The organism is Pseudomonas sp. ABa2 (assembly GCF_056676075.1).
The window spans coordinates 3286180-3395607 of record NZ_CM155239.1 but is presented as its reverse complement, the minus strand read 5'-3'; the positions used below and the strand labels follow the sequence as shown (position 1 = coordinate 3395607).

General features: G+C 62.9%; 120 protein-coding genes and 1 pseudogene (2 of these 121 cut by a window edge). 59 read left to right on the top strand and 62 right to left on the bottom strand.

From position 1 onward, the window contains the following. The 4 genes from AC1G9C_RS16510 to AC1G9C_RS16495 form a co-directional block, all read left to right on the top strand. On the top strand, positions 1-482 hold the 3' portion of the coding sequence (locus AC1G9C_RS16510) for a DUF934 domain-containing protein (protein WP_397498199.1). It extends 28 nt beyond the left edge of the window; 482 of the gene's 510 nt are visible here — the last part of the coding sequence; its start codon lies beyond the left edge, outside the window; the stop codon is at positions 480-482. Between the two features lie 15 nt (positions 483-497). Then, entirely contained in the window at positions 498-851 is a 354-nt protein-coding gene (locus AC1G9C_RS16505; protein WP_480408215.1) for a CidA/LrgA family protein, read from the top strand. Continuing rightward, positions 848-1534 carry an LrgB family protein gene (locus AC1G9C_RS16500; protein WP_480408214.1) on the top strand — a complete coding sequence of 229 codons (687 nt, stop codon included), beginning with the start codon at positions 848-850 and terminating at the stop codon, positions 1532-1534. Before AC1G9C_RS16505 ends, AC1G9C_RS16500 begins: the two co-directional genes overlap by 4 nt. 298 nt (positions 1535-1832) lie before the next feature. Further along, on the top strand, positions 1833-3440 hold the full coding sequence (locus AC1G9C_RS16495) for a malate:quinone oxidoreductase (protein WP_480408213.1): 1608 nt from the start codon (positions 1833-1835) through the stop codon (positions 3438-3440). Between the two features lie 244 nt (positions 3441-3684). On the opposite strand, the gene plsB is transcribed toward AC1G9C_RS16495, so the two are convergent. The 21 genes from plsB to AC1G9C_RS16390 form a co-directional block, all read right to left on the bottom strand. After that, positions 3685-6168 (bottom strand): glycerol-3-phosphate 1-O-acyltransferase PlsB, encoded by a 2484-nt coding sequence (plsB, locus tag AC1G9C_RS16490; protein WP_480408212.1) that lies wholly within the window; start codon positions 6166-6168, stop codon positions 3685-3687. Between the two features lie 145 nt (positions 6169-6313). Further along, positions 6314-6685 (bottom strand): hypothetical protein, encoded by a 372-nt coding sequence (locus tag AC1G9C_RS16485; protein ID WP_031303034.1) that lies wholly within the window; start codon positions 6683-6685, stop codon positions 6314-6316. 144 nt (positions 6686-6829) lie between these two features. Continuing rightward, the gene (locus tag AC1G9C_RS16480) at positions 6830-7219 is read right to left on the bottom strand and encodes a hypothetical protein (protein WP_480408211.1); all 390 of its coding nucleotides are present in this window, start codon (positions 7217-7219) and stop codon (positions 6830-6832) included. Positions 7220-7303: 84 nt separating this feature from the next. Next, on the bottom strand, positions 7304-7699 hold the full coding sequence (locus AC1G9C_RS16475) for a lysozyme inhibitor LprI family protein (RefSeq protein WP_480408210.1): 396 nt from the start codon (positions 7697-7699) through the stop codon (positions 7304-7306). Positions 7700-7794: 95 nt separating this feature from the next. After that, positions 7795-8451 carry a hypothetical protein gene (locus tag AC1G9C_RS16470; protein ID WP_480408209.1) on the bottom strand — a complete coding sequence of 219 codons (657 nt, stop codon included), beginning with the start codon at positions 8449-8451 and terminating at the stop codon, positions 7795-7797. Positions 8452-8883: 432 nt separating this feature from the next. Further along, positions 8884-9204, bottom strand: coding sequence for a hypothetical protein (locus tag AC1G9C_RS16465; protein ID WP_480408208.1), 321 nt, complete (start codon positions 9202-9204; stop codon positions 8884-8886). Positions 9205-9322: 118 nt separating this feature from the next. Further along, positions 9323-9646 carry a hypothetical protein gene (locus AC1G9C_RS16460; protein WP_480408207.1) on the bottom strand — a complete coding sequence of 108 codons (324 nt, stop codon included), beginning with the start codon at positions 9644-9646 and terminating at the stop codon, positions 9323-9325. Positions 9647-9743: 97 nt separating this feature from the next. After that, positions 9744-10136, bottom strand: a complete 393-nt coding sequence (locus AC1G9C_RS16455; RefSeq protein ID WP_480408206.1) for a hypothetical protein — start codon at positions 10134-10136, stop codon at positions 9744-9746. 98 nt (positions 10137-10234) lie between these two features. Next, positions 10235-10726 carry a hypothetical protein gene (locus AC1G9C_RS16450; RefSeq protein ID WP_480408205.1) on the bottom strand — a complete coding sequence of 164 codons (492 nt, stop codon included), beginning with the start codon at positions 10724-10726 and terminating at the stop codon, positions 10235-10237. A 124-nt stretch (positions 10727-10850) separates the two neighbouring features. Beyond that, positions 10851-11066 carry a hypothetical protein gene (locus AC1G9C_RS16445; RefSeq protein ID WP_480408204.1) on the bottom strand — a complete coding sequence of 72 codons (216 nt, stop codon included), beginning with the start codon at positions 11064-11066 and terminating at the stop codon, positions 10851-10853. 95 nt (positions 11067-11161) lie between these two features. After that, a complete protein-coding gene (locus tag AC1G9C_RS16440; protein ID WP_480408203.1) occupies positions 11162-11521 on the bottom strand; it encodes a DUF4087 domain-containing protein in 360 nt (119 codons plus the stop codon). A 79-nt stretch (positions 11522-11600) separates the two neighbouring features. Beyond that, positions 11601-11951 carry a hypothetical protein gene (locus AC1G9C_RS16435; protein WP_179592002.1) on the bottom strand — a complete coding sequence of 117 codons (351 nt, stop codon included), beginning with the start codon at positions 11949-11951 and terminating at the stop codon, positions 11601-11603. Positions 11952-12026: 75 nt separating this feature from the next. Next, positions 12027-12479: a DUF6998 domain-containing protein gene (locus AC1G9C_RS16430; protein ID WP_480408202.1), complete on the bottom strand. Its 453-nt coding sequence runs from the start codon at positions 12477-12479 to the stop codon at positions 12027-12029. Positions 12480-12556: 77 nt separating this feature from the next. After that, positions 12557-13021 (bottom strand): hypothetical protein, encoded by a 465-nt coding sequence (locus tag AC1G9C_RS16425; protein ID WP_480408201.1) that lies wholly within the window; start codon positions 13019-13021, stop codon positions 12557-12559. Positions 13022-13096: 75 nt separating this feature from the next. Continuing rightward, positions 13097-13564: a hypothetical protein gene (locus AC1G9C_RS16420; RefSeq protein WP_480408200.1), complete on the bottom strand. Its 468-nt coding sequence runs from the start codon at positions 13562-13564 to the stop codon at positions 13097-13099. A gap of 76 nt (positions 13565-13640) precedes the next feature. Then, positions 13641-13931, bottom strand: a complete 291-nt coding sequence (locus tag AC1G9C_RS16415) for a hypothetical protein (protein ID WP_480408199.1) — start codon at positions 13929-13931, stop codon at positions 13641-13643. 84 nt (positions 13932-14015) lie between these two features. Beyond that, positions 14016-14345, bottom strand: coding sequence for a DUF6966 domain-containing protein (locus tag AC1G9C_RS16410; RefSeq protein WP_480408198.1), 330 nt, complete (start codon positions 14343-14345; stop codon positions 14016-14018). A gap of 83 nt (positions 14346-14428) precedes the next feature. Beyond that, complete coding sequence (locus AC1G9C_RS16405; RefSeq protein WP_480408197.1) at positions 14429-14887, bottom strand: hypothetical protein; 459 nt, start codon at positions 14885-14887, stop codon at positions 14429-14431. Between the two features lie 103 nt (positions 14888-14990). Next, positions 14991-15368 (bottom strand): hypothetical protein, encoded by a 378-nt coding sequence (locus AC1G9C_RS16400; protein WP_395503638.1) that lies wholly within the window; start codon positions 15366-15368, stop codon positions 14991-14993. A gap of 76 nt (positions 15369-15444) precedes the next feature. Then, a complete protein-coding gene (locus AC1G9C_RS16395) occupies positions 15445-15885 on the bottom strand; it encodes a hypothetical protein (protein ID WP_480408196.1) in 441 nt (146 codons plus the stop codon). Positions 15886-15960: 75 nt separating this feature from the next. Then, positions 15961-16302, bottom strand: a complete 342-nt coding sequence (locus AC1G9C_RS16390; RefSeq protein ID WP_480408195.1) for an immunity protein Imm33 domain-containing protein — start codon at positions 16300-16302, stop codon at positions 15961-15963. Positions 16303-16459: 157 nt separating this feature from the next. On the opposite strand from AC1G9C_RS16390, the gene AC1G9C_RS16385 reads away from it, so the two are divergent. From AC1G9C_RS16385 to AC1G9C_RS16360, 6 genes are all read left to right on the top strand, one after another. Continuing rightward, complete coding sequence (locus tag AC1G9C_RS16385; protein ID WP_480408194.1) at positions 16460-17425, top strand: integron integrase; 966 nt, start codon at positions 16460-16462, stop codon at positions 17423-17425. A 320-nt stretch (positions 17426-17745) separates the two neighbouring features. Continuing rightward, entirely contained in the window at positions 17746-18669 is a 924-nt protein-coding gene (locus AC1G9C_RS16380) for an ABC transporter ATP-binding protein (protein ID WP_480408193.1), read from the top strand. Then, positions 18666-19397 carry an ABC transporter permease subunit gene (locus tag AC1G9C_RS16375; protein WP_397488679.1) on the top strand — a complete coding sequence of 244 codons (732 nt, stop codon included), beginning with the start codon at positions 18666-18668 and terminating at the stop codon, positions 19395-19397. Before AC1G9C_RS16380 ends, AC1G9C_RS16375 begins: the two co-directional genes overlap by 4 nt. Before the next feature lie 10 nt (positions 19398-19407). Beyond that, on the top strand, positions 19408-21240 hold the full coding sequence (locus AC1G9C_RS16370) for a GldG family protein (RefSeq protein WP_397497097.1): 1833 nt from the start codon (positions 19408-19410) through the stop codon (positions 21238-21240). A 280-nt stretch (positions 21241-21520) separates the two neighbouring features. Further along, complete coding sequence (locus tag AC1G9C_RS16365) at positions 21521-22513, top strand: DUF4340 domain-containing protein (protein WP_480408192.1); 993 nt, start codon at positions 21521-21523, stop codon at positions 22511-22513. Between the two features lie 232 nt (positions 22514-22745). Then, on the top strand, positions 22746-22955 hold the full coding sequence (locus AC1G9C_RS16360) for a cold-shock protein (protein WP_031303182.1): 210 nt from the start codon (positions 22746-22748) through the stop codon (positions 22953-22955). 192 nt (positions 22956-23147) lie between these two features. Here the strand turns inward: AC1G9C_RS16360 and AC1G9C_RS16355 are convergent, their stop codons facing one another. From AC1G9C_RS16355 to AC1G9C_RS16340, 4 genes are all read right to left on the bottom strand, one after another. Next, positions 23148-23519, bottom strand: a complete 372-nt coding sequence (locus AC1G9C_RS16355) for a hypothetical protein (RefSeq protein WP_021444312.1) — start codon at positions 23517-23519, stop codon at positions 23148-23150. Positions 23520-23524: 5 nt separating this feature from the next. Further along, complete coding sequence (locus AC1G9C_RS16350; RefSeq protein WP_480408191.1) at positions 23525-24349, bottom strand: putative RNA methyltransferase; 825 nt, start codon at positions 24347-24349, stop codon at positions 23525-23527. Between the two features lie 146 nt (positions 24350-24495). After that, positions 24496-25650 carry a succinyl-diaminopimelate desuccinylase gene (gene dapE / locus AC1G9C_RS16345; RefSeq protein WP_480408190.1) on the bottom strand — a complete coding sequence of 385 codons (1155 nt, stop codon included), beginning with the start codon at positions 25648-25650 and terminating at the stop codon, positions 24496-24498. Between the two features lie 67 nt (positions 25651-25717). Further along, positions 25718-26869 (bottom strand): iron-containing alcohol dehydrogenase, encoded by a 1152-nt coding sequence (locus tag AC1G9C_RS16340; RefSeq protein ID WP_480408189.1) that lies wholly within the window; start codon positions 26867-26869, stop codon positions 25718-25720. A gap of 124 nt (positions 26870-26993) precedes the next feature. Between AC1G9C_RS16340 and tcdA the strand changes: the two genes are divergently transcribed. From tcdA to AC1G9C_RS16325, 3 genes are all read left to right on the top strand, one after another. Beyond that, on the top strand, positions 26994-27803 hold the full coding sequence (gene tcdA, locus AC1G9C_RS16335) for a tRNA cyclic N6-threonylcarbamoyladenosine(37) synthase TcdA (protein WP_397497092.1): 810 nt from the start codon (positions 26994-26996) through the stop codon (positions 27801-27803). Between the two features lie 101 nt (positions 27804-27904). Further along, the gene (locus AC1G9C_RS16330; RefSeq protein ID WP_480408188.1) at positions 27905-28735 is read left to right on the top strand and encodes a substrate-binding periplasmic protein; all 831 of its coding nucleotides are present in this window, start codon (positions 27905-27907) and stop codon (positions 28733-28735) included. A gap of 48 nt (positions 28736-28783) precedes the next feature. Continuing rightward, entirely contained in the window at positions 28784-29254 is a 471-nt protein-coding gene (locus AC1G9C_RS16325) for a YehS family protein (protein ID WP_480408187.1), read from the top strand. A gap of 236 nt (positions 29255-29490) precedes the next feature. Here AC1G9C_RS16325 and AC1G9C_RS16320 read toward each other — a convergent pair whose 3' ends face one another. The 7 genes from AC1G9C_RS16320 to map form a co-directional block, all read right to left on the bottom strand. Further along, positions 29491-29901 (bottom strand): SufE family protein, encoded by a 411-nt coding sequence (locus tag AC1G9C_RS16320; protein WP_480408186.1) that lies wholly within the window; start codon positions 29899-29901, stop codon positions 29491-29493. Next, a complete protein-coding gene (locus AC1G9C_RS16315) occupies positions 29898-31103 on the bottom strand; it encodes an aminotransferase class V-fold PLP-dependent enzyme (protein ID WP_480408185.1) in 1206 nt (401 codons plus the stop codon). The genes AC1G9C_RS16320 and AC1G9C_RS16315 overlap by 4 nt, the downstream gene beginning before the upstream one ends. Positions 31104-31181: 78 nt before the next feature. After that, entirely contained in the window at positions 31182-32216 is a 1035-nt protein-coding gene (dapD, locus tag AC1G9C_RS16310; protein WP_397497087.1) for a 2,3,4,5-tetrahydropyridine-2,6-dicarboxylate N-succinyltransferase, read from the bottom strand. A 37-nt stretch (positions 32217-32253) separates the two neighbouring features. Then, positions 32254-32601, bottom strand: coding sequence for an ArsC family reductase (locus tag AC1G9C_RS16305; protein WP_021444627.1), 348 nt, complete (start codon positions 32599-32601; stop codon positions 32254-32256). Next, entirely contained in the window at positions 32598-33800 is a 1203-nt protein-coding gene (gene dapC / locus AC1G9C_RS16300) for a succinyldiaminopimelate transaminase (RefSeq protein WP_480408184.1), read from the bottom strand. Before dapC ends, AC1G9C_RS16305 begins: the two co-directional genes overlap by 4 nt. 16 nt (positions 33801-33816) lie before the next feature. After that, positions 33817-36510, bottom strand: coding sequence for a [protein-PII] uridylyltransferase (locus tag AC1G9C_RS16295; protein ID WP_480408183.1), 2694 nt, complete (start codon positions 36508-36510; stop codon positions 33817-33819). Between the two features lie 79 nt (positions 36511-36589). Continuing rightward, positions 36590-37372 (bottom strand): type I methionyl aminopeptidase, encoded by a 783-nt coding sequence (gene map / locus AC1G9C_RS16290; RefSeq protein WP_021444630.1) that lies wholly within the window; start codon positions 37370-37372, stop codon positions 36590-36592. A gap of 281 nt (positions 37373-37653) precedes the next feature. Between map and rpsB the strand changes: the two genes are divergently transcribed. The 24 genes from rpsB to ispD all read left to right on the top strand — a co-directional run bounded on the left by rpsB (position 37654) and on the right by ispD (position 65252). Continuing rightward, on the top strand, positions 37654-38397 hold the full coding sequence (gene rpsB, locus AC1G9C_RS16285) for a 30S ribosomal protein S2 (protein ID WP_021444631.1): 744 nt from the start codon (positions 37654-37656) through the stop codon (positions 38395-38397). A 129-nt stretch (positions 38398-38526) separates the two neighbouring features. Then, positions 38527-39390, top strand: a complete 864-nt coding sequence (tsf, locus tag AC1G9C_RS16280) for a translation elongation factor Ts (RefSeq protein WP_031303281.1) — start codon at positions 38527-38529, stop codon at positions 39388-39390. 187 nt (positions 39391-39577) lie between these two features. After that, complete coding sequence (gene pyrH / locus AC1G9C_RS16275; RefSeq protein WP_021444633.1) at positions 39578-40321, top strand: UMP kinase; 744 nt, start codon at positions 39578-39580, stop codon at positions 40319-40321. Continuing rightward, positions 40318-40875 carry a ribosome recycling factor gene (gene frr / locus AC1G9C_RS16270; RefSeq protein ID WP_021444634.1) on the top strand — a complete coding sequence of 186 codons (558 nt, stop codon included), beginning with the start codon at positions 40318-40320 and terminating at the stop codon, positions 40873-40875. Before pyrH ends, frr begins: the two co-directional genes overlap by 4 nt. 16 nt (positions 40876-40891) lie before the next feature. Further along, complete coding sequence (uppS, locus tag AC1G9C_RS16265; RefSeq protein ID WP_021444635.1) at positions 40892-41638, top strand: polyprenyl diphosphate synthase; 747 nt, start codon at positions 40892-40894, stop codon at positions 41636-41638. Further along, on the top strand, positions 41638-42453 hold the full coding sequence (locus AC1G9C_RS16260; protein WP_457787590.1) for a phosphatidate cytidylyltransferase: 816 nt from the start codon (positions 41638-41640) through the stop codon (positions 42451-42453). Before uppS ends, AC1G9C_RS16260 begins: the two co-directional genes overlap by 1 nt. Next, positions 42450-43634 (top strand): 1-deoxy-D-xylulose-5-phosphate reductoisomerase, encoded by a 1185-nt coding sequence (gene ispC / locus AC1G9C_RS16255; protein ID WP_480408182.1) that lies wholly within the window; start codon positions 42450-42452, stop codon positions 43632-43634. The genes AC1G9C_RS16260 and ispC overlap by 4 nt, the downstream gene beginning before the upstream one ends. Positions 43635-43795: 161 nt before the next feature. Beyond that, positions 43796-45148 (top strand): sigma E protease regulator RseP, encoded by a 1353-nt coding sequence (rseP, locus tag AC1G9C_RS16250; RefSeq protein ID WP_480408181.1) that lies wholly within the window; start codon positions 43796-43798, stop codon positions 45146-45148. An 89-nt stretch (positions 45149-45237) separates the two neighbouring features. Further along, positions 45238-47598: an outer membrane protein assembly factor BamA gene (gene bamA, locus AC1G9C_RS16245; protein WP_480408180.1), complete on the top strand. Its 2361-nt coding sequence runs from the start codon at positions 45238-45240 to the stop codon at positions 47596-47598. A 43-nt stretch (positions 47599-47641) separates the two neighbouring features. Continuing rightward, a complete protein-coding gene (locus AC1G9C_RS16240; protein WP_021444640.1) occupies positions 47642-48145 on the top strand; it encodes an OmpH/Skp family outer membrane protein in 504 nt (167 codons plus the stop codon). 2 nt (positions 48146-48147) lie between these two features. Then, positions 48148-49206 (top strand): UDP-3-O-(3-hydroxymyristoyl)glucosamine N-acyltransferase, encoded by a 1059-nt coding sequence (gene lpxD, locus AC1G9C_RS16235; RefSeq protein ID WP_021444641.1) that lies wholly within the window; start codon positions 48148-48150, stop codon positions 49204-49206. Positions 49207-49252: 46 nt separating this feature from the next. Next, positions 49253-49693 (top strand): 3-hydroxyacyl-ACP dehydratase FabZ, encoded by a 441-nt coding sequence (gene fabZ / locus AC1G9C_RS16230; protein ID WP_021444642.1) that lies wholly within the window; start codon positions 49253-49255, stop codon positions 49691-49693. Beyond that, positions 49690-50466: an acyl-ACP--UDP-N-acetylglucosamine O-acyltransferase gene (lpxA, locus tag AC1G9C_RS16225; RefSeq protein WP_021444643.1), complete on the top strand. Its 777-nt coding sequence runs from the start codon at positions 49690-49692 to the stop codon at positions 50464-50466. The genes fabZ and lpxA overlap by 4 nt, the downstream gene beginning before the upstream one ends. Beyond that, positions 50466-51596: a lipid-A-disaccharide synthase gene (gene lpxB / locus AC1G9C_RS16220; protein ID WP_480408179.1), complete on the top strand. Its 1131-nt coding sequence runs from the start codon at positions 50466-50468 to the stop codon at positions 51594-51596. The genes lpxA and lpxB overlap by 1 nt, the downstream gene beginning before the upstream one ends. Then, the gene (gene rnhB / locus AC1G9C_RS16215; protein ID WP_397497078.1) at positions 51596-52192 is read left to right on the top strand and encodes a ribonuclease HII; all 597 of its coding nucleotides are present in this window, start codon (positions 51596-51598) and stop codon (positions 52190-52192) included. The genes lpxB and rnhB overlap by 1 nt, the downstream gene beginning before the upstream one ends. Before the next feature lie 190 nt (positions 52193-52382). Next, positions 52383-53840: an alanine/glycine:cation symporter family protein gene (locus AC1G9C_RS16210; RefSeq protein ID WP_457787583.1), complete on the top strand. Its 1458-nt coding sequence runs from the start codon at positions 52383-52385 to the stop codon at positions 53838-53840. 70 nt (positions 53841-53910) lie between these two features. Beyond that, a complete protein-coding gene (gene dnaE, locus AC1G9C_RS16205; RefSeq protein ID WP_397497076.1) occupies positions 53911-57441 on the top strand; it encodes a DNA polymerase III subunit alpha in 3531 nt (1176 codons plus the stop codon). A 136-nt stretch (positions 57442-57577) separates the two neighbouring features. Continuing rightward, on the top strand, positions 57578-58528 hold the full coding sequence (locus tag AC1G9C_RS16200) for an acetyl-CoA carboxylase carboxyltransferase subunit alpha (protein ID WP_021442937.1): 951 nt from the start codon (positions 57578-57580) through the stop codon (positions 58526-58528). Between the two features lie 58 nt (positions 58529-58586). Further along, positions 58587-59909, top strand: a complete 1323-nt coding sequence (gene tilS, locus AC1G9C_RS16195; RefSeq protein ID WP_480408178.1) for a tRNA lysidine(34) synthetase TilS — start codon at positions 58587-58589, stop codon at positions 59907-59909. A gap of 151 nt (positions 59910-60060) precedes the next feature. Further along, positions 60061-61692: a CTP synthase gene (locus tag AC1G9C_RS16190; RefSeq protein WP_031303114.1), complete on the top strand. Its 1632-nt coding sequence runs from the start codon at positions 60061-60063 to the stop codon at positions 61690-61692. 3 nt (positions 61693-61695) lie between these two features. Further along, entirely contained in the window at positions 61696-62541 is an 846-nt protein-coding gene (gene kdsA / locus AC1G9C_RS16185) for a 3-deoxy-8-phosphooctulonate synthase (protein ID WP_021444009.1), read from the top strand. 150 nt (positions 62542-62691) lie between these two features. After that, a complete protein-coding gene (eno, locus tag AC1G9C_RS16180; protein ID WP_397497073.1) occupies positions 62692-63981 on the top strand; it encodes a phosphopyruvate hydratase in 1290 nt (429 codons plus the stop codon). A 294-nt stretch (positions 63982-64275) separates the two neighbouring features. After that, positions 64276-64554 (top strand): cell division protein FtsB, encoded by a 279-nt coding sequence (ftsB, locus tag AC1G9C_RS16175; RefSeq protein ID WP_480408177.1) that lies wholly within the window; start codon positions 64276-64278, stop codon positions 64552-64554. Then, positions 64551-65252 carry a 2-C-methyl-D-erythritol 4-phosphate cytidylyltransferase gene (gene ispD, locus AC1G9C_RS16170; protein WP_480408176.1) on the top strand — a complete coding sequence of 234 codons (702 nt, stop codon included), beginning with the start codon at positions 64551-64553 and terminating at the stop codon, positions 65250-65252. Before ftsB ends, ispD begins: the two co-directional genes overlap by 4 nt. 9 nt (positions 65253-65261) lie before the next feature. Here the strand turns inward: ispD and AC1G9C_RS16165 are convergent, their stop codons facing one another. Together AC1G9C_RS16165 and AC1G9C_RS16160 are read right to left on the bottom strand one after the other, a co-directional pair. Continuing rightward, positions 65262-65576: an HPF/RaiA family ribosome-associated protein gene (locus tag AC1G9C_RS16165; RefSeq protein WP_480408175.1), complete on the bottom strand. Its 315-nt coding sequence runs from the start codon at positions 65574-65576 to the stop codon at positions 65262-65264. A 118-nt stretch (positions 65577-65694) separates the two neighbouring features. Further along, on the bottom strand, positions 65695-66639 hold the full coding sequence (locus AC1G9C_RS16160) for a LysR substrate-binding domain-containing protein (protein ID WP_480408174.1): 945 nt from the start codon (positions 66637-66639) through the stop codon (positions 65695-65697). 206 nt (positions 66640-66845) lie between these two features. Between AC1G9C_RS16160 and AC1G9C_RS16155 the strand changes: the two genes are divergently transcribed. The 9 genes from AC1G9C_RS16155 to rpoS all read left to right on the top strand — a co-directional run bounded on the left by AC1G9C_RS16155 (position 66846) and on the right by rpoS (position 74891). Continuing rightward, positions 66846-67958 (top strand): S-(hydroxymethyl)glutathione dehydrogenase/class III alcohol dehydrogenase, encoded by a 1113-nt coding sequence (locus AC1G9C_RS16155; protein WP_457787577.1) that lies wholly within the window; start codon positions 66846-66848, stop codon positions 67956-67958. An 82-nt stretch (positions 67959-68040) separates the two neighbouring features. Beyond that, positions 68041-68883 (top strand): S-formylglutathione hydrolase, encoded by an 843-nt coding sequence (gene fghA, locus AC1G9C_RS16150; RefSeq protein ID WP_480408173.1) that lies wholly within the window; start codon positions 68041-68043, stop codon positions 68881-68883. A 74-nt stretch (positions 68884-68957) separates the two neighbouring features. Beyond that, positions 68958-69431 (top strand): 2-C-methyl-D-erythritol 2,4-cyclodiphosphate synthase, encoded by a 474-nt coding sequence (gene ispF, locus AC1G9C_RS16145; RefSeq protein ID WP_122109800.1) that lies wholly within the window; start codon positions 68958-68960, stop codon positions 69429-69431. Next, a complete protein-coding gene (truD, locus tag AC1G9C_RS16140) occupies positions 69428-70486 on the top strand; it encodes a tRNA pseudouridine(13) synthase TruD (RefSeq protein WP_122109799.1) in 1059 nt (352 codons plus the stop codon). Before ispF ends, truD begins: the two co-directional genes overlap by 4 nt. Then, positions 70474-71223, top strand: a complete 750-nt coding sequence (gene surE, locus AC1G9C_RS16135; protein ID WP_021443081.1) for a 5'/3'-nucleotidase SurE — start codon at positions 70474-70476, stop codon at positions 71221-71223. Before truD ends, surE begins: the two co-directional genes overlap by 13 nt. A gap of 38 nt (positions 71224-71261) precedes the next feature. Further along, positions 71262-71897, top strand: a complete 636-nt coding sequence (locus tag AC1G9C_RS16130; protein ID WP_177342884.1) for a protein-L-isoaspartate(D-aspartate) O-methyltransferase — start codon at positions 71262-71264, stop codon at positions 71895-71897. A 25-nt stretch (positions 71898-71922) separates the two neighbouring features. Then, a complete protein-coding gene (locus tag AC1G9C_RS16125; RefSeq protein WP_021443083.1) occupies positions 71923-72861 on the top strand; it encodes a polyprenyl-phosphate transporter in 939 nt (312 codons plus the stop codon). 47 nt (positions 72862-72908) lie between these two features. Further along, entirely contained in the window at positions 72909-73781 is an 873-nt protein-coding gene (locus AC1G9C_RS16120; RefSeq protein ID WP_480408172.1) for a peptidoglycan DD-metalloendopeptidase family protein, read from the top strand. A 102-nt stretch (positions 73782-73883) separates the two neighbouring features. Further along, positions 73884-74891 (top strand): RNA polymerase sigma factor RpoS, encoded by a 1008-nt coding sequence (gene rpoS / locus AC1G9C_RS16115; protein WP_021441854.1) that lies wholly within the window; start codon positions 73884-73886, stop codon positions 74889-74891. Between the two features lie 435 nt (positions 74892-75326). On the opposite strand, the gene fdxA is transcribed toward rpoS, so the two are convergent. Both fdxA and mutS read right to left on the bottom strand, forming a co-directional pair. Next, positions 75327-75650 (bottom strand): ferredoxin FdxA, encoded by a 324-nt coding sequence (gene fdxA / locus AC1G9C_RS16110; RefSeq protein ID WP_021441853.1) that lies wholly within the window; start codon positions 75648-75650, stop codon positions 75327-75329. Between the two features lie 141 nt (positions 75651-75791). Next, positions 75792-78359 carry a DNA mismatch repair protein MutS gene (mutS, locus tag AC1G9C_RS16105; RefSeq protein WP_480408171.1) on the bottom strand — a complete coding sequence of 856 codons (2568 nt, stop codon included), beginning with the start codon at positions 78357-78359 and terminating at the stop codon, positions 75792-75794. 78 nt (positions 78360-78437) lie between these two features. Between mutS and AC1G9C_RS16100 the strand changes: the two genes are divergently transcribed. The 3 genes and pseudogenes from AC1G9C_RS16100 (at position 78438) to recA (ending at position 80691) form a co-directional block, all read left to right on the top strand. Next, positions 78438-78938 (top strand): CinA family protein, encoded by a 501-nt coding sequence (locus AC1G9C_RS16100; RefSeq protein WP_480408170.1) that lies wholly within the window; start codon positions 78438-78440, stop codon positions 78936-78938. 84 nt (positions 78939-79022) lie between these two features. Beyond that, positions 79023-79541, top strand: a pseudogene (locus AC1G9C_RS16095) (ATPase domain-containing protein); the annotation flags it as partial. Positions 79542-79644: 103 nt separating this feature from the next. Further along, complete coding sequence (recA, locus tag AC1G9C_RS16090; RefSeq protein ID WP_023443801.1) at positions 79645-80691, top strand: recombinase RecA; 1047 nt, start codon at positions 79645-79647, stop codon at positions 80689-80691. 312 nt (positions 80692-81003) lie between these two features. Here the strand turns inward: recA and AC1G9C_RS16085 are convergent, their stop codons facing one another. Beyond that, positions 81004-81327 carry a hypothetical protein gene (locus AC1G9C_RS16085; protein WP_480408169.1) on the bottom strand — a complete coding sequence of 108 codons (324 nt, stop codon included), beginning with the start codon at positions 81325-81327 and terminating at the stop codon, positions 81004-81006. Here AC1G9C_RS16085 and AC1G9C_RS16080 point away from each other — a divergent pair. Then, positions 81326-81529 (top strand): hypothetical protein, encoded by a 204-nt coding sequence (locus AC1G9C_RS16080; protein WP_480408168.1) that lies wholly within the window; start codon positions 81326-81328, stop codon positions 81527-81529. The two genes, AC1G9C_RS16085 and AC1G9C_RS16080, sit on opposite strands and share 2 nt — an antisense overlap. Here AC1G9C_RS16080 and AC1G9C_RS16075 read toward each other — a convergent pair. From AC1G9C_RS16075 to AC1G9C_RS16050, 6 genes are all read right to left on the bottom strand, one after another. Beyond that, on the bottom strand, positions 81510-81983 hold the full coding sequence (locus AC1G9C_RS16075) for a nuclear transport factor 2 family protein (RefSeq protein WP_480408167.1): 474 nt from the start codon (positions 81981-81983) through the stop codon (positions 81510-81512). The two genes, AC1G9C_RS16080 and AC1G9C_RS16075, sit on opposite strands and share 20 nt — an antisense overlap. 48 nt (positions 81984-82031) lie before the next feature. Then, a complete protein-coding gene (locus AC1G9C_RS16070; RefSeq protein WP_480408166.1) occupies positions 82032-84086 on the bottom strand; it encodes a pyridoxamine 5'-phosphate oxidase family protein in 2055 nt (684 codons plus the stop codon). 53 nt (positions 84087-84139) lie between these two features. Next, the gene (locus AC1G9C_RS16065) at positions 84140-84769 is read right to left on the bottom strand and encodes a glutathione S-transferase family protein (RefSeq protein ID WP_480408165.1); all 630 of its coding nucleotides are present in this window, start codon (positions 84767-84769) and stop codon (positions 84140-84142) included. 122 nt (positions 84770-84891) lie between these two features. Further along, positions 84892-85800, bottom strand: coding sequence for a LysR family transcriptional regulator (locus AC1G9C_RS16060; RefSeq protein ID WP_480408164.1), 909 nt, complete (start codon positions 85798-85800; stop codon positions 84892-84894). Positions 85801-85819: 19 nt separating this feature from the next. Continuing rightward, complete coding sequence (locus AC1G9C_RS16055; protein WP_480408163.1) at positions 85820-86734, bottom strand: LysR family transcriptional regulator; 915 nt, start codon at positions 86732-86734, stop codon at positions 85820-85822. A gap of 139 nt (positions 86735-86873) precedes the next feature. After that, positions 86874-87542, bottom strand: coding sequence for a transglutaminase-like cysteine peptidase (locus AC1G9C_RS16050; protein ID WP_480408162.1), 669 nt, complete (start codon positions 87540-87542; stop codon positions 86874-86876). Between the two features lie 175 nt (positions 87543-87717). Between AC1G9C_RS16050 and AC1G9C_RS16045 the strand changes: the two genes are divergently transcribed. The 3 genes from AC1G9C_RS16045 (at position 87718) to AC1G9C_RS16035 (ending at position 89581) form a co-directional block, all read left to right on the top strand. Continuing rightward, the gene (locus tag AC1G9C_RS16045) at positions 87718-88062 is read left to right on the top strand and encodes a hypothetical protein (protein ID WP_480408161.1); all 345 of its coding nucleotides are present in this window, start codon (positions 87718-87720) and stop codon (positions 88060-88062) included. Between the two features lie 125 nt (positions 88063-88187). After that, positions 88188-88532 carry a GFA family protein gene (locus AC1G9C_RS16040; protein ID WP_480408160.1) on the top strand — a complete coding sequence of 115 codons (345 nt, stop codon included), beginning with the start codon at positions 88188-88190 and terminating at the stop codon, positions 88530-88532. 104 nt (positions 88533-88636) lie between these two features. Beyond that, entirely contained in the window at positions 88637-89581 is a 945-nt protein-coding gene (locus AC1G9C_RS16035) for an HD-GYP domain-containing protein (RefSeq protein ID WP_480408159.1), read from the top strand. 223 nt (positions 89582-89804) lie between these two features. Here the strand turns inward: AC1G9C_RS16035 and AC1G9C_RS16030 are convergent, their stop codons facing one another. From AC1G9C_RS16030 to AC1G9C_RS16000, 7 genes are all read right to left on the bottom strand, one after another. Further along, complete coding sequence (locus tag AC1G9C_RS16030) at positions 89805-90218, bottom strand: hypothetical protein (RefSeq protein WP_480408158.1); 414 nt, start codon at positions 90216-90218, stop codon at positions 89805-89807. Then, a complete protein-coding gene (locus AC1G9C_RS16025) occupies positions 90202-91098 on the bottom strand; it encodes a patatin-like phospholipase family protein (RefSeq protein WP_480408157.1) in 897 nt (298 codons plus the stop codon). The genes AC1G9C_RS16030 and AC1G9C_RS16025 overlap by 17 nt, the downstream gene beginning before the upstream one ends. A gap of 14 nt (positions 91099-91112) precedes the next feature. Further along, on the bottom strand, positions 91113-91898 hold the full coding sequence (locus AC1G9C_RS16020; protein WP_480408156.1) for a DUF547 domain-containing protein: 786 nt from the start codon (positions 91896-91898) through the stop codon (positions 91113-91115). Between the two features lie 10 nt (positions 91899-91908). Then, positions 91909-92631, bottom strand: a complete 723-nt coding sequence (locus AC1G9C_RS16015) for a glycosyltransferase (protein ID WP_480408155.1) — start codon at positions 92629-92631, stop codon at positions 91909-91911. After that, positions 92618-93316 carry a DUF2064 domain-containing protein gene (locus AC1G9C_RS16010; RefSeq protein WP_480408154.1) on the bottom strand — a complete coding sequence of 233 codons (699 nt, stop codon included), beginning with the start codon at positions 93314-93316 and terminating at the stop codon, positions 92618-92620. The genes AC1G9C_RS16015 and AC1G9C_RS16010 overlap by 14 nt, the downstream gene beginning before the upstream one ends. 84 nt (positions 93317-93400) lie before the next feature. Continuing rightward, complete coding sequence (locus tag AC1G9C_RS16005; protein ID WP_341437132.1) at positions 93401-93628, bottom strand: anti-sigma factor family protein; 228 nt, start codon at positions 93626-93628, stop codon at positions 93401-93403. After that, positions 93622-94227, bottom strand: coding sequence for an RNA polymerase sigma factor (locus tag AC1G9C_RS16000; RefSeq protein WP_480408153.1), 606 nt, complete (start codon positions 94225-94227; stop codon positions 93622-93624). The genes AC1G9C_RS16005 and AC1G9C_RS16000 overlap by 7 nt, the downstream gene beginning before the upstream one ends. A gap of 279 nt (positions 94228-94506) precedes the next feature. Between AC1G9C_RS16000 and AC1G9C_RS15995 the strand changes: the two genes are divergently transcribed. The 3 genes from AC1G9C_RS15995 to AC1G9C_RS15985 are packed head-to-tail and all read left to right on the top strand — an operon-like array spanning position 94507 to position 96617. After that, positions 94507-95289: a hypothetical protein gene (locus AC1G9C_RS15995; protein ID WP_480408152.1), complete on the top strand. Its 783-nt coding sequence runs from the start codon at positions 94507-94509 to the stop codon at positions 95287-95289. Positions 95290-95342: 53 nt separating this feature from the next. Next, complete coding sequence (locus AC1G9C_RS15990) at positions 95343-96107, top strand: DUF6969 family protein (protein WP_480408151.1); 765 nt, start codon at positions 95343-95345, stop codon at positions 96105-96107. A gap of 24 nt (positions 96108-96131) precedes the next feature. Continuing rightward, positions 96132-96617, top strand: a complete 486-nt coding sequence (locus tag AC1G9C_RS15985; protein WP_480408150.1) for an arsenate reductase ArsC — start codon at positions 96132-96134, stop codon at positions 96615-96617. Here the strand turns inward: AC1G9C_RS15985 and AC1G9C_RS15980 are convergent. From AC1G9C_RS15980 to merR, 4 genes are all read right to left on the bottom strand, one after another. Beyond that, the gene (locus AC1G9C_RS15980) at positions 96614-97132 is read right to left on the bottom strand and encodes a hypothetical protein (protein ID WP_480408149.1); all 519 of its coding nucleotides are present in this window, start codon (positions 97130-97132) and stop codon (positions 96614-96616) included. The genes AC1G9C_RS15985 and AC1G9C_RS15980 overlap by 4 nt on opposite strands. Continuing rightward, positions 97113-98144 carry a DUF3179 domain-containing protein gene (locus tag AC1G9C_RS15975; protein WP_480408148.1) on the bottom strand — a complete coding sequence of 344 codons (1032 nt, stop codon included), beginning with the start codon at positions 98142-98144 and terminating at the stop codon, positions 97113-97115. The genes AC1G9C_RS15980 and AC1G9C_RS15975 overlap by 20 nt, the downstream gene beginning before the upstream one ends. Before the next feature lie 22 nt (positions 98145-98166). Next, on the bottom strand, positions 98167-98427 hold the full coding sequence (gene grxC / locus AC1G9C_RS15970) for a glutaredoxin 3 (RefSeq protein WP_480408147.1): 261 nt from the start codon (positions 98425-98427) through the stop codon (positions 98167-98169). A gap of 85 nt (positions 98428-98512) precedes the next feature. Further along, positions 98513-98938, bottom strand: coding sequence for an Hg(II)-responsive transcriptional regulator (gene merR / locus AC1G9C_RS15965; RefSeq protein WP_480408146.1), 426 nt, complete (start codon positions 98936-98938; stop codon positions 98513-98515). A 71-nt stretch (positions 98939-99009) separates the two neighbouring features. Between merR and merT the strand changes: the two genes are divergently transcribed. The 3 genes from merT (at position 99010) to merA (ending at position 101208) form a co-directional block, all read left to right on the top strand. Beyond that, on the top strand, positions 99010-99360 hold the full coding sequence (merT, locus tag AC1G9C_RS15960) for a mercuric ion transporter MerT (RefSeq protein ID WP_480408145.1): 351 nt from the start codon (positions 99010-99012) through the stop codon (positions 99358-99360). Positions 99361-99496: 136 nt separating this feature from the next. Then, the gene (gene merP, locus AC1G9C_RS15955) at positions 99497-99787 is read left to right on the top strand and encodes a mercury resistance system periplasmic binding protein MerP (RefSeq protein ID WP_480408144.1); all 291 of its coding nucleotides are present in this window, start codon (positions 99497-99499) and stop codon (positions 99785-99787) included. Positions 99788-99789: 2 nt separating this feature from the next. Continuing rightward, complete coding sequence (gene merA / locus AC1G9C_RS15950) at positions 99790-101208, top strand: mercury(II) reductase (protein WP_480408143.1); 1419 nt, start codon at positions 99790-99792, stop codon at positions 101206-101208. A gap of 75 nt (positions 101209-101283) precedes the next feature. On the opposite strand, the gene AC1G9C_RS15945 is transcribed toward merA, so the two are convergent. The 8 genes from AC1G9C_RS15945 to AC1G9C_RS15910 form a co-directional block, all read right to left on the bottom strand. Beyond that, positions 101284-104415: an efflux RND transporter permease subunit gene (locus tag AC1G9C_RS15945; protein WP_480408142.1), complete on the bottom strand. Its 3132-nt coding sequence runs from the start codon at positions 104413-104415 to the stop codon at positions 101284-101286. Next, entirely contained in the window at positions 104412-105935 is a 1524-nt protein-coding gene (locus tag AC1G9C_RS15940) for an efflux RND transporter periplasmic adaptor subunit (RefSeq protein ID WP_480408141.1), read from the bottom strand. The genes AC1G9C_RS15945 and AC1G9C_RS15940 overlap by 4 nt, the downstream gene beginning before the upstream one ends. Then, positions 105932-107191 carry a TolC family protein gene (locus tag AC1G9C_RS15935; protein WP_480408140.1) on the bottom strand — a complete coding sequence of 420 codons (1260 nt, stop codon included), beginning with the start codon at positions 107189-107191 and terminating at the stop codon, positions 105932-105934. The genes AC1G9C_RS15940 and AC1G9C_RS15935 overlap by 4 nt, the downstream gene beginning before the upstream one ends. A 100-nt stretch (positions 107192-107291) precedes the next feature. Further along, positions 107292-107627, bottom strand: a complete 336-nt coding sequence (locus tag AC1G9C_RS15930) for a hypothetical protein (protein WP_480408139.1) — start codon at positions 107625-107627, stop codon at positions 107292-107294. A 79-nt stretch (positions 107628-107706) separates the two neighbouring features. After that, entirely contained in the window at positions 107707-108126 is a 420-nt protein-coding gene (locus AC1G9C_RS15925) for an MAPEG family protein (protein WP_480408138.1), read from the bottom strand. A gap of 6 nt (positions 108127-108132) precedes the next feature. After that, on the bottom strand, positions 108133-108909 hold the full coding sequence (locus tag AC1G9C_RS15920) for a hypothetical protein (protein WP_480408137.1): 777 nt from the start codon (positions 108907-108909) through the stop codon (positions 108133-108135). Then, complete coding sequence (locus tag AC1G9C_RS15915) at positions 108906-109397, bottom strand: RNA polymerase sigma factor (protein ID WP_480408136.1); 492 nt, start codon at positions 109395-109397, stop codon at positions 108906-108908. Before AC1G9C_RS15915 ends, AC1G9C_RS15920 begins: the two co-directional genes overlap by 4 nt. Positions 109398-109404: 7 nt before the next feature. Further along, positions 109405-109428, bottom strand: partial view of a cytochrome c biogenesis CcdA family protein gene (locus AC1G9C_RS15910; RefSeq protein WP_480408135.1) — the 3' portion only. Its footprint extends 687 nt past the window's final position; 24 of the gene's 711 nt are visible here — the last part of the coding sequence; its start codon lies beyond the right edge, outside the window; the stop codon is at positions 109405-109407.

Genomic DNA, 109428 nt, shown 5'->3' with positions numbered 1-109428 from the left:
GCCAGGCCCGCATCGTCACCGACGACCCCTGGCAACTGCATGACGCCGACAGCGCTGGCGCGGCGCCGCAGATCCTGCCGCTGGCCGCCTGGCGCGAACGGCAGTCGGCCGAAGTGCTGCAGGGCAGGGCGGCGAGCGCCGACGGCCTGCTGTTGCAGGTGGATGACGAGCCGGAAGCGCTGCAGCCGTTTCTCGCCAGCCTGCCGCTGATCGCCATCGACTTCCCCAGCTTCCGCGACGGCCGCGGCTACAGCCAGGCCTACCTGCTGCGCACCCGTCTGGGCTGGCGCGGCGAACTGCGCGCGGTGGGCGATGTGCTGCGTGACCAGCTGGCGCATATGCGCCAGTGCGGTTTCGATGCCTTCGCCGTGCGCGCCGACAAGTCGCTGGAGGATGCTCTCAAGGGCCTGGCCGGGCTCAGTGTGTTGTATGGTCGTTCGGCCATCGAGCCGCGTCCGCTGTTTCGCCGGGGGCGCAATTAAGGAGGAGTCGAGATCATGATGTTGCGAGGCCTGTTCTGGCTGGTGTTGCTGCAGTTGTTGGGTGTGACCCTGAACCAGTGGCTGCTGCCCATGCTGCCGGGCTCGATCATCGGCCTGCTACTGCTGTCGGCCTGGCTGATGTGGCGCGGCGCGGTGCCCGAGCCGCTGCAGCAGGCGGCGAATGGCCTGTTGCCCTACCTGCCGTTGCTGCTGGCGGTGCCGGCCGCCGGGATCATGACCAGCAGCGAGCTGCTGCTGGCTGAGCTGCCGGTGATCGCCACGGCCCTGGTGCTGTCACTGCTGGTCACCGTGCCGTTCTGCGGCTGGCTGCTGCAGACCCTGATCCGCCGCCAGGAGCGTCAGCGATGAATGCCCTGGCCGCGCATCCGCTGTTCGCCATCGGCCTGACCCTGGCGGCCTTTCTGATCGCCGCCTGGCTGTATCGGCGCAGCGGCTGGCTGCTGCTGCAGCCGGTGCTGGTGTCGGTGACGCTGATCGTCGCCACCCTGCTGCTGTGCGGGGTGGATTACGCCACCTACCGCGCCGGCGCCGAGCCCATCGCCTGGCTGCTCGGCCCGGCCACCCTGGCCCTGGCGGTGCCGCTGCAGCACAACATCAAGCGCATCCGCCAGCTGTTCTGGCCGATCATGCTCACCCTGCTGGCCGGCGGCGTGCTGTCGGTGACGCTGACCCTGGCCATCGGCTGGGCGCTGGGCGCCGACTGGGTGGTGCTGATGAGCCTGGCGCCGAAATCGGTAACCATGCCGATCGCCATGCCGGTGGCCGAACAGATCGGCGGCATCGCCTCGCTGGCGGCGGTGCTGGTGATGCTCACCGGGGTGATCGGCACCGCGCTCGGCCCCTGGCTGCTGCGCTGGGCCAGGGTCGAGCACCCGGCTGCCCGAGGCCTCAGCTACGGCATCAATGCCCATGCCATCGGCACCGCCCATGCCCTGCAGGAAGGCGAGGAGTGCGGCGCCTTCGCCGCCCTGGCCATGAGCCTGCTGGGGATCGCCACGGCGCTGCTGTTGCCCCTGCTGCTGTCCACCTGAAGCGCGGGGCGGAATTCCGCCACCGGCGCCGCGCGGGTCCGCCGCCTTTGGCGAGAACTCGCCACCGTATCGTGCCTCCCGGCGCGCGGCGAGGCCCGATCCAGCGCTGAATCCTTTCAGCGGCACGCATATTGCTCCTGCCGGCGGCACGAGCGGAATACGCCCGCCAAGAGGCCTGGAACACCCTTCCTCCCGCCGCGCCGCCGATCGGCGGCCATTGCCCATGGGCGGCCCATACGGCTGCCATCCGAAACCTTGCCTGCACGGCGCGCCGTCGTGCACACCACTGGACTGTGCCATGAAGAAAATCCTGCTGACGCTGCTCTTTCTCAGCGTGATCGGTTGCTCCAAGCCCCGCGAGCCCGAGAAAACCGTCGATGTCCTGCTGATCGGCGCCGGCGTGATGAGCGCCACCCTAGGCACCTACCTCAACGAGCTGGAGCCGGACTGGAGCATCGATATCTACGAGCGCCTCGACCGCGTCGCCGGCGAGAGCTCCAACGCCTGGAACAACGCCGGCACCGGCCACTCGGCGTTCTGCGAACTGAACTACACCCCGGAAACCGCCGACGGCGGCATCGACATCGGCAAGGCGGTGGCGATCAACGAATCCTTCGAGATCTCCAAGCAGTTCTGGGCCTACCAGGTCGAGCGCGAGGTGCTGAGCAAGCCCAAGAGCTTCATCAACAACACCCCGCACATGAGCTTCGTCTGGGGCGAGGACAACATCGAATACCTGCGCAAGCGCCATGCCGCGCTCGAGCACAGCAACCTGTTCCGCGGCATGGAGTTCAGCGAGGATCACGCGCAGATCGCCCAGTGGGCGCCGCTGGTCATGCAGGGCCGTGACCAGGGCCAACCCGTCGCCGCCACCCGCATGGCGATCGGCACCGACGTCAACTTCGGCGAGATCACCCGCCAGCTGATCGACTCGCTGATCGCCAAGGACCAGGCGCGCCTGCACCTGGAACACGAGGTGCGCGACCTGCGGCGCAACGCTGACGGCAGCTGGACCGTGGTGGTCGCCGACCTGGCCAACGATGGCGCCGAGAGCAGCGTCAAGGCGCGCTTCGTATTCATCGGCGCCGGCGGCGGCGCGCTCAAGCTGCTGCAGCAATCCGGCATCGAAGAGGCCAAGGGCTACGCCGGCTTCCCGGTCGGCGGCCAGTTCCTGATGACGCGCAACCCCGAGATCGTCGCCCAGCACAAGGCCAAGGTGTACGGCAAGGCCTCGGTCGGCTCGCCGCCGATGTCCGTGCCGCACCTGGACACCCGCGTGATCGGCGACGAGACCGTGCTGCTGTTCGGCCCCTTCGCCACCTTCTCCACCAAGTTTCTTAAACATGGCTCGCTGCTCGACCTGTTCGGCAGCATGACCAGCGACAACTTCCTGCCGCTGGCCAATGCCGGCATGGACAACATCCCGCTGAGCACCTACCTGATCGGCCAGCTGATGCTCAGCCAGGAAGACCGCATGGCCTCGCTGCGCGAATACTTCCCGGAGGCCAAGAGCGAGGACTGGGAGCTGATCCAGGCCGGCCAGCGCGTGCAGATCATCAAGAAGGATGCCGAGAAGGGCGGCGTGCTGCAGTTCGGCACCGAAGTGGTGACCTCCGCCGACGGCAGCATCAGCGCACTGCTGGGCGCCTCGCCGGGTGCCTCCACCGCTGCGCCGATCATGCTGCAGCTGATCGAGAAGGCCTTCGCCGAGCAGGTCGCCAGCCCCGAGTGGCAGGCGCGCCTGAAGCAGATCATCCCCTCCTACGGGCAGAAGCTGAACGACGACCTGGCGCTGACCAACCGCGTGCGCCAATGGAGTAGCGAGCGCCTCGAGCTGCAGCACATCGAAGTGGCGCCCGACGTGCAAGTGGCCGCCGAGCCGAAGCCGGCGGCGGTGACCCTGTAAGGTCTTTCATGCGGTAAAGAGAACCCGCCCTGCGCCTCGCGCACGGCGGGTTTTGTTTGGCCTACGAACCTGTCGCGGCTAAAGCCCCTCCTACGGGTGGGGTGGACGCCGTGGGAGGGGCTTTAGCCGCGATTGCCGGTCGGCGCGTAGGGTGGATCACGCTTCACCGATCCACCGCCCTGGTGGAGGTAAAAGGCGACAGCCACCCTGGGGGGCTGCCATAGCGCACCCTACGACGCGACAATCACGGCGCTGCCGGCTCGTCCTCGTTGCGATCCAGCGCCACCTGGCGGATCGACAGGCGAATCTCCGCCGGCAGCACGCGCTTGGCGGCGCCTTCGGCCAGCTCGCTGAGCAGTGGGTGGTGGCTGAGCTTGCCGGCCTCGTCCTGGCGCAGCACGCCCTGGTCCAGCAGGCTCTGGATGAAGTGGCGAAACAGGCTCTTGTCGAAGAACTCCGGCGCATTCAGGCCATGCAGGATCGACAGGCGCTGGGCCATCACCGTACACAGGTCCTCCAGCTCCTCGGCGCTGATCGCGTTCTGCCCGGCGTTGAGCAGCAGGGCGATGGCCATGTAGAAGCGCTGCAGGGTCTGCGCCACCGAGCGCGACAGCAGGGTCAGCAGCACGAACTGGCGCGAGCTGGGCGCCGGGCGCAGGTACACGTCGCCCTCGGTCTTCAGCAGGCCCTGCTCGACGAAGGCGGCCAGCCACTGGTCGACCACTTCCTCGAGCTGGTCGCTATCCCAGCGGATAAACAGCTCGGCCTGCAGGTAGGGATAGAGCGCGCCGGTGAAGCGCAGGATCTGCTCGCGGCTGATCCGCGCGCTGCTCTGGAAGAAGCTCGCCAGCAGCGCCGGCAGGGCGAAGATGTGCAGCACGTTGTTGCGGTAGTAGGTCATCAGGACGGCGTTCTGCTCGTCCAGATAGAGGATCTTGCCGAGGGCGTCCTTCTGCTCGGCCAGCAGGTCCATGCCCTTGACGTGCTCGATCAGCGCCGCGCCGTCGCCGTCCGGCAATGTGGTGTGCGGCGAGTAAGGCACCGCGCGCAGCAGCGCCAGGTAGAGGTCGAGTACGCGCGCCAGGGCGCGGTCGTCCAGGGCCAGCTTGCTGGTCGACAGCAGCGCCAGCGCCACCAGGTTGACCGGGTTGATCGCCGCCGCCTCGTTAAGGTGACGCGCCACCCGCTCGCCGAGGCGATTGGTCGCCTCGTTCAGCCAGCTCGGGCGGAACTGCGGCGCCAGCTCCTGGCTGCGCCAGTCCGGCTGCTGCAGGTCGAGGAACTCGGCCAGCTTGATCGGCTCGCCGAAGTTCACCGAGACCTGGCCGAAGCGCTGCTTGAGCGCGCCGAGCACCTTGAACAGGTCGAAGATCGACTCCTTCTTCTTGCTCGCGCCGCGCAGCTCGCCCAGGTAGGTGCGCCCCTCCAGCACCCGCTCGTAGCCGATATACACCGGCACGAAGACGATGGGCAGGCGGTTGCTGCGCAGAAAGCTGCGCAGGGTGATGGCCAGCATGCCGGTCTTCGGCCGCAGCATGCGCCCGGTGCGCGAGCGGCCGCCCTCGATGAAGTATTCGACCGGGAAGCCCTTGCTGAACAGGGTGTGCAGGTATTCGTTGAACACCGCGGTGTACAGCGGGTTGCCCTTGAAGGTGCGGCGCATGAAGAAGGCGCCGCCGCGGCGCAGCAGGCCGCCGATCACCGGCATGTTGAGGTTGATCCCTGCGGCGATGTGCGGTGGCGTCAGACCGTTGGTGAACAGCAGGTAGGACAGCAGCAGGTAGTCGATATGGCTGCGGTGGCAGGGCACGTAGATCACCTCGTGGCCCTGGGCGATGTCGCGCACGCCTTCGATGTTGTGCACTTTGACGCCGTCGTAGATCTTGTTCCAGAACCAGGAAAGCACCAGTTCGAGGAAGCGGATCACCGTGTAGGTGTAGTCCGAGGCGATCTCGTTGCCGTAGCGCAGCGCCTGCGCCTCGGCCTTCTCCAGGCTGATCTTCTCGCGCTCGGCTTCCTCGGCAATCGCCTGGCGCACCAGCGGGTCATGCACCAGGCCCTTGACCAGGTTGCGCCGGTGCGACACGTCCGGGCCGATCACCGCGGCCTTCTGGTTGCGGAAATGCACGCGCAGGATGCGATGGACCATGCGCAGGGTGCGCTCCTGGCCCTTGTCCTGCTCGACCAGCTCGCGCAGGTGAATCGGCGTGGAGAACTGCACGCGGGTCTTGCGCCCCAGGATCAGGATGCTCACCAGCCGGCGCAGGCGCCCGGTCACCGCCCAGCTGTCGGCGAACAGCAGTTTCCAGGCGCTGGTCTCGCGATCCGGCGACTGCCCCCAGAACACGCTGACCGGCACGATCTGCGCATCGTCCACCGCCTGGCGGGAGAGGGCGGCGACCACCCGGTCCAGGGTCGGCGAGATGCCGCGCTTGTCCTGGCGGCCGAACCAATCCGGCTCCGGCGTCAGGTAGAAGAAGGCCGCCGGCTCGACGTGTTCCCCGACCGCCACCGGCAACACCGGGCGCGGCAGGCCGGCCTTGCTGCATTCGCGGTCGACCACCGCCAGGTCGCTCACCGAAGGCTGCTGCAGCACGTAGAACACCGGCTTGCTGCGGTCGAGCTTGAGGGTGAAGGCGGACTGGTTGATGGTTTCCGAGCGTACCCAGAGGTACAGCAGGCGGCGCAGCGCCCCGAAGGCGAGGCGGCGGAAGGGGGAACGGGTCATACGGACTCTGCTTGCATGGCAAAACGAGCGATTGCTCGGGAAGGGCGCTAGTGTGCCGCAAGGGCGCGTGGCGGGCAAAAACTCTCGCGCTGCAGGCCACGCGCAGCGCCTGGGGCGGGCTATCCGCCGCGGGCGAGGCGAGCGCTCAAGCGGCCACTGACAGGCGTTCGCGCCAGCGCCATTCGAGGCCGGCCAGCAGCGCGACGAACAGCGCTTCGCCAACCAGATAAGCCAGGCCCCAGGGACGCGCCGAGCCGACAAAGCTCGCCGCCAGCCCCAGGCACACCGCCGCCCAGGCCATATTGCCCAGCACCAGCAGCACGATCAGCGCTTGCGGTCGCCGCCGGCGGCGCGCCAGGCTCAGGGAGTAAGCCGCATAGAGCAGATTGACCAGGCCGATCAGGGTCAGCAGCGCCAGGGGCAGCGCCTGCAACTCGCTCAGCCAGTGGCGAAACGTCAGCAGCAGAGCGCCGGCCAGCGCGGCGGCAGCGCCGTCGAGCCACAACAGATACCTCATGCGCGCTTGGCCCCCGCTGCGCGAGCAACAGAATGGCCAGGGCGATGCCCGATGCAAGGCCAGATATACGAGTGCAACCGCGCTGACGACAGTGTCAAAAAGCTATTCCTCACCGCTTGTGGGGGAGAGTCCATATACGAATTGTTAGGCGGCATCATTGCGCCGTAGCCTCCGATCCAAGACGTAACCAATTGCGCCGCCAATTGCAATTGGCAAGAGAGCATAGATAGGAATGAAGATCAGGCCGATAGCGGCTTGCGCGTCTGCGCTGAGATCTAAGGTGTTGTGCGCCCATGCTAGGAAGCCGAAGCCAAGCAAGCATGGTCCAATTAGTGAAGAGGGGCGGAGATACATAAAGCTACTTGCAAGGATTGCACCCCATGCAATGGCATTGAACGCCCCCAAAAATAGCCAACTACCAAGACCGGTATCCGTGTACTGCTGCAGCCATTCGATGCCGCGAGGCAGGCGTGCCATATAAGGTAATACGAGTCCGAGTAGCACTATCGCGATACGAGCATTGCGCATTCTCATATGTGCCCCCTAAGGTTTGGTTAAGGGGCGGGCTTTAGCCGGTCCCGAGTGAGCGAAGCGAACGGTTTGAACCATTTGTTAGGGCTAGTACGGAGCATAGTTTTGAAGTTCCTTTATTCGCTGTTTGGCGCGCTCTTCTTTGCAGGCTAGATAGATGCTGTTGCGAATAGTACCTGATCTATGCATTTCGTATTGAGCGGCGCAGTCCGCTTCCCTGAATATAATCCATGCTCTTTGGGCTGTTAAAAGCTTTTTTCTGTATTCGGTGTAGTTTTCATACTCAGTGTTTGGTTGAGAAAGGCTTTCCACCAATTTTTTATACGCTAAATTCAGCTCTTTCTCTGTGCTTTCGAGAGAGATAGATGTGCACTGTTCAATATCCGGTGTTGAGAATGCATTGGCACAATCAATATTTTTCTCGGGTTCTGCATATGCCTCAATAGATAAGGCTAGTAGGCAGGCAACTAGTGAGCGATGCATTGAATGCCCTAACGTTTGGTTAAGGGGCGGGCTTTAGCCCGTCCCAGTGAGCGCAGCGAACGATTTGAACCAGTTTTTAGGCATGACACAAGTCGTTATACCATCGGTGGGTAAGTATAGTCCCAGCGGAAAAAACCATGCTCTTTAAATCCAGCGCCTCGGAGAGACTGCTTCTTGCTTTTAATATAGTTTGGCGGTGGGCATGTTACGTTGGACATCCAATATCCAGGCTCCCAGTCGATAATGCCAGGGAGGTTATTTATTTCTGCGTGGAATGGATTTAGCTCCGGAAGTGAGAAATACACAAATTCCCCAATGGAATTTTTTATCCATTCCTCTGGAGCTTGTTTATCAAGCAGTGGGGTGAAATGTACTTGGGACTTAGCGAGCTCTACAAAGCCTCGAATGCAGCTCATCGACCAACCACAAAATTCAAGATTCTCTCCAGTATCAAATGCGATGTCACTGAGACGATTTATAGTTTCTTCTGGTGGAGTCTCAAAGCCATCGGCAAAGTGCTCTTTGTGCTTTTCTACACATAGGAGGATGTACTGCGCAGCCAGCGAACCAAGGTGATGGATTACTAACGCTGGATGCTCGCCGGCACCGCCGCCAATAACCAGATTTTCGGGCGAGCATGAGAAATCATAATCACCCCATTTTCCGTCTGTAATAGCCTCAAGTGGATGATATATAGGTAGGCCGTTAATATATCCGACTAATTCATGCTTAATTGAGTCAATGTAGCTCATAGCTTTGCCTAACGTTTGGTTAAGGGGCCGGCTTTAGCCGGTCCCGAGTGAGCGCAGCGAGCGGCTTGAACCAGTTGTTATGTTTCTCCGCCACGAGGAGGCCAAGGTCTAATTTGGTGAACCAACTGGGACTTAATGCTCCAACCTTCAGGCTTGAGCTCAGGATTGAACCATTTGAAGCCTGCTGAAGCCCACTGTTGATAGTAAGACTCCAGGTCGTCGTAACCATACTCACAACCGCAGCATGAACAGATATCAAAACTATATCGGATCTCGTCCGAGTTCTGATATGCCTCTTGGAAGGGGCCGAATCCGCAGATTGGGCAATGTTCTATAGGCAATTCAAACGTCCTTGCTGAGGAACATAACGTTTGGTTAAGGGGCGGGCTTTAGCCCGTCCCAGTGAGCGCAGCGAACGGTTTGAACCACTAGTTAGGTTTCTTCGTCATTGAATATTAGCCATGAATGACAGATGGTCTCATGATTTTTTGCTATGAAGAAAATCTCTAACTCTTTGGCATCGAACTCACGATGTAGCCAGTGGCCTGGAATGGGGCCACGGACTACGTTGTACTCAAGTCCATATTTTACTAGCGGTTGTGACTTAAGAAGTTGGGAGTTCAGAAGGATGCTCTCACCTTGTTTCAAATTCCAAAGTTTACTCAGAATTTCGCTATCGGTGACGGTGTCTTCTGCAACCGTTAGTAGAGACTTAGATAAAAGCTTTTTCTGAAGTCGCACGCTTCTAGCCATGAATGAACCTAACGCCATTCATCACGCGCGTGCGTCTTCGCACGTCGCGTGCATGAATTTGTTGGGCCTCGCCGCGAGCAGAGGGTTCTTTTCAACCACTCCGATGATCCCAGCTCGGCTAATCCTTCTCGCGACACTCGCGCTCCCCATCTGCGTATCCGTCCCTATATCCGCTTGAATAGGCCTCGTTGTCGAAATCACCATCGATCATCGTCGCTCTAATCTTACAAGTGGTGTTGTATCCCACTGCATAGCCATCATCGTAGCCGACGTCGTATCTCTCGTCAGCGGAAGGGCCGCAGCCTTGATTCAGTGCGATCAATAGAACGGCACCGATTGACCGTGCTACTCGCCGCCCTTGAGTCGTTATGGCCGCGCGGGCGTCCTTGATGCTCTCGATAATCTGCCGCAGCGTGTCCGATACGAACTCCTTCACATCCATTGCGTCCTCCGGTGCTCTGGCCTAACGTTTGGTTAAGGGGCCGGCTTTAGCCGGTCCCGAGTGAGCGAAGCGAACGACTTGAACCAGTAGTTAGGGGTCACGAATACCTCGATGGTAGCTCGCCGCCAGATTTGATGGCTTCAAAAACAGTATTAGGGTTTGACTGGCACCAGTAGCGGAAGAATAGAGTTCCTTTTGAATTATTCCAAATTTGGCCCGCGGTAATATTTTGCTCTGTGATTAGCTTTGGCTCTGCCCACTGTTGCGCTACGACACCGACACAGCCTTTTCCGTAACCTTGGGTATCTATTAGCCAAGTTGCATTTCCGCCTGCAATCCCGGCTAGAGAGCAGGCTTTTTTAGCCAAATTTAAGACTTCAATTAAGGTTGTTTCAACCGGGACTGATAAAAGCGCCATGTGCGACTGACAGTCGTCACCTGCACAAACACTATCACGGTCAACTTTTAGCTCGATTAGCGGCGCGGTCATTTGGAGTGGAACCTAACGTTTGGTTAAGGGGCCGGCTTTAGCCGGTCCCGAGTGAGCGGAGCGAACGACTTGAACCATTTGTTAGAAACAAGGTTGAGCTAGCTGCATTTAAGTGCGGCGCTGAGCTTGGCATATGCTGTGTCGCGTAGCTTTTTATGCCCCGCGAAGCCTACACCTAATCTCGGTGTTTCAAAGTTACTTGTGTTGACGTAGATGTTGTATTTCATTGTGTTGCTATATGGTGCGTCTTCCCATTCGATGTTTTTTACCTCACTGAAGTCTAGGATTCTTCCTGACTTGAGGTTTCCAACTAGCAGTTTTTCTTTTGACAAGTCTATTACCACTCCTCCATCGAGATAAGTGGCCCAGTAATCAATGTTAAGTCCGCGTGAGGAGATGATCTCTTTCAGCTTTCTTTCGTCTCGTTGATTGTCCCATCCGCTCAGGGCAAAAAACGCGATGATGAGAGCAAGGGTCCAGAATGCAATTAAATACTCCTCGCCGACTATCATTACTATAAAAACAATCGGGCCAAAGATTAGCAGTGGCCCGCCAATAAAAGTCTTCAGGAATAATTTTACTGCCTTCATGTTCAATCCTTTCTTGCTGGTTTCTTAGTGCTGTGATTGTTTCTAACGATTAAGCTAAGGGGCCGGCTTCGCCGGTCCCAGCGAACGGAGTGAGCGCTTTGAGCGTATTGTTAGAAGAAGGCACTCAGTCAACTATAAATGTGACAAGGTCCTTGCCTATCATGGCGATTTCTTTGGCCGCAGTAGCGCTTACACACGATGTGTGGATAGCAATTTTTGTTCCTTTGACTTTGCACAGCATAACTAGCTCTTTAATGGTTTCTGAATCAAGCCCATCCTTGATTTCCAAGTTGACGCCGAGCATGGCTAGTTCTTTTGCTGTTTGAGCGCTTACGGACATATTTAATTCCTTCTTCTAACGTTTGGTTAAGGGGCCGGCTTTAGCCGGTCCCGAGTGAGCGCAGCGAACGACTTGAACCATTTGTTAGGGCTGCCCTACGGTACTTTGTTATAAAGTTTTGGGTCTTCTAAGCATTGCTTCAAAAGTAATTGCTGGCCGCTGTAGACCTTTAATATCTCAAATTTTTCTTTATCCGTTTCTACGGTTAGGCAGACGCAGGAGAATCCGTAGTGGCCATTTCGACGAACAAATTCTTTGTTGTCAATCTCTGGCATGTTGTCTATTGTTTCGTCGCTGGCAAATTTTCCGCCCTGGGTAGAAATGGTCCAATCAGAGTCGGCGTCAATTAACCATAAATTTGCAGGCGAGGGGTTATCAAGCCAACCGCAGCGCTTTTCAGCGGAGATGGCGCTAAGAGGAGTTGCTATAAGAGCTATTAGGAGCAGTCGGCGCAATTGTGTCTTCCCTAACGTTTGGTTAAGGGGCGGGCTTTAGCCCGTCCCAGTGAGCGAAGCGAACGATTTGAACCATTTGTTAGGCCTCGGCGGAATACTTTTGGGTGATTAAAACAGTAGGACGGAGCCTTAGCCAGATACTCTCGCGGTCGGAAATCAATATTTCCAAAGTTTCGATGCGTGGGTCTTGAAGGTAGCGGACGTCTTTAACGGAGAGAGCAACAAAACTATAAAGTTCCATGCCATTGTGACGAATGGTTAACGATAGATCTTTGTAAGCCGGGTAGATTCCAAATTCTATGTCATATTCGCCGAGCGAGACATGATAGGAAAAATCGTTGTATGGCCACGGTGTATCAGGGCTTGCCCGTTCCGGCTCAACCTCGAAGAAGCTAAGAAGCTCATGTTCTTCGGCACTGATGTAGTTCATGGAAAGCCTAACGATTAAGCTAAGGGGCCGGCTTCGCCGGTCCCAGCGAACGAAGTGAGCGCTTTGAGCGCATTGTTAGATGGCAACACGTTTAATTCGCTCCTGCTCCGTGACGAGAGTGTTCAGCTCTTTTAGTTTTTTGAGGCTGATTTGGAATTGGCCATTGCTGGGTAATTTTTTACCAGCGAATTGTGCCCATATACGCTCGCCTGGGCCGTTATAAATTTCAGCAAAGCTGCCGTCTTTGTTTATTTTTAGAACTAGTGCGTGCTCTGGTGATGACCTAAATGCAGCGCTTGAGCCTTGCGTTGCTTTAATTTCAATTCGCTTTCCGTCTTTGACTGCATCATGCCCTTTGGTTGAGGCCGTGAGCAGTTGAAGGCCGTAATAATGAGCTGCCAAAGCCTCCCCAATGCTGCCAACCATATGACCATCAGGCGTGAAATGCCTCCCCGCGAACATGGTCTCTAGCTCCGAGACCAAGCCGTAGATTTGTTTGATGATTTCGGGGAAGCGCGCTGAGTCCATTTTGCCTTCTAACGTTTGGTTAAGGGGCCGGCTTTAGCCGGTCCCGAGTGAGCGAAGCGAACGGTTTGAACCAGTTGTTAGGCATTTCCGCTCAGCTGGATTCTGTTTACTAGCTTTCTGTACTCCTTGAACTCTTGAAGGTATCGCTTGTTTTTTACTAGGTGCTCGAAGTGCGATTCTAGTCTGGCGATTTGTTGCCTTGACAGTTCTTGAGGTTTTAAGAGCCTGGCTAGTCTTTCTTTTATAAAGCCTGAGTAAGAGCCAAAGTAGTCCATCTCGATATATCTGATTGCTAGTTCTATACAGGCCTTGTCGCCTTTCTTAATTCCGTTGCCTATTTCATATAGCGTTTTTCTATACTGTAGCCAGTTGTAGCGTTCAGGCATCCAAGAAGGCGCACCGGGTTCAGATGCCTCGCCAGAGTCGATTTCAAAAGAGCCTCCCAGCGACTTATGTAGCGAAACGATCTCAGCTTTGGACCAGCCACTGGGAACGCCGTGATAAATGTGTAATGGCGTATTTTGTGAAGACTGACGATCCATGTTCTGCCTAACGTTTGGTTAAGGGGCGGGCTTTAGCCCGTCCCAGTGAGCGAAGCGAACGATTTGAACCACTTGTTAGGCGCGACGCAGAGCTTCAGTGAACTCATGTTCGCCTTCGGCGCCCCACCACGGAGCGACAAGCGTACCACCTAGCCCGCATAGCTCTTTCAATAGTATGAGCAGAGCGTTGACCTCGGATGCTCCCCATGCACTGCCCATTCGGTAGTCGATGTTCAAGCTAGAGGGCATAACGAGAACTCCTAAATCGGGAAGCGTGCAGTTAGCAATGGTTATGCCTGCTAGCACTACATGGAATGGTTCTGCTGATTCACAAACAACCAATGCCGCATCACCGCTACCTGTGAATGGTTTCTCTTTTTGCGAAGATTTGATCCAAAGGTAGCCTCCGCCGGCCGTTACATTCCGGGCATTATTTGCGAAGAGAAATTCGAAAGCTTTGGATACTTTATCTGGATTTGAATATCGCACTTCCAACTCTGGAAGAGAGCCGTCATCGGTATCAAAGTATCGGAGCAGTTTCATACAACGCCTAACGTTTGGTTAAGGGGCCGGCTTTAGCCGGTCCCGAGTGAGCGCAGCGAACGACTTGAACCATTAGTTAGGTGGTAATGCAAAATAACCGCTCGTCGATCTCGTACACCAGGTCGGTTATTCCGTGTAGCTCCATTAGCTCTTTATTGGAGGGCATCTTGGTTGCCTCAGCGCCGCGCGGAACAGATTTTATAAGTGGGTATATTGAAAGGAGGTCAGGCTCTTCTCTTGTCATGATCTCTTCAATGATGAATGAGTCCACGATAAAGGCCACTGGGTACTCGCTGCACTCTAGCTCGATTTCTTTCTTTTCCGAACCTTTGCGTGCATAAGTGACTTTGATTTTGTATTTGCGCATGGAGTCTCCTTACCACCTAACGTTTGGTTAAGGGGCGGGCTTTAGCCCGTCCCGGTGAGCGAAGCGAACGGTTTGAACCTATTGTTAGGTGCGGCGCAAAGCATCGACTTCGTCTGCATATATTTTTTTGGCTTTTTTAGCTGCCAAGTTTAATAGCGATTCGAACCGGCTGTTTGTTTCTGGAATTTGGCTATCGGTTACTGAATGTCCATTTATGTTATGGATGACCAAGTCATTTATGCTGCCCATTCCGCCAAATGCAGAGAGAAAATGCTCAACGCCTCTGAAGTCAGAGTTGCGAATTAACTCAGCATCTTTTTTAAGCCACTGTCCCCAGTGTTTCTCACCCACAGATGCTAGAAGATCAGCTGCTTCTTGAATAATTTTGGCTAATTCATCGATCTCTGAATGCATTTGACACCTAACGTTTGGTTAAGGGGCCGGCTTTAGCCGGTCCCGAGTGAGCGAAGCGAACGACTTGAACCATTAGTTAGACGTTAACACCACGACTCTGGATCAATTTCAAAATTTTCACTTTCTAGGCGGCGGAGCTCCTGAAAGCTATTGGATTTTTCCTTAATTTCACTCCATGCACGTTTGAATGAGGGACGTTCAAGATTTGATTTTATTCCGGATAACCAATTTAGCCACGCCTCATCTTTAACGCGTTTTCGCTGCCTTAGAGATATTTGTTCATTGGTGAGATCTATGTATCTGTAAAGTTCGTCGAATGACTTTTGAAATTCTTCTTCAGAAAGCTCTATGCCTAGTAGCGCTTTTGTAGGGATATTGGATGCTAGCTCCCTGTACTCTTTTGCAAGTCCATCTTCAAACTCAAGCTGTGCTATGTTCTTAGATATTCTCAATTGACCATAGGCTAAAAATACTCCGCACGCGGCAACAACTGATGCGAGAGCCGATATCCAGTCTGGCGTGATGTATTTGCAGATATCCAAGGCAACCTCGATTTCGAATTAACGCCTAACGTTTGGTTAAGGGGCGGGCTTTAGCCCGTCCCAGTGAGCGAAGCGAACGGTTTGAACCACTAGTTAGGTTTCACTACTCGTTCAGTTCCCACTGCGTTGTATCATCAACAGGTTGTGGCATGCGCCCTTCAAGCCATTTTGCAACAGTGCCAGGTTTGAAATCTTTGTCTGAGCACTCAATTACCCAAGATAAGAAATCTCTTGGGCCACCATTCATGTATGGCGGTGGCGAAACGGGTTTAAATGTCGTAGGTAGACGCTCATTTAATGACAGGTAATTTAATATGTGCCCTAGCTCTTGTACGACTTGCCAAGAATATGGGTTGTCAATGTCGATAGTAAATTTAACCCACCATTGACCGTCTGGCGAGTGTCCGTGACTGGGCGAAGACGAGATGCCCGGAATCTTCTGCAGGAATATTTCAAGGCTTTGAAATGCACGATCATCCATGATGAGACCTAACATTTGGTTAAGGGGCGGGCTTTAGCCCGTCCCAGTGAGCGTAGCGAACGATTTGAACCACTAGTTAGGCCGAGAGATTGGTAGTACATGACTTCCCCGCTCTGTTCTTAATTAGCTCAAGGCAACGATACGCAAGCTCTGAGTTCGTATTTGCCAGCCTGGAAAGCACCTCTCTCATTTCGGCTTCGTCTACAAACGGAAACACCTCCAAATGAAGCGCAATACGTAATTTACGGTTGTCTTTGCCCTCGTGAAGCCAATCTTCAACGGCGCGTGTGATGCTCGCGCCGTTATCGTTAGTGCGCCAAGCGAGTAAGTCAAACAGGCCGCAGACTACCTCGTAGGGCACAGAGCGAGGAATTTCGCTAAACAAGCGGTCTGCCAAACCACCATCGCCAAACTCCTCAACTAATGTGAATAAGGCTTCTTCATCAAGCGATTTCCAGGTGCCATCGTCTCGGCTGAGGCAAATCGTATCGATTGCGCGTGCTACCAGTGGATGCATTAGTGGCCTAACGTTTGGTTAAGGGGCGGGCTTTAGCCCGTCCCAGCGAGCGGAGCGAGCGATTTGAACCAGTTGTTATGCATTGAGTAACTCGGGATCAAACCATACGTCTTCGAAATTATTGCCGTCAATCTGAAAGCGGTAACCGGCAGGTAGATCAAGATAGCCGGCCATCTCTGGAAGATAGCTGTCGATGTGCTCTATATGCAACGGAGAAAAGAAATCGTCAGCGTCGGACATCTCGGTGCCGCACCATATGTACCAGCCATTAGTGCCATTCTCTGGTTTATGCCTCAGTCCGTTAATTGGAAGCTGTCCCAAGGTGCTTAGAGCGATTCCAAGTTTTGACCCGCTCTCTGGTTTTTGAGGGGCAACATTCTTCCATTCGCAGATGGTCTGTTCCTTCAGGATTTTCACGGTATTACTCCGAAGGTGCATAACTATTAATTAGGCGACACGGCTGTCGCGTTTGCCCACGACACCTGTCGCATAACCTTCCTTGTCGTCTTGTAAGTCCTTGTCTAGCTTGAAGGTGGTCGCGGCAAACGCGACAGCACTCTGGGAGAAACGCGACATGGATGACGGCAAGCCCAAGCTGCTGGATCAACTGCGCCAGCAGATTCGAGTCAGAAACTATTCCATCCGTACCGAAACTGTCTATGCCGAGTGGGCAAAGCGCTATATCCGCTTCCATCGCTATCGGCATCCGGCGGAGATGGGCGCGGCGGAGATCGAGGCTTTTCTGACTCATCTGGCGGTCAAGCGCGATGTGTCCGCTTCGACGCAGAACCAGGCCCTGGCCGCTCTGCTGTTTCTCTACAAGGAGGTGCTCAAGCTGGATTTGCCCTGGTTACAAGACATAGTGCGGGCGAAGAAGCCCCAGCATCTGCCGGTGGTGTTGACTCGCGCCGAGGTGGAGGCCTTGCTGGCGCAGCTGCAGGGCGTGAGCTGGATTGTCGCCAACCTGCTCTATGGCTCGGGCTTGCGTCTACTCGAGGCGCTGCGGCTGCGGGTCAAGGATGTGGATTTCGCCCGGCGGGAGATTCTGGTGCGCGATGGCAAGGGCCAGAAGGACCGGGTGACCATGCTGCCCATGCGTATCGTCGAGCCGCTGCAGTTGCATCTCGACAAAGTGCCCGGCTTGCATTGCAGCGATCTCGCCGAGGGTTTTGGCGAGGCCAACTTGCCCTTCGCCCTGGCGCGCAAGTATCCCAATGCGGCCAAGGAATGGGGCTGGCAGTTCGTCTTTCCGTCCATTAACCGCTCGCGGGACCCGCGCGGCCAGGGGACCTTCCGTCATCACCTGCACGAGAAGACCATCCAGCGTGCGGTGCGCGAGGCGGCGCGGCGTGCCGGCTCGATCAAGCACGCCACGCCGCATTCGCTGCGCCATTCATTCGCCACTCACCTGCTGGAGGCGGGCCAGGACATCCGCACGGTGCAGGAGCTGCTCGGCCACGCCGACGTGAAGACCACCATGATCTACACCCATGTGCTCAATCGCGGCGGCCTGGCGGTGCTGAGCCCGCTGGATCGCTGAGAAAGTTCTGAAAAAGCCATTTACCGCCACACCTGCGAAGGCGCTGGTCCAGGTGCGGCGCAGCCTCTGGGTTATTCCCCTTCGGGCCAGCGCAAGCGCTGTTCAGCGATAAAGCTACTGTCCCGCCTGCGCGGGAATGACGACTATTTCAGGTATTGCTGGGCGCGCCGCCGGGCGGCGGTAACCTCCGGTAAATTTCCGCGGGCGCCACTCGGTTGCAATCAGCGCATCCGACTTCTTATAGTTCCGCCGGCATTTTTGCAGGCCTGGCTCGTGCCCACGAGCGGCGCGCCAGGCTTTGACCGCACTGGTGAGAGGCCATGATCGAAATAAGAAACCTGACCAAGCGTTTTGCGCAGCACACGGCAGTCGACGACCTGTCGTTCAGCGTCCAGCCGGGGGAGGTGCTGGGCTTTCTCGGCCCCAACGGCGCCGGCAAGTCCACCACCATGAAGATGCTCACCGGCTTTCTCGCGCCGACCTCCGGCACGGCGAGCATCCTCGGTTGCGATATCCAGACCCAGACCCTGCAGGCCCAGCGGCAGATCGGCTATCTGCCGGAAGGCGCGCCCTGCTACGGCGACATGACGGTGCGCGGCTTTCTCGACTTTATCGCCGAGGTGCGCGGCTTTCGTGGCGCCGAGAAGCGCCAGCGGGTCGAACGCGCCGTGGTGCAGGTGGAGCTGGACAAGGTGCTGGAGCAGAGCATCGAGACGCTGTCCAAGGGTTTCAAGCGCCGCGTCGGCCTGGCCCAGGCGATCCTCCACGATCCGCGCGTGCTGATTCTCGACGAGCCCACCGACGGCCTCGATCCCAACCAGAAGCATCAGGTGCGCCAGCTGATCCAGGGCCTGGCGCGCGACAAGATCGTGATCATTTCCACCCACATCCTCGAAGAGGTCACGGCGCTGTGCACCCGCGCGGTGGTGATCGCCCAGGGCCGTCTGCTGGCCGACGGCACGCCGCTGGAGCTGGAAAGCCGCTCGCGCTACCACCAGGCGGTGACCCTGGTGGCCGCCGAGCCGTTGGATCTGCACGCCCTGGCCGCGTTGCCGGGGGTGGCCGGGATCGAGGAGAACCATCTGGAGCACAGCTTCAGCGTGCTGGCCAAGCCGGGCGAGGTGATCTTCCCGCAGGTCAACGCGCTGATCGGCCAGCGTGGCTGGAACATCAAGGAACTCAACGTGGAACGCGGCCGGCTCGACGAAGTGTTCCGCAGCCTGACCCGGGGAGAGCAGCCATGACCCAGTTGCCGGTGATCTTCAAGCGCGAGCTGGCGAGCTACTTCGCCACGCCGCTGGCCTATGTGTTTATCGTGATCTTCCTGGTGCTGTCCGGGGTGTTCACCTTCTACCTGGGCGGTTTCTTCGAGGGCGGCCAGGCGAATCTGTCGGCCTTCTTCAACTTCCACCCCTGGCTCTATCTGTTCCTGGTGCCGGCCATCGCCATGCGCCTGTGGGCGGAGGAGCGCAAGTCCGGCTCCATCGAGCTGCTGATGACCCTGCCGATCACCCGCTTCGAGGCGGTCACCGGCAAGTTCCTCGCCGCCTGGGTGTTCGCCGGCATCGCGCTGCTGCTGACCTTTCCGATGATCGTCACGGTCAATTACCTGGGCGAGCCGGACAACGGCGCCATCGTCACCGGCTATATTGGCAGCTGGCTGCTGGCCGGCGCTTATCTGGCCATCGGCTCGTGCATGTCGGCGCTGAGCAAGAACCAGGTGATCGCCTTCATCCTCGCGGTCAGCGCCTGCTTCCTGTTCATCGTCAGCGGCTTTCCCATGGTGCTCGACGCCTTCGCCTGGGCGCCGCAGTGGCTGGTGGACGCCATCGCCTCGCTGAGCTTCCTGGTGCGCTTCGATGCCATCAGCAAGGGCGTGATCGATCTGCGCGACCTGCTGTATTTCCTCTCGCTGATCGCCGCCTGGCTGACTGCCACCGCGGTGGTCATCGACCTGAAGAAAGCCGACTGAAGGAGCGCCCATGAAAAAGCTGATCTATTCCGGCGCCGGGCTGCTGCTGATCGCGGCGGCCTTTCTCGCCTTCAACCTGCTGGCCGGCCTCGGCCTGGGCGGCGCCCGCCTGGACCTGACCGAGCAGAAGCTCTACACCATTTCCGATGGCACCAAGCAGATCCTTGGCGAGCTGGACGAGCCGATCAACCTGTACTTCTTCTACTCGGACAAGGTGGCCAAGGACCTGCCGGCGCTGCGCACCTACGCCCAGCGCGTGGAGGAGATGCTCAAGGCCTACCAGCGTCAGGCTGGCGGCAAGATCCGTCTGCACCTCATCGACCCCGAGCCCTTCTCCGAGGACGAGGACAAGGCCGCCGAGTTCGGCCTGCAGGGCATCCCCCTGCAGCAGGGTGGCGACTCCATCTACTTCGGCCTGGCCGGCACCAACGCGCTGGACGACACCCAGGTGATCCCGTTCTTCGCCCTGGATCAGGAGGAGCACCTCGAATACGAGCTGAGCCGCCTGGTGCAGAGCCTGGCCAAGCCGCAGCTGCCGGTGGTCGGGGTGCTCTCCGGGCTGCCCATGACCGGTGGCTTCGACATGATGGCGCGGCAGCCGACGCCGCCATGGATGGTGCTGGAGCAGGTGCGCCAGTTGTTTTCGATCGAGCAGCTCAAGGCCGACGTCGACCTGATTCCCGACAGCGTCTCGGTGCTGTGGCTGGTGCACCCGAAGAACCTGCCCGAGCAGACCCTGTACGCCATCGACCAGTTCGTCCTGCGCGGCGGCAAGCTGATGGTGTTCGTCGACCCCTATGCCGAGGCCGACACTGGCGACATGCCGGGCGAGATGGCGGTGGACAAGGGCTCCAACCTCGAGCCGCTGTTCCAGGCCTGGGGCCTGCGTCTGGTGCCGGACAAGGTGCTCGGCGACGGCTCCTACGCCATGTCGGTGAGCATGGGCCAGGGTCAGCGTGCGGTGCGTCATGCCGCCTGGCTGAGCCTGCCGCGCCAGGCGCTGGACCAGGAGGACATCGCCACCGCCGGGCTGGAGAGCATCACCGTCGCCACCGCCGGCATCCTCGAACCGGTGGAAGGCGCCAAGACTCGCTTCACCCCGCTGCTGCAGAGCTCCGAGTACGCCATGCCCTTCGACGCTCAGCGTTTCGCCATGCTGAGCAATCCGGAGGAGCTGATCCGCGAGCTGGAGCCCACCGGCGAGCGCTACGCCATCGCCGCACGCATCGACGGCCCGGCGCAGAGCGCCTTCCCCGACGGCATCGAAGGGCGCAAGGACGGCCTCAAGCAGGCCGATACCATCAACGTGATCGCGGTGGCCGATACCGACATCTTGAGCGACCGCCTGTGGGTGCAGGTGCAGGACTTCTTCGGCCAGCGCATTCCGCAGCCCTGGGCCGACAACGGCAGCTTCGCGATCAACGCGCTGGACAACCTGGCCGGCTCCGAGGCGTTGATCAGCGTGCGTTCGCGTGGCCGCTTCAGCCGTCCCTTCGTGGTGGTGGAAGAGTTGCAGCGCGCCGCCGAGCAGCGCTTCCGCGAGAAGGAACAGGCGCTGCAGGCGCGCCTGGCCGAGACCGAGCAGCAACTGGCGGCGCTGCAGCGCAACGACGACCCCAGCCAGGCGCTGGAGCTGACCCCGGAGCAGCAGGGCGCGGTGCAGCGCTTCATCCAGGAGAAGCTGGCGATCCGCAAAGAGCTGCGCGACGTGCGCTACCAGCTCAACGCCGATATCGAGGCGCTGGGCCGCACGCTCAAGGTGATCAATATCGCCCTGGTGCCGGCACTGCTGACCCTCGGCGTGCTGGCGCTGTGGCTGTGGCGCCGCCGCCGCCGGGCCTGAGCATTGTGGGAGGCGCTTTAGCGTCGACTCGTTCGCGGCTAAAGCGCGTCGGGTGGATCGGGGCGCGTAGCTGTCGCTTTTTACATCCACCACAACGGTGGGTCGGTGAAGCCTGATCCACCCTACGAACCAGGGCCGTAGGGTGCGCCACTCGCACCAAAGCTTTTGAGGCGGTGCGCATGGCGCCCCCACGGTTCGTCGCTTTCAACCTTGGGGGCATCCGTCGCTCCGATGGGGAGCCGAAGGATGAGCCTCCCGAGTTTTCAACAGTGAGGAGATCATGGGACGCAAAGGTCTGATCGCATTGATCGTCATCGTGCTGCTGTGCCTGCTGGGTTACCTGGCGCTGCAGCAGCGCCAGCAGCAGGGCACTGCACAGCTCGAACGCACGCCCTGGCTGGCCGCCGAGCAGGGCTATCTGGGTAGCCTGCAGGCGCTGGAAATCCAGCCGCCCGGCCAGCCGGCGGTGCGTATCGAGCGCCGCGGCGAGGCCTGGGTAGTGCCGGCCAAGGCCGATTACCCGGCCGCGCGCGAGCCCCTCGCCGAGCTGCTGCGGGCGCTGCGCGAGGCCAAGACCGTCGAGGCCAAGACTGCCAACGCGCAGTGGCACGCACGCCTGGGCCTGGCGGAAAGCGGCGAGGAGGGCGAGCAGGCGCTGCGTCTGCAGCTGCAGTTCGACGGCCATCCCGAGTTGAGCCTGCGTCTGGGCAACCCGTCGCAGCAGGGCAGCGGGCAACTGGTGCGCCGCGCCGGCGAGGATCAGGTGTGGCTGATCGACCAGCAGCTCGACCTGCCCAGCCGCGAGCTGGACTGGCTGGACCGCCGCGTTGCGGACATTCCCTTCGCCAGCGTCAAACGCCTGGAGCTGCGCTACGCCAGCGGCGAGACGCTGACCCTGAGCAAGCCCGACGCCGAGCAGTACAACTTCACTGTGGAGCAGTTGGGCAAGGGCCAGCAGCTCAGTTTCGAGGGCGCGGCCAACGGCATGGTCACGCTGTTCTCCAACCTGCGTTTCGCCGATGCCGCGCCGCTGGCGCAGATCGCTTTCAAGCAGGCGCCGATGCTCAGGCTGAGCCTGACCGGCTTCGACGGCCAGAGCCTCGAAGGCGCGCTGTACCAGCAGGGCGAGCAGCACTGGCTGGTGCTCGGCGAACGCCAGGGATTCGAGGGCGGCGAGGTGGCCGCGCGCAGCGATTGGGCCTATCGTCTGGACGCCGAGCAGGTGCAGAGGCTGGCGAAGAAGTTGCGCGATTTGCTGGCGAAAAACGGATAAAAACCGGCTGTAATCCCGATGTTGTCTGGTTTGCGCTCGGTTCTAAAAAAGTGCTTTTCAGTCACATTTCATGCTTTATACTCGGCCCAGCGGTTGCAGCAAGAACGCCCTTCGCTTGACCTGCTCCATGCTCCAATTGCCGGGGTTGGCGAACGATGAACAGAACGTTTTTACCGAGCCGTCACAGCGCCTATTCGGGACAATAAAAATTTGCGAGTTGGAGAAGTGGGTAATGGCAGATCGTGAGACCGGAACCGTCAAATGGTTCAATGATTCCAAGGGCTACGGGTTCATTCAGCGCGAAAGCGGCCCGGACGTATTCGTTCACTACCGCGCCATCCGTGGCGAAGGCCACCGCACCCTGATCGAGGGGCAGAAGGTCGAGTTCGGCGTGACCCAGGGCCAGAAAGGCCTGCAGGCGGAAGACGTTTCCGCGGTCTGAGTTCCAGACTCCAACGAAAAGGCCCGTCGATGACGGGCCTTTTCGTTTATGGCGCAAGGGTGGATGTCGTTTTTACATCCACCACGCGGTGGATCGATAAGGCGTGTCCACCCTACGGATCGTGCCGGGCGCAACGGGTGGTTGGATGAATGGCCACGGTGCGCGCTACGCACCCTACGGATGCGGCCGCTGTCATTCCGTACGCCAGACGATCTCGGTTTCGCCGTCGGCATCCACCTTGATCCAGCGGTCGGCTTCCTCGTCGCTTTCATCTTCCACCCAGGTTCCCGGCGCGCAGCGGATCTGCACGCCGAGCGCGGCATGGGCGGCGCGGGCGCAGGCCAGGTCGTCGGCCCAGGGCGTGGCGTCGCTTTCCAGGTACAGGCTGTGCCATTTGCCCACGGCCTTCGGCAGCCAGGTCACCGGCACCTCGCCGGCCTTGCATTTGAAGGTCTGGCCCTTCTGCTGCCAGTCGCTGCAGGGGCCCAGGGCCTCACCCAGCCACTGCGCCACGGCGTCGCGTTCGGCGTCTTTCAGGTAGATCTCGATATCGGGTTGGCGCATGGCATTCAGTCCTGAGAGCGTTGGCTCTGGGTTTTCACGATCCAATCGTAGCGGATGGCGACGGTAACTTCGAAGGGCGCGGTGATCACCGCCTCGCGCCGTTCGGCGCTGGCGCGCCAGCCGTGCGGGGTCATGGCCAGCAGGTCGGCGCGAGCCTGGGCATCGCTCAGGTGCAGCGGAAACTGCAGGGTTTCGCTATGGGCCAGGTGCATGCCCGGCGGGATCAGCGCCAGGTGCTTCTCGTCGTCGTAGTCGCGCACCTCGTCGTACAGCTTCTGCCGCAGCTCCATCAGGTGCACGCGGGTCGGGCCCATGCGCAGCAGGCCGCCGCCGGGGGCGAGCAGGCGATTGGCCTCGGCCCAGTCGAGCGGGCTGAACACGCTGGCCAGCAGCTCGCAGCTGGCATCCGCCAGTGGCACGCGGGCCATGCTCGCCACCAGCCAGTTCAGCTGCGGCGCGCGCTTGCAGGCACGCTTGACCGCCTCGCGGGAGATATCCAGGGCATAACCGTCGGCATGGGGCAGGGCGCGGGCGATCTGCTCGGTGTAGTAGCCCTCGCCACAGCCGATATCCAGCCAGCGCGCCGGTTGATATTCGGCCGCCAGTGCCGCCAGGCGCGCGGCCAGCGGCGCGTAGTGACCGCCGTCGAGAAAGCGCCGGCGCGCCTCGACCATGGCGGCGTTGTCGCCGGGATCGCGGCTGTTCTTGTGCTGCACCGGCAGCAGGTTGTAGTAGCCCTGGCGGGCGCGGTCGAAGCTGTGCCGGTTGCTGCAGATCAGGCCGCTGTCACTGGGCTGCAGCGGCGTCTGGCAGAGGGGGCAGATCAGCATGCGTAAAATCCGGGAATAGGCCGTCGCGAGCGCGCCGAGAGCAAGGCGGACGGAACGCAGCGACGAGACATATCGAATAGATAGGCGAGGAGCGAGTACCGCCCAACGCAGCTATCGGTGTGCGCAGCAGGCATATTCATGGATTTTCATGCCAGCAGTTTCACCAGGGTTCGGTAGTAAACTTCGGTGAGCAGGTCGAGGTCGCTGGCCAGCACCCGCTCGTTGATCTGGTGGATGGTGGCGTTGACCGGGCCCAGCTCGACCACCTGGGTGCCCAGGGTGGCGATGAAGCGCCCGTCGGAGGTGCCGCCGCTGGTGGACGGCGTGGTGTCGCGACCGGTGACGTTCTTGATGCTGGCGGCCACGGCGTCGAGCAACTCGCCCGGCTGGGTGAGGAAGGGCAGGCCGGACAGCGCCCACTCCAGGTGGTAGTCCAGGCCGTGCTTGTCGAGGATGGCGGTGACGCGCTGCTGCAGGCCCTCGACGGTGGATTCGGTGGAGAAGCGGAAGTTGAACACCGCCTTCAGTTCGCCGGGGATGACGTTGGTGGCGCCGGTGCCGGCATTGAGGTTGGACACCTGGAAGCTGGTCGGCGGGAAATAGTCGTTGCCATGGTCCCAGTGCTCGGCGGCCAGTTCGGCCAGGGCCGGGGCAGCCAGGTGAATCGGGTTCTTCGCCAGGTGCGGGTAGGCCACGTGGCCCTGCTTGCCGTATACGGTAAGGGTGCAGCCAAGCGAGCCGCGGCGGCCGTTCTTGACCACGTCGCCGAGCAGGCTGGTGCTCGACGGTTCGCCGACGATGCACCAGTCCAGACGCTCGCCGCGTTCGCGCAGACGCTCGACCACGGCCTTGGTGCCGTGCTGGGCCGGGCCTTCCTCGTCGCTGGTGATCAAAAAGGCGATGGCGCCCTTGTGATTAGGGTGGTCGGCGGTGAAGCGCTCGACGGCGACGATCATGCTCGCCAGGCTGCCCTTCATGTCCGCCGCGCCGCGGCCGCAGAGCATGCCGTCTTCATCGACGCGCACATCGAACGGCTGGTACTGCCAGGCGTCCAGCGGGCCGGTGGGCACCACGTCGGTGTGCCCGGCGAAGCACAGCACCGGGCCCTGGGCGCCATCGCGACCACCGCGCTTGGCCCAGAAATTCTCCACCTCTTCGATGCGCATGTGCTCGACCTCGAAGCCGCAGGCGGCCAGGCGACGCATCATCAGCTCCTGGCAACCTTCGTCGACCGGGGTCACGGACGGGCGGCGGATCAGGTCGAAGGCGAGTTCCAGGGTCGGGGTGAGGGTGGCGGTCATTGCGGCTCCGGTACGGCGGCTAGCGTGAAGGCTGGCCATCTTAAAGCAAAAGTCGTTACCGATCAGGTCATAAGGCGCGCAGCAGGATGCGTTCGCACACGGTCGGGTCGAGCTCGTCGCCTTCACCGAGGGCGCCCGGACTGCGGCGTTGCAACTGCGCCAGCACCTCCGGGACCGCCTCGGCGTCCAGGCCGTGCTCGCTCAGCCGGGTGGCCAGGCCGAGGTCGCGAAAGAACGCCGCGGTGGCGGCGATGGCGGCGTCGATGCGCTGCTCCGCGTTGCCGGCGGGCAGCTGCCAGACCCGTTCGGCGTATTGCTGCAGCCTGGCGCCGTGCGCCTCGCGGCATTCGGCGAGCAGCGCGGGCAGCACCACGGCCAGGCTCTGCGCCGGGGCCAGGTGGTACAGCGCGCTCAGCTCCCGGGCGATCCGCCGCGCGCCGCCCGCCGGTACCACGCCGCAGCCGGCGGGGCCGTCGAGCGCCTGCAGCGCGCACCACAGCAGGTTGGCGCGCACGGCCTGGTCCTCGGGATCGGTGATCAACTTGCGACCTTCCTCGATCAGGGTCAGCAGCAGGGCCTCGGCGTAGCGCGCCTGCAGCGGCGCATCGGCCGCGACGCCGAGGTAGCGCTCGCAGGTGCGGGCGAACGCCTCGATCACCGCGTGCGCCAGTTGCTGACGCGGCGCGTCGAGGTGGAGGCCGGGGTCGACGATGGCGAAGCGCGGGTGCAGCAGCGGGCTGGCGAAGGGCAGCTTCTGCTGGCGTTCGGCATGGCTGACCAGGCCCTCGGCGTGGCTCAGGGCGCTGCCGATCGGCAGGGTCAGCAGGCAGCCCAGCGGCAGCGCCGCGCGGATCGGCGCGCCGCACAGCAGTTGCAGCGGATCGCCGGGGTGGCACAGGGCGGCGGCGAGGAACTTGCCGGCATCGATCGGCGCGTCGCCGCCGATGGCCAGGACGAAGTCGCAGGCGTCGTGCCGGGCCTGGGCCACGGCGCGCAGCAGGGTGTCGTACTGCGGGTTGGGCTCGATCCCGGCGAAGCGGCTCAGCGGGCGCCCGTGCAGGCTGCGCTCCACCTCGGCCCAGACGCCGTTGCGCAGGATGTCGGCGCCGGCGTGCAGGGCCAGCACGCGGCTGCCGGGCGGGATTTCCTCGGCCAGGCGGGCGATCTGGCCGCGGCCGAAGTGCAGCCGGGTCGGGTTGTAGACGCTGAAGTTGCGCATGGGCGAAGCCTCGCTGCTGCGCTCACTATAGCGCCGGCTGCGCCGCCCGCCGGGCGAACCGCCCGGCGGGCTTGGGCGCAGGCATGGCCGTGCCTATAATGCGCGCCTTGCTGCAGGGGGTGAGATGAACACAGACGAACAACGTTTCGGCGGCATAGCCCGGCTCTACGGTCGCGAGGGCTACGCGCGGCTGGCCGCCGCCCATGTCGCGGTGGTCGGCATCGGCGGCGTCGGCTCTTGGGCGGCCGAGGCGCTGGCGCGCTCGGGCGTCGGCGAGATCTCGCTGTTCGACCTGGACGACGTCTGCATCACCAACACCAATCGCCAGGTGCACGCCGTCGAGGGCGCGGTGGGCAAGGCCAAGGTCGAGGAGATGGCCGCGCGCATTCGCGCCATCAACCCGGCCTGCGTGGTGCACGCGGTGGCCGATTTCGTCACCCGCGAGACCATGGCCGAGTACATCACCGAGCAGCTCGACGGGGTGATCGACTGCATCGACAGCGTGCCGGCCAAGGCCGCGCTGATCGCCTGGTGCAAGCGGCGCAAGATCCAGATCGTCACCACCGGCGGCGCCGGCGGCCAGGTCGACCCGACGCAGATCCAGCTCGCCGACCTCAACAAGACCTTCAACGACCCGCTGGCGGCCAAGGTGCGCAGCACCCTGCGCCGCGACTACGGCTTCTCGCGCACGCCGGGGCGTACCTACAGCGTGCCCTGCGTGTTCTCCACCGAGCAGCTGCGCTATCCCAAGCCGGACGGCACGGTGTGCCAGGCCAAGGGCTTCGTCGGCGAAGGGGTCAAGCTGGACTGCGCCGGCGGTTTCGGCGCGGTGATGATGGTCACCGCCAGCTTCGGCATGGCCGCCGCCGCCAAGCTGGTGGACAAGCTGGTGGCCGGCGCCCGGCGCCCGGCCGAACGTGGCCGCAGCGACTGACGGCGGCCTGTGCGGCGGCCTGCTTGGCTAAGCTGAGACAAAAAAGGAGTGGCAGAACTCGGGCAGGGACGCTTCGCTGTGTTTGCGCGTTGAGGTGATCCGTGTCGTACCTGTTTTCCCGTCTGCGTGGTGGACCCTTCGCCGCCAGCCTCTGCATGGCGCTGCTGCTGGGCGGCGTGCTGCCGGTGGCGGCCGAGCCGAAGCTGCGCATCGGCACCGGCGACTGGGCGCCCTACGTCGACCAGCGCCGCGCCGATGGCGGCGCCATGGCGCGACTGATCAGCGCGGTGTTCGCCGAGGCGGGCTACGCGGTCGAATACGTCTTCTACCCCTGGGATCGCAACGTGCTGATGCTGCAGCAGGGTCAGCTGGACGCCATCATGCCCTACAGCTGCAGCCCCAGTCGCCTCAACTACGGGGTCTGCAGCGACCCGGTGGTGCGCGGCGAGGTGGTGCTGTTCCATCGCCGCGAGCTGGCGTTCGACTGGCGTCGCATCGAGGACCTCAGGCGCTACCGCATCGGCACCACCCTCGGTTACTCCTACGGCTCGCGCTTCGACCAGGCGCAGCAGGACGGCCTGCTGCAGGTGCAGCAGAGCGGTAAGGAGGACACCAGCTTCCGCCTGCTGGAACTCGGTCGCATCGACCTGCATCCGCAGGACCGCGCGGTCGGCTACGCCATGCTGCGTCGCCTGTTCCCCGGTGCCGAGGGGCGCGCCATCACCCATCACCCGCGCCACCTGAACACCGAACCGCTGCGCCTGCTGTTTCGCAAGGACGATGCCGAGGGCGAGCGGCTGCTGCGCCTGTTCAACGCCGGCCTGCGCCATTTCGCCGAGCGTGGCGACCTGGCGCGCCTGCAGCAGGCGCTGAATTCCGGCGACGCCGATGCCTGGCTGCCGACCAGCCGGGCGCAGGCGCTGCGCGACTGATGGCGGATGCGCCTATAATCGCCGCCCGCTTCCATTGAGACCGCCGCAATGACCAATAACGACGTACTGCGCAGCCTGCGCTACCTGCTGGCCATCGGCGACGCCAAGCTGGTGGAGATCTGCCAACTGGCGGACTACCCGGTGACCCTGGAGCAGATATCCGCCTGCCTGCTGAAGGACGACGAGGCCGGCTACCAGCCCTGCAACGACGCCTTGCTGGCCCATGTGCTGGAAGGCCTGGTGTTCTACAAGCGCGGCAAGGACGAGAGCCGTGCGCCGCTGCCGGTGGCGACGCGCTTGAGCAACAACATCGTGCTGAAGAAGCTGCGCGTGGCCTTCGAGCTCAAGGACGACGACATGCAGGCCATCCTCCAGGCCGCCGACCTGCCGATGACCAAGGCCGAACTCGGCGCCCTGTTCCGCAAGCCCGGGCACAAGAACTACCGCGAGTGCGGCGACCAGGTGCTGCGCAATTTCCTGCGTGGCTTGACGCTGCGCGAGCGCGGCAAGGGCGACTAGCGGCGTGACGATATCGGGGGTAGTACGGTCTTCCCTGGCAACGCGCGTTTCATAGGGTGGGTTAGCCGCCTGTTACGTCTGTCGATCGACTCCCATTGCCTGGTGCGGCGTAACCCACCATCGGTGCAACGCCAACCATCGCCTGGTGGGTTACGCGGCGCGCGACGATGGCGGGGGCTGAACGTGCGGCGGTTGGCGCCGCTAACCCACCCTACGCTGATTCGGCATGTCGGGATCTAACCAGCCAGTTCGCGCATGCGTTGCAGCACGGCATTGAGGCCGTTGCTGCGCGAGGGCGAGAGCTGGTGGGCCAGGCCGAGCTGGACGAACCAGCCGGCCAGGTCGAGCGCCGCCAGTTCCTCGCCCTTCAGGCCGTCGACCCGGGCCAGCAGCACGGCCAGCAGGCCGCGCAGCAGGCGGGCGTCGCTGCCGGCGCGAAAGTGCCAGGCGCCCTCGTGTGTTTCCGCCACCAGCCAGACCAGGCTTTCGCAGCCGTGCACGCGATTGGCCTCGCAGCGTTCGGCCTCGCTCAACGGCTGCAGGCGCTCGCCCCACTGCATCAGCAGGCGCGCGCGCTGCTCCCAGCCGGGGCAGGCGGCGAAGGCCTCCAGCGCTTCCTGAGCGGCGCCGGGCAGGTTATCCGTCATTGCAGCAGCTCCAGGGCCCGATCCAGGGCATCGAAGAAACGATCCAGGTCGGCGCCGTCGTTGTACAGGCCGAGCGAGACGCGGATCGCACCGGACAGCCCCAGGCCTTTCATCAGCGGCATGGCGCAGTGGTGCCCGGCGCGCACGGCGATGCCCTGTTCGCTGAGCAGGTGGGCCAGGTCGGCGTTGTGCACGCCGTCGACGCAGAAGCTGGCCAGGGCCAGTTGCGGTGCGCCGAGCAGGCGCACGCTGTCGCGCAGTCCGAGGCCGGCTAGCAGCTTGGCGTGCAGCGCCGCCTCGTGGCCGGCCACCGCGGCCTGGTCGAGACCGGCCAGCCAGTCCAGCGCCGCGCCCAGGGCGATCACGCCCGACACCGGCGGCGTGCCGGCCTCGAAGCCCAGCGGCGCCGGGCGGAAACGCGCGGCCTGGTAGTCGGCGTCCAGCACCATTTCACCGCCGAACTGCCAGTGGCGCAGCTGCGCCAGCGCCTCGCCGCGGCCGTAGAGCAGGCCGACGCCGTCCGGGCCGTAGAGCTTGTGCGCCGAGCAGACGTAGAAGTCGCAGCCCAGCGCCTGCATGTCGTGGCGGCCGTGCACCGCGCCCTGGGCGCCGTCGACCACGCTGAGGGCGCCGCGGCTGCGCGCCAGGGCCAGCAGTTCGCGCAGCGGCTGCCAGCGCCCGAGCACGTTGGACAGCTGCGCCACCGCCAGCAGCCGGGTGCGCGGGCCGATCAGCTCGGCGGCGCGGGCCAGGTCGATGCTACCCGAACCATCCAGCGGCAGTACCACCAGCTTGAGCCCGCGACGCAGCGCCAGCTGCTGCCAGGGCAGCAGGTTGGCGTGGTGCTCCAGGGCGCTGACGACCAGCTCGTCGCCGGGCTGCAGCAGAGGCTCCAGGCCGTAGGCCAGCAGGTTCAGCGCCTCGGTGCTGCCGCGGGTAAAGACAATCTCTTCGCGGCTGGCCGCGTTCAGCCAGGCCGCGGCCTTGTCCCGCGTGCCTTCGAAGGCGCGGGTGGCGCGCTCGCCCGGCAGGTGCTGGGCGCGGTGCACGTTGGCGGCGCCGCTGGCCAGGTAGCCGAGCAGGCTGTCCAGCACCACCTGCGGCTTCTGCGCGGTGGCGGCGCTGTCCAGGTAGGTCTGGCCCTCGGCTTCGAGGGCGAGAATGCCGGGGAAAGCGGCGCGCCAGGGGGAAGTCAGTGACATAAGAGCCTATCCCGTAGGGTGCGCCGTGCGCACCGGGTCGCACATGGACTGCTGGTGCGTGCGGCGCACCCTACTGGATCAGTTGTGGGCGTGCAGGGCTTCGTTCAGTTCAATAGCCGACTTGTGGGTCTTGCACTCCACCGCGCCGGTCTGCGAGTTGCGGCGGAACAGCAGGTCCGGCTGGCCGGCCAGTTCGCGCGCCTTGACCACCTTCACCAGTTGGTTCTGGTCGTCGAGCAGTGCCACCTTGGTGCCGGCGGTGATGTACAGGCCCGACTCCACGGTGTTGCGGTCGCCCAGCGGGATGCCGATGCCGGCGTTGGCGCCGATCAGGCAGCCTTCGCCGACCGAGATGACGATATTGCCACCGCCGGACAGGGTGCCCATGGTCGAGCAGCCGCCGCCCAGGTCCGAGCCCTTGCCGACGAACACGCCGGCCGAGACGCGGCCTTCGATCATGCCCGGACCGGCGGTGCCGGCGTTGAAGTTGACGAAGCCCTCGTGCATCACCGTGGTGCCTTCGCCGATGTAGGCGCCCAGGCGCACGCGCGCGCTGTCGGCGATACGCACGCCGGCCGGCACCACGTAATCGGTCATCTTGGGGAACTTGTCCACCGAGAACACCTCCAGCAGCTCGCCCTTCAGACGCGCTTCCAGCTGGCGCTCGGCCAGTTCGCCGAGGTCGACCGCACCCTGGCTGGTCCAGGCCACGTTGGGCAGCAGCGGGAAGATGCCGGCCAGGTTCAGGCCGTGCGGCTTGACCAGGCGGTGCGACAGCAGGTGCAGCTTGAGGTAGGCCTCGGGGGTGCTGGTCGGCGCGGCGTCTTCGGCGAGGAAGGTCGCCACCAGCGGGTTGTGGCTCTCGGCCAGGCGGGTGAGCAGGGCGGCCTGGGCGGCATCGACGCCCTTGAGCGCATCGGCCAGTTCGCCGGCCTGGGCGCTGCTGAAGGCGATGGCCTGGTTGCCGCCCTGGTAGCCGAGGATGGCCGCGGCCTTGTCGCTCAGCTCCACGGCCGGATTGAGCAGGGGCAGGGCGTAGAAGACTTCCAGCCAGTTGCCCTGGCGGTTCTGGGTGCCGACGCCGAAGGCGATGCTGAAGAGGTTGGTGCTCATAGGATGGTTTCCTTGCAACGAAATCGAGGGTGAAGAATCAGGCCAATGCGGCTTGGTAGTTATCCGGTTTGAAGCCGACCAGGGTGCGCTCGCCGAGATCGAGCACCGGGCGCTTGATCATCGAGGGCTGGGCCAGCATCAGCGCGATGGCCTTGGCCTGGTCGAGGTCGGCCTTCTGCTCGTCGGCGAGCTTGCGGAAGGTGGTGCCGGCGCGGTTGAGGATGGTCTCCCAGCCGTGCTCGGCGCACCACTGCTGCAGGCGCTCGCGGTCGATGCCGGCGCTCTTGTAGTCGTGGAAGTCGTAGGCGATGCCGCGCTCGTCGAGCCAGGTGCGGGCCTTCTTCATGGTGTCACAGGCTTTGATGCCATAGAGGGTCTTGCTCATGGGGTGCGTCCTTCGATAAAGCGGCGGATGCGCTGGGCGGCTTCGATGCACTCGGCCAGCGGCGCGACCAGGGCCATGCGCACGCGCCCGGCGCCGGGGTTGATGCCGTTCACCTCGCGCGACAGGTAGGAGCCCGGCACCACGGTGACATGTTCGGCGGCGAACAGCGCGCGGGTGAACTCGGCGTCGTCGCCCGGGGTGCGCGCCCAGAGGTAGAAGCCGCCGTCGGGGCGCTGCACGTCCATCACCGGCTCAAGGATATCCAGCACGGCGTCGAACTTCTCGCGGTACAGGTCGCGGTTGGCGCGCACGTGGTCCTCGTCGTTCCAGGCGGCCACGCTGGCCAGCTGGGTCTGCACCGGCATGGCGCAGCCGTGGTAGGTGCGGTACAGCAAAAAGGCCTTGAGGATCTCGGCGTCGCCGGCGACGAAGCCCGAGCGCAGACCCGGCAGGTTGGAGCGCTTGGACAGGCTATGGAACACCACGCAGCGCGCAAAATCGCTGCGGCCCAGCTCGGCGCAGGCGCTGAGCAGGCCGGCCGGCGGGTTGGCCTCGTCGAAGTACAGCTCGCTGTAGCACTCGTCGGCGGCGATGACGAAGTCGTGCTCGTCGGCCAGGGCGATCAGCTTCTTCAGCGTTTCCACCGGGATCAGCGCGCCGGTGGGGTTGCCCGGTGAGCACAGGAAGAGGATCTGGCAGCGCTGCCAGACCTCGGCCGGCACCGCGTCGAAGTCCGGGTTGAAGCCATGGGCTTCCAGGCACGGCAGGTAGTGCGGCTCGGCGCCGGCGAGAAACGCCGCACCTTCGTAGATCTGGTAGAAGGGATTGGGGCTGACCACCAGGCCTTTGGCATTGCGGTCGACCACGGCCTGGGTGAAGGCGAACAGCGCCTCGCGGGTGCCGTTGACCGGCAGCACGTGGCGCGCCGCATCCAGCCAGCCGGCCGGTACGCCGAAGCGCCGCTCGCACCAGCTGGCGATGCTCTGGCGCAGCTCGGCCAGGCCCAGGGTGGTGGGGTAGACCGCCAGCTTGTCGAGGCTCGCGGTCAGCGCCTGGGCGACGAAGTCCGGCGACTCGTGCTTGGGCTCGCCGATGGACAGGGCGATGGCGCGCTTGTCCGCGGCCGGCTGCACGCCGCCGAGCAGGGCGCGCAGTTTCTCGAAGGGGTAGGGCTGGAGCTGGTCGAGGGCTGGGTTCATCGGGGCTTCCGGAAAATCAGATGGAAAATTGCGTGGGCTGGACGCTGGGCTCGGACAGGCGGCGGACGATGGTTTCCTGCAGGCGTGCGCAGAGCTCGGGATCGGACAGCGGCTGGTTATTGGCGTCGGTGACGAAGAACACGTCCTCGACCCGTTCGCCGAGGGTGGCGATCTTGGCGTTCTGCAGCGACAGGTCGAACTCGAGGAAGATCCGGCCGATGCGCGCCAGCAGGCCGGGGCGATCCGGCGCGGTCAGCTCGAGCACGGTTACCGGGCGTTGCGCGTCGTTGTGGATGGTCACCTGCGGGGCGAAGGCGAAGTGCTTGAGCTGGCGCGGCACGCGGCGCTGGATGATGGTCGGGTAGTCGTCCGGGTTCTTCAGCGCCTCGATCAGGCCCTGGCGTATCTGCTGGATGCGCGCGGGGTTGTCGCCGATCGAGCCGCCATCGGCGTCCAGCACCACGTAGGTGTCGAGGGTGAACTGGCTGGTCGAGGTGATGATCCGCGCGTCGTGGATGTTCAGGTTGAGCTGGCTCATCGCCGCCACGGTCACGGCGAAGAAATCGTGCTGGTCCGGCGCGTAGATGAAGATCTGCGTGCCGCCCTCGAACTCGCGCTGGGTGGTTTCCTTGATCAGCACCAGCGGACCGGCGTCGGCCGGGTGCTGGAGGATGGCTTCGGTGTGCCAGGCCACGTCGCTGGCGGTATGGCGCAGGAAGTAGTCGTCGCCGAGCTGGCTCCACAGCTGCTCGGCGTCGTCCGGGTCGGTACCGCCGCGCACCAGGGTGTCCAGCGCCGCGCTCTGCGTCTGGCGAATCTGTTCCTCGCGGTCCACCGGGTTCTCCAGGCCGCGGCGCAGGGCGCGCTTGGTCTCGGTGTAGAGCTGGCGCAGCAGGCTGGCACGCCAGGAGTTCCACAGGCTGGGGTTGGTGGCGTTGATGTCGGCCACGGTCAGCACGTAGAGGTAGTCCAGGTGGGTCTGGTCGCTGACGAACTGGGCGAAGTCGTGGATCACCTGCGGGTCGGAGAGGTCCTTGCGCTGCGCGGTGGTGGACATCACCAGGTGGTGCTGCACCAGCCAGACGATCAGCGCGCTGTCCCAGGTCGGCAGGTTGTGGCGGCGGGCGAAGGCCTCGGCGTCCACCGCGCCGAGTTCCGAGTGGTCGCCGCCGCGGCCCTTGCCGATGTCGTGGTAGAGGCCGGCGAGGTAGATCAGCTCGGGCTTGGGCAGCCTGTCGATCAGCTTGCCGGCCAGCGGGAATTTCTCCGCCAGCTCCGGCCAGCGGAACTTGCGCAGGTGCTTGATCAGGTTGAGGGTGTGCGCGTCGACCGTATAGATGTGGAACAGGTCGTGCTGCATCTGCCCGACTATGTGGCCGAACTCCGGCAGGTAGCGGCCGAGGATGCCGTAGCGGTTCATCCGCCGCAGGTTGCGGTGGATGCCCTCGCGGCACTTGAACAGCTCGATGAACAGGCTGGTGTTGCGGATGTCCTTGCGGAACTCGTCGTCGATCAGGTGGCGGCTGTCGCGCAGCAGGCGGATGCTGTCGGCGCGCACGCCCTTGATCTCCGGGTGCTGGGCCATCAGCACGAAGACTTCGAGGATGGCGAAGGGAGTGCGCTTGAAGACGTTCGGGTGGGTCACCTCGATATAGCCGTCGCGCACCTGGAAGCGGCTGTTCAGCGGGGTGGCCGGGCCGCTCTCGCCGGCGCGCAGGATGACTTCCTCGAAGTGCTGGTTGATCAGGTCCGACAGCTCGGAGATGCCCATCACCACGCGGTAGTACTTCTGCATGAAGTGCTCGATGCTGCGCTTGCCGTCGCCGTCCTGGTAGCCGAACAGCGCGGCGATGCGCCCCTGGTAATCGAACAGCAGGCGGTCTTCGGCGCGCCCGGCGAGCATGTGCAGGGCGTAGCGCACCTTCCACAGGAACTCCTGGCTGGAGGAGAGCAGGGCGTATTCGCTCTCCAGCAGAAAGCCCTGGCCGACCATGGCGTGCAGATTCAGCGTGTCGAACTGGCGGCGTGCCACCCAGAGCACGGTCTGGATGTCGCGCAGGCCGCCCGGCGAGCCCTTGACGTTGGGTTCGAGGTTGTACTCGGTGTCGTTGTACTTGGCGTGGCGCGCCTTGCGTTCCTCGCGTTTGGCCAGGAAGAAGTGCTTGCTCGGCCACATCCGCTCGCTGCTGGTCACCGCCTGCATGCGCTGGCGCAGGTGCTCGGGGCCGGCGATGGTGCGGCTTTCCATCAGATTGGTGATCACCGTGAGGTCGGCGCGCGCCTCCTCGGCGCACTCGTCGACCGAACGCACGCTCTGGCCGACTTCCAGGCCGATGTCCCAGAGCAGGGTGAGAAAGCCCTCGATCGGCTCGCGGAAGATCTCGTGATCGCTGCTGTCGAGCAGGATCAGCAGGTCTATGTCGGAATAGGGGTGCAGTTCGCCGCGGCCGTAGCCGCCGACGGCGAGCAGGGCGATGTCGGCGTCCTTGCTCCAGGCGAAGCGCTTCCAGGCTTCCTGCAGGATCTGGTCGACGAACCAGGCGCGGTCCTCGACCAGGCGGCGGATGTCGCGGCCGCCCTGGAAGCGGGCGTCGAGCACCTCGCGGGCATGACGGATGGCTTTCTTGAACGCGGCGATGGGGCTGGACTTGAGCGCCAGCTCGGCCTGGAACTGACCGCGGTCAAACAGTTCGGGGTCCATCTGCGGCATGCAATTGCCTTCCTCTAAAGGTGCGTAGGGTGCGCCGGGCGCACCGTTGCGGTTTTTGGTGCGCACGGCGCACCCTGGCTCAGGCCGAGGTGCGCGGCAGGGTGTCGTCGCTGCGCAGGGTGAGGATCTCGTAGCCACCGGCGGTGACCAGCACGGTGTGTTCCCACTGCGCCGACAGCTTGCGGTCCTTGGTGATGGCGGTCCAGCCGTCGCCGAGCAGGCGGGTTTCCGGGCGGCCCTGGTTGATCATCGGCTCGATGGTGAAGGTCATGCCTTCCTTGAGCTCCATGCCGGTGCCGGCGCGGCCGTAGTGCAGCACCTGCGGCTCCTCGTGGAACACCGCGCCGATGCCGTGGCCGCAGTACTCGCGCACCACGGAAAAACCGTTCTTCTCCGCGTGCTTCTGGATCACCTCGCCGATATCGCCCAGGCGGGTGCCCGGCTTGACCAGTTCGATGCCTTTATACATGCATTCCTGGGTGACCTTGGCCAGGCGCTCGGCCCACTCGGCGACCTTGCCGACCATGAACATCTTGCTGGTGTCGCCGTGGTAGCCGTTCTTGATCACGGTGACGTCGATGTTCAGCACGTCGCCATCTTTCAGCGGCTTGTCGTTGGGGATGCCGTGGCACACCACGTGGTTGATCGAAGTGCAGATCGACTTGGGGAAGCCCTTGTAGTTGAGCGGGGCGGGGATGGCCTGCTGCACATTGACTATATAGTCGTGGCAGATGCGATCCAGCTCGTCGGTGGTGACCCCGGGCTTGACGTACTCGCCGATCATCTCCAGCACCTCGGCGGCCAGGCGGCCGGCCACGCGCATTTTCTCGATTTCGTCGGGGGATTTGATGGTGACGGTCATATGAAGCTCTCGGGCGCGAACGGAAAAGGGGAGTATCTTAGCAGCTAGGAGGCGCAAGCCCCAAAGGCCGCTGCAAGTGGGTGGCGGAGGGGCGCCTGGCGTCATTTGCTGCTTGAGGCTGGTAGCTTGCGGCTGCTTTCTGTGGTATAAAACGCGCCGCTTTACGGGCGGCATGCCCGAAAGCCTAAACCCACACACGTATCGACACGGTTTCCTGGGTGCCCGCAAGGGTTGGAAGCTGGGATACGTGGAGGCCTAACCCGACTTATCAAGGAACTATCATGTCCCAAGTCAATATGCGCGATATGCTGAAGGCCGGTGTGCACTTCGGCCACCAGACCCGTTACTGGAACCCGAAAATGGGCAAGTACATTTTCGGTGCGCGTAACAAGATTCACATCATCAACCTCGAAAAAACCCTGCCGATGTTCAACGACGCCCTGTCGTTCGTTGAGAAGCTGGCCGCTGGCAAGAACAAGATCCTGTTCGTCGGCACCAAGCGTTCCGCTGGCAAGATCGTTCGCGAAGAAGCCGCTCGTTGCGGTTCGCCCTTCGTCGATCACCGCTGGTTGGGCGGCATGCTGACCAACTACAAGACCATCCGTGCTTCGATCAAGCGCCTGCGCGAGCTGGAAACCCAGTCCCAGGACGGCACCTTCGCCAAGCTGACCAAGAAAGAAGCCCTGATGCGCACCCGCGATCTGGAGAAGCTGGATCGCAGCCTGGGTGGTATCAAGGACATGGGCGGCCTGCCGGACGCGCTGTTCGTGATCGACGTCGACCACGAGCGCATCGCCATCACCGAGGCCAACAAGCTGGGCATCCCGGTCATCGGCATCGTCGATACCAACAGCAGCCCGGAAGGCGTTGACTACATCATCCCGGGTAACGACGACGCCATCCGCGCCATCCAGCTGTACATGGGTGCCATGGCCGACGCCGTGATCCGTGGTCGCAGCAACGCTGGCGGCGGCACCGACGAGTTCGTCGAAGAAGCCCCGGCTGCCGAAGCCGCCGAAGGCTAAGCGGTAACGCCAAGCAGTTAGCGTTATGCGCTGTGCAAGAAGGGGGCTAGGCCCCCTTTTTGCCACTCACAGATTTGATCGCCCACTCATCGGGCGAATGGTTGAAGACCTACCGAGAGGATTTTCAAGATGGCAGAAGTTACTGCAGCCCTGGTTAAAGAACTGCGCGAGCGTACCGGCCAAGGCATGATGGAATGCAAAAAGGCCCTGGTTGCCGCCGGTGGCGACATCGAGAAGGCGATTGACGACATGCGCGCTTCCGGTGCCATCAAGGCTGCCAAGAAGGCCGGCAACATCGCCGCCGAAGGCTCCATCGCCGTGCGCGTCGAAGGCGGCCGTGGCCTGATCATCGAAGTCAACTCGCAGACCGACTTCCTGGCTCTGCAGGACGACTTCAAGGCTTTCGTCAAGGAAAGCATCGACGAAGCCTTCGAGAAGAACCTGACCGAAGCCGCTCCGCTGATCGCTTCCCGCGAGTCCGCTCGTGAGGCCCTGGTGGCCAAGTGCGGCGAGAACGTCAACATCCGTCGTCTGACCGCCGTTTCCGGCGAAACCGTCGGTGCCTACCTGCACGGCCACCGCATCGGCGTGCTGGTCGTCCTCAAGGGCGGCAACGACGAGCTGGCCAAGCACGTCGCCATGCACGTCGCGGCGAGCAACCCGGCCGTGGTCACCCCGGACCAGGTGTCCGACGAGCTGGTGGCCAAGGAAAAGGAAATCTTCCTGCAGCTGAACGCCGAGAAGATCGCCGGCAAGCCGGAAAACATCGTCGAGAACATGGTCAAAGGCCGTATCGCCAAGTTCCTCGCCGAGGCCAGCCTGGTCGAGCAAGCCTTCATCATGGATCCGGAAGTCAAGGTCGGTGACCTGGTGAAGAAGGCCGGTGCCGAAGTCGTTTCCTTCGTGCGTTACGAAGTGGGCGAAGGCATCGAGAAGGCCGAAACCGACTTCGCTGCCGAAGTCGCTGCCCAGGTTGCTGCCAGCAAGCAGTAATCGGCGGTTCGACCAGTTGCCCCAGAGAGGCTGCCCGCTTGCGCGTGCAGCCTCTTTGCCGAATGGGGGGGTGACAAATGCAACAGCGGCCGTTTCAACCAACGGTCGTCGGCGCTGTCGAAGTGCCGGATAATTGCGATGCTCAGGCATCGCCACAGCATTCATATCGCCGCAGGAGAGACTTGCAATGGCTCAGCAGACGAGTGGTCGCCAACCTCGCTACAAACGCATTCTGCTCAAACTCAGCGGCGAGGCCCTGATGGGCTCGGAAGATTTCGGCATCGACCCCAAGGTGCTCGACCGCATGGCCCTGGAAGTGGGGCAGCTGGTGGGGATCGGCGTGCAGGTCGGCCTGGTGATCGGCGGCGGTAACCTGTTCCGCGGCGCCGCCCTGTCGGCCGCCGGCATGGATCGGGTCACCGGCGACCACATGGGCATGCTGGCCACGGTGATGAACGCCCTGGCCATGCGCGACGCCCTGGAGCGCTCGAACATCCCCGCCATCGTCATGTCGGCGATCTCCATGGTCGGCGTCACCGATCATTACGATCGGCGCAAGGCCATGCGCCACCTGAAGACCGGCGAGGTGGTGATCTTCGCCGCCGGCACCGGCAACCCGTTCTTCACCACCGATTCCGCCGCCTGCCTGCGCGCCATCGAGATCGATGCCGACGTGGTACTGAAGGCGACCAAGGTCGATGGCGTGTACACTGCCGACCCGTTCAAGGACCCGCATGCCGAGAAGTTCGAGCGTCTGACCTATGACGAGGTGCTCGATCGCAAGCTGGGCGTGATGGACCTGACCGCCATCTGTCTGTGCCGCGACCACAAGATGCCGCTGCGGGTCTTCAACATGAACAAGCCGGGCGCCCTGCTCAACGTAGTGGTCGGCGGCGCCGAAGGAACCCTGATCGAGGAGGATGCACAATGATCAACGACATCAAGAAAGACGCCCAGGAACGCATGGGTAAGTCCCTGGAGGCGCTGGATCGCAATCTGGCCTCCATCCGTACCGGCCGTGCTCACCCGAGCATCCTGGACAGCATCAAGGTACCGGCCTGGGGCAGCGACATGCCGCTGAACCAGGTGGCTGCGATCACCGTCGAGGACGCCCGTACCCTGAAGATCGTCGCGCACGACAAGAGCCTCGGCGCCGCCATTGAGAAGGCCATCCTGACTTCCGACCTGGGCCTGAACCCGAGCAGCGCCGGCACCACCATCCGCGTGCCGATGCCCGCGCTGACCGAGGAAACCCGCAAGGGTTACACCAAGCAGGCCCGCGGCGTCGCCGAAGACGCCAAGGTCGCCGTGCGTAATGTGCGCCGCGACGCCCTGGCCGAGCTGAAGAAGCTGGCCAAGGCCAAGGAAATCAGCGAAGACGAAGAGCGTCGTGCCGCCGACGAGTTGCAGAAGCTCACCGACAAGTTCGTCGGCGACGTGGACAAGGCCCTGGAGGCCAAGGAAGCGGACTTGATGGCCGTCTGACGGTCAGGACACCCACATGGACAAGAGCAAGCTGGGCGCGGTGCCGCGGCACGTCGCCATCATCATGGATGGCAACAACCGTTGGGCCAAGAAGCGCCTGTTGCCGGGAGTGGCCGGGCACAAGGCCGGGGTCGACGCGGTGCGCGCGGTGATCGAGGTGTGTGCCGAGGCCGGGGTCGAGGTGCTGACCCTGTTCGCCTTCTCCAGTGAGAACTGGCAGCGCCCGGCCGAGGAGGTCGGCGCGCTGATGGAGCTGTTCCTCGGTGCGCTGCGCCGCGAGGCGAAGAAGCTGCTGGACAACGACATCGGCCTGCGCATCATCGGTGATCGTTCGCGCTTTCATCCCGAGCTGCAGGCCGCCATGCGCGAGGCCGAGGCGCTGACCGCCGGCAACCGCCGCTTCACCCTGCAGATCGCCGCCAACTACGGCGGCCAGTGGGACATCGCCCAGGCTGCCCAGCGCCTGGCGCGCGAGGTACAGGCCGGTCACCTGCAGCCGGAAGACATCACCCCCGGGCTGCTCCAGACCTGCCTGGCCACCGGCGACCTGCCGCTGCCGGACCTGTGCATCCGCACTGGCGGCGAGCACCGCATCAGCAACTTCCTGCTCTGGCAGTTGGCTTACAGCGAACTGTACTTCTCCGACCTGTACTGGCCGGATTTCAAGCACGAGGCCATGCGCAAGGCGCTGGCCGATTTCGCTACCCGCCAGCGTCGCTTCGGCAAGACCAGCGAGCAGGTGGAAGCTGAGGCGCGTTCTTAATGTTGAAACAGCGAATCATCACCGCGTTGGTGCTGCTGCCCATCGCCCTGGGCGGGTTTTTCCTGCTCGACGGGGCGGCATTCGCGCTGTTTATCGGTGCGGTGGTCGTGCTCGGCGGCTGGGAGTGGGCGCGTCTGGCCGGGTTCGCCGCGCAGCCTTTGCGCATCGCCTATGCCGCGCTAGTCGCGGCGCTGCTTTACGGCCTGTACCTGACGCCGGCGCTGGCGCCCTGGCTGCTGGCCGCGGCCCTGCTCTGGTGGGTGCTGGCCACTCTGCTGGTGCTGGGCTACCCCGCCAGCAGCCGTTACTGGGGCGGTTTGCCCGGCAAGCTGCTGATCGGCTTGCTGATTCTGCTACCCGCCTGGCAGGGCCTGGTGCTGCTCAAGCAGTGGCCGCAGGCCAATGGCCTGATCATCGCGGTGATGGTGCTGGTGTGGGGCGCGGATATCGGCGCCTATTTCGCCGGCAAGACCTTCGGCAAGCGCAAGCTGGCGCCCAGCGTCAGCCCCGGCAAGAGCTGGGAAGGGCTGTACGGCGGCCTCGCCGCCAGCCTGCTGATCACCCTGGCGGTAGGCCTGCAACAGGGCTGGAGCGCTGGCGGCCTGCTGCTGGCGCTGGCCGGTGCGGCGCTGGTAGTACTGCTCTCGGTGGTCGGCGACCTGACCGAGAGCATGTTCAAGCGTCAGTCCGGGATCAAGGACAGCAGCAACCTGTTGCCCGGTCACGGCGGCGTGCTGGATCGCATCGACAGTCTGACCGCGGCCATTCCGCTGTTCGCCGCGCTGCTCTGGCTGGCGGGTTGGGGTTCGCTGTGAGTGCGCCGCAGCGTATCACCGTGCTGGGCGCGACCGGCTCCATCGGTCTCAGCACCCTGGACGTGATCGCCCGCCATCCCGAGCGTTACCAAGTCTTCGCCCTGAGCGGCTTTTCCCGCCTGGCCGAGCTGCAGGCCCTGTGCCTGCTGCATCGCCCGGATTATGCGGTGGTGCCCGATACTAGCGCCGCGCACGAGCTGCAGAGCGGCCTGCGCGGCTCCGGCCTGGCGACCGAGGTGCTGGTAGGCGAGGAGGGCTTGTGCGCCGTGGCCGCCGCTGCTGAGGTCGATTGCGTGATGGCCGCCATCGTCGGCGCCGCCGGGCTCAAGCCGACCCTGGCCGCGGTGCGCGCAGGCAAGAAGGTGCTGCTGGCCAACAAGGAGGCGCTGGTGATGTCCGGCGCCCTGTTTATGCAGGCGGTGCGCGAGAGTGGCGCCACCCTGCTGCCCATCGACAGCGAACACAACGCCATCTTCCAGTGCCTGCCCGGCGACTATGCGCGCGGCCTGCAGCCGGTCGGCGTGCGGCGCATCCTGCTCACCGCCTCCGGCGGGCCGTTTCGCGAAACGCCGCTGGCCGAGCTGGAGCGGGTTACCCCGGAACAGGCCTGTGCCCATCCCAACTGGTCGATGGGGCGCAAGATCTCGGTCGACTCGGCGAGCATGATGAACAAGGGCCTGGAGCTGATCGAGGCCTGCTGGCTGTTCGATGCGCGGCCCGAGCAGGTCGAGGTGGTGATCCACCGGCAGAGCGTGATCCATTCGCTGGTCGATTACGTCGACGGCTCGGTGCTGGCTCAGCTGGGCAACCCCGACATGCGCACGCCGATCGCCCATGCCTTGGCCTGGCCCGAGCGGATCGACTCGGGAGTGGCGCCGCTGGATCTGTTCGCCGTCGGTCGCCTGGATTTCGAGCGCCCCGATGCGCAGCGGTTCCCCTGCCTGCGCCTGGCCCGCGAGGCGGCGCAGGCCGGCGGCAGCGCGCCTGCCATGCTCAATGCGCTCAACGAAGTGGCGGTCGAGGCGTTCCTGCAGCGACGCATTCGCTTCAGCGATATCGCGCGTATGATTGAAGCGGTGTTGAACGCGCAGTCAGTGCAGGCGGTCGAAGCGCTCGATGCGGTGTTCGAGGTCGATCGGCGCGCGCGCGCGCTGGCGGCCGAGTGGCTCGCCGGTCGTTGATAGAGCCTGTTCAAGGCCTGCGAGCTAGAGGCATGCAAGGCAAAAACAGGCGAAGAAGCGGAGTTTACGAGCTGTAAATGAGCATTCTGAGCCTGTTTTTAACGCAGCAGGCCCGACGCGCAGCTGGCTTTGAGCAGGCTCTTAAGAGCCGGAGAGAATAGATGAGTGGGTTGTATATGTTGATCGGCACCCTGATCGCCCTGGGTGTGCTGGTGACTTTTCACGAGTACGGGCACTTCTGGGTGGCGCGGCGTTGCGGGGTCAAGGTGCTGCGCTTCTCCGTGGGCTTCGGCACGCCGCTGCTGCGCTGGCACGACCGCCAAGGCACCGAGTTCGTCATCGCCGCCATCCCCCTGGGCGGCTACGTCAAGATGCTCGACGAGCGCGAGGGCGACGTGCCGCCGGCGCTGCTCGAACAATCCTTCAATCGCAAGAGCGTGCGCCAGCGCATCGCCATAGTCGCGGCCGGTCCGTTGGCCAACTTCCTCCTGGCGCTGCTGTTCTTCTGGTTCGTCGCCATGCTCGGCAGCCAGCAGGTGCGTCCGGTGATCGGTGCGGTGCAGGAGGGCAGCCTGGCGGCGGCGGCCGGTCTGCAGGTCGGCCAGGAAATCGTCGCGGTCGACGGCGAGCCCACCAGCGGCTGGGCGGCGGTCAATCTGCAGCTGGTGCGCCGTCTGGGCGAAAGCGGCAGTCTCGACCTGCGCGTGCTCGAGCCCGGTTCCACCGCCGAGTCGCCCAAGCAGCTGCAGCTGGACAACTGGCTGCGCGGTGTCGACGAGCCGGACCCGATCGTCTCGCTGGGCATTCGCCCCTGGCGCCCGGCGCTGGAGCCGGTGCTCGCCGAGCTCGATCCCAAGGGGCCGGCGCAGGCGGCCGGGTTGCAGCCTGGCGACCGTCTGCTGGCGCTCGACGAGCAGCCCTTGGCCGATTGGCAGCAACTGGTCGACCGCGTGCGCGCCCTGCCGGGCGAGACGGTTAGGCTGCGCATCGAGCGTGCCGGGCAGCCCCTGGATGTCGAGCTGACCCTGGCCGCGCGCGGCGAGGGCGAGGCGCGCAGCGGTTATCTGGGTGCCGGTGTGGCGGGCGTCGAATGGCCGCCGGAGATGCTCCGCGAAGTGCGTTACGGGCCGCTCGAAGGGGTGGTCGAAGGGCTGCGGCAGACCTGGGCGATGAGCCTGTTGACCCTCGATTCGCTGAAGAAAATGCTGTTCGGGGAGCTCTCGGTAAAAAACTTGAGCGGGCCGATAACCATTGCTAAAGTGGCGGGCGCTTCGGCTGAGTCAGGGCTCGGGGATTTCCTGAAATTCCTTGCATATCTGAGCATTAGCCTGGGGGTTCTCAATCTGCTGCCCATCCCCGTGCTGGACGGTGGGCATCTGCTGTTTTACCTGGTCGAGTGGGTGCGTGGTCGTCCCTTGTCCGAGCGGGTTCAGGGGTGGGGGATGCAGATCGGCATCAGTCTGGTCATCGGCGTGATGTTGCTGGCCTTGGTCAACGACCTGAGCCGTCTGTAAGCATCGCTGAAATACGCTCTCGGTACTTGCAAAAAAGTGTCGCCTTGGGTGACAGATTTTTATCGTCAGTTGGAATAAGAAAGGACTTCATGAAACGTCTGCTGCTACCTGCGGTACTGTCCGCATTGATGATCGCCGAAGTTCACGCCGAGTCCTTCACCATCTCCGATATACGCGTCAATGGCCTGCAGCGGGTTTCCGCCGGCAGCGTGTTCGGCGCACTGCCGCTGAACGTCGGCGAACAGGTCGATGACCGCCAGCTGGTCGATGCCACCCGCTCCCTGTTCAAGACTGGTTTCTTCCAGGACATCCAGCTCGGTCGCGATGGCGACGTGCTGGTCATCACCGTGGTCGAGCGCCCCTCCATCTCCGGCATCGAGATCGAGGGCAACAAGGCCATCACCACCGAAGACCTGCTCAAGGGCCTGAACCAGTCGGGTTTGGCCGAGGGCGAAATCTTCCAGCGCGCCACCCTCGAAGGCGTGCGCAACGAGCTGCAGCGCCAGTACGTGGCCCAGGGCCGCTACTCGGCCGAGATCGAAGCCGAAGTGATTCCCCAGCCGCGTAACCGCGTGGCGCTGAAGATCACCATCAATGAAGGCACGGTCGCCGCCATCCAGCACATCAACGTGGTCGGCAACACCGTGTTCTCCGATGAGGACCTGGTCGACCTGTTCGAACTGAAGACCACCAACTGGCTGTCGTTCTTCAAGAACGACGACAAGTATGCCCGCGAGAAGCTGTCCGGCGACCTCGAACGCCTGCGCTCCTACTACCTGGACCGCGGCTACATCAACATGGACATCAGCTCCACCCAGGTGTCCATCACCCCGGACAAGAAGCACGTCTACATCACCGTCAACGTCGACGAGGGCGAGAAGTACAGCGTGCGCGAAGTGAAGCTGTCGGGCGACCTCAAGGTGCCGGAAGAGGACGTGCGCGCGCTGCTGCTGGTCAAGGAAGGGCAGGTCTTCTCGCGCAAGGTGATGACCACCACCAGCGAGCTGATCACCCGCCGCCTGGGCAACGAGGGCTACACCTTCGCCAACGTCAACGGCGTGCCGGAAGCGCACGACGAGGACAACACCGTCTCGATCACCTTCTTCGTCGACCCGGGCAAGCGCGCCTACGTCAACCGCATCAACTTCCGCGGCAACACCAAGTCCGAGGACGAGGTGCTGCGCCGTGAAATGCGCCAGATGGAGGGCGGCTGGGCCTCGACCTACCTGATCGACCAGTCCAAGACCCGTCTCGAGCGCCTGGGCTTCTTCAAGGAAGTCAACGTCGAGACCCCGCAGGTGCCGGGTACCGACGACCAGATCGACGTCAACTACAGCGTCGAGGAGCAGCCGTCCGGTTCCATCACCGCCAGCGTCGGCTTCGCCCAGAACGCCGGTCTGATCCTCGGTGGCTCGATCAGCCAGAACAACTTCCTCGGTACCGGCAACAAGGTCAGCGTCGGCCTGACCCGCAGCGAATACCAGACCCGCTACAGCTTCGGCTTCGTCGACCCCTACTGGACGGTGGACGGCGTCAGCCTGGGCTACAACGCCTTCTACCGCACCACCGACTACGACGAACTCGACGTCGACGTCTCCAGCTACTCGGTCGACAGCCTCGGCGCCGGCCTCAGCATCGGCTATCCGATCAGCGAGACCTCGCGCCTGACCTACGGCCTGACCGTGCAGCAGGACAGCATCGACACCGGCCTCTACACCGTCGACGAGATCTTCGACTTCATCGAGCAGGAAGGCGATCGTTATCTGAACTTCAAGGGTTCCATCGGCTGGTCCGAATCGACCCTGAACCGCGGCGTGCTGGCCAACCGTGGCCATTCGCAGAGCCTGGTGCTGGAAACCACCCTGCCGGGCAGCGACCTGTCGTTCTACAAGCTCGACTACCGCGGCCAGATCTTTACCCCGCTGTCCGACAACTACACCATGCGCTTCCATACCCAGCTGGGCTATGGCGACAGCTACGGCTCCACCGCCGAGCTGCCGTTCTACGAGCACTACTACGCCGGCGGCTTCAACTCGGTGCGCGGCTTCGAGGACAGCAGCCTGGGCCCACGCAGCACGCCGAGTACCGGCACCAAGCCTGGCACTCTGCGTGACCCGGATCAGGATGCGCTGCCGTTCGGCGGCAACGTGCTGGTGCAGGGCGGCGTCGAACTGCTGTTCCCCATGCCCTTCGTCAAGGACCAGCGCTCGCTGCGCACCGCGCTGTTCTGGGACGTGGGCAACGTCTTCGACACCAACTGCACGTCCAGCCAGAAGCGCATCAGCGACACCTGCGATATCGACTTCGGCAATATGGCCAGCTCTGTGGGCGTCGGCCTGACCTGGATCACCGCGCTGGGCCCCTTGAGCTTCAGCCTGGCCATGCCGGTGATGAAGCCCGATGATGCCGATACCCAGGTGTTCCAGTTCTCCCTGGGCCAGACCTTCTAAACCTATTCACCGAAAGCCAACAGTTTTGTTGCAGGAGTGCATTGTGCGTAAGTTGACTCAACTGGTTCTGTTCACCGCCGCCCTGATCGCCACTCCGGCGTTCGCCGAGATGAAGGTGGCCGTGCTGAACTATCAGATGGCCCTGCTCGAGTCCGACGCGGCCAAGCGCTACGCGGTCGATGCCGAGAAGAAGTTCGGTCCGCAGCTGAACAAGCTCAAGACCCTGGAAAGCGACGCCAAGCGCATCCAGGACCGCATGGTCAAGGAAGGCGAGAAGATGCAGCAGGCCGAGCGCGAGCGTCTCGAGCTCGAATTCAAGCAGAAGGCCCGCGACTTCCAGTTCCAGTCCAAGGAGCTGAACGAAGCCAAGGCCATCGCCGACCGCGAGATGCTGGCCAAGCTCAAGCCGAACCTGGACAAGGCGGTGGAAGAGGTGATCAAGAAGGGTAACTTCGACCTGGTGCTCGAGCGTGGCGCGGTGATCGATGTCAAACCCCAGTTCGACATCACCCGCCAGGTCATCGAGCGCATGAACCAGCTGCGCTGATCATGACGGCAGTAGTCTTTACTCTCGGCCAGCTGGCCGAGCGCCTGGGCGCCACCCTGCGCGGCGCCGAAGGCAAGCTCATCGCGGGCCTGGCCACCTTGCAGGAGGCCGGGCCCGAGCAGTTGAGCTTCCTGGCCAATGCCCAGTACCGCAAGTACCTGGCGCAGACCCGCGCCGGCGCGCTGCTGCTCACCGCCGCCGATGCCGAGGGCTACGCCGGCGATGCGCTGATCGTCGCCAACCCCTATCTGGCCTATGCCCAGCTCTCGCACCTGTTCGACCGCAAGCCGCAGGCCGTGGCCGGCGTACATGCGACTGCCGTGGTGGCGGCGGATGCTCAGGTCGATCCGACTGCCAGCGTCGGCGCCTATGCGGTGATCGAGGCCGGCGCGCAGATTGGCGCCGGTGTCAGCATCGGCGCGCACTGCGTCGTTGGCGCCCGTTCGGTGATCGGCGAGGGCGGCTGGCTGGCGCCGCGGGTGACCCTGTACCACGACGTGCGCATCGGCAAGCGCGTGGTGATCCAGTCCGGCGCGGTGATCGGTGGCGAGGGCTTCGGTTTCGCCAACGAGAAGGGCGTGTGGCAGAAGATCGCGCAGATCGGCGGGGTGAGCATCGGCGACGACGTCGAGATCGGCGCCAACACCACGGTCGACCGCGGCGCGCTGTCCGACACCCTGATCGGCAACGGGGTCAAGCTGGATAACCAGATCATGATCGCGCACAACGTGCAGATCGGCGACAACACCGCCATGGCCGGCTGCGTGGGGATTTCCGGCAGCACCAAGATCGGCCGCAACTGCATGATCGCCGGCGGCGTCGGCATGGTTGGCCATATCGAGGTGTGCGACAACGTGTTCGTCACCGGCATGACCATGGTCACCCGTTCCATTACCGAGCCGGGCGCCTATTCTTCAGGCACCGCGATGCAGCCGGCAGCGGAATGGAAGAAGAGCGCTGCGCGCATTCGTCAGCTGGACGACATGGCCAAGCGCCTGCGCGAGCTGGAAAAACAGCTGGCTGCCGTGACCCCGAGCGCGAACGCCTCATCTGATGCCTGAGCCGGCCAGGCCGCGCTCCTCTTTTTTCTTACAGGCTTATCCGGACATGATGGACATCAACGAAATTCGTGAATACTTGCCGCACCGCTATCCCTTCCTTCTGGTGGATCGTGTGGTGGACCTGGACGTCGAGGGCAAGTGCATTCGCGCCTATAAGAATGTCAGCATCAACGAGCCGTTCTTCAACGGTCACTTCCCCGAACACCCGATCATGCCGGGCGTGCTGATCATCGAGGCGATGGCCCAGGCCGCCGGTATCCTCGGCTTCAAGATGATGGGCGTGAAGCCGGCCGATGGCACCCTCTACTATTTCGTCGGCTCGGACAAACTGCGTTTCCGCTCGCCGGTGCTGCCGGGCGACCAGCTGGTGCTGGAAGCCAAGTACCTGAGCGACCGCCGCAGCATCTGGAAGTTCGAGTGCCGCGCCAGCGTCGATGGCAAGGAAGTCTGCTCGGCCGAAATCATCTGTGCGGAACGCAAACTATGAGTTTGATTGACCCTCGCGCCATTATCGATCCGTCGGCGAAGCTGGCGGATGGCGTTCAGGTCGGCCCCTGGTCGATCATTGGACCCGATGTGGAAATCGGCGAGGGTTCGGTGATCGGCCCCCATGTGATCCTCAAGGGGCCGACCGTGATCGGCAAGCACAATCGCATCTACCAGTTTTCCTCGGTAGGCGAGGACACCCCCGATCTGAAGTACAAGGGCGAACCGACCCGCCTGGTGATCGGCGACCACAACGTGATCCGCGAGGGCGTCACCATTCACCGCGGCACCGTGCAGGATCGCGGCGAGACCACCCTGGGCGATCACAACCTGATCATGGCTTACGCCCATATCGGCCACGACAGCGTGATCGGCAACCACTGCATCCTGGTCAACAACACCGCGCTGGCCGGGCATGTCTGGGTCGACGACTGGGCGATCCTCTCCGGTTACACCCTGGTGCATCAGTTCTGCCGCATTGGCGCGCACAGCTTCTCCGGCATGGGCACCGCCATCGGCAAGGACGTGCCGGCCTACGTCACCGTGTTCGGCAACCCGGCCGAGGCGCGCAGCATGAACTTCGAGGGCATGCGCCGCCGCGGCTTCTCCAGTGATGCCATCGCCGCCCTGCGCAAGGCCTACAAACTGGTCTATCGCCAGGGTATGACCGTCGAGCAGGCACTGGTCGAGTTGGCCGAGCTGTCTGCGCAGTTCCCGGAAGTCGCGGTATTTCGCGACTCCATCCAGGCGTCCACCCGCGGCATCACCCGCTGATGAGCAGGCCGTTGCGTATTGCGCTGGTTGCCGGCGAGGCGTCCGGCGACATCCTCGGCGCCGGGCTGATGCAGGCGCTCAAGGCCAGGCACCCGGATGCCGAGTTCATCGGTGTCGGCGGCGCGCGCATGGAGGCCGAGGGGCTGCAATCCTCCTTCCCCATGGAACGCCTGGCGGTGATGGGTCTGGTCGAGGTGCTCGGCCGCCTGTTCGAGCTGCTCGGCCGCCGTCGTCAGCTGGCGCGCGAGCTGATCGCCGCCAAGCCGGATGTGTTCGTCGGCATCGATGCGCCGGATTTCAACCTGGGCCTGGAGCTCAAGCTGCGCCGCGCCGGGATCAAGACCGTGCACTACGTCAGCCCCTCGGTCTGGGCCTGGCGACAGAAACGCGTGCTGAAGATTCGCGACGCCTGCGACCTGATGCTGACGCTGTTCCCCTTCGAGGCGCAGTTCTACGACGCCCATCAGGTGCCGGTGCGCTTCGTCGGTCACCCGCTGGCCGACGCCATCCCGCCGCAGGCCGACCGTGCCGCGGCGCGCGAGGCGCTGGACCTGCCGCAGGATGAGCCAGTGGTGGCGTTGATGCCGGGCAGCCGCGGCGGGGAAGTCGCGCGCCTCGGCGAGCTGTTCCTCGATGCGGCGATTCGCCTGCGCGCGCTGCGTCCCGGCATCCGCTTCCTGCTGCCCTGCGCCACGCCGGAACGCCGTGCGCAACTGGAGCAGATGCTGGCCAGCCGCGACCTGCCGCTGACCCTGCTCGACGGCCGCTCGCACGAGGCCCTGGCCGCCTGCGACGCGGTGCTGATCGCCTCCGGCACCGCGACCCTGGAAGCGCTGCTGTACAAGCGGCCGATGGTGGTGGCCTATCGCGTGGCGCCGCTGACCTACCGCATTCTCAAGCGTCTGGTGAAGAGTCCGTACATTTCCTTGCCCAACCTGCTGGCCGAGCGCCTGCTGGTGCCGGAGCTGATCCAGGACGCGGCCAGCGCCGATGCCCTGGCGCAATCGCTGGCGCCGCTGATCGACGGCGGCGAGGTGCAGACCGAGGGTTTCGACGTGATCCACCGCGCCCTGCGCCGCGACGCCTCGGCGCAGGCGGCCGAGGCCGTGCTCAAGCTGGTCGGTCGCTGATGCAGCTGGGATTGGACTTCGCTCTGGTCGAGGACCTGGTGGCCGGGGTCGACGAGGTCGGCCGCGGTCCGCTGTGCGGCGCGGTGGTCACCGCCGCGGTGATCCTCGATCCGGCGCGGCCGATCCAAGGCCTTAACGACTCCAAGAAGCTGTCCGAGGCGCGCCGCGACAAGTTGTTCGACGAGATTCGCGAGAAGGCCCTGGCCTGGTGCATTGCCCGCGCCGAGGTGGAGGAGATCGACCGCCTGAATATCCTCCACGCCACCATGCTGGCCATGCAGCGCGCGGTCGCCGGGCTCGGCGTGACGCCGAAGCTGGCGCTGATCGACGGCAACCGCTGCCCCAAGCTGGCGGTGCCCAGCGCGCCGGTGGTCGGCGGCGACGCCAAGGTGCCGGCCATCGCCGCCGCGTCCATTCTGGCCAAGGTCAGCCGCGACCGCGAGATGGCCGAACTGGATCTGCTCTATCCCGGCTACGGCATCGCCGGGCACAAGGGCTATCCGACGCCCACCCACCTCGAAGCGCTGCGCCGCCTCGGACCGACGCCGATCCATCGGCGCTCCTTCGCCCCTGTACGCGAGCTGCTGGAGCGCTGAGGTCGCGCCTTGTCGCCTGACCGACTGCATTGGTCGCCTCAGTGCAAGCCATGAAAACCGCGATCCCCCAAAGTGCCGCCCCTTTGCGCAGGCTAGACTCTGCGCAGTATCCCGGCGGGCCTCGACCCGCTATCCGCCCCGGCGATCCCGGGCCAACGTAGAAGCCGCCGGCGGCGGCAGGGGAGTGATGATGCACGACATGGCCAATCAGGTCGTCGACCTACTCAACGGCCTCATCTGGGGCAAGGTGCTGATCTGGCTGCTGGTGGGCTGCGGCCTGTATTTCACCGCGCGCCTGGGGCTGATTCAGTTCCGCCATTTCGGCCATATCTTCAGCGTGCTGCGCGGCAGCCGGCAGAGCGACGCCGCCGGGATTTCCTCGTTCCAGGCGCTGTGCACCTCGCTGGCGGCGCGGGTCGGTACCGGCAACGTGGCGGGCGTGGCAGTGGCCATCACCCTGGGCGGGCCGGGGGCGATCTTCTGGATGTGGATGATCGCCCTGGTCGGCATGGCCACCGCGTTCGTCGAGGCGACCCTGGCCCAGCTGTTCAAGACCCGCGACGCCAGGGGCCAGTTCCGCGGCGGCCCGGCCTACTACATGGAGCGCGGCCTGGGCGCACGCTGGATGGGCGTGCTGTTCTCGATCTTTCTGATCATCGCCTTCGGTTTCGTCTTCAATTCGGTGCAGGCCAATACCATCAGCGGCGCGCTGATCGGCGCCTTCGGCCTGGACTGGGGCACGCTGAGCATCGCCGGCAGCCCGGTGCAGGTCGCCGCGCTGGCCATCGGCGCGCTGCTGGTGCTGCTCACCGGCCTGATCATCTTCGGCGGCCTGCGCTCGATCGCGCGGTTCTCCGAACTGGCGGTGCCGTTCATGGCGGCGGCCTACCTGCTGCTGGCGCTGGTGCTGATCCTGCTCAACCTGGATCAGCTGCCGGGCATCTTGGTCCTGATCGTCAAGAGCGCCTTCGGCCTGCACGAGGCCGCCGCCGGCGGCATCGGCGCGGCGATCATGAACGGCGTCAAGCGCGGCCTGTTCTCCAACGAGGCGGGCATGGGCTCGGCGCCCAACGTCGCCGCAGCCGCCACCCCCTATCCGCCGCATCCGGCGTCGCAGGGTTACGTGCAGATGGCCGGGGTGTTCATCGACACCATCCTGATCTGCACCGCCTCGGCGGCGATCATCCTGCTGGCCGGGCCGCAGGCGGGCGAGGGCATCGGCCTGGTGCAGAACGCGCTGACCAGCCAGGTCGGCGGCTGGGGCCAGTATTTCCTGGCGCTGATCATCCTGTTCTTCGCCTTCACCTCCATCGTCGCCAACTACAGCTACGCCGAGAGTTGCCTGGTGTTCCTCGAGCACAACCACGCCAGCGGTCTGCTGCTGTTCCGCCTGCTGGTACTGGCCATGGTGATGTTCGGCGCGCTGGCCTCGCTGCCGTTCGTCTGGAACCTCGCCGACGTCTCCATGGGTCTGATGGCGATCACCAACCTGATCGCCATCCTCCTGCTCTCCGGCCTGGCCATCCGTCTGGCGCGCGACTACAACGAGCAGCGCAAGCGCGGCCAGCTGCCGACCTTCGACGCCAGCCGCCATCCGGATATCCAGGCCAGGCTGGAGCCGGGCATCTGGGACAAACGCAGCGCTTAGACGCTGCCCTAAAAGCCAAGGCCCGGTACAATCCGGGCCTTGTTGTTTTCGTCTTCAGCACAGGACCGCCATGAGCCCCAATTTCGTCCACCTGCGTCTGCACACCGAATACTCCCTGGTCGACGGCCTGGTGCGGGTCAAACCGCTGATCAAGGCGGTGGCCGGGGCCGGCATGCCGGCGGTGGCGGTCACCGACATGAGCAACATGTGCGCACTGGTGAAGTTCTACAAGACCGCCATGGGCGCCGGCATCAAGCCGATCTGCGGCGCCGACATCTGGTTGGCCAGCGCCGACGAGGACGGCCCGCTGTCGCGCCTGACCCTGCTGGCGATGAACGCCAAGGGCTATCGCAACCTCACCGAGCTGGTCTCGCGCGGCTGGGCCGAAGGGCAGAGCAACGACCTGGTGATCATCCAGCGCGACTGGGTCAAGGAGGCCGCCGAGGGGTTGATCGCCCTGTCCGGTGCGCGCGAGGGCGAGGTCGGCCAGGCCCTGCTGGCCGGCGACGAGGCCGCTGCCGAAGCGCGCCTGCGCGAGTGGATGGCGGTGTTCCCCGAGCGTTTCTATCTGGAGGTGCAGCGCACCAGCCGGGTCGGCGACGAGGAGTACCTGCACGCCGCGGTGGCCCTGGCCGACCGCGTCGAGGCGCCGCTGGTGGCGACCAACGACGTGCGCTTTATCAAGCAGGACGACTTCGAGGCCCACGAGACCCGCGTGTGCATCGGCGAGGGCCGTTCCCTGGATGACCCGCGCCGGCCGCGCAACTATTCCGACCAGCAGTACCTGAAAACGCCGGCGGAGATGTGCGAGCTGTTCTCCGACCTGCCCGAGGCGCTGGAGAACAGCGTGGAGATCGCCAAGCGCTGCAACATCGAGGTGCAGCTGGGCAAGTACTTTCTCCCCGACTTCCCCACGCCCAATGGCATGGGCATCGACGACTACCTGCGGCATGCCTCCTTCGAGGGCCTGGAAGAGCGCCTGGAGGTGCTGCTGCCCAAGGACACGCCGGATTACCAGGCGAAGAAGCAGGTCTATATCGACCGCCTCAATTTCGAGCTGGATATCATCATCCAGATGGGCTTCCCCGGTTACTTCCTGATCGTGATGGACTTCATCCAGTGGGCCAAGAGCAACGGCGTGCCGGTCGGCCCGGGCCGGGGTTCGGGTGCTGGTTCGCTGGTGGCCTACGTGCTGAAGATCACCGACCTCGATCCCTTGGCCTACGACCTGCTGTTCGAGCGCTTCCTCAACCCCGAGCGGGTATCCATGCCCGACTTCGACGTCGACTTCTGCATGGACGGCCGCGACCGGGTGATCGACTACGTGGCCGACAAGTACGGGCGCAACGCGGTGAGCCAGATCATCACCTTCGGCTCGATGGCGGCCAAGGCGGTGGTGCGCGACGTGGCGCGCGCCCAGGGCAAGTCCTACGGCCTGGCCGATCGCCTGTCGAAGATGATTCCCTTCGAAGTGGGCATGACCCTGGAGAAGGCCTACGAGATGGAGGAGCCGCTGCGCGACTTCCTCAAGAACGACGAAGACGCCCGGGAAATCTGGGACATGTCGCTCAAGCTCGAAGGCGTGGTGCGCGGCACCGGCAAGCACGCCGGCGGCGTAGTGATCGCACCGACCAAGCTCACCGACTTCTCGCCGATCGCCTGCGACGAGGAGGGCGGCGGCCTGGTGACCCAGTTCGACAAGGACGACGTCGAGCAGGCCGGCCTGGTCAAGTTCGACTTCCTCGGCCTGCGTACCCTGACCATCATCAAGTGGGCGATGGAAACCATCCACCGCATCCAGAAGCGCGATGGCGCCGCGGACGAGGAGCTGGTCAATATCGACTTCATCCCGCTGGATGACAAGAAGACCTACGACATGCTGCAGAAGGCGGAGACCACAGCGGTCTTCCAGCTCGAATCGCGCGGCATGAAGGAGCTGATCAAGAAGCTCAAGCCCGACTGCCTGGAAGACATGATCGCCCTGGTGGCGCTGTTCCGCCCCGGCCCGCTGCAGTCCGGCATGGTGGACGACTTCATCAACCGTAAGCACGGCCGCGCCGAGCTGTCCTACCCGCACCCGGATTACCAGTACGCCGGTCTGGAGCCGGTGCTCAAGCCCACCTACGGCGTCATCCTGTACCAGGAGCAGGTGATGCAGATCGCCCAGGTGATGGCGGGGTATACGCTGGGTGGTGCGGATATGCTGCGCCGCGCCATGGGCAAGAAGAAGCCCGAGGAGATGGCCAAGCAGCGCGGCGGCTTCATCGAGGGCTGCGCCAACAACGGCATCGATGCTGACCTGGCCGGCAACATCTTCGACCTGGTGGAAAAATTCGCCGGTTACGGCTTCAACAAGTCGCACTCCGCCGCCTACGGCCTGGTGTCGTACCAGACTGCCTGGCTCAAGGCGCATTACCCGGCGCCGTTCATGGCCGCGGTGCTGTCGGCGGATATGCACAACACCGACAAGGTGGTGATCCTGGTGGAAGAGTGCCGCAACATGAAGTTGCGCATCGATCCGCCGGACGTCAACGTCTCCGAGTTCAAGTTCACCGTCAACGACGACGGCCGTATCGTCTACGGCCTCGGCGCGGTCAAGGGCGTGGGCGAGGGGCCGGTGGAGGCCATCGTCGAATGCCGCGCCGAGGGTGGGCCATTCAAGGACCTGTTCGACTTCTGCAACCGCGTCGACCTCAAGCGCATCAACAAGCGCACCCTCGAAGCGCTGATCCGCAGCGGCGCGCTGGATCGCCTGGGGCCCTACTACCAGGACGAGCTCAAGGCCTACCAGGCCAGCGTGGACAAGAACCGCGCGGTGTTGCTGGCATCCATGGAAGAGGCCGTGCAGTCCGCCGAGCAGACCGCGCGCAGCGCCGAGAGCGGTCATATGGACCTGTTTGGCGGCCTGTTCGCCGAACCCGAGGCGGACGTCTACGCCAACCACCGCAAGGCCCGCGAGCTGCCGATCAAGGAGCGTCTGAAAGGCGAAAAGGACACCCTGGGCATCTACCTGTCCGGCCACCCCATCGACGAATACGAAGGCGAGATCCGCCGCTTCGCCCGCCAGCGCATCGTCGAGCTCAAGCCGGCGCGCGATACCCAGACCATCGCCGGGATGATCGTCAACCTGCGGGTAATGAAGAACAAGAAGGGCGACAAGATGGGCTTTATCACCCTCGACGACCGCTCCGGGCGGATCGAGGCGTCCCTGTTCGCCGATGCCTTCGCCAGCAACCAGGCGCTGCTGCAGAACGATGCGCTGGTGGTGGTCGAGGGCGAGGTGAGCAACGACGACTTCTCCGGCGGCCTGCGCCTGCGCGCCAAGCGCGTGATGAGCCTGGAGGAGGCGCGCACCGGCCTGGCCGACAGCCTGCGCCTGAAGGTCGCCGGCGAGGCGCTGAAAGGCGATCGCCTGCGCTGGCTGGCCGAGCTGTGCGGCAAGCACAAGGGCGCCTGCCCGGTGACCCTGGACTACAGCGGCGAGGAGGCACGCGCCTTGCTTCAGTTTGGCGACGCCTGGCGCATCGACCCGGCCGACACATTGATTCAGGCATTGCGTGACCAGTTCGGGCGCGACAACGTCTTTTTGCACTACCGCTGACGCGAGAGGGGAAATTTCCCTTTGTGTTGGCATTGGCACCTGCGGGTGTCGACCCGCTGCGCCCTATCCCTTAAGGTAGGGCGCCTAATGGATACAGCTCCCCGGCCACTTGGCCGTCGACGCAAGACGGATGACTATGAACCCGAATTTTCTCGATTTCGAACAGCCGATCGCCGACCTGCAAGCCAAGATCGAAGAGCTACGCCTGGTCGGTAACGACAACGCGCTGAACATCGGCGACGAGATTGCCCGCCTGCAGGACAAGAGCAGCGCGCTGACCGAAAGCATCTTCGGCAACCTCTCCAGCTGGCAGATCGCTCAGCTGGCGCGCCATCCGCGCCGCCCCTACACCCTGGACTACATCCAGCACATCTTCACCGAGTTCGACGAGCTGCACGGCGACCGTCACTTCTCCGACGACGCCGCCATCGTTGGCGGCGTGGCCCGCCTCGGCGAGCAGCCGGTGATGGTCATCGGTCACCAGAAGGGCCGCGAAGTGCGCGAGAAGGTACGCCGCAACTTCGGCATGCCGCGTCCGGAGGGCTACCGCAAGGCCTGCCGCCTGATGGAAATGGCCGAGCGCTTCAAGATGCCGATCCTCACCTTTATCGACACCCCCGGCGCCTACCCGGGCATCGATGCCGAGGAGCGCGGCCAGAGCGAGGCCATCGCCTGGAACCTGCGGGTGATGGCGCGGCTGAAGACCCCGATCATCGCCACCGTGATCGGCGAGGGCGGCTCCGGCGGCGCGCTGGCCATCGGCGTCTGCGACCAGCTGAACATGCTGCAGTACTCCACCTACTCGGTGATCTCGCCGGAAGGCTGCGCCTCGATTCTCTGGCGTACCGCCGAGAAGGCGCCGGATGCCGCCGAGGCCATGGGCATCACTGCCGAGCGCCTGAAGGATCTGGGCATCGTCGATCAGGTGATCGCCGAGCCGCTGGGCGGCGCTCATCGTGATCCGGCAGCGGCCTCCGAGTCGATCCGTCAGGAGCTGACCAAGCAGTTGGCCAGCCTGCAGAAGTACGACACCGACGCCCTGCTCAAGCGTCGTTACGATCGCCTGATGAGCTACGGCATCGCCTGAGCTCGTTCAGCGCGCATCTCAACGGGCCTTCGGGGCCGTTGTTGTTTAAGCTTGGCCGATGACTGCTCTCGATATCCGTCTGCGCGCCGCGTTGCAGCCCTGGCGAACGGCACCGGCCTGGCGTATCGCCTTCTCCGGCGGCCTCGACTCCAGCGTGCTGCTGCACCTGCTGGCCGGTCTCGCCCGGCGCGAGGCGCTGCCGCCGCTAGCCGCCATCCATGTCCACCACGGCCTGCAGCCGGCGGCCGAGGCCTGGCCCGAGCATTGCGCGCGCAGCTGCGCGCAGCTGGATATTCCCCTGGAAATCGTTGCGGTGCGGGTCGAGCCGGGCGCCAGCCTGGAGCAGGCGGCGCGCCAGGCGCGCTACGCCGCCTTCGCCTCGCGTCTGGGCGAGGGCGAGGTGCTGCTCGGTGCCCAGCATCGCGACGATCAGGCCGAGACCGTGCTGTTTCGCCTGTTGCGCGGCGCCGGCGTGCGCGGTCTGGCGGCCATGCCTGTAGCTCGACCGCTGGGCCGCGGCACTCTGGTTCGGCCGCTGCTGGACGTTCCGCGTACCGAGTTGCTGGCCTATGCCGAGGCCCATGGGCTGAGCTGGGTGGAAGACCCGAGCAATGCCGATGAGCGCTTCAGTCGCAATTTCCTGCGCCGCCGCGTGCTGCCGTTGCTCGCCGAGCGTTGGCCGCAGGCGGCCGCCAGCCTGGCGCGCAGCGCCGCCCACCTGGGTGAGGCGCAGCAGCTGCTGGGCGAGTTGGCCGAGCTGGATCTGCTCGCCGCGCGGGGCCGGGCGCCGTTTTCCTGGCTGGCGCTGCCGTCGCTGGACTTGCAGGCGGTGGCCGGGCTGAACGAGGCGCGTCAGCGCAATCTGCTGCGTCATTGGCTGGCGCCGCTGACCCGGCTGCCGGACAGCGATCACTGGGCCGGCTGGTATGACCTGCGTGACGCCGGCGTGGATGCGACGCCGATCTGGAAACTGGCCGATGGCGAGTTGCATAGGGCAGATGGGCGGCTGTGGTGGCTCAGCGGCGACTGGTTGCAGCCACTCACGGCTGTCGATCTGCCTTGCGGTGCGGCGCAAGGGGCCATCGAACTGCCCGGCAACGGCGCTGTGCGAGTTGTCGGCGAGCTGCCGGCGGGGCGTTGGCACCTGCGCTATCGCCGCGGCGGCGAGTCGCTGCAGCTGCCGGGGCGCGGCCGGCGCGACCTCAAGCGCCTGCTCAACGAGCTGCGCGTGCCGGCGTTCGTGCGTCCGCGGCTGCCCTTGCTGTTCGATGGCGACGAGTTGGTGGCGGTGGCCAATCTGGCGCCGGCGCCGCGTCCGGGGCGGGGCGATCTGCGCTTGCACTGGTCGCCGCCGATCGGTGATCAAGGTTTGAGCTGGTAAGGCCTTTCCGGTAGACTACGCTCCCGTCTTACTACAGCTTTTGCCGACTCCCTCAGGGAGCTTGGCGGGCTTGCCATTGTTGCTACTGATGGCGCTCCTTCGCTTTCCCCGGCGGCACTGACCGCTTAAACGCAGACTTCTAGGGTTTTTCATGACGCGCTACATCTTCGTCACGGGTGGTGTTGTTTCTTCATTGGGGAAAGGCATCGCCTCGGCTTCACTGGCGGCCATCCTGGAGGCGCGGGGCCTGAAGGTCACCATGCTCAAGCTGGACCCTTACATCAACGTCGATCCGGGCACCATGAGCCCGTTCCAGCACGGTGAGGTGTTCGTCACCCACGACGGCGCCGAGACCGACCTCGACCTGGGTCACTACGAGCGGTTCATCCGCACGACGATGACCAAGAGCAACAACTTCACCACCGGCCGCGTGTACGAAGACGTGCTGCGCAAGGAGCGCCGTGGTGACTACCTGGGTGCGACCATCCAGGTCATTCCGCACATCACCGACGAGATCAAGCGGCGCATCATCAAGGGCGCCGGCGATGCCGACGTGGCCCTGGTGGAAATCGGCGGCACCGTCGGCGACATCGAGTCGCAACCCTTCCTCGAAGCCATTCGCCAGCTGCGCGTGGAAGTGGGCGCCAAGCGCGCCATGCTGATGCACCTGACCCTGGTGCCCTACATCGCCACCGCCGGCGAGACCAAGACCAAGCCGACCCAGCACTCGGTCAAGGAGCTGCGCTCCATCGGCCTGCAGCCGGACGTGCTGGTGTGCCGCTCCGACCACCCGATCGACGTCTCCTCGCGGCGCAAGATCGCCCTGTTCACCAACGTCGAAGAGCGTGCGGTGATCAGCCTGGAAGACGTCGACACCATCTACAAGATTCCGGGCGTGCTGCATGCCCAGGGTCTGGACGACTTCGTCGTCGAGCGTTTCGGCCTGGAGTGCGGCGGCGCCGACCTGTCCGAGTGGGATCGCGTGGTCGATGCCAAGCTCAACCCGGAAAAGGAAGTCACCATCGCCATGGTCGGCAAGTACATGGAGCTGCTCGATGCCTACAAGTCGCTGATCGAAGCGATGAGCCACGCCGGCATCCAGAACCGTACCAAGGTCAACCTGCGCTATATCGACTCCGAAGACATCGAGAACCAGGGCACCGCGCTGCTCGAGGGCGTCGATGCCATCTTGGTACCGGGCGGCTTCGGCCTGCGCGGCGTGGAAGGCAAGATCAAGACCGTGCAGTACGCTCGCGAGAACAAGATTCCCTACCTGGGCATCTGCCTCGGCATGCAGGTCGCGGTCATCGAGTACGCGCGCAACGTGGTGGGCTGGAGCGACGCCAACTCCACCGAGTTCGACCTGGCCAGCCAGCACCCGGTGGTCGGCCTGATCACCGAGTGGCAGGACGCCGCTGGCGGCGTGGAAACCCGCAGCGAGAGCTCCGACCTGGGCGGCACCATGCGCCTCGGCGCGCAGGACTGCCAGCTGCAGGCCGGTTCGCTGGTGCACGACTGCTACGGCAAGGACGTGATAGTCGAGCGTCACCGTCACCGTTACGAGGTGAACAACAACCTGCTGCCGCAGCTGACCGAGGCTGGCCTGAAGGTCACCGGTCGTTCCGGCGACGGCGCGCTGGTCGAAGTGGTCGAGGCGCCGGATCATCCCTGGTTCGTCGCCTGCCAGTTCCACCCGGAATTCACCTCCACGCCGCGTGACGGTCATCCGCTGTTCAGCGGCTTCGTCAACGCCGCGCTGGCGCAGCAAGCGAAGAAGGCCTAAGGCATGGCGCAGAAGATCATCAAGGTCGGCAATATCGAGATCGCCAACGACAAGCCCTTCGTGCTGTTCGGCGGCATCAACGTGCTCGAGTCGCGCGACCTGGCCATGCAGGCCTGTGAGGAATACGTGCGGGTGACCGAGAAACTCGGCATCCCCTACGTGTTCAAGGCCAGCTTCGACAAGGCCAACCGTTCCTCCATCACCTCCTTCCGCGGCCCGGGCCTGGAAGAGGGCATGAAGATCTTCGAGGAAGTGAAGAAGACCTTCGGCGTGCCGGTGATCACCGACGTCCACGAGCCGCATCAGGCGGCCGCGGTGGCCGCGGTGTGCGACATCATCCAGCTGCCGGCCTTCCTCTCGCGGCAGACCGACCTGGTGGTGGCCATGGCCAAGACCGGCGCGGTGATCAACATCAAGAAGGCGCAGTTCCTCGCCCCGCAGGAGATGAAGCACATCCTGCGCAAGTGCGAGGAGGCCGGCAACGATCAGCTGATCCTCTGCGAGCGCGGCTCCAGCTTCGGTTACAACAACCTGGTGGTGGACATGCTCGGCTTCGGCATCATGAAGCAGTTCGAGTACCCGGTGTTCTTCGACGTGACCCATGCCCTGCAGATGCCGGGCGGCCGCGCCGATTCGGCCGGCGGCCGCCGCGCCCAGGTCACCGACCTGGCCAAGGCCGGCATGAGCCAGGGGCTGGCCGGTCTGTTCCTCGAGGCCCATCCCGATCCGGAAAACGCCAAGTGCGACGGCCCCTGCGCCTTGCGCTTGAACAAGCTGGAGCCTTTCCTCACCCAGCTCAAGCAGCTCGACGACCTGATCAAGAGTTTTCCGCCGATCGAGACTGCCTGAACCGCACGCAATCCGGTAAAGTGCCGCCCCAGAAAAGATCCCCCTGACCCGTGAGTCAGACTGTGTCGCCGACCCGCCCCACGGGGCGACGGCGGCCCCGCGCAGCCCGCTGCTGCAGTCTTATCGTCAAACCTTGGAGTGCAAACAACAATGGCAAAGATCGTCGACATCAAGGGTCGTGAGGTTCTCGACTCCCGCGGCAACCCCACCGTGGAAGCCGATGTAATTCTGGAAGGCGGCATCAAAGGTAGCGCCTGCGCGCCGTCCGGTGCCTCCACCGGCTCGCGCGAAGCGCTGGAGCTGCGTGACGGCGACAAGAGCCGTTACCTGGGCAAGGGCGTGCTCAAGGCCGTCGCCAATATCAACGGCCCGATCCGCGACCTGCTGCTGGGCAAGGACGCGACCGATCAACAGGCCCTGGACCGCGCGATGATCGAGCTCGACGGTACCGAGAACAAGGCCAAGCTGGGCGCCAACGCCATCCTCGCCGTGTCCCTGGCTGCCGCCAAGGCCGCGGCCCAGGCCAAGGGCGTGCCACTGTACGCGCACATCGCCGACCTCAACGGCACCCCGGGCGTCTACTCCATGCCGGTGCCGATGATGAACATCATCAACGGCGGCGAGCACGCCGATAACAACGTCGACATCCAGGAGTTCATGGTCCAGCCGGTCGGCGCCAAGAATTTTGCCGAGGCCCTGCGCATGGGCGCCGAGATCTTCCACCACCTCAAGGCCGTGCTGAAGGCCCGTGGCCTGAACACCGCCGTGGGCGACGAGGGTGGTTTCGCGCCGAACCTGGCCTCCAACGAAGACGCCCTGGCCGCCATCGCCGAAGCCGTGGCCAATGCCGGCTACAAGCTGGGCGAGGACGTCACCCTGGCCCTGGACTGCGCCTCCAGCGAGTTCTACAAGGACGGACAGTACGACCTGGCCGGCGAAGGCAAGGTATTCAGCGGTGAAGGTTTCGCCGATTACCTGGCCGGCCTGACCCAGCGCTACCCGATCATCTCCATCGAAGACGGCATGGACGAGTCCGACTGGGCCAGCTGGAAAGTGCTGACCGACAAGATCGGCGCCAAGGTGCAGCTGGTCGGCGACGATCTGTTCGTCACCAACACCAAGATCCTCAAGCGCGGCATCGATGAGAAGATCGGCAACTCGATCCTGATCAAGTTCAACCAGATCGGCTCGCTGACCGAGACCCTGGAAGCCATCCAGATGGCCAAGGCCGCCGGCTTCACCGCGGTGATCTCGCACCGCAGCGGCGAAACCGAAGACAGCACCATCGCCGATCTGGCCGTGGGTACTGCCGCTGGTCAGATCAAGACCGGTTCGCTGTGCCGCTCCGACCGCGTGTCCAAGTACAACCAGCTGCTGCGCATCGAAGAGCAGCTGGGCGGCAAGGCTCCCTATAAGGGCCGTGCCGAGTTCCGCGGCTAACAACGATCTGCTGCGCGTCGGCCCTACTGCGTTAAAAACAGGCTCGGAATGCTCATTTACTTCAGTAAACTGCGCTTCCTCGCCTGTTTTTGCCTTGTAGGTCTCTAGCTCGCAAGATCGTTTTCGTTTGAAGATGGGCGACGCGAGTCGCCCTTTTTCGTGGACGCTTCGTCGAACCCTTGGAACCAATGCACGGATGCAGGTACCGAAATCCCATGTCACTCATCAGTCGGCTTCTTTTCAAGCATGAACGCAGCCCCTACCATGCCGATGACTCAATCTGCGAGCCGCTCCATGCGTAGTCCGTATTGGCTGTTCATCGTGCTGACCCTGTTGCTGGCCGGCCTGCAGTATCGCCTGTGGATCGGCGAGGGCAGCCTGGCCCAGGTCAGCCGCCTGCAGCAGCAGATCGCCGAGCAGCAGGGCGAGAACGAACGCCTGCTGGAGCGCAACCGCATCCTCGAGGCCGAGGTGATGGAGCTCAAGCGCGGTATGGAGACCGTGGAGGAGCGCGCGCGGCAGGAACTGGGCATGCTCAAAGAGGGCGAGACCCTCTATCTGCTGACCGAATGACCACGAATTTCTGGCTGGTGATCCCGGCCGCCGGCGTCGGCGCGCGGATGGCCGCCGACCGCCCCAAGCAGTACCTGGAGGTGGCAGGGCGCTGCATTCTTGAACATAGCCTGCACTGCTTCCTCGACCACCCCGGCCTGCGCGGCGCCGTGGTCTGTCTGGCCGCGGACGATCCCTACTGGGCGCAGCTGGCCCTGGCCGGCGATCCACGGGTGCGCCGCGCCGCGGGCGGGCGTGAGCGCGCCGACTCGGTGCTGGCCGGTCTCGATCTGCTGCTGGCCGGCGGCGCCGGGGCGGACGACTGGGTGCTGGTGCACGATGCGGCGCGGCCCAATCTGGCCCGCGCCGACCTCGACCGCCTGCTGAACACCCTGGCCGAGGATCCGCTCGGCGGCCTGCTGGCGGTGCCGGCACGCGATACCCTCAAGCGCGTCGGCGCCGATGGCCGGGTGCTGGAAACCCTGGACCGCAGTCTGATCTGGCAGGCCTATACGCCGCAGATGTTCCGCCTGGCGGCGCTGCGTGGCGCCCTGGCCGATGCGCTGGCGGCGGGCGCTTCGATCACCGACGAGGCCTCGGCGCTGGAATGGGCCGGGCAGGCGCCACGCCTGGTGGAGGGGCGGGCGGACAACCTGAAGATCACCCGCCCCGAGGATCTGCAGTGGTTGCGGCAAGCCTGGGCCGAGCGCAACCAGTAGCGCCGCGTCTCAGCTCAGGCGCTGTTTCTCGATATTGCGCTCCAGCACCGTGCCGAGTTTGTCGATGGCGCCCTCCAGCGCCTGCTCCAGGCTGTCGCCGTTATGGCTCACCGATACCGGGTCGCGGCCCTTGAGCCGCGCTTCGGCCTGGCAGCGCTTGTCCAGCCCGCCGCCCTTGTGGCTGTTCTCGTCGTTGAAGTGCAGCTCGACCCGGGTCAGGTGATCCTCGAAGCGCTTGAGCTTGAGTTCCACTCGGCCGCGTACCTTGTTCGCCAGGGCGGCGGAACCGTGGATATGGTTGTCGCTGTTGACCATGACTTGCATAGCGCTGTCCTCCGGTTGCAGTGAAACGCGAGTAGGCTGCGGAAAAACTTCCTCGGCTTTGGCTTTCTGCAGTCCTGCAGTCGTCGCCTAGGTTTTTCAGCTGCCGACTGGGCGTCAGTTACTCTGGCCGCGCCCGTCGCGTGGGGTTCCCCCCCTGCGCTGTGACATTCTGTTGCTCCCGATACTCGGCGCGTTCGCTCAGCCCCTGTTTGAGGTGATCGACCAGCTGGCGCACCTTGGGCGACAGGTGGCGCTGCTGCGGGTACAGCGCCCAGACCGCGGTGTTCGGTGGCTGGTGCTGTTCCAGCAGGGACACCAGTGCGCCTCTGGCCAGGTGTTCGAGCACGTAATAGTCCGGCAGCTGGCACAGGCCGAAGCCGCGCAGCGCGGCATCGAGTACCGCCTGGCCGCTGTTGCAGCGCCAGTTGCCCTGCACACGCACCTGGCTTTCCCGCCCGCCGTCGACGAAGCTCCAGTACTCGCTGCTGCCCACCAGGCAGTTGTGCCGCGCCAGTTCCGACAGCGAGTGCGGCCGGCCGTAGTGCTGCAAGTAGGCGGGCGCTGCGCACAGGTACATCCGCCGCGGCGCCAGGCGCGCGGCCACCAGCCGCGAGTCCTGCAGGCGGCCGAGGCGGATGGCCAGGTCCAGGCCCTCGTGGAGCAGGTCGAGCTGGCTGTTGGACAGTTCGATCTCCACCCGCAGCTGCGGATGACGGGCCATGAACTGATTGACCAGCGGCACGATGAAGCGCTCGCCGTAGGCCACCGCGCAGGTCATGCGCAGCAGTCCCTTGGGCTCGGCGGTCAGGTCGCTGACCACGCGCAGGGCTTCCTCGCGCGCGTCCTGCAGGCGCTGGCAGTGCTGCAGGAAGGTCTGCCCGGCTTCGGTCAGCGCCACGCGCCGGGTGCTGCGGTAGAACAGCCGGCTCTGCAGGCGCTCCTCCAGGCGTGCGACCTGGCGGCTGACCTGCGAGGTGGACAGGCCCAGCCGCTCGGCGGCGGCGCTGAACTGGCCGCACTCGGCCACGGCGACGAATTCGTCCAGCCCTTCCCAGCGGTTCATGTTTTCTCCTTCTCGTGTAGCCCGGATGCAATCCGGGAATGCCTGGCGCGGTAGTTCCCGGATTGCATCCGGGCTCCGCCTCTAACTGCAGAAGAAGACCCTGATTATCCCTGTATGGCAATAATGTTTTGCCTGATCGCCAATTATTTCTGGATGGCGCTGGACTAGACTGCTGGCCACCGCTCAACACGCTCAGGAGAGCCCAGATGATCAAGTCCCGCGCCGCCGTCGCCTTCGCCCCGAATCAGCCGCTGCAGATCGTCGAGGTGGACGTGGCGCCGCCCAAGGCCGGCGAGGTGCTGGTGCGCATCGTCGCCACCGGCGTCTGCCACACCGATGCCTACACCCTGTCCGGCCAGGACAGCGAAGGCGTGTTCCCCTGCATCCTCGGTCACGAAGGCGGCGGTATCGTCGAGGCGGTGGGCGAGGGCGTCACCTCGCTGGCGGTCGGTGATCACGTGATTCCGCTGTATACCGCCGAATGCGGCGAGTGCAAATTCTGCAAATCCAACAAGACCAACCTGTGCAGCTCGGTGCGCGCCACCCAGGGCAAGGGCCTGATGCCCGACGGCACCAGCCGCTTCTCCTACAACGGCGAGCCGATCTACCACTACATGGGCTGCTCGACCTTCTCCGAGTACACCGTGCTGCCGGAAGTCTCCCTGGCCAAGATCCCCAAGGAGGCGCCGCTGGAGAAGGTCTGCCTGCTCGGTTGCGGCGTGACCACCGGTATCGGCGCCGTGCTCAACACCGCCAAGGTCACCGAGGGTTCTACCGTGGCCATCTTCGGCCTGGGCGGCATCGGCCTGGCGGCCATCATCGGCGCCAAGATGGCCAAGGCTTCGCGCATCATCGGCATCGACATCAATCCGGCCAAGGAGGCCGTGGCGCGCGAACTGGGCATGACCGAGTTCGTCAACCCGAAGGATCACAGCAAGCCGATCCAGGAGGTCATCGTCGAGATGACCGACGGTGGCGTCGACTACAGCTTCGAGTGCATCGGCAACGTGCAGCTGATGCGCGCTGCGCTGGAGTGCTGCCACAAGGGCTGGGGCGAGTCGACCATCATCGGCGTGGCGCCGGCCGGTGCCGAGATCAGCACCCGGCCGTTCCAGCTGGTCACCGGGCGGGTCTGGCGCGGCAGCGCCTTCGGCGGGGTCAAGGGCCGTACCGAGCTGCCCGGCTACGTGGAAAAGGCGCAGAAGGGCGAGATCCCGCTGGACACCTTTATCACCCACAACCTGCCGCTGGATCAGATCAACGAAGCGTTCGAGCTGATGCACGAAGGCAAGAGCATTCGTACCGTCATTCATTTCTGACTGCAGGGCGACCTGTGCCTGTAGGGTGCGCCATGCGCACCAGGATCAAGCGGTGCGCACGGCGCACCCGAGGGAGATGTCCATGACCTTGGAAATCGTTTCCAGCAACAAGAGCTTCGGCGGCTGGCACAAGCGCTACCGGCACCGTTCCGAGGTGCTCGGTTGCGACATGCAGTTCGCCGTCTACCTGCCGCCGCAGGCCGAGCAGGGGGCTCGCCTGCCGGTGCTGTACTGGCTCAGCGGGCTGACCTGCACCGACGAGAACTTCATGCAGAAAGCTGGCGCGCACAGGCTGGCGGCCGAGCTGGGCCTGATCCTGGTCGCGCCGGACACCAGCCCGCGCGGCGAGGGCGTGCCGGACGATGCGGACGGCGCCTACGACTTCGGTCTCGGCGCCGGCTTCTACCTCAACGCCACCGTCGAACCCTGGGCGCGGCACTACCGCATGTACGACTACGTGGTGCAGGAGCTACCGGCGCTGGTCGAGGCCAACTTCCCGGTGACGGGCAAGCGCGGCATCGCCGGCCATTCCATGGGCGGCCACGGCGCCTTGATCTGCGCGCTGAAGAACCCCGGGCGCTATCGCTCGGTGTCGGCCTTCGCACCGATCAGCAATCCGATGAACTGTCCCTGGGGCGAGAAGGCGTTTTCCCTCTATCTGGGCGAGGACCGCTCGCGCTGGCGCGAATGGGACGCCAGCGTGCTGATCGCCGAGGCCGGCGAGAAGCTGCCGATCCTGGTCGATCAGGGCGACCGCGACGATTTCCTCGAAACCCAACTCAAGCCGCAGGCGCTGCAGGCGGCGGCCAAGGCGGCCGGCCATCCGCTGACCCTGCGCCTGCAGCCCGGTTACGACCACAGCTACTACTTCATCGCCAGCTTTATCGACGATCATCTGCGCCATCACGCCGAAGCCTTGGCCTAGGGTGCGCACGGCGCCCCCTATGGCGGCCGGTGCATGTAGAATCACGCCCTGACTTTTTCAGGGCGTTGTTCTTTATGCGTATCGGCCATGGCTACGACGTACACCGCTTCGGCGAGGGCGATTTCATCACCCTGGGCGGCGTGCGCATTCCCCACAAGTTCGGGCTGATCGCCCATTCCGACGGCGACGTGCTGCTGCATGCGCTCGCCGATGCGCTGCTCGGTGCGCTGGCCCTGGGCGATATCGGCAAGCACTTCCCCGACACCGACCCGAGCTTCAAGGGCGCCGACAGCCGCGCGCTGTTGCGCCATGTGATGGGGCTGGTACGGGCCAAGGGTTATGCGGTGGGCAACGTCGACGCCACCATCGTCGCCCAGGCGCCGAAGATGGCGCCGCATATCCAGAGCATGCGCGAGCGCATCGCCGAGGATCTCGGCGTGGCGCTGGACCAGGTCAACGTCAAGGCCACCACCACCGAGAAGCTCGGCTTCACCGGTCGCGAGGAAGGCATCGCGGTGCATGCCGTGACGCTGCTGGTCAAGGCATGAACGAGGCGCAGCTGCTGGGCCCGCGCGCCCATGGCCAGGCCTGCGGGCGCGCCGTGCTCAAGGCCAGTGCCGAGGACTTTCAGGTCGACGAGGTGCTGGACATCCCGCTCACCGGCCAGGGCGAACACCTGTGGCTGTGGGTGGAAAAGCGCGGCCTGAACACCGAGGACGCCGCCCGGCGCATCGCCCGCGCCGCCGGCCTGCCGCTCAAGGCGGTCAGCTACGCCGGGCTCAAGGATCGCCAGGCGCTGACCCGGCAGTGGTTCAGCCTGCACCTGCCGGGCAAGGCCGATCCCGACCTGGCCACCGCGCAGGGTGATGACCTGGCCGTCCTGCGCAGCCTGCGGCACAACCGCAAGCTGCAGCGCGGCGCCCATGCCGCCAACGGCTTCACCCTGCGTCTGACCGCCCTGGAGGCCGACCGCGAAGCGCTGGAGCAGCGCCTGCAGCGCATCGCCGCGCAGGGGGTGCCCAACTACTTCGGCCTGCAGCGCTTCGGCTTCGCCGGCGGCAATGTCGAGGAGGCCCGGCAGTATGCGGCCCGCCAGGAACTGCCGGTGCAGCGCAACCTGCGTTCGCGCCTGCTGTCGGCGGCGCGCAGCTACCTGTTCAACCGCGTGCTGGCCGAGCGGGTCGCCGCCGGCAGTTGGAACCAGGCGCAGGTCGGCGACCTGCTGGCCTTTACCGGCAGCCGCAGTTTCTTTATGGCCGGCGAGGCGGAGACAGCCGACCCGCGTCTGGCGCTTCTCGACCTGCACCCGACCGGCCCGCTGTGGGGCGAGGGCGTGCTGCCCACGGCGGAGGCGGTGCAGCTCGTCGAACAGGGCGTCGGCGCAGGCGAGCCGGCGCTGCTCGAGTGGCTGGCAAAGGCGGGCATGGCGCACGAACGGCGCATTCTGCGCCTCCCCATAGGCGGCCTGACGTGGCATTATCCGGAGCCCGATATTCTGCAACTTGCATTCGTCCTGCCGGCCGGGTGTTTCGCCACCGTCGTGGTGCGCGAACTCGTCGATCTGGTGCCAGCAGGGCAGACGGATACTCCATGCGAATTCTGATTTCCAACGACGACGGGGTGTACGCACCCGGGATCGTCGCGTTGCACCAGGCGCTGGCCGACTATGCCGAGTGCGTGGTGATCGCACCCGCCGAGGACAAGAGCGGCGCCAGCAGTGCGCTGACCCTCGACCGTCCGCTGCACCCGACGGCGTTGCCCAACGGTTATATCAGCCTCAACGGCACGCCCACCGACTGCGTGCACCTGGGCCTCAACGGTCTGCTCGAGCAGGTGCCGGAGATGGTCGTCTCGGGTATCAACCTGGGCGCCAACCTGGGCGACGACGTGCTCTATTCCGGCACCGTCGCCGCTGCGCTGGAAGGGCGCTTCCTGGCCAAGCCGGCGTTCGCCTTCTCGCTGCTGTCGCGTCAGGCCGACAACCTGCCGACCGCTGCCTATTTCGCCCGCAAGCTGGTCGAGGCCCATGAGCGCCTCGACCTGCCGCCGCGCACCGTGCTCAACGTCAACGTGCCCAACCTGCCGCTGGAGCATATCCGCGGCGTGCAGCTGACCCGCCTCGGTCACCGCGCCCGCGCCGCGGCGCCGGTCAAGGTGGTCAACCCGCGCGGCAAGGAAGGCTACTGGATCTCGGTGGCCGGAGATGCCGAGGACGGCGGTCCGGGCACCGATTTCCATGCGGTGATGCAGGGTTACGTGTCGATCACCCCGCTGCAGCTCGACCGTACCTTCGCCGAGGCCTTCGACAGCATGCACGGCTGGCTGGAGGGCATCTGCTGATGCGCGGACAGGACGATATGCACCGCCGCGGGATCGGCATGACTTCCCAGCGTACCCGCGAGCGCCTGATTCAGCGCCTCTACGACGAGGGGCTGAGCAATCCGCGAGTGCTCGAGGTGATCCGCCGCACGCCGCGCCACCTGTTCGTCGACGAGGCGCTGGCGCACCGCGCCTACGAGGACACCGCGCTGCCCATCGGGCACAACCAGACCATCTCCCAGCCCTATATGGTCGGGCGCATGACCGAGCTGCTGCTGGCCGCCGGGCCGCTGGACAAGGTGCTGGAGATCGGCACCGGTTCCGGTTACCAGACCGCCGTGCTGGCGCAACTGGTGGAGCGGGTGTTCTCGGTCGAACGCATCCAGGTGTTGCAGGATCGCGCCAAGGAACGTCTGGCCGAACTCAGCCTGCGCAACGTGGTCTTTCGCTGGGGCGATGGCTGGGAGGGCTGGAATGCCCTGGGCCCGTACAACGGCATCATCGTCACCGCCGCCGCCGCCGAAGTGCCGCAGGCGCTGCTCGATCAACTGGCGCCCGGCGGGCGTCTGGTGATTCCGGTGGGCGCCGGCGACGTGCAGCAGTTGCTGCTGATCGTGCGCGAAGAGAACGGCTTCTCCCGCCACGTGCTGGACGCGGTGCGCTTCGTGCCGCTACTCAACGGGCCGCTGGCCTGACCGCTGCACCATCCTGGAAGGATCCATGAAGAAACATTTTCTGCTCTACGCCAAGGGCATGGCCATGGGCGCTGCCGACGTGGTGCCAGGTGTCTCTGGCGGCACCATCGCCTTTATCAGCGGCATCTACGACGAACTGCTGCGCTCCATCGCCAGCGTCCCCGAGGCCGCCTTGCTGCTGCTGCGCGGACGGATCAAGGACGCCTGGCGGATGGCCAACGCGACCTTTCTGCTGGTGCTGCTCGGCGGCATCCTCACCAGCGTGCTGAGCTTCGCGCGGTTGATCACCTACCTGCTGGAGCATCAGCCGATCCCGGTCTGGTCGTTCTTCTTCGGCCTGATCCTGGTCTCGGCCTATATGGTCGGTCGCGACATTCATCGCTGGAACTGGAGCCGGGCGCTGAGTTTCCTGCTCGGTCTGGCTTTCGCCTACTGGATCACCGTGGCCGCGCCGGTACAGTGGGGCAGCGACCCGCTGAGCCTGTTCTGCGCCGGCGCCATCGCCATCTGCGCGATGATCCTGCCGGGTATCTCCGGCAGCTTCATCCTGCTGCTGCTGGGCCTGTATCCGGTGGTGCTGGGGGCGGTGAAGGACCTGGAAATCGGCGTGCTGGCGGTGTTCGCCGGCGGCTGCCTGGTCGGTATCCTCAGCTTCGCCCGCTTGCTCAGCTGGTTGTTGGCACGCTGGCGCGACCTCAGCCTGGCCTTTCTCACCGGGTTGATGCTCGGTTCGCTGAACAAGGTCTGGCCGTGGAAGGAAACCCTGAGCTGGCGCGTCGACAGCAAGGGCGAGCAGATACCGCTGCTGCAGAACAACCTGCTGCCGGGGCATTTCGCCGAACTCAGCGGCCAGGACCCGCAGCTGTTGCTGGCCCTGGTGCTGGCGCTGGCCGGCATCGTCCTGGTGCTGGGGCTGGAGTGGTTGGCCGGGCGTCAGCCAAGAGATACTGGTTGCGCCAAATAAATCCGGCACAATAGCCGCCGTATTCGGGATCGTTCAGGGAGCAAATGGTGAGTCGCACCGCCGTTCACGCGCTAATTCGTAGAGCCGCCGGCCTTCGTCTGCCTTTCGCTTTGCTCGCCGCCAGTGCCCTGGCCGGTTGCGCCAGTCCGCCGCCGGGCGGCGTGCAGGTGGTCGAGCGCGGGCAGCATCAGGGCAACGCCCCGCTGGTGCAGCGCCAGCCGGTACGCAGCGGCCACTACGTGGTGCAGCGTGGCGACACGCTCTATTCCATCGCCTTTCGCTTCGGCTGGGACTGGAAGGCGCTGGCTGCCCATAATGGCCTGCGCGATCCCTATCTGATTCGCGTCGGCCAGGTCATCCGTTTCGACAATCGCACCACGCCGGCCCAGCCGGTGGCCGCGACGGTGCCGTGGGCGACCGCGCCGGTGGTCAGCCAGCCGGCGCCGAGCCGCCCGCCGCTGGCCACGGCGCCGGTTCCGCAGGCGAGCAAGCCGGTACCGGTCAAAGCCGCTCCGGCCACCACGCCGGTTACCCCGGTGACCCGTTCCGCCAGCGGTTGGGCCTGGCCTGCGCAGGGTACGGTGATCGGGCGTTTCTCCTCAAACGGCAGTTTGAATAAAGGCATTGATATCGCCGGGGAATTAGGACAGCCTGTTTTAGCTGCGTCTGATGGTTCAGTGGTGTACGCCGGGAGTGGTTTGCGGGGCTACGGCGAGTTGATCATCATCAAGCACAGCGATACCTACGTAAGTGCTTACGGTCATAACCGCAGGTTGTTGGTACGGGAGGGGCAGCAGGTCAAGGCCGGGCAAAACATTGCCGAGATGGGGTCCACAGGGGCCGACCGGGTGAAGCTGCATTTCGAGATTCGCCGCCAAGGTAAACCTGTAGATCCGCTGCAATATCTGCCACGTCGTTGATCCGCCAGCCGGCTCGTCCCATCACGTAGGAGGGACGGGCTCGGGTGTGGCCAGGATGGTTCCGCCAGAGTCTGTTGTCGAACTCAGCTAGGGACAACAACAATGGCTCTCACCAAAAAAGAAGCGCCGGAGTTTGACGTCGACGATGAACTGCTCCTGATGGAGCCGGGCATCGTTTTGGGCGAGGTTCAGAGCGACGAGGCGGAAACGCCGGCCGCACGTGCCAAGACCAAGCACGCCACCCCCTCCAAGCAGCACAAGTACATCGATTACACCCGGGCGCTCGACGCCACTCAGCTTTACCTCAACGAAATCGGCTTCTCCCCTCTGCTTACTCCCGAAGAGGAAGTGCACTTCGCGCGCCTGGCGCAGAAGGGCGATCCGGCCGGGCGCAAGCGCATGATCGAGAGCAACCTGCGTTTGGTGGTGAAGATTGCTCGGCGTTACGTCAACCGCGGCCTGTCGCTGCTCGATCTGATCGAGGAGGGCAATTTGGGGTTGATCCGCGCGGTGGAAAAATTCGATCCGGAGCGGGGGTTCCGTTTCTCGACCTATGCGACCTGGTGGATCCGCCAGACCATCGAACGGGCCATCATGAACCAGACGCGCACCATCCGTTTGCCGATTCATGTGGTCAAGGAGCTCAACGTCTACCTGCGTGCGGCTCGCGAACTGACCCAGAAGCTCGATCACGAGCCCTCTGCGGAAGAAATTGCCAACCTGCTGGAAAAACCGGTGGGCGAGGTCAAGCGCATGCTCGGCCTCAACGAGCGGGTGTCCTCGGTGGACGTCTCGCTCGGTCCGGACTCGGACAAGACCCTGCTCGATACCCTGACCGACGACCGGCCGACCGACCCCTGCGAGCTGTTGCAGGACGACGACCTGTCGCAGAGCATCGATCAGTGGCTGTCGGACCTGACCGACAAGCAGCGTGAAGTGGTGGTGCGCCGTTTCGGCCTGCGTGGCCACGAGAGCTGCACGCTGGAGGAAGTAGGCCAGGAGATCGGCCTCACCCGCGAGCGGGTGCGGCAGATCCAGGTCGAGGCGCTCAAGCGTCTGCGCGAAATCCTCGAGAAGAACGGCCTGTCCAGCGACGCCCTGTTCCAGTAAGACGGCGCGCTCATCAAGAACCCGGCTGCGGCCGGGTTTTTTCTGCCTGGCCATGTAAGCCATCGCTTACAGGTGCTGTCAGCCTTTGTGCGGAAAGGTCGCGAGCTTCTCGCCGTTATGCCGTTCTATTTTTATTAAGTTATTGTTTTTGAATGATTTATTCTTGCGGGCAAAAGGCTGTGGCGCGCTCCGTCGTGCCCCGTGCCGGGGTTGTGAGCGCTGCTGCAGCGACTAATATCACTCTCGTGCTCAGGGACAAGCACGGGTCATCAGGACGATGATCGGGAACATCGCAAGAAGCGATTCATCAGGACGATGGGTTGGGAAACAAAGGGACTAGGGACAAAAGAGTGGGCGGCGCAAGCCGCCCCTTTTTTTATCTCTGAAAAACAGAAGACCCGCACTTGGCGGGTCTTGGTGTTTTCAGCCTGGCGCTCAGCGCTCCAGGTGCTGCAGCTTGTCCTTCACGCCATCCCATTCCTCGGCGTCCGCCAGGGCGTCCTTCTTCTCGGTGATGTTCGGCCAGACTTCGGCCAGGTCGGCGTTCAGCTCGATAAATTCCTGCATGTCCTCCGGCACCTCGTCTTCGGAGAAGATCGCCTGGGCCGGGCACTCGGGCTCGCACAGGGCGCAGTCGATGCACTCGTCCGGGTGGATCACCAGGAAGTTCGGGCCTTCGTAAAAGCAATCCACCGGGCAGACTTCCACGCAGTCGGTGTATTTGCACTTGATGCAGTTGTCGGTAACGACGAAGGTCATGTCTGATTCTCTCCTCGGGCGGCGGCCTGGGCTCTTTCTGCGAAGGGCTGCCAGGTGCTCTGTTCAGTGGCCGCGGCTCAGGCTGTAAACCGGGCAAGTCGTAAAATTGCGCGCGATTCTAGCAGCTTGCGCGCGGCTGCGTTAGATGCGCGTCTTCCATGTATATAACAGCTCCAGCGCCTTGCGCGGGCTCAGATCATCCGGATTGATCTTGTGCAATTCCTCCAGCAGCGGGTGCGGCACGCTGGCGAACAGGTCGCTCTGCATCGGCACCTGCGCTTTGCCGGGCTCCTGGCGCGGCAGATCGTGCGGCAGGCTGGTGGTCTCCAGTCGCGCCAGGTGCTCGCGCGCGCGGGCGATCACCGTGCCGGGCACGCCGGCCAGTTGCGCCACCGCCAGGCCGTAGCTCTGGCTGGCTGGCCCGGGCTGGACGTGGTGGAGGAAGACGATGCGTTCGTTGTGCTCGGTGGCCGAGAGGTGCACGTTGGCCACCACCGGCTCGCTTTCCGGCAGCACGGTCAGCTCGAAGTAGTGGGTGGCGAACAGGGTGAAGGCGCGCAGCCGCGCCAGGTGCTCGGCCGCCGACCAGGCCAGCGACAGGCCGTCGAAGGTGCTGGTGCCGCGGCCGACTTCGTCCATCAGCACCAGGCTGCGCTCGCTGGCGTTGTGCAGGATGTTGGCGGTCTCGCTCATTTCCACCATGAAGGTGGAGCGGCCGCCGGCCAGGTCGTCCGAGGAACCGATACGGGTGAAGATGCGGTCGACCAGTGACAGCTCGCAGGCCGCCGCTGGGACGAAGCTGCCGATATGGGCCAGCAGCACGATCAGCGCGGTCTGGCGCATGTAGGTGGACTTACCGCCCATGTTCGGCCCGGTGATGATCAGCATGCGACGGCTGTCGTCGAGGTTCAGGTCGTTGGCCACGAAGGGCGTAGTCAGCACCTGTTCGACCACCGGGTGACGCCCCTGGTCGATGCGCATGCAGGGTTCCTCGACGAAACGCGGACGATTGAGGTCGAGATTCAGCGCCCGTTCGGCCAGGTTGCTCAGTACGTCCAGTTCGGCCAACGCCGCGGCGCTGCCGAGCAGCGGCGCCAGGTGGCCGATCAGGTGCTCGAGCAGTTCGTCGTAGAGCATCTTTTCGCGGGCCAGGGCGCGGCTCTTGGCCGACAGCGCCTTGTCCTCGAACTCCTTGAGCTCCGGGGTGATGAAACGCTCGGCGCCCTTGAGCGTCTGCCGGCGAATATAGTCGGCCGGTGCCGATTCGGCCTGCTTGGTCGGCAGCTCGATGAAGTAGCCGTGCACGCGGTTGTAGCCGACCTTGAGGTTGGCCAGGCCCGTGCGGGCTTTCTCGCGCGCTTCCAGGTCCATGAGGAACTGGCCGGCGTTCTCGCTCATCGCCTGCAGCTCGTCCAGCTCGGCGTCAAAGCCGGTCTTCAGCACGCCGCCGTCGCGGATTACCGCCGGCGGGTTGTCGATGATGGCGCGGGCCAGCAGGTCGGCCAGTTCCGGGTAGGTGGCGATGCTCGAGGCCAGCTGCTGCAGGTGCGGGGTGTCCAGGTCGGTCATCGCCTGCTGCAGGTCGGGTAGCGCGGCCAGGGCATCGCGCAGGCGCGCCAGGTCGCGTGGACGGGCGTTGCGCAGACCGATACGGGCGAGGATGCGCTCCAGGTCGCCGATCTCCTTGAGCTGCGGTTGCAGCGTTTCGAAGCGGTAACCGTCGAGCAGGCAGGCGATGGCGTCCTGGCGTGCCTCCAGTACCGCGCGATCACGCAGCGGGCGGTTCAGCCAGCGGCCCAGCAGGCGGCTGGCCATGGCGGTCTGGCAGCGGTCCATGACCGACTGCAGGGTGTTGTCGCGGCCGCCGGCGAGGTTGATGTCCAGCTCCAGGTTGCGCCGGCTGGCGCCGTCGAGGATCACCGTGTCGTCCAGGCGCTCGTGACGCAGGCTGCGCAGGTGGGGCAGGGCGGTGCGCTGGGTTTCCTTGGCGTAGGCCAGCAGGCAGCCGGCGGCGCCGATGGCCAGGGTCAGGTGCTCGCAGCCGAAGCCTTTCAGGTCCTGGGTGCCGAACTGCTGGCACAGGCTCTTGAATGCCGTGTCGCGCTCGAAGTCCCAGGGCGCGCGGCGGCGCGAGCCCTTGCGCTTTTCCGCCGGCAGGCCCTGCGGCCAATCGTCGGGGATCAGCAACTCGGCGGGGTTCAAACGTTCCAGCTCGGCCAGCAGATTTTCCCAGCCCTTGATCTCCTGCACGCTGAAGCGGCCGCTGGTGATATCCAGCACGGCCAGGCCGAACAGGCGCTCGTCGCCGAGCACGGCGGCCAGCAGGTTGTCGCGGTGCTCGTCGAGCAGGGCCTCATCGCTGATGGTGCCGGGGGTGATGATGCGCACCACCTGGCGTTCCACCGGGCCCTTGCTGGTGGCCGGGTCGCCGATCTGCTCGCAGATCACCACCGACTCGCCGAGCTTGACCAGCTTGGCCAGGTAGCCTTCCAGCGAATGGAAGGGGATGCCGCACATGGGGATCGACTGGCCGGCGGACTGGCCGCGGGCGGTGAGGGTGATATCCAGCAGCTTCGCGGCTTTCTTCGCGTCTTCGTAGAATATCTCGTAGAAATCCCCCATGCGGTAGAACATCAGCTGGTCCGGGTGCTGGTTCTTCAGTTTCCAGTACTGCTGCATCATCGGGGTGTGCTGGGAGAGGTCCGTCATGGTCTCGACTGTCCGGCTTAAATCGCAAAAGCGCCTAGTGTAGGGTATCGGCCTGGCCCGTTTCACCCCGGAGAGCATATGGATTCCATCAGTCATCTGGCCACGCAGCTCGGCCGGCAGTTGCAAGCCGCCGGTGCCCAGGTCAGCACCGCCGAGTCCTGCACCGGCGGCGGCATCGCCGAGGCAATCACCCGTATCCCCGGCAGTTCGGCCTGGTTCGAGGCCGGCTACGTCACCTATTCCAACGCACAGAAGAGCAAGCAGCTGGGCGTGCCGGCCGAGTTGTTCGCCACTGTCGGCGCAGTCAGCCGCGAGGTGGTCGAGGCCATGGTGCGCGGCGCCCAGGCCCGCAGTGGGGCGCGCTACGCAGTGGCGGTCAGCGGCGTGGCGGGGCCCGACGGCGGTTCGGCAGAGAAACCGGTGGGCACCGTATGGCTGGCCTGGGGCGACGGCGAGCGCCTGTACAGCCTGTGCAAACACTTCCCCGGTGATCGCGGCGAAGTGCGCCGACAAACGGTCGAGGCCGCACTGGCGGGGCTTTCGCGCCTGCTGGCCGAGGAAAATCCGGTAATGGGGTAGGCGGGCGACTTGCCCTGTGGAATAATACTGTCTACTTATACAGTTGTCGGCGGCCGCTGAGGCCTTGAGCACGTGAGGATACAAATGGACGAGAACAAGAAGCGCGCCTTGGCGGCTGCCCTGGGTCAGATCGAGAAGCAGTTCGGCAAGGGCGCGGTAATGCGCATGGGCGATCACGAGCGCCAGGCCATCCCGGCCATCTCCACCGGCTCGCTGGGCCTGGACATCGCCCTGGGCATCGGCGGCCTGCCGAAGGGCCGGATCGTCGAGATCTACGGACCGGAATCCTCCGGTAAGACCACCCTGACCCTGTCGGTGATCGCCGAAGCGCAGAAGATGGGGGCTACCTGCGCCTTCGTCGACGCCGAGCACGCCCTCGACCCCGACTATGCCGGCAAGCTCGGCGTGAATGTCGACGACCTGCTGGTGTCGCAGCCGGATACCGGCGAGCAGGCGCTGGAAATCACCGACATGCTGGTGCGTTCCAATGCCGTCGACGTGATCATCGTCGACTCCGTGGCAGCCCTGGTGCCCAAGGCGGAAATCGAAGGCGAGATGGGCGACATGCACGTCGGCCTCCAGGATGCAGTATTAGCCGCTGCGGCATAGTTTAGGTTCACTTAGGAGGTATTCCTTTCTTATTAGGGAAACGTCCTAAGCTAATCAGTAAGATCCGATTAATTATTAATTTAAATGGTCATCAAGAATGGATCAGGCAAAAAGCAAAGCGTTAGAAGCGGCTCTTTCTCAAATTGAGAAGCAGTTTGGTAAGGGTTCCATCATGCGGCTGGGCTCCGACCGCACTATGGATATAGATGTTATATCGACTGGCTCACTCGGCCTAGACATTGCCTTAGGGGTGGGTGGGTTGCCGCGCGGCCGTATCGTTGAAATCTATGGGCCGGAGTCTTCTGGTAAAACCACGCTTACGCTGTCGGTGATTGCTGAAGCGCAGCGTCAAGGTTTGACTTGTGCATTTGTCGATGCTGAGCACGCGCTTGATCCGATCTACGCAGCTAAGCTAGGCGTTAATATTGATGAACTCCTGTGCTCACAGCCTGACACTGGTGAACAGGCACTTGAAATCGTAGACATCTTGACGCGTTCTGGGGCAGTCAATCTTATTGTCGTTGACTCTGTTGCTGCTCTTGTTCCGAAGGCTGAAATTGAAGGCGAAATTGGGGATTCCCATGTAGGCCTTGCCGCCCGAATGATGTCGCAGGCGATGAGGAAGATCACTGGTAACCTGAAGAACTCCAATACTATGTGTATCTTCATTAACCAGATTCGTATGAAGATCGGTGTGATGTTTGGCAGTCCTGAAACTACCACTGGTGGTAATGCCCTGAAGTTCTACGCCTCGGTGCGACTGGATATCCGCCGTACCGGAGCGGTCAAGGAAGGCGACGAAGTAGTAGGCAGCGAAACCCGTGTGAAAGTAGTCAAGAACAAAGTTGCTGCTCCATTCAGGCAAGCAGAGTTCCAGATCGTTTATGGCCAGGGTATTAGCAAGGCCGGTGAGATCGTTGACCTCGCTGTTGCTAACAACTTTGTTGAAAAGTCCGGCGCTTGGTACTCCTTCGAAGGTAACAAGATCGGCCAAGGTAAGGCTAACACAATGAAGTGGCTGCTGGACAACAAGCAAACCATGGACAAACTGGAAAGTCTGATCCGCGACAAGCTGATGTCCAAGCCGCAGACTGAAACCTCTGCCAACCTCGCTGCCTTAGAAGAGCCGGCTGACGAATATTGATATCTCGTAGCGGTTTAAGGTCGCTGATGACAATCGATAGTTAAGCTTCTACCCCATATAAAGCCTAGCCTCCCCAGCTAGGCTTTATACTTGATGCCACATCAGGTTCCTTTCCGATCAAGGTTACTTACAGGTTCGCTTCCCACTCAGCTACTCTCCATAATTATCTTAAAATTCTTTTTTAATCAAAACAGCTTTCCCCTCCTCAATCCAAAACGGATACCCTCGTCCTAGGGCGAACCTGGAGAAGACTTTTGGTTTCTGGTGAAATACGTCGATCCCTATGCCTCGCAAAGTTAAATAGCGCTACCGCTAGTTCTTGGGAGATTTCTCAATGTTGCTCTTCAGCTCTTCCGGCAAGCGGTTGTAACGCAGCGTGCTCACGCTTCCATCATCCCGTTTGACCTGATAGGCCACACCGGTTTGACCAGTGACCTGTTGTACGCCACCACCGGTGAAGTAACCGATTGCGGCTCCAGCCAGGGCGCCGACAGGCCCACCGGCTGCGCCGCCCAGAAGCACACCGACACCGCTGCCAAATACTTCACCCACGCGATTGTCCGGGCCGGTGCCTATGATTTCGGCTGCGTGAGCCATTGGCGCTAGCAGTACAAGGCTAAGCAGTAGTTTTTTCATGAGCCTGTTCTCCACATCGATTGATAAAGGCCTGTTGGCCGTCGGAGGCAGTCTCTCGCTATTGATTCGCCGCAAGAATCATCAGTTTGCGGATTACTTAATTTCACCTAAGGAAATTATTGGCCTGAGCGAGTGCCTGATTCGGGGCGGAATCAGGCATGTGCCGAGTTTGTTTTATGCGGTCAAAGCCCCAGTTCGCTAAGGCCAGGGTGATCGTCCGGACGGCGGCCTTGGGGCCAATGAAATAGGCGTTCGCTGGCCGGGATCGGTAAGTCGTTGATGCTCGCATGTCGGGTTTGCATCAAGCCTTGCGCGTCAAATTCCCAGTTTTCATTACCGTAGGAACGAAACCACTGCCCACTGTCGTCATGCCATTCGTAAGCGAAGCGCACCGCGATGCGATGATCCTGGAAGGCCCAGAGCTCCTTGATCAGACGGTACTCGTGCTCGCGGGCCCATTTACGCGTCAGAAACGCTCGGATCTGTTCACGCCCCTGGGGGAATTCGCTTCTGTTACGCCAGCGACTGTCGGCGGTATAGGCCAGCGCAACGCGGTCGGGATCGCGCGTATTCCAGCCGTCTTCGGCCAGGCGTACTTTCTGTGTCGCGCTGGCAAGATCAAACGGTGGGTAGGGCGGGCGTGCATTCTCTGTCATGGATAGCCTCTCGCTAGTGGGTTAAAGCATCGTAAATTCAACCTGCGTCTACAGGTCGAGTACCAGGGGGGTGGAACCCGTTGCAGTGGCAGCCGGCACGGCACAGCAGAGCAGGACATGGCCATCGGCAGGCTGCTCTGGTGGTTGATGCTGATAAGTCACAGCGCCGCTCAGCACTGCGGTCTTGCATGTCCCGCAGTTGCCGCTTCGGCAGCTGAATTCAGGGCTCAGGCCACGTGATTCGGCTAGCTCAAGCAAGCTGCCGCTGCCTGGTGTCCAGCGGGCTTCCTTGCCCGAGCGCTGAAACAGCACGGGCACGGCAACCGTTGCAGGCGGCAATGTCGGGGCGGTATTCAGTGCGTCCCCTGAGCGGCGCAAGCTGGCAGGGCCGAAACTTTCGGCATGAATCCGCTGATCGCTGATATTCAGCTCGCGCAAGGCATCATAGAGGCTCTGGGTGAAGGTCCCAGATCCGCATAGATAGAAGTCGTAATCATCCCAAGGTAGCCAAGCTTTGAGCAGCGCGACATCCACATGCCCGGCCAGGTCATAGTCCTGCTCCTGGCGTGTTGTCGCCTCGGGCTGGCTGAGTACGCGGAGCATGTGCAGCGATGTGTCGCCCGGCTGCAGCAAGTCGGCCAGTTCTTCACGAAAGATCAGCTCACTTGCAATACGGGCCGCTTGAATCAGCCATATGGTGCGATGCCGGCGTAGACGGCGGTTCTGATAGAGCGTTTCGCGCAGCATCGACAGCAGGGGAGTAATGCCTATCCCCGCAGCGAGCAGTACCAGGGGGCGGCGTTGTTCGTTATCCAGGCGCAAATGTCCTTGGGGCGCTCGCCCTTCAAGCAGGCTGCCGACCTGAAGATGCTCATGCAGAAAGGTCGATGCCAGCCCCTCGCGCTTGACGCTGATGCGCATAAATCGATCGGAGGGTGCGCTTGACAGGCTGTAGGTACGGATCAGTGGCCTAGGTTGCCCAGTGATATTGATCCGCAGCGCCATATGCTGACCTGCAATGAAGCTGGGCATTCCGGCCCCGTCGCTCGGCTCAAGATAAAAAGAGCGTACGCTGGGGCTTTCTTCGACAATCCGCACCACTCGCCAGGGCCGCCATTGCTGCTGCAAATCCATGGCCGCCAGGCGAGCCTGGGCATCTGCCCAGGAGCCGGTCATCAGGCTATTGGGTGAGTAATCCGCGAAGTGCCAGCGCAGACTCAGCGCCGCCGGACGGCGCACGACATGCTCGACCTGCACATGCCATAGCCGCTCGGCGCCCTGAAATGCCTGCACCTCTTGTCCTTCCAAGACCAGTTCGGTGGTTCCGCTGAGTTGGAGCAGGTCACCGGTGCTGAAATCGATAAAGAGCAGGCCTGCGCGGGGGTTGAGCAGCAGATTGCCGAGGGTGTTGAAGTGCAGATTACCGGCAAAGTCTGGAATGCTTAGACGGTTGCCCTCAACTCGAACAAATCCGGCCTGACCACCACGGTGCGATACATCCACGGCCAATTGGCCATTGGCCTGCTCGATATAGCTGGCGACGAAGAAGGTATCGGCACGACTAATCATCGCCTGGTCAGCAGGGCTGATCTGGTTCGCGCGCTCGACCGGCAGGGTTTCGCGGGGCTCGGTCTTGGCTGCTTGCAGCTGGCGTAGCTGGATATATTGCGGGCAGTTACCAAAGCTTTGCTCGACCGCAATCTCCAGATGATCATGCTCGCGCCTGACAAGCCGGCCATTGAGTCGGTTGCGGCGACGGCTGTGCAGTTCAATACCCAGCAGGCCAATGGCCTTGCCCGCAGCCAGACCGCTGCTGCACGGGTCGTTCGCATCCAGGTGGGTTTCCAGGCGCAGTGTCTGCGCTGTGGGGGAGTGGGCGAACCCGGGCTCGCCAGCCAGTATGCCGGCCCAAGGAAGCCCCTCTGGAGAGACTGTGCCCATGAGAATAAAGGGCAATTGCTGGTAAAAGGCTCGGTGTTGCTCCGGCAAGTGGTCGCGAATCACCTTGCGGCCGAACACCTCCATCTGTTCGGCCACGCCGACCCGGGCCTGCAACTGCTTTTCCCCACTATGCCAGGGAGATGGGGTATTGGCGTCTGACATGGCCGTAGCTCCAGGCGTTAAGGCTGGCCCCATGGAGCGGGGCCAGTGAGGTATCAGGCGCTTTGCAAGCCTACAGCTGTGCGTTGCATGGGCACGAATCCCGGCAGCGCCTCAATACGCTGCAGCCAGCTGCGTAGGTGAGGGTAATCACTCAGGTCCACGTTTCCTTCAGGGGCATGGGCAATGTAGGAGTAGCAGGCCACGTCAGCGATGCTCGGATGGTCGCCGACCAGAAATGGGCTAGCAGCCAGTTCCTGCTCAATCACCTTGAGCAATGCATGGGCGCGCGCAATGGTTGATTCAGCGTCATAGGGCGCGCCGAACACGGTAATCAAACGTGCAGTTGCAGGGCCTGAGGCCAGTGGGCCGGCTGCCACCGACAACCAGCGTTGTACCTGGGCGGCGGTAAGGGGGTCTTCCGGCAGCCAACGGCCACTGTCGTCATACTTCTTGGCCAGATAGACGAGGATGGCATTGGAATCGCTGAGCACCGTGCCGTTGTGGTCGATTACCGGCACCTGGCCAAAAGGGTTCATGGCGAGAAATTCGGGTTGTTTGTGCGCCCCCTTGGCCAGGTCAACGAAAACCAGCTCTGCTGGTACATCGAGCAGTGAAAGCATCAGCTCGACACGATGAGCGTGGCCCGAGAGAGGGTGACGGAACAGTTTGATGGTGTCTGACATGATGAGCTCCAGATAGTCCTAGGGAATGACTCAGGCGGTGGCGTAGGCCAATGGATATCGCGCTGATGGACGCATCATGCTGTCGGTTGAGGACTTTAAGAATCGTCAGAAATGGCAATCCTTTATTTCATTGAGTGAAATAAAGTCGCTTCGTTAAGGGCGGGGTGCTGACGCAGCCGTGCGATTACGAAGTCGATAAAGCTGCGGACTCGCTCGGTTGCGCGTCGACCTTCGCGGTAGACCAGGTGGATATCCTGCTCGGCAGGGGCATATGGGGCAAGCACGCTGCGCAGTTGCTTCGTGCCGAGCTGTTCATGCACCTGATAGGCCATGCAGCGTGCCAGCCCAGCACCCTTGCACGCGGCGATAATGGCCGCCTGACTGGTTGTACAGCGCAGTCTCGGCGCGACACGCACGCTTAACGGTTGGTCGTCCTGGCGAAAGGTCCACTCCGATGTCTGCGCATCGCTACTGGTGTGGATGATCGAGTGAGTCCGCAGCTCAGAAGGGTGTTGCGGTTCACCATAAGCGAGCAGATAGGCTGGGCTGGTACAAATAACGGGGCGAGTGCTGCCGACCTTGATCGCAAACAGGGATGAGTCGGGCAGGGGGCCGATAGCCACCGCCACATCCACCCCTTCTTCATGCAGGTTGGGGCAATCTTCCTGGTACTGCACGCAAATCTGCACCTGAGGGTACTGCGTCAGGTATTCAAGCAGGACGGGAGTGAACAGAAATTGGCCAAACAGCAGTGGCATGCTCAGATTGATGCGTCCACACACGTTGTGGTGCAGCCCCCTGGCAGACGCTTCTGCGGCCCAGACCTCGCCAAGAATGCGCTGGCTGTCATGCTTGAAGTGTTCGCCGGCCGCTGTAAGGGTCACGCCTTGGGTGCTGCGTTGGAGCAGTGGGATACCCAGGCGGTTTTCCAGGGCGTCCACGGCCCGGGTCACGGTGGCCGATGAAAGGTGCAGATGCTTGGCCGCAGCAGCCAGGCTGAGGGTCTCGGCCACTGCCAGAAACACCTTCATCTGCCGATAACGGTCCATTTCAGGCGCCCAGCACCGGATTGAGTGCCGGATTCTGTTGCAGGGCGCTGGTACAGAAATCGACAAAACTGCGAAGCTTGGCCGATAGCTTGCGCCCGCCTTGGTAGACCACATGGATAGGCAGCAATGGCAGCTCAAAGTCGGCCAGCACGATTTCCAGCTCGCCAGCCTCGACTTGCCGGGCAATCTGGTACGACAGCACGCGAGTCAGTCCCCAACCGGCGCATGCAGCACGGATCGCTGCCTGATTGGCCGAGACCACCAGCCGCGGTTGGGGCCTGACCGTGATCGCACCTTCAGGTCCCATAAATTGCCAGTCGCTGACCAGCGTGCTGCTCGCGGCCAGAACCACTGAGGCGTCACGCAGATCATTGGGGTGTTGCGGGCGACCGTATTCGGCCAGAAAGCCGGGGGAGGCGCAGATGACCCGACGCACTGTACCGACCTTAACTCGGTGCAGATTGTTCTCGGGCAGATCTCCGATGCGTATGGCCACATCGATATCTTCTTCCGCCATATTGACTACACGATCGACCAGCAGCGCCTTGGCCTGGACCTGCGGATATTGATCGAGGTAATCCACCAGCAGCGGTGTCACGAACAGTTCGCCGAACAGTACGGGAGCGGTCACGTTCAATTGACCACGGGCAACCGCATGGCTGCCGGCCGCAGACTCTTCGGCCTCTTCCAGCTCGGCCAGAATCCGCCGGCAGTCTGCCAGATAGCGCTGACCGGCCTCGGTGATATGCAGGCTGCGGGTTGTTCTGGCGAGCAATCGAGTCCCGATGCGTTCCTCAAGAGCCGCCACGGCACGGGTCACACTGGGGGCGGACATGTTCAGCCGCCGCGCGGCCGAGGCAAAACTCTGCTCATCGGCTACCGCGACAAAGACCTGCATTTCCTGAAAGCGATCCATGTTCAGCTCCTGTTTTTCCCCGCAGAGCCTTTAGCTTATTGCAAAGACTGAAATAAACGCAGGGTCAGGACGTGGATCGGTATGTTTTATGAAAATTTCAGGGGTAAGAAACAGGTCAAGGCGTGCGCTGCTTGCCTGGCTATGGCTGCAACTGCGCCAGGCTTAATTGCGCCCCTGTCATCTGTTGCAGCAGGGTGCGCCAGGCAGGCAGCAGATCGGCATCGGCGATTGCCCGCAGCGTTTCACCTTCCGGCTTGTAGAGGTGCCGGGCATCGAATGCAAACTGGATACGCAGATCCTGGCGTTGCAGCACAGGGGTCAGGTCAGCGTCCAGATTATCCAGAACCAGCGCCTCGTGCTGCGGGGTAGGCCAATAGGCCAGCACCATATGCGCCTGGCCATTGCCGGCAAGGGTGGTGTACAGCAGGCGCAGGTGCTCGGGTGCGACACCCAGCTGGCGCAGAGTGAAGTACTTGGCCAGGGCGAAGTCTTCACAGTCTCCTGCGCCTCGCTCAATGGTTTCTTCAGGTGAGGCCCAGTAATCGCTGACGCCCCACAGATCGATATCTTCTGCGTAGCGGATATAGGTATTGAAGAAGTGATTGACCTGCTGCAGTTGCTGCGATTCGGAGGCTCCCGCCAAATCGTGCATCAGCTTGTGCCAAGCCTGCAGGCGCTCGGTGGAGCCATGTTCGCTCCTCACCATGTCGCCCCCTGCATGGGCAAGTGTCCAACCATGCATGTGCAGAAGCAGCAACAGGGCAAGCACGCGTGGCAGTTGCAGGAAATGGGGCGAGAGCTTTGGCAAGAAAGACTCCTTGGGACAGGGCGGCATTGAGCCAGCATGCCGCTGCACCTTACTGCTCGTGTTGCTCTGGGATCAAGCGACGTTCGTCGGTCAGCGTGGCGAGAAAACTGCTGGCTGTAACAAAGGCGCGGGCCAGTCATCTGAGTGATGTAAGACAACTTAAGAGGATTACATCATGAAAACCTTAATCACCATGACCGCTCTGGCAACTCTGCTGGTGGGCTTTGGCACTGCGGCTCAGGCCGCGGAGATTCTATCGCCCTGGTCCGTTCAGGCCCCGCAACTGCAGCTCGCCGAAGGCGGTAGCGAGCGGGTTATGCGCAATCAACAACGCCTGCAGGCATTGGCTGCGCAACGTGGTCGGAGCGAAGAGGGCCAGCGTTTTGTCCAGCTGATCGAAGAGCAACCAACGGCTGCCGGCAACCTGGACGACACGCTGGATGCGCAGCAGAGCCAACCTGAACCAAGCTACAAATCGCCCATCCTGCGTGACCGTGCCATCTATGGTAGCCAGCATTGATGGGGGACTGTCTGTTGGAGGAGGGGCCGACCACGCTGGCTTCTTTATCCCTGGGCACAAGGAGGTGCCAACCCATTGTTGCGTCTTGGCCGGAGTCGGCATTCCTTTGACCGGGAGGGCAGTCTATGGCCGAGTCGTATCGAGGCGCCTGCCATTGTGGGCTGGTGCGTTTTGAAGTCAGTTGCATGCCCACCGAGGTGTTGAGGTGCCATTGCGCTTACTGCCGACGTAAAGGTGTGCTGTGGCATGCCATCAGCGAAGCTCAGCTGTGCATACGTTCGGGTAAGGAGCATTTGCGTGAGTATCGTTTCGGCACGCTGAAGGCCAGGCATTACTTTTGCCAGGGTTGTGGTGTGAGTACCTTCAGCCGCCCGGCGGTGTTGCCCGACTCCTGGGTGGTGAACTTGATGTGCGTGGATGATCTGCAGTTACAACGAATCGAGAACGCGAACCCAACAATGCTCCACTAGGCTGCAGTGGGCTGTGGTTTGCTGGCTGACCAGAGATGGGCGTTTTAGGGGCTGCTTCCTAGGCTTTACGGGATGGGGCCGGTCTGTTCTGAGAGGGATTATTGATGCTGTCTTTTCTAAGTGGCTGGCGAAAGCATGCGCTGCCCGAGCCTGGCGAGCAGGAAGCGGCTGGCGCCTTGGTCAGTTCCCTGCTGCTGATGGCCTGGTTTGTCGAGGCTAGAGACCCCTATACCGGCGGCCATCTGTGGCGGGTATCGCGATACTCGCGTCTGCTGGCCGAGGCTGCGGGGCTGAAAGCGGCCGATGTGGCGCGTGTCAGCCTGGGCGGTTTTCTGCATGACCTGGGCAAAATCGGTATCACGGATGCCGTGTTGCGCAAAACCAGCGCACTGGATGAGCAGGAATACGCATTGATTCGCACCCACCCGGAAATGGGGGCGCGAATGCTCGCGGGTCACCCTCTGGCCGGTCTGGTGCTGGAGGCTGTCTATAATCACCATGAGCGCCCAGACGGCAAAGGCTACCCACGTGGCCTGCGCGGCCCTGAAATATCTCTGGATGCCCGTATCGTGGGCTTGTGCGATGCCTTCGATGCCATGACCAGCAGCCGTCCGTACCGGGCCGGTATGAGCCGGGGCCAAGCGCTGGCAATCATTCAGAGTCAGAGTGGCAGCCAGTTCGATCCAGCCTTGTGCGAGCACTTTCTGATGCTCGGCCGCCAAGGCGTGCTCGATCATGTTATTGCTCATTCCGATGAGGGCATTCCCTTGCAGCACTGCCCCATGTGCGGCCCCACGTTGGTTGTTCGGCGTGAGCAGCAAGCCGGTGAGGCTATTTTCTGCCGTAACTGTGGTGGCGGTTTTGTCCTGGAGCAGGGCAAGGCCGGGTTACTGGCCAAGCCGACCGGGGAGGTGGGCGATCCACGGGCACTTCAACCCGAGGCCGATCATGGCCTGATTCGCCGTGTAATCGCCGAGGCGATTGCCAGTATGCCGTTGCAGCAAATGCTCAACCCAATCTCCACCTTGCCCGCGGGTATAGCGCCATGAAGGTATTCAGATCACTCGCTCAGCCTGGAGTATGGAGGCGTGCTGCGGTCACGGCTCTGCTGGTGGGGAGTGTATTGAACCTGATCAATCAGGGAGGGGCGTTATGGGGAGCAGAAAAACTGTCTGTCTTTCACCTTCTGCTCAACTATCTGGTGCCTTTTGCCGTGGCGAGTTTTAGCGCTATTCAGGCCCGCCGCGACAGTAGGCGGGCCGAGATCCGCACTTAAAACAGCTGGCGCTCGCCTTGCATCCAGCGCCAGGCATCGATCAGGTCAAAGACCAGGCTGATGCCGTTTACCACCAGGACCAGGCTGACATACAGCACCTCATCTGTTGCCAGCGGTTCGCCTGACTGGGCCAGGTACATCAGCAACATGACTTGTAGAGGGCCCCAGACCAGTAGGTGGGGAACCGCGAGCAGTCGACTGAATCCGCCATATAAGTACATAAGCAGCATATTGCTGCCGACCACTATGAGTGCACTCAGCGCAATCCATTGGGCGCTGGGATAATGCAACAGAAACAGGCTGGCCAGATTAATTGGCAGAAGCAGGCCTGCCATCCACAGCTGCACCCACAGAGGGAGTCGGCGGAAAGACTGCCAGAGTTTCAGGTGTAGGTTAATCAGTGCGTTCATCGGCGCTCTCTTGGGTGGACATATCGGGGTGGGAGTGGGCCAGCAACGCCTCGGGAATCGCTGTCTGCTGCAAACCGCCCAGCTCAAGCCAGATCTGGGTTTGCTGCCTGGCGCGTGCAATCAGGCTGGCGGTCTGGCTGAAGTCAAAGACGGAGACGCCCAGAGGACAGAGCGGGGCGGCCACATGGATGCGGGCCAGGGATTGATGCAGGGCGATGTCACGAACCAGCTGGCGCATGCTCATCAGGTTAAGGGTATGCAGGCCACGGGCAACCAGGCTTCGCGGCGGCGCCGTGCAGGCGCAGCCAAAACCTGTGGGTAGCACCAGGATGCGCGTGGCGCCGAGTGCGACGGCGCTGGCGATGGGTGTGTTACTGGCTACCCCACCGTCCATCAACAGTCGTCCATCGATCTCAACCGGCGGATAGACCAGGGGGATGGCGGCACTGGCCAATAGCGCTTTGAGCAGATTGCCCCGTGAGAGCAACACTTCCGCGCCATTTAGCATGTCGGTGGTCATGATATGCAAAGGCAGCCGACTGTCCTCGATACGAGCCGCCGGCAGAAATCGCCCGATCATGTGCTGCAGGCCCTGGCTGGTGAGCAGGTGGCCTTGTCCACGTAGCAGGGCGACCCCGGCGCCCAGCACACTGAATGGAAAGATGTCGCGTCGACTCAGGCCGCACCAGATGCTGGCCAGCTCACTGACCCCGTGGCTATCCGGGCGGCTGGCAAAGTAGGCGCCGTTGATCGCCCCCACTGATGCACCAATAACCAGATCGATACTGATGCGGGCCTGCACCAGTGCCTGCAACATGCCCACCTGTACGGCACCCAGGCTGCCGCCACCGGCCAATACCAATGCGGTGACCTCAGTCATGGGCAGTGTTCCTTTCAACGCGTTTCATTCAGGTTCCAGTCATAGTCAAGGTAGTCGATGCTTACGCGCCCCTGAGGCAGTAATGTGCTGGCAGATGGGCTTAGCAAGGCCAGGTGCTGTTGGAAATAGGCCTCCAGCGACCCCCACTGCTGGATGAAGTCCTCGCCATACCAGTCGAATATTTTCGACACCTGAAACCGCTGGTTTGTGGGGTCAAAGCGATTGCGGCTGTGATCGGATAGAAAGCGCCGCTGGCTGTCCTGCAGTTGTTCCTCCAGGCGTTCGGCGACAAAGGCTTCGTCGCGTAATGCCGGGCAGCCCACTGACGCGCAGTTGACGGCAAAGTGAATGCGCGGCTCGTCGAATACGCCAGGCTCGCGGATCATGCCGTGCTCGATCTGATCCAGGCTTAAGCGTTGCCCCAGAAGCGGGATAAAGGCTTGTTTCCAGGGGCTGCTGAACAGACCACCAATGGACTTGATCGAGTCCACCGGGTAGTGCTCGACAATCAGCTTGAGGGTGAAGGCGTTATACGCATTGATCAGAAAAGCCAGGCGCTGTTCAGGCTGCCAGCGTTGGTAGTCGGCTGGGGTTACGGCGGACAGCACGCTCAGGTAGCGATCCAATTCGGTGCGGTTCTTTTGCAGGGTCGCATAGTCGACGATGCTGGCATGCCCCTGATCCAGCCAGCTCACATGCTGTTGCAGCAGGCGAGTCCAGGCCTGATGTTGATGGTCGAAGGTATCGGCCTGCAAAAGGTTGCTGAAGCACAAGGCCAGCAGCAAAAACAGTGGGCGCATGGTTGGGTTCCTAAGGTTTCAGTGAGTGGGGGCGGTGGCCACGCTGGTACAGGCGAGCGAGGGTGAACGCGGAAACACCGCAGGCATGGGCCAGCGCCAGCAGGCGATTGCTCAGGGAACGGCGCCACCAGCCGTCTCGCTGCCAGCGCCTGGGGTCAACCAGCAAGCCATGCTCGATACGCTGGAAATCGCCGAGGCCACGCAGGTTGTTAACCAGCTCGACCTCTTCAAAAAGTGGCCAGGGACTGTGCTGGCCACAGGCGAGATAGGCACTGCGCTCGACAAACAGGCCCTGGTCGCCATAAGGGGTGCCGAAGCGGTTACGCCAGCCAATCAGTCGCTCAAGTACTCGGCTTTGCCAGCAGCTTGGGCCGGCAAAGCGGAAAGCGAAGAAGCCGCCGATAGCGCCATTGCTCATCACCGCCTGCACGTCCAGCAGCGGGTTGCCCAGCAGCTGGGCATCGGCATGCAGGAACCACAGAATTGAATGTTGCGCCTGTGCTGCGCCTTGACGCAGCTGCTGGCCCCGGCAGGGAGCCGAGGCAAGCCACTGAGCGCCCAGCTGGTTACAGATGCTTTGGCAGTCGGGACTGTTGGCCGCGTCCACGACCAGCAACTGCAGCTGCTGCCGCGTCCGTTGCGCCAAGCCGTTGAGGCGAGTGAGCAGGGCTGCCAGCGCGGCATGGTCGTGCCAGCAGGGAATGATCACGCTGATGGCTCTATTGGCTTGCATGCTGTTCCAGCCCGAGACGTTGCAAGGTGGTCAGTAATGCTCGGCGAGCAGGGCGGCCATCCTGTTCCAGCGCACGGACAAGCCCAGGCAGATCTTCGCGCTGGTCAACATCGGCCAGAATGTCTGCTTCGATCACCGAGTGGCCGGCCTGTCGACAACGTTGTGCCAGGGCTTGCCTCAGGCTCGCCGTGCTCCAGGGCAGATCGTCCAGCTTGGGCCAAGGGCGCTTGCTGGCCATCAGCACCACGCCGCCATCACGGGCGGCGATCAATACCGTGTCGTGCTTGTCCAGCAACTGGCAGGCACGGCGAAAGTGTTGTTGGTTCAAGGCCGGACAATCGCTGCCTATATAGAGCAAGTGGCCATGCCCCCTTGCCCGCAAGTGCTGATCCAGCGCCTGAAGTCGCTGGCCCAGGTTACCGGCTGACTGCGCGATGACCAAGGCGCGCGGGTTGCAGTCGCCGGCCCAGTCGAAATGATCGGGATGATCCGGCGCGATAACGGGCAGGTACGGCCAATGCTGCAGATCTTCCAGCGCACACAGCAGCAATTTTTCTGCGACTTGCAGGGTGGGTTCCAGGCCTATCTGCGCAGCCAGCCGCTGTTTGGAGTGCCCCAGGGCCGGACGTTTGCACAACAGAACCAAGGCGGGTTGAGGTTCATCTTTGCTGAGATCGAGGCTCAAACTTATGCTCCATGTGCACCTGAGAGGCAGCGAAGCGCTGTGCAATTAGGAGCGGGCATAAGCCGTTTTGTTACAAGGCCCGGGTCAATCTTCGGGCAGCTTGAGCTGTTTGAGGATGGCCGCGCTGTCCACCGGTTGCTTGTCCAATGGCAGCTTCTGCAGCACTTCAGAGGTCAGCTTGAGTTGCTCCAGATACAGCTTGCAGCGCGGGCACATGCGCAGGTGCATAAAGACCGCCCAGCGGTTTTTCAGGCTCAGGTGGCTTTCCATGATGTCGGAGCTCAGCTCCGACATTTCGCGGCAGCTCAGCATGTTCCCACCTCCTCGAAGTGATTGAGCATGGCGTGCATGCGTTGCCGGCCGCGGTGCAAGAGAACCCGGATATTGCCTTCGGCCAGATTAAGGGCGCGGGCAATTTCGGTGTAATCCAGGCCACCCAGCTCACGCATCATCACTACGCTCTGTTGGTCGTCGGGCAGCTTATGCAGGTGCTTGTGGATGCACTCGTGCAGTTCGGCTTCGGTCAGCAATTCTTCAGGGGTGTCGTGGTGCCACTGGGTGGGTGGCGCGTCCCAGGCGCCCTGTTCATTGAAACGCGTGCTGATGGGGGAGCCCTGATCATGCCCCCAGCCGTCGAACGACACCTCGCGGCCGGTCTTGCGGCGGATGGCATGGGCCTCGTTGATGGCGATGCGCGCCAGCCAGGTACGCAGTTTCGAGCGTCCTTCAAATTTCTTGATAGCAGAAAAAGCCTTGATCCAGGTTTCCTGGGCGACATCGTCAGCCAGTTCATGGCCGACCAATGGCGTGGCCATCGCGATCAGGAAGGCGTGATGCAGCTTGATAACACTTTCCAGCGCTTCCTTGTCGCCCTGTCGCAGTCGCTTGAGCAGTGCCTGTTCATCATCCATGCGCGGATTACCTCAGATGGTTCATGGGCGTGATTGTGAGCATTGATCTTGGAGCAAACAACGCAGCTTTTGTTACATCTCGGGATTGAGAAGGACGTGGTCTGTAACAAAAACATCGATGCTTCATCAGAGTAGTAGCGAATCATCCAAAGCCTACTAGTGTGCCTAGGGAGAGAACGCGATCAAGCGCTGACAATACTTTCAGACCTGCCAGCGCAGGTGTCTTCAGTGGTGGCACCAATAACAAACAATACGTGTAGCCCTATGAGGAAAGCCCCCATGCACTCGACTTGTCCCGATCATCCGCAGTTTTCTTGTCAGCGTCCCATTGCCGCGATGGTGTCCGCCAGCGTGCTGGCCCTTGCCCTGGCCGGCCCCACTTTTGCCGCCAGCCCTTGTGGCCCTTGCGCGGCCAAATGCGCGCCAGCCACGCTGAGTCCCTGTGCCGCAAAGAACCCTTGCGCCGCAAAAAATCCCTGTGCAGCGAAGAATCCCTGTGCCGCCAAATGCGCGCCCAATCCCTGTGCGGTGAAAAATCCCTGCGCGGCCAAGAACCCCTGCGCAGCCAAGCTCAACCCTTGCGCCGTCAAATCAGTCAAGCGCCCAGCGAACTACAAGCCTTATCAGGGCCCTCAGGCTGAGCTGGTGGCCTATGGCGAGCAGCTGTACAAGGACCCAAAACTGAGCAGCAACGGCCTGTCCTGCGAAACCTGCCACCAGGGTGGCAACCTGTTTCAGGCCAGCTTTGCCAAGGCGTTCCCCCACCAGGTGGCCATGGCCAAGGATCAGTTCGGCATGAGCCAGGTCTTTCTCGATGAGATGGTTCAGATCTGCATGGTCGCGCCTATGGCAGCCAAGGCATTAGGCTGGGAATCGAAGGAACTGGCGGCGCTGACAGCCTACACCGCGACATTGCAGACCAGCTTCAAGCCCAATCCCTGTGCGGCCAACCCTTGCGCCGCGAAAAACCCATGCGCGGTCAAGAATCCTTGTGCCGCGAAAAACCCTTGTGCCGCCAAGAACCCTTGCGCGGTTAAAAATCCCTGCGCCGTCAAATCTTGAATCAGGGCGAGCCGGGGCCGGTTTGATCGGCTCCGGCGCGTTTGGAGGGTTGCATGAATTTACCGCTTTCCAATCTACCCAATGCCGTCCCAGGCATGCTGTTGGCCGCGCCTGATGCAACCGCGCTTTCGCCTCACGAGCGGGCCGTTATGCTGGAGGCGGCCGCCGAGGTTGAGCGTTGCCAGCATGCGCTGGCCAAGGCTGGGTTGAACGTGGTCGGCGAACTGCTCAAGGGCCATGAGGGGTTCTATGAAATGAACCACTACCCCGATGGCGACGTATTCGACCGCGACAGTCACAGCCAGTACTACTACCACGCTCACCGTGAAGGGGGCGTGGAGCATGGACACTTCCACACCTTTATTCGCGGTGCCGGTATAGGTGCTCACCTGCTGCCGCGTAAGGATCTGTGCATGAGCGAGCCCTGGCCTACGGGCGATGAAGCCATTGCCCATCTGGTGGCCGTTTCCATGGACGCCTGGGGCCAGCCCATTGGCCTGTTTGCCTGCAATCGTTGGGTCACCGCGGAAACCTGGTACCCGGCGACTTCGGTGAAAGAGATGCTGCCGGGGTTTCTGATCGACCACGCCCATCCCTCCTGGCCGACCAATCTGTGGCTAAGTGCCATGCTCAAGCTGTTTCGCCCGCATATCGAGGCATTGCTTGATCATCGTGATCAGGTTGTCGAGCACTGGCGTGCGCTGCATCCCGACCAGGATGTGCTTGAAGACCGTTCACTGGAGATCACCGGGCATCTCGACATTTCAATCAACGCTTGGGTCGAACAACTGCGTCAGGTTCAGGGCATAAGCCGATAAGCTTCAACCAAGGTAAGTACCAGCATGAATATCCTGTTTCTCTGTACCGCCAACAGCTGTCGCAGCATCCTGGCTGAAGCCGTGTTCAATCACCTGGCCCCTGCCAGCATGCGTGCCGTGAGTGCGGGTAGCAAGCCCTGTGGCTGGGTGCATCCGCAAAGCCTGAAGGCCCTGGCACGGGCTGGCATCGAGCAGATGGGGCTGTACAGCAAGTCCCAGGAGGTGCACGCACAATTGCAACCCGATGTGGTGATTACCCTCTGCGACAATGCAGCTAACGAGCCTTGCCCGGCTTATTTCGATCAGGCGTTCCAGGCGCACTGGGGGCTTGCCGATCCCGCAGCGCAGCAGGGTTCGGAGGAGGAGATAAACGCGGTATTCGATCAGACCGTGCACCTGATCCGTGCCCGTGTTGAGCAGTTTCTGCAGCTACCTTTGGCCAACCTGCAGGCGGAACAGTTGCAGCAAGAGCTTCGTCGTATTGGCCTGCTACTGCCAGAGGCTGCCTAAAACAGCGCCCAGAGCGCAGGCGCGCCTTGGCGCCTTTGCCAGCAGCGGCTGATCAGCAACAGAATCAGCGCCAGCGGTACCATCCAGGCGAACAGGCTGACAAAAGCCCCCAGCCCGGGAATACCTAACAGCAACAACAGGCTGGGGGCGCAGCACGCACCGCCGGCCAGCAGAGAGGGCCATACCCCCGCGCTGGCGATGGCCGTGCAGTGGGCGTTCTGACGCAAAGCCAGAGCACCATGCAGGTTAAGGCCCAGCAGGGCTGAAATCATCGTGGCAATCAACAGATTGACCGGGCTAAACAGTATGACCAGTGCCCCCATCTCCAGCATGGCCAGAGCCTCAAATTGCCAGGGACTGCGCTGGGAAAGGAGATGTGCCCACTGCCAGGGCAGGCTGTGCCAGCTCCAGCCAACAGTGCCTATGTCGATATCTCCGAGCATATACAGGTACAGCAGCCCATAAGCCCCTGAGACTAGGCCGATCAGCCAGCGCTTAAAGGCCGGCAGGGGCATCGAGCAGCACCGTCTGAGGGTAGAAGGTGGCCCAGGCAAACCACATGGCATCGATCATGTTTATCTTGGTCAGCCCCTGTAGCTCCGGTGCTTGTGGACCATCCTGGTTGAAGCTCAGAGTGGCTGGGTCTAGGGTGATGTGCTGGTCAGACTCATAAACCCAAGCTGTATCGAGGCGGCTGTCCTGAATGATCAGGTAATGTCGGTTGGCATGCTGGTAATGCACGACACTCTGTTGCTCCAGGTACTCCCGATTGATGGCGACCGCCAGCTGTGCGGTGCGAAAACCGCGGATCATCTGCTTGGTATGCAGCTCGGGGCGGCTATGGGTGACCGGAAACATCACCTGTGGCTCGACATAGTAGCCATGCAGCGGGCTGTAACCGCCATAGGGGTCGCGGTTGTAGTTGCGCATATAGCCGGTGCGCTCAGTCAGCACCAGGGTTTGTGGGTAGCGCTCCTTCCAGCGAGCCCAGGTGGTCCAGGTGACCTGGATTTCATCCAGGCTGTGGCCCTTGAGTGGCCCCTCAAAGGCCACAGCGGCGATCTGCGACCAGTAACTGTCGCTGGCCCGGTCGTACATCACCACATTGCTGTTCAGCAGTTTGCCGGAGACACCAAGGCTGGTCGTGCCGCGTTTGAAGCCGATGGCCGTGGCCGTCAGCGGGCAGTAGGTGATGCTGACAGGTTCGCCACCGAGGCTGTCGTTGACGATCTCATGCCAGACCATGATGCGCTGTGGGTAGGCCTTGGCCTCGCCCTGGTGATAGACGCCGAATACGATGTCCTGGGCTTTGAGGTAGTCGTCTGCCTCCCGGGCATCGCTGAATTTGGGCGAGTCGATGGCGGGAATGCCGTCCTTGCCGGGGCCGCCGGAGAGCAGCAGCTCGGTAAACATGGCATGGCTGGGTGAGAGCACGCGCTCAGGCCCGGCTGGTGGCTGGGCCTGAGCGGGCAGTGTGGCGGTTAGGTAAACCAGGCCCAATAAGGTCAGAAAGTATCGGCAGTGCATGGCGCCTCCCATCAGCAGACGGTTACTGGTTACCGAGCAGCGTCCTGAGTTCGCCACTGCGGTCGAGCTTGGCCAGGTCGTCATAACCGCCGATATGGCGTTCGCCGATAAAGATCTGCGGTACGGTGCGCCGGCCAGTCAGCTCAATCATCTGTTGCAGCTGAGCGGGGTCCAGATCCACCCGGATTTTCGCCAGGGGGCCGGCATTGCGCAGGCTCAACAGATGTTCGGCTTGTTTGCAGAAAGGGCAGTGCTGGCTGGTGTAAAGGATGACGCGGCTCATGGTTAAACCTCATTTGGAAGAGCGAGGCAGTCGCCCTGTGCAATTGAGATGAACCGCTATGGGCTTTGTTACAGCGGATGTTTCATCAACTAATAGGCTGGTTTTTACGCTGATACAGCGACTCAATAAGCGGGCAGGCCACCTTTTCTGGGCTCGCACAACAGGCGTGAATCAACTGGGTCAGCACTGACTCGATCCGCTGGAGGTCCGCGAGTTTATCGCGCACATCGGTGAGCTTCTGTTCGGCCAGCTCACGGGCTTCGTGGCAATGCGTGCCGTCGTCCAGCCTCAGCAATTCGGCAACCTCATCGAGGCTGAAGCCCAACCGCTGGGCTGACTTGATGAACTGCACCCGCGCCACATCGACGTTGCTATAACGGCGAATACTGCCGAATGGCTTATCTGGCTCTGGCAGTAGGCCCTTGCGCTGATAGAAGCGAATGGTTTCGACATTGACACCGGCGGCCTTGGCAAAAACGCCAATGGTCAGAGGCTGTGCCGTGCTCTCCATGATGTTTGACTCCGTACTTGACTACGGAAGTAACCTTAAACCATCGATCAAATGCTCAAAAGGAGAAATGCATGTCTGAACCATCAAACGGGGGCGTCTCTCTTGCCGCCGGGGGGCTGGCGGCGATTCTAGCCTCGACCTGCTGTCTTGGGCCGCTGCTGCTGATCACTTTGGGATTCAGCGGGGCGTGGATCGGCAACCTGACCGTGTTGGAACCTTACCGACCGATCTTCATCGGCGCGGCGTTGGTGGCGATGATTTTCGCTTGGCGACGTATTTTCCGGCCGTCTCAGGCCTGCGCACCGGGCGAAGTCTGTGCAATCCCACAGGTACGCACCACCTACAAGCTGCTGTTCTGGTTGGTGGCGGCCTTGGTGCTGGTCGCGCTCGGCTTCCCTTACATCCTTCCCTTGTTCTACTAATCAGGAGTTCGCCATGAAAAATTTGTCAGGAACACATTTTCACTCGCCACATCCCTGTGGCTCGCCTTTCGGGTGGCTACGCCATGCAAATCGACTCCTGTCGATTTGTCGCACCAGCCCCGCAGGGGTAAGGCGCATGGATGCTCCTTACAGAAAATTGCTCGCATCCCTCGCCCTCACCACCCTTATCGCCACGCCTGTCTGGGCGGCCACCCAGACCGTCACCTTGTCGGTGCCCGGCATGACCTGCGCCGCCTGCCCGTTTACGGTTAAAAAGGCGTTGAGCAAGGTCGACGGCGTGACCAGGATCGAGGTGAGTTATGAGAACCGCGAAGCCACTGTCACCTTCGACGATGCCAAGACCAGCGTTGAAGCGCTAACCCAGGCCAGCGAAAACGCGGGCTATCCCGCTTCGCTCAAGGAGTGACCATGCGTAACCCCGAGGACTTGGCAGCAATGCATATCGCCATAATTGGCAGCGGCGCTGCCGCCATGGCGGCGGCGCTGAAGGCGGTGGAAGGCGGTGCCCGCGTCACCATGATCGAGCGCGGCGTCACCGGCGGCACCTGCATCAACGTCGGCTGCGTGCCGTCGAAGATCATGATTCGTGCCGCCCATGTGGTTCACCTGCGTCGCGAGAGTCCGTTCGATGATGGATTGCCCGCCGCCCCATCGCGTGTGCTGCGCGAACGACTGCTCGCACAACAACAGGGGCGCGTGGACGAACTGCGTCATGCCAAATATGAAAACATCCTGCAGAGCACGCCGGCCATTAGCGTGCTGCAAGGTAGCGCCCGGTTTAGGGATAAGCGCACGCTCAGCGTGGAGTTGGCAGGCGGCGGTGAGCGCATTCTTACCTTCGACCGCTGCCTGGTAGCCACCGGCGCGAGCCCGGCCATCCCGCCGATTCCCGGTCTCAGTGACACGCCCTACTGGACATCTACCGAGGCCCTAGTGAGCGACAGCATACCCAAACGCTTGGCCGTGATCGGTTCCTCGGTGGTAGCGCTGGAACTGGCCCAGGCCTTCGCCCGCTTGGGTAGCCAGGTGACAATCCTGGCGCGTAGCACGCTCCTCAAGCGCGAAGACCCAGTTATCGGCGAAGCGCTGACTGCGGCCTTCCGCCTGGAAGACATCGAAGTGCTGGAGCAGACGCAAGCCAGTCACGTGTCCTACGCCAACGGCGAATTCGTCCTGAGCACCAACCACGGCGAGCTGCGCACCGACCAACTGCTGGTTGCCACCGGCCGTACCCCTAGCACTCAAGGCCTGAATCTGAGCGAGGTGGGAGTGAAGTTGGATGAACGCGGTGCCATTCAAATCGACTCGGGTATGCGCAGCAGTGCAGCAGGTATCTATGCGGCTGGCGACTGCACCGACCAACCGCAATTCGTCTATGTTGCGGCCGCAGCCGGCACTCGCGCGGCAATCAATATGCTTGGCGGCGCGGCAACGCTTGATCTCGACATTATGCCCAGCGTGGTATTTACCGACCCGCAAGTGGCCACTGTCGGCTACAGCGATGCGCAGGCGCAGCAGGCAGGGATCGCCATCGAAAGCCGTACGCTCAGCCTGGATAACGTGCCGAGGGCGTTGGTCAACTTCGATACACGCGGCTTTATCAAACTGGTCGCCGAAGCCGGCACAGGCCGCCTGCTAGGCGTACAAGCGGTGGCGGTGGAGGCGGGCGAACTGATCCAGAGCGCCGCATTGGCCATTCGGGCGCGGATGACCGTGCAGGCGCTGGCTGACCAGCTGTTCCCCTATCTGACGATGGTCGAGGGATTGAAGTTGGCAGCGCAGACCTTCACCAAGGACGTGAAACAACTGTCCTGCTGTGCAGGCTGACCGAGAGAAAAGAGTCAATTACACATGAAATAAAAGGCAGAGCGCCCAGCAGGGCGCTTTACCTTTTCAGTCAGATCAAAGAGCTACGAGTCGGCGCCGATGCATCAGCCGATAAGCCGCAGGCAATACGAACAGCGATAGCAGCGGCGCGCTGAGCATGCCGCCGACCATGGGCGCGGCGATGCGGCTCATTATTTCGCTGCCAGTGCCTCCGCCAAGGAGGATCGGCAGCAGCCCGGCGATAATCACCGCCACGGTCATGGCCTTGGGCCGTACCCGAAGCACTGCGCCCTCGCGGATCGCCTTGAGAAGTGCTTGTTCACTTGTATCGCCTGACTGTTCTCGCTCGGCCCAGGCGTTTTTCAGGTAGAGCAACATGATCACGCCAAACTCTGCTGCCACGCCGGCCAGGGCGATAAAGCCGACCCCGGTGGCTACCGATAGGTGATAACCGAGCAAATAGAGAAACCAGACACCGCCGACCAAGGCAAAGGGCAGGGTGGCCATGATCAACAGGGCCTCACTGAAGCGACCAAAGCACAGGTAAAGCAGGACGAAGATGATCAGCAGGGTGGCCGGCACCACCAGCTTGAGCCGTGCATTGGCCCGTTCGAGAAACTCGAACTGCCCCGAATAGCTCAGACTGATGCCCGGCTGCAGTTGCACCTGCTGATCGATGGCGGCGCGCAGATCGGTCACCACCGACGCCAGGTCGCGGTCACGCACATCCACATAGACCCAGCCCGAGGGCCGCGCGTTCTCGCTTTTGAGCATCGGCGGGCCGTCGCTAACCCTGATCCGCGCCACCGTGCCCAGGGTGATTTGGCTGCCCTGTGGGGTGTAGATCGGCAACTGTTCGAGCCCGGCCAACGAGTCGCGCCATTCGCGCGGGTAACGCACGCTGATGGGGAAGCGCGCCAGGCCTTCGACAGTCTCGCCAATATTTTCACCGCCGATGGCGCTGGAGACGATCGACTGCACGTCGGCGATATTCAGGCCGTAACGCGCCGCCGCCACCCGGTCGATATCGACGTCGATATAGCGTCCGCCGGTCAGACGTTCGGCCAACGCCGAACTCACCCCGGGCACGTCCTTGGCCACCTTCTCGATGGCCTGGGTGGTCGCATCAATCTGCGCCAGGTCGCTGCCAGCGACCTTGACTCCAATCGGGCTCTTGATTCCGGTGGCGAGCATGTCGATGCGGTTGCGGATTGGCGGGATCCAGATATTGGTCAGCCCCGGCACTTGCACCACTCGGTCCAACTCTTCCACCAATTTTTCCGCGGTCATGCCGGCGCGCCACTGCTCGCGCGGTTTGAATTGTATGGTGGTCTCGAACATCTCCAACGGCGCCGGATCGGTAGCGGTTTCGGCTCGGCCGGCCTTGCCGAACACATGGGCGACTTCCGGCACCGTCTTGATCATCCGGTCGGTCTGCTGCAGCAACTGCGCGGCCTTCTGCGCGGACAAGCCGGGCAGGGCCGATGGCATATAGAGCAGGTCGCCTTCGTCCAGCGGCGGTAGAAACTCGCCGCCCAATTGTGACAGTGGCCAGAGGGTGCTGAGAAATACCAGTGCCGCCACCGCCAAGGTGGTCTTGGGCCAAGCCAGTACCGCATCCAACGCCGGTTGGTAGATACGGATCAGTCCGCGGTTCAATGGGTTGCGCGCCTCATCGGGAATCCGCCCGCGAATCCAGTAGCCCATCAGCACCGGCACCAGGGTCACCGACAGCCCCGCGGCGGCGGCCATGGCATAGGTCTTGGTGAATGCCAGCGGGCCAAACAGCCGGCCTTCCTGGGCCTGCAGGGTGAACACCGGAATAAACGACAGGGTGATGATCAGCAGGCAGAAGAACAGCGCTGGGCCGACTTCCACCGCCGCGTCTGTAATCACCCGCCAATGGCTTTCGCCCTTGAGTTCTTCACCTGGATGCTTCTGGTGCCAGGCTTCGATCTTCTTGTGTGCGTTCTCGATCATCACCACCGCAGCGTCGACCATGGCGCCGATAGCGATGGCGATCCCGCCGAGGGACATGATGTTGGCGTTGATGCCCTGCTGCTGCATGACGGCAAAGGCGATCAGCACGCCGACCGGTAAGGATACGATGGCCACCAGCGAGGACCGCAGGTGCCAGAGAAAGGCCGCACAGACCAGCGCGACTACGATAAATTCCTCCACCAGTTTCTCGCCCAGGTTACGCACCGCCCGGTCGATCAACTGGCTGCGGTCGTAGGTAGTGACGATCTCCACCCCGTCCGGCAGGCTGCTTTTGAGTTCTTCGAGCTTGGCCTTGACTGCATCAATGGTGCTGCGCGCGTTCTTGCCGCTACGCAGAATCACCACGCCACCAACCACTTCGCCCTCGCCATCAAGCTCGGCGATGCCGCGGCGCATCTCAGGGCCGAGCTGGATATGCGCAACCTCCCCGAGGGTCACCGGCACGCCGCTAGCATCCAGGCGCAGCGGAATGGCGCGAAAGTCGTTGAGGCTTTGCAGATAGCCCGAGGCGCGCACCATAAACTCGGTTTCCGCCAGTTCCAGCACCGCGCCGCCGGTTTCCTGGTTGGCCCGGCCGATGGCGTCCGTCACCTCGGCCTGGGTGATGCCGAGGCTAGCCAGCTTGATCGGGTCGAGTTGCACCTGATACTGCTTGACCATGCCGCCGATGGTCGCCACCTCGGCTACATTGGCCAGGGTCTTCAGTTCGAACTTGAGGAACCAGTCCTGCAACGCCCGCAACTGCGCCAGGTCATGCTTGCCGGTACGGTCGACCAGGGCGTACTGGTAGATCCAGCCGACCCCGGTGGCGTCCGGCCCCAGCGCCGGCTTGGCGCTGGCCGGCAAGCGGCTCTGGATCTGGCTGAGGTATTCCAGCACCCGCGAGCGTGCCCAGTAGAGGTCAGTGTCGTCCTCGAACAGCACATAGACGAAGCTGTCGCCAAAAAACGAATAGCCCCGCACCGTCTTCGCCCCCGGCACCGAAAGCATGGTGGTGGCCAGCGGATAGGTCACCTGGTTCTCGACAATCTGCGGCGCCTGGCCCGGATAGGGCGTGCGGATAATCACCTGCACGTCGGACAGGTCCGGCAATGCATCGATGGGCGTGTTCTGCAGTGACCAGATGCCCCAGGCGGTGGCGAACAGGGTCGCCAGCAGCACCAGGAAACGGTTGGCCACCGACCAGCGGATCAGCGCGGCGATCATGGCTGTGCCTCCTGATCGGAGTGCTCGCCATGAGGGGCAGGCATCAGGTGCTCGATACGCTCGATCTGCATACCCTCGTCATCGGCACGTACCCCGACCCGCACCCGGTCGCCGGGCTTGAAGCCTTCCAGCAGCGCCGCTTCGGCCACTGGAAACAGCATGCTCATGCCCGGCATGCCCAGGGTCTTGAACGGGCCATGGGTGAGCATCACCCCATCGTCTTCGATGGAGTCGATCTGGCCTTCGGCTTCATGCAGAGCCGACTCAAGCCTGACCTCGGCCGCCGGCGCGCCCAGTTCCTGGGCCAGGATGCCGCGCAGGCTGGCCTCGGAATCGAGCAGGAACTGCCCGGAGGCGACCACCTGCTGGCCCTCCTCAAGCCCTTCGAGAATCTGCGTATTGCCCGCGGCCTCCTGGCCCAGGCGGACTTCCACCGGGCGGTAGCGCCCTTCGCCCTCGGCGAGCATCACCAGGGCGCGGTAACCGCTGCGAATCACCGCCTCGCTCGGCACCAACAGCGCATCGCGTTCGGCCGACCGGGCCAGCCTTACCTGGGCGGTCAGGCCCGGACGCAGGCGACCGTCGGGGTTATCCAGCACAACCCGTACGCGCAGGGTGCGGCTGTCGAGGTTGGCCTGGGGCAGGATGGCCTCGATGCTGCCTCCGAGCACTTCGCCGGGAAACGCCGGCAGGCGTGCCTCGACCGCTTGGCCTTTATCCAGCCCCAGGGCTTCGGCCTCGGGCACTGCCACATCCAGCCAGACGCTGCGCAAGCCGTTGATGGTCGCCAGGGTGTCACCCGCCATCAGGTTCATGCCCTCGCGCACATCGAGTTGTTGCAGCACACCGGCAATCGGGCTGGTCACCGTCCATAGCGCCTGGACCTTGCCGCTACGCTCGAAACTCGTAATCAGCGCCGCGGGCATGCCGGCCAGGCGCAGACGCTGGCGTGCTGCGGCCAGCAAGGCAGGATCGCCGGCATCGCGCAGGGCCAGATACTCTTCCTGGGTACGTACCCACTCTGGCACCAGCAGATCGGCCAGGGGCGCGCCGGCTTCGAGCAGATCCTCCGGTGCGCGGGCATAGACGCGCTCGACGAAACCGCCCGTACGCGCCTGCACCACGGCAATATCACGAGTATTGAAAGTCAGGTTGCCGGTCGCTTCCAGGCTGTTGGCCAGCGCCCCGCGGGTCACCGGGGCCAGGCGCATGCCCAGGTTCTGAGTGATGCTCGCATCGATGCTGACGACGGCGCTGTCGCCACCTTCGTCGGCATAGCGCGGCACCAACTGCATGTCCATAAAGGGTGATTTGCCCGGCTGGTCGAATTTCTGCTGCGGCACCATGGGGTCGTACCAATACAGCACCTTGCGCTCGTCGGCCTTACTTGCCTGGGGCAGCCCTTGAGTAGCCGCGGATTCGTGGTTCATCGATTGATGGGCGGACCAGTAGCCAACTGTTAGGCCGATGCTCAATACCAACATGGCCAGCAACGAGCCTTGCCAAATTCGAGTCTTCATTGGCTCCTGTCTCCATAAGCAAAATACAGGCGAGCGCTGGTCTGCGCGCGTTGCTGTTGTAGATCAATGTCTTTCAGTCGTGCTTCGGTCAGCTCTCGGCGGGCGGCCACCACTGTTATCAGGCCGCCGGCACCGGCACGGTAGTCAGCCATCGCCAGTTGCACCTTTTCCTCGGCCAGCGGCACCAGGATCTGTTGGCTGCGAGCAAGTGCTCGATCCAGGCGGCGGTACTCGGCCAGATCGTCATCGAGTTCTTGCATGCGCTCGCGTGTCACAGCCTCACGTTCAGCCTCAAGGCGCAGCATTTCGGCGCGTTTGGCCGCGATCTTTGGGTCTTGGCGACGGCCGGTAAACAGCGGCAGGTCAAAGGTGAACTGCGCCGACACCATGTCGCCAAAAGCATCGCCGCGCCTCTGATAGGCCAGCTCCCAGCTCCAGTCCGGTTTCTTTTCCGCTTCGGCCATGCGTACCTGGGCCTCTGCTGCATAGGTCATTGGGTCGAAGATTTGAAGTTCAGGGTGGCGCTGCAGATTGTGACGAAATTGCCGCTCGTTCACCTGCCAGCTCGGCCAGGGACCTGATAGCGACTCGTCGGCTGACGCCCCGAGCCAACGTCGTAAGGCTGCACGGGCTTGTTCACGATTGCGCTCAAGCTCATCTTCTTGCTCGGCCAACAGTGCTGCCTCCTGCTTGGGCGCAAGGTTGTCGATTGCCATGCCGCTTCCGCCCGCCAACCGCGCTTGCACGGCTTTGGCCAGCAGACGATTCTCGTCATACAGAGACTGGAAAAGTTGCAGTTTCTGTTCGATGGCGAAGCTGCCAATCCATGCCAGCGCCGTCTCCCGGCGTACCTTGAGGCGTTCGACCCGCGTCAGTGCATCGGCGCTGTCGACGCCAGCCTGGGCGGCTTCAACCCGAGCCCGGCGCTTGTCACGATTGGGCACCTCCTGCATGACCCCGACCATTTGCATGGTCATAAAATCACGCGTAAGACTGCCGCGTGCGTCCCCCTCAATCGGAAAGTTTTGCAGGCCCAGCAGTAGCTTGGGGTCCGGCAGTTCCCCCGCAGGAGTGGCAGCCTGAATCGCTGCATCTCGGTTGGCGGCTTGGGCAGCCAACGATGGTGCCTCTCGCTCAGCCAGCAGCAGGGCTTCATCCAGGGTAAGGGCGGTGGCCAGGCCAGGTAAGGCCAGTGTGCAAAGCGCAAGGGCGGCCAGACATAAGCGGCGCGCACTGCAGTAATATCGGATACTCATTTCACGATTCCTGTGGATGGTCCTGCGCGCGCCCAGGCGGGCACACACATATCGTCTCGCCACCTAATAGGGCGAAACGGAACTCAAGTCAGTACGGGAATCAAACGCGGGGTGGGCGCCATACCCCGGAAGGGGACATGGTGGGAAGGAAGTCGCTGGCGAAGGACATTACGGTGGGATGAGAGGGCAGTACTAGCGTCTTGATGACCGAGACTTGCAGCATGCTGCTGCTCTTACACTCTTGCCCGGTCTTACAGACTTTACCGCCTGACATTTGTGGCTGTTGATCTTCGCAGCACGAGGCATGCATATCCTCCATCGACATACCCTGCTGCTCCATCGGACAAGGCGGCGATAGGGCGATGAGACCCGCCATGCCATTGATGGGAAGGGTCAGACTGAGCAGTAACAGCAGCAAGTGCAGACGTCGTTTCATGTTTTTGAGTCTAGTGCAGGCTCGGGAAGGGGTGCAATTGGCTTGTGGCCAGTGCGGCTAATGGCCACGCGTGAGTCAGTCATAAACCTAAAGCGGTACGCAGGTTCAGCAAGGTCATCAACATCAGAAGCAGTACCCCGATACTGAAAACCTTGCGCCGCCAGAGCACTACATTGGCGCCCAGGTGGATGCCGGCATGCACCAGGCGTGTGGCGATATAAGCCCAGGCCACTATCAGCACCAGCCAGTCGACCCTGTCCAGGGCCCAGGCCATCAGACTCAGTACATAGAACAGGACCGGGGTTTGGAACTGGTTCTCGATGTTGTTGGTCACCTTGAGCACGTAATCCGGCCAGGCATCCTTGTGTAGGGCGCGCCGGCTCTCGTCGACCTGGTTCAAGTTGCTGGCGCGGGCCTTGACCTGGCCCAGGCGGATAAACAGCAGCAAGGTCAGCATGACCTGAGCCGCGACGGGAAGGAAAATCAGATCACGTTCCATTGGGCTTTACCTTGTTGGCGAGTAGGCGAGTGTCTGCGAGGTCTGAACGGCTACTGACAAAGGTTGTTGGTAACGGCCCTCAATGAGTTGGGCAGGGGCGGTGAAGAGGCCCGCCACCGCCAGATAAGCCGTTATATCCAGTGATATGCCGTGCTTGAAGTCTCCTGAAGTGATGGCCTCGCTCTGCGGGGCGGCCTCAGCAATCAGAACCCCATTCTGTTGCCAGATCCGAATACTGATGGTGCTGGCCTGGCTACTGGTCTGCCAGGCCTGGTTTCTGGATGAAGGCAGAGGGCCAAAGCGCTCGCGATCATAGAGCGTCTGATATTGGGTCAGGCGTTGGCCTTTTGCCGTTTGATAAATCAGCTGGGTAGCCAGCACTCCCTGCAAGGTGCAGTAGCGGGCGCCCTGAAGGGTCACGGGGATTTCCTCGGGCGCAGTCTCCTGCAATGCAAAGTCGAGACGATTTAGCTTTGCGTGGAGTTGGGTAAAGGAGTCTGTCTGGATGTCCAACAGATAAATACGCGTGTGGTTGGTGAGCACCTCTTCGCTGATTCGTTCGCCGATCTGGCTCAGCGGTGCTGATTGATAGTGCTGAACGAAAAAAGGGGTCACTGCCAGAAGGCCAATGCAGGCCGCCGCGGCGAGTTTCGCACGCCAACCAGGGCGTTCAGCGCGGGGCTTGGCCAATTTGCGCTGCAGGCGGGCGAACTGCTGCTCATCCAGTTGCTGGCGGTTGAGCAGCTCGCCAAACTGTTGTCTGAGCGGGTCAGTGTCGTTCATGCGTCCCCCTGTAGACAGGTGGCGGAAGTGGCGGGCGGCGATAGGCTGAGTTTGCTGCGCAGCCGATGCAGCCTGGACAAAATGGTACCTCTGGGCTCGCCAAGCTGCAGGGCAATTTCACTGGCCGAAAGCCCCTCAGCAGCCCAGAGGAAAACCACCTCCCGTTCGGCTGGATTGAGCGAATGCCATACCGCTTCGAGCCTGCGCTGATCAATCAAACCAGCCTCCAGCGACTGCCCCTGATCCTGCATTTCATCAGGAAACTCCAGGGACTCAAAAGGCAGTCGCTGCAGCCGCCGTTGCTGATCGAGAAACAGGTTGCGGGCCACGCGGCGCATCCATGCCTGCGGACATTGAATGTCCTGCCCACAGGCTTTCAGGTAGCGTTCCACCGCGTTGTGCAACAGGTCTTCGGCATCGGCGGGCTGCCCACAGAGCGCGAGGCAATAGCGGTACAGGCGGTCCCATTCTGCACGGTTAAGGTTCATCGGGCCTCTATAGCGTCAGTGCCCATTCAGG

Bases quoted from the DNA above. Each gene is read 5' to 3' on its own strand.
- surE (WP_021443081.1), top strand. From the start codon at position 70,474: ATGCGAATTCTGATTTCCAACGACGACGGGGTGTACGCACCCGGGATC.
- AC1G9C_RS16340 (WP_480408189.1), bottom strand. From the start codon at position 26,869: ATGCGCAACTTCAGCGTCTACAACCCGACCCGGCTGCACTTCGGCCGC.
- AC1G9C_RS16375 (WP_397488679.1), top strand. From the start codon at position 18,666: ATGACCCAGTTGCCGGTGATCTTCAAGCGCGAGCTGGCGAGCTACTTC.
- AC1G9C_RS16325 (WP_480408187.1), top strand. From the start codon at position 28,784: ATGACCAATAACGACGTACTGCGCAGCCTGCGCTACCTGCTGGCCATC.
- tilS (WP_480408178.1), top strand. From the start codon at position 58,587: ATGACTGCTCTCGATATCCGTCTGCGCGCCGCGTTGCAGCCCTGGCGA.
- merA (WP_480408143.1), top strand. From the start codon at position 99,790: ATGCGTAACCCCGAGGACTTGGCAGCAATGCATATCGCCATAATTGGC.
- rseP (WP_480408181.1), top strand. From the start codon at position 43,796: ATGAGTGGGTTGTATATGTTGATCGGCACCCTGATCGCCCTGGGTGTG.
- AC1G9C_RS16320 (WP_480408186.1), bottom strand. From the start codon at position 29,901: ATGACGGATAACCTGCCCGGCGCCGCTCAGGAAGCGCTGGAGGCCTTC.
- AC1G9C_RS16130 (WP_177342884.1), top strand. From the start codon at position 71,262: ATGACTTCCCAGCGTACCCGCGAGCGCCTGATTCAGCGCCTCTACGAC.
- AC1G9C_RS15925 (WP_480408138.1), bottom strand. From the start codon at position 108,126: ATGGAACGTGATCTGATTTTCCTTCCCGTCGCGGCTCAGGTCATGCTG.
- AC1G9C_RS15995 (WP_480408152.1), top strand. From the start codon at position 94,507: ATGCACTCGACTTGTCCCGATCATCCGCAGTTTTCTTGTCAGCGTCCC.
- AC1G9C_RS16465 (WP_480408208.1), bottom strand. From the start codon at position 9,204: ATGGCTAGAAGCGTGCGACTTCAGAAAAAGCTTTTATCTAAGTCTCTA.
- AC1G9C_RS16420 (WP_480408200.1), bottom strand. From the start codon at position 13,564: ATGAAACTGCTCCGATACTTTGATACCGATGACGGCTCTCTTCCAGAG.
- AC1G9C_RS15940 (WP_480408141.1), bottom strand. From the start codon at position 105,935: ATGAAGACTCGAATTTGGCAAGGCTCGTTGCTGGCCATGTTGGTATTG.
- AC1G9C_RS16025 (WP_480408157.1), bottom strand. From the start codon at position 91,098: ATGACTGAGGTCACCGCATTGGTATTGGCCGGTGGCGGCAGCCTGGGT.
- AC1G9C_RS16360 (WP_031303182.1), top strand. From the start codon at position 22,746: ATGGCAGATCGTGAGACCGGAACCGTCAAATGGTTCAATGATTCCAAG.
- AC1G9C_RS16475 (WP_480408210.1), bottom strand. From the start codon at position 7,699: ATGCATCGCTCACTAGTTGCCTGCCTACTAGCCTTATCTATTGAGGCA.
- tsf (WP_031303281.1), top strand. From the start codon at position 38,527: ATGGCAGAAGTTACTGCAGCCCTGGTTAAAGAACTGCGCGAGCGTACC.
- AC1G9C_RS16450 (WP_480408205.1), bottom strand. From the start codon at position 10,726: ATGAAGGCAGTAAAATTATTCCTGAAGACTTTTATTGGCGGGCCACTG.
- tcdA (WP_397497092.1), top strand. From the start codon at position 26,994: ATGAACACAGACGAACAACGTTTCGGCGGCATAGCCCGGCTCTACGGT.
- AC1G9C_RS16430 (WP_480408202.1), bottom strand. From the start codon at position 12,479: ATGGACTCAGCGCGCTTCCCCGAAATCATCAAACAAATCTACGGCTTG.
- AC1G9C_RS16395 (WP_480408196.1), bottom strand. From the start codon at position 15,885: ATGCATCCACTGGTAGCACGCGCAATCGATACGATTTGCCTCAGCCGA.
- AC1G9C_RS16065 (WP_480408165.1), bottom strand. From the start codon at position 84,769: ATGTCAGACACCATCAAACTGTTCCGTCACCCTCTCTCGGGCCACGCT.
- mutS (WP_480408171.1), bottom strand. From the start codon at position 78,359: ATGACGGACCTCTCCCAGCACACCCCGATGATGCAGCAGTACTGGAAA.
- AC1G9C_RS16455 (WP_480408206.1), bottom strand. From the start codon at position 10,136: ATGACCGCGCCGCTAATCGAGCTAAAAGTTGACCGTGATAGTGTTTGT.
- AC1G9C_RS16045 (WP_480408161.1), top strand. From the start codon at position 87,718: ATGAAAACCTTAATCACCATGACCGCTCTGGCAACTCTGCTGGTGGGC.
- AC1G9C_RS16480 (WP_480408211.1), bottom strand. From the start codon at position 7,219: ATGAGAATGCGCAATGCTCGTATCGCGATAGTGCTACTCGGACTCGTA.
- AC1G9C_RS16355 (WP_021444312.1), bottom strand. From the start codon at position 23,519: ATGCGCCAACCCGATATCGAGATCTACCTGAAAGACGCCGAACGCGAC.
- AC1G9C_RS16485 (WP_031303034.1), bottom strand. From the start codon at position 6,685: ATGAGGTATCTGTTGTGGCTCGACGGCGCTGCCGCCGCGCTGGCCGGC.
- fdxA (WP_021441853.1), bottom strand. From the start codon at position 75,650: ATGACCTTCGTCGTTACCGACAACTGCATCAAGTGCAAATACACCGAC.
- uppS (WP_021444635.1), top strand. From the start codon at position 40,892: ATGGACAAGAGCAAGCTGGGCGCGGTGCCGCGGCACGTCGCCATCATC.
- AC1G9C_RS16075 (WP_480408167.1), bottom strand. From the start codon at position 81,983: ATGACAGAGAATGCACGCCCGCCCTACCCACCGTTTGATCTTGCCAGC.
- AC1G9C_RS16155 (WP_457787577.1), top strand. From the start codon at position 66,846: ATGATCAAGTCCCGCGCCGCCGTCGCCTTCGCCCCGAATCAGCCGCTG.
- AC1G9C_RS15945 (WP_480408142.1), bottom strand. From the start codon at position 104,415: ATGATCGCCGCGCTGATCCGCTGGTCGGTGGCCAACCGTTTCCTGGTG.
- AC1G9C_RS16080 (WP_480408168.1), top strand. From the start codon at position 81,326: ATGAGCCTGTTCTCCACATCGATTGATAAAGGCCTGTTGGCCGTCGGA.
- AC1G9C_RS16445 (WP_480408204.1), bottom strand. From the start codon at position 11,066: ATGTCCGTAAGCGCTCAAACAGCAAAAGAACTAGCCATGCTCGGCGTC.
- lpxB (WP_480408179.1), top strand. From the start codon at position 50,466: ATGAGCAGGCCGTTGCGTATTGCGCTGGTTGCCGGCGAGGCGTCCGGC.
- fghA (WP_480408173.1), top strand. From the start codon at position 68,041: ATGACCTTGGAAATCGTTTCCAGCAACAAGAGCTTCGGCGGCTGGCAC.
- rnhB (WP_397497078.1), top strand. From the start codon at position 51,596: ATGCAGCTGGGATTGGACTTCGCTCTGGTCGAGGACCTGGTGGCCGGG.
- AC1G9C_RS16070 (WP_480408166.1), bottom strand. From the start codon at position 84,086: ATGTCAGACGCCAATACCCCATCTCCCTGGCATAGTGGGGAAAAGCAG.
- AC1G9C_RS16015 (WP_480408155.1), bottom strand. From the start codon at position 92,631: ATGCAAGCCAATAGAGCCATCAGCGTGATCATTCCCTGCTGGCACGAC.
- AC1G9C_RS16385 (WP_480408194.1), top strand. From the start codon at position 16,460: ATGGATGACGGCAAGCCCAAGCTGCTGGATCAACTGCGCCAGCAGATT.
- AC1G9C_RS16030 (WP_480408158.1), bottom strand. From the start codon at position 90,218: ATGAACGCACTGATTAACCTACACCTGAAACTCTGGCAGTCTTTCCGC.
- AC1G9C_RS16125 (WP_021443083.1), top strand. From the start codon at position 71,923: ATGAAGAAACATTTTCTGCTCTACGCCAAGGGCATGGCCATGGGCGCT.
- ispD (WP_480408176.1), top strand. From the start codon at position 64,551: ATGACCACGAATTTCTGGCTGGTGATCCCGGCCGCCGGCGTCGGCGCG.
- AC1G9C_RS16315 (WP_480408185.1), bottom strand. From the start codon at position 31,103: ATGTCACTGACTTCCCCCTGGCGCGCCGCTTTCCCCGGCATTCTCGCC.
- AC1G9C_RS16160 (WP_480408174.1), bottom strand. From the start codon at position 66,639: ATGAACCGCTGGGAAGGGCTGGACGAATTCGTCGCCGTGGCCGAGTGC.
- lpxD (WP_021444641.1), top strand. From the start codon at position 48,148: ATGACGGCAGTAGTCTTTACTCTCGGCCAGCTGGCCGAGCGCCTGGGC.
- eno (WP_397497073.1), top strand. From the start codon at position 62,692: ATGGCAAAGATCGTCGACATCAAGGGTCGTGAGGTTCTCGACTCCCGC.
- ispF (WP_122109800.1), top strand. From the start codon at position 68,958: ATGCGTATCGGCCATGGCTACGACGTACACCGCTTCGGCGAGGGCGAT.
- AC1G9C_RS15935 (WP_480408140.1), bottom strand. From the start codon at position 107,191: ATGAGTATCCGATATTACTGCAGTGCGCGCCGCTTATGTCTGGCCGCC.
- lpxA (WP_021444643.1), top strand. From the start codon at position 49,690: ATGAGTTTGATTGACCCTCGCGCCATTATCGATCCGTCGGCGAAGCTG.
- ftsB (WP_480408177.1), top strand. From the start codon at position 64,276: ATGCGTAGTCCGTATTGGCTGTTCATCGTGCTGACCCTGTTGCTGGCC.
- AC1G9C_RS15975 (WP_480408148.1), bottom strand. From the start codon at position 98,144: ATGCACTGCCGATACTTTCTGACCTTATTGGGCCTGGTTTACCTAACC.
- truD (WP_122109799.1), top strand. From the start codon at position 69,428: ATGAACGAGGCGCAGCTGCTGGGCCCGCGCGCCCATGGCCAGGCCTGC.
- merT (WP_480408145.1), top strand. From the start codon at position 99,010: ATGTCTGAACCATCAAACGGGGGCGTCTCTCTTGCCGCCGGGGGGCTG.
- AC1G9C_RS16260 (WP_457787590.1), top strand. From the start codon at position 41,638: ATGTTGAAACAGCGAATCATCACCGCGTTGGTGCTGCTGCCCATCGCC.
- AC1G9C_RS16365 (WP_480408192.1), top strand. From the start codon at position 21,521: ATGGGACGCAAAGGTCTGATCGCATTGATCGTCATCGTGCTGCTGTGC.
- AC1G9C_RS15980 (WP_480408149.1), bottom strand. From the start codon at position 97,132: ATGCCCCTGCCGGCCTTTAAGCGCTGGCTGATCGGCCTAGTCTCAGGG.
- AC1G9C_RS16055 (WP_480408163.1), bottom strand. From the start codon at position 86,734: ATGGATCGCTTTCAGGAAATGCAGGTCTTTGTCGCGGTAGCCGATGAG.
- AC1G9C_RS15930 (WP_480408139.1), bottom strand. From the start codon at position 107,627: ATGAAACGACGTCTGCACTTGCTGCTGTTACTGCTCAGTCTGACCCTT.
- AC1G9C_RS16350 (WP_480408191.1), bottom strand. From the start codon at position 24,349: ATGCTGATCTGCCCCCTCTGCCAGACGCCGCTGCAGCCCAGTGACAGC.
- AC1G9C_RS16505 (WP_480408215.1), top strand. From the start codon at position 498: ATGATGTTGCGAGGCCTGTTCTGGCTGGTGTTGCTGCAGTTGTTGGGT.
- fabZ (WP_021444642.1), top strand. From the start codon at position 49,253: ATGATGGACATCAACGAAATTCGTGAATACTTGCCGCACCGCTATCCC.
- dnaE (WP_397497076.1), top strand. From the start codon at position 53,911: ATGAGCCCCAATTTCGTCCACCTGCGTCTGCACACCGAATACTCCCTG.
- AC1G9C_RS16190 (WP_031303114.1), top strand. From the start codon at position 60,061: ATGACGCGCTACATCTTCGTCACGGGTGGTGTTGTTTCTTCATTGGGG.
- map (WP_021444630.1), bottom strand. From the start codon at position 37,372: ATGACCGTCACCATCAAATCCCCCGACGAAATCGAGAAAATGCGCGTG.
- AC1G9C_RS16165 (WP_480408175.1), bottom strand. From the start codon at position 65,576: ATGCAAGTCATGGTCAACAGCGACAACCATATCCACGGTTCCGCCGCC.
- AC1G9C_RS16410 (WP_480408198.1), bottom strand. From the start codon at position 14,345: ATGCATTCAGAGATCGATGAATTAGCCAAAATTATTCAAGAAGCAGCT.
- AC1G9C_RS16040 (WP_480408160.1), top strand. From the start codon at position 88,188: ATGGCCGAGTCGTATCGAGGCGCCTGCCATTGTGGGCTGGTGCGTTTT.
- AC1G9C_RS16400 (WP_395503638.1), bottom strand. From the start codon at position 15,368: ATGGATGATCGTGCATTTCAAAGCCTTGAAATATTCCTGCAGAAGATT.
- AC1G9C_RS16380 (WP_480408193.1), top strand. From the start codon at position 17,746: ATGATCGAAATAAGAAACCTGACCAAGCGTTTTGCGCAGCACACGGCA.
- AC1G9C_RS16200 (WP_021442937.1), top strand. From the start codon at position 57,578: ATGAACCCGAATTTTCTCGATTTCGAACAGCCGATCGCCGACCTGCAA.
- AC1G9C_RS15915 (WP_480408136.1), bottom strand. From the start codon at position 109,397: ATGAACCTTAACCGTGCAGAATGGGACCGCCTGTACCGCTATTGCCTC.
- AC1G9C_RS16415 (WP_480408199.1), bottom strand. From the start codon at position 13,931: ATGCGCAAATACAAAATCAAAGTCACTTATGCACGCAAAGGTTCGGAA.
- bamA (WP_480408180.1), top strand. From the start codon at position 45,238: ATGAAACGTCTGCTGCTACCTGCGGTACTGTCCGCATTGATGATCGCC.
- AC1G9C_RS16470 (WP_480408209.1), bottom strand. From the start codon at position 8,451: ATGAGCTACATTGACTCAATTAAGCATGAATTAGTCGGATATATTAAC.
- plsB (WP_480408212.1), bottom strand. From the start codon at position 6,168: ATGACCCGTTCCCCCTTCCGCCGCCTCGCCTTCGGGGCGCTGCGCCGC.
- AC1G9C_RS16370 (WP_397497097.1), top strand. From the start codon at position 19,408: ATGAAAAAGCTGATCTATTCCGGCGCCGGGCTGCTGCTGATCGCGGCG.
- AC1G9C_RS16435 (WP_179592002.1), bottom strand. From the start codon at position 11,951: ATGAACTACATCAGTGCCGAAGAACATGAGCTTCTTAGCTTCTTCGAG.
- rpoS (WP_021441854.1), top strand. From the start codon at position 73,884: ATGGCTCTCACCAAAAAAGAAGCGCCGGAGTTTGACGTCGACGATGAA.
- dapC (WP_480408184.1), bottom strand. From the start codon at position 33,800: ATGAACCCAGCCCTCGACCAGCTCCAGCCCTACCCCTTCGAGAAACTG.
- recA (WP_023443801.1), top strand. From the start codon at position 79,645: ATGGATCAGGCAAAAAGCAAAGCGTTAGAAGCGGCTCTTTCTCAAATT.
- merP (WP_480408144.1), top strand. From the start codon at position 99,497: ATGGATGCTCCTTACAGAAAATTGCTCGCATCCCTCGCCCTCACCACC.
- rpsB (WP_021444631.1), top strand. From the start codon at position 37,654: ATGTCCCAAGTCAATATGCGCGATATGCTGAAGGCCGGTGTGCACTTC.
- merR (WP_480408146.1), bottom strand. From the start codon at position 98,938: ATGGAGAGCACGGCACAGCCTCTGACCATTGGCGTTTTTGCCAAGGCC.
- AC1G9C_RS16295 (WP_480408183.1), bottom strand. From the start codon at position 36,510: ATGCCGCAGATGGACCCCGAACTGTTTGACCGCGGTCAGTTCCAGGCC.
- pyrH (WP_021444633.1), top strand. From the start codon at position 39,578: ATGGCTCAGCAGACGAGTGGTCGCCAACCTCGCTACAAACGCATTCTG.
- AC1G9C_RS16060 (WP_480408164.1), bottom strand. From the start codon at position 85,800: ATGAAGGTGTTTCTGGCAGTGGCCGAGACCCTCAGCCTGGCTGCTGCG.
- frr (WP_021444634.1), top strand. From the start codon at position 40,318: ATGATCAACGACATCAAGAAAGACGCCCAGGAACGCATGGGTAAGTCC.
- AC1G9C_RS16460 (WP_480408207.1), bottom strand. From the start codon at position 9,646: ATGGATGTGAAGGAGTTCGTATCGGACACGCTGCGGCAGATTATCGAG.
- AC1G9C_RS15920 (WP_480408137.1), bottom strand. From the start codon at position 108,909: ATGAACGACACTGACCCGCTCAGACAACAGTTTGGCGAGCTGCTCAAC.
- kdsA (WP_021444009.1), top strand. From the start codon at position 61,696: ATGGCGCAGAAGATCATCAAGGTCGGCAATATCGAGATCGCCAACGAC.
- AC1G9C_RS15985 (WP_480408150.1), top strand. From the start codon at position 96,132: ATGAATATCCTGTTTCTCTGTACCGCCAACAGCTGTCGCAGCATCCTG.
- dapE (WP_480408190.1), bottom strand. From the start codon at position 25,650: ATGACCGCCACCCTCACCCCGACCCTGGAACTCGCCTTCGACCTGATC.
- AC1G9C_RS16020 (WP_480408156.1), bottom strand. From the start codon at position 91,898: ATGCGCCCACTGTTTTTGCTGCTGGCCTTGTGCTTCAGCAACCTTTTG.
- dapD (WP_397497087.1), bottom strand. From the start codon at position 32,216: ATGAGCACCAACCTCTTCAGCATCGCCTTCGGCGTCGGCACCCAGAAC.
- grxC (WP_480408147.1), bottom strand. From the start codon at position 98,427: ATGAGCCGCGTCATCCTTTACACCAGCCAGCACTGCCCTTTCTGCAAA.
- AC1G9C_RS16035 (WP_480408159.1), top strand. From the start codon at position 88,637: ATGCTGTCTTTTCTAAGTGGCTGGCGAAAGCATGCGCTGCCCGAGCCT.
- AC1G9C_RS16000 (WP_480408153.1), bottom strand. From the start codon at position 94,227: ATGGATGATGAACAGGCACTGCTCAAGCGACTGCGACAGGGCGACAAG.
- AC1G9C_RS15990 (WP_480408151.1), top strand. From the start codon at position 95,343: ATGAATTTACCGCTTTCCAATCTACCCAATGCCGTCCCAGGCATGCTG.
- AC1G9C_RS16085 (WP_480408169.1), bottom strand. From the start codon at position 81,327: ATGAAAAAACTACTGCTTAGCCTTGTACTGCTAGCGCCAATGGCTCAC.
- AC1G9C_RS16425 (WP_480408201.1), bottom strand. From the start codon at position 13,021: ATGGATCGTCAGTCTTCACAAAATACGCCATTACACATTTATCACGGC.
- AC1G9C_RS16500 (WP_480408214.1), top strand. From the start codon at position 848: ATGAATGCCCTGGCCGCGCATCCGCTGTTCGCCATCGGCCTGACCCTG.
- AC1G9C_RS16210 (WP_457787583.1), top strand. From the start codon at position 52,383: ATGCACGACATGGCCAATCAGGTCGTCGACCTACTCAACGGCCTCATC.
- AC1G9C_RS16305 (WP_021444627.1), bottom strand. From the start codon at position 32,601: ATGAGCAAGACCCTCTATGGCATCAAAGCCTGTGACACCATGAAGAAG.
- AC1G9C_RS16495 (WP_480408213.1), top strand. From the start codon at position 1,833: ATGAAGAAAATCCTGCTGACGCTGCTCTTTCTCAGCGTGATCGGTTGC.
- AC1G9C_RS16100 (WP_480408170.1), top strand. From the start codon at position 78,438: ATGGATTCCATCAGTCATCTGGCCACGCAGCTCGGCCGGCAGTTGCAA.
- AC1G9C_RS16005 (WP_341437132.1), bottom strand. From the start codon at position 93,628: ATGCTGAGCTGCCGCGAAATGTCGGAGCTGAGCTCCGACATCATGGAA.